The organism is Polyangium jinanense (assembly GCF_028435265.1).
GTDB lineage: Bacteria > Myxococcota_A > Polyangia > Polyangiales > Polyangiaceae > Polyangium > Polyangium jinanense.
Genome location: NZ_JAGTJK010000001.1, coordinates 55499 through 170841, shown reverse-complemented (window position 1 = coordinate 170841; position 115343 = coordinate 55499). Strand labels below are relative to the sequence as shown.

The window sequence follows — 115343 nt, the reverse complement described above, 5'->3', positions numbered from 1 at the left end:
GGTTCGCGGTCGCCGCAGAGCTGCGTGGGTTGATCACGCCCGCCTCGGGGATCGGTGATCATGAACTCCCCGGCCGAGCATCCGTGTGGGCTGCATCGGCACTCCCATGTTATGCGTTCGAGCACATCGACGCTTGCGGGGCAGCGACCTTCAGCCATCTGAGTATCGATGTGGAATCTCCGCTTGCGCTCACCCAGGCGGATGGCTTCTCGGTCGGGTTCGGCGCGCGCATCAACGGAAGGGTGCGCCTGTCAGAGCGCCTTGGCTTGCTTGGTTTCTTCGACCTCAACGTACAGTCGCGGACGTTCGTCCTGAAGCTCGACGCTTCGCGGACCGTGGCTGACTGGCGCTCGCCGCTCTTGCGCTTGGCGGTCGGCGCAGCGGTGGTCATTCATCTGAGTGAATAGGTAATGTCATGAAGAATTTCAAACGTTACATCGGTCTCATTTTCGTCTTCCTGCCGATTGCGCTCCTCTCCGTGGCCTCATGCGGGGAGGGCGTGTTTACCTATATCGAACTCGACGGGGGCGCCGGCGGTGCCTCCCCCGACGCGGGGACGGACGGCGACGAGGAGGAGGGCGGCCCAACCAGCAGCGGGGGGCCCATCGATTGCGATTTCACGTGTCGCGACGACTGCGTCCCCCTCCACCCGGGCGACATGTCTTTCCCCGTCCTCGTGTGGATCGGGCCCAACGACGGCGCCGCGCCCCCCTGCCCCGACAACGCGCCCGTCGAGCAATTCGTGTGGCACGCCGATCTCGTGATCCCCCCGAAGAAATGCGGCCCCTGCACGTGTACCCCCTCGACGGGCACGTGCGCGCTTCCCTCCAGCATCACGGCGCACGCCGCGCCATGCACGCTCGCCGACGGGGCGACCGCGACGCCGGCCGACCCGCCCGCCGGGTGGGACGGCGCCTGCGCCGCAGGAGACGCCCTCCCCGCGGACCTCTCTTGCGGGCCCGAAGGGCCGTGCGTCCAGTCGATCACGGTGGGTCCGCTCGGCATCGCGGCGGAGTCCTGCGAGGCGCTCGACGGGTCCGGCGCGGTGACGGCCCCTGCGCCCGCGCCCTCGTGGGGCCTGGTCGCGCGGGTCTGCGAGGGCAGCGCGTTCGGCGCATGCGCGTCCGACGAGCATTGCGTCCCCACGGCGCCGACCGGGTTTCGCCAGTGCGTCCATCGGGAGGGGCTCCACGACTGCGCGGCCGAGGGGTACACCGAACAATTTACCTTTTATGAAGGCTTCAGCGACGAACGCGATTGCACGGCGTGCTCGTGCGGGGCTCCGCAGGGAAGTTATTGTCATTCCGATATCGCATTTTATTCCGACGCCGCTTGTACCCTGACGCCCCTCATCGCGAGCGCCTGGTCGAAGGGCCCCACGTGCCATGACGTCGTGCCTGCCGGGCGCGCGATCGGGTCGAAGACGGCGCTCTCGCCCGTGTATCAGCCGGGGAGCTGCCAGGCTGCGGGAGGGGAGGTCGTCGGGGAGGTCGCGAAGATCGGACCGCGGACGGTTTGTTGTTACGTGGCTTGATGAGCCGGCGCGGAGCGCGGGCCGGGTCGGGTCATTGCCTGCGATCGGGCGGGAGGTACCACTGGGGCTTATCTTTGAGCGCCGGGCACCTGCGCTCCGTCTCCGCGACAAAGCAATCGCTGTAAGCCTTCCACCCGGCAAGATTCCATGTAGACAGATCAGGCGAAGGTTTGCAGCGGTCGCTTACCTCGAGCGTGATGCTCCAATGGAGCGCGCCCTCTTCATCCTCGCACGGCTTGCACCAGATGGGATCCAGCTCCGTACACGCCACGTGATTCGGGCACCGGGCCATCACGCAGCCGGCCTGGCAGGCTTCCTCTTGTCCCTCGGGCGGCTTCTCGCAGATCTCGCCCCCCGCCTCGCACAGCTCGAACACCGCCGCGAGGTCCTTGTCGCAGGCGTCGGCGCCAAGGGGGTCAGACACAGCCCGGCGCACCTTGAGACCCACGCCCACGGCGACGGCGATCGGCAAGGCGATGGCAACGGCGAAGAGCTTCTTCCGGCGGGTCACGAATCCTTCCTCCGTGCTTGTCGCGGCCAGTCTACACGATCAGCGCCGATGACGCGAGTCCTTCGATCGCGGGCCGGGGTCGCACGCGGCCATTCTCGGGGCACCGATCGAAATTTGTGCCTCCCGGACCCGGTCTTGTACGCTGCCTCCGGCGCGGAGGCTGGGCATGAGAATGCTCGTCGTTGGCTTGTTTTTCGTGTGGTTCGTCGTGCTCGCGCCAGCCTGTTGGGAGCCCGCGTGCAAGAACCCGAAAAAAGGAGCCCCGAACGCCGAGGCGGGCGCCAGGGAGGGGGTTCTCGTCCAGTGCAACGTGGTCCTCACTTGCGCTTTGCAAGGCGCGGGTAACCGTCGACAACCCTTGGTGGGAGCGGAGGACGCGCAGATCATCGACCGCAGAAGCGCCTGGGAGAACGAAGACGCATGCATCCAAAGGGCAAAAGAGCGCGGAATCGGCGTGAAATGCAGCGTCCTCGAGGTTGACCCCAAAGTCATCTGCCTCGACCCCCCTGGGTCGAACGGCTGCGGCTCGAATCCCGGGGACGGCACCGTCATCATCGTCGGGAGCGCGGCCAGCGGCGATTTCAAGAGCGACCCGCAGGGCATGGGCGGAACGAACGACTACGGCGGCGGGGATGACGCGGGCGGCCAGGGCGGGATCTGAACGGCCACGAACGAAACGTCAATCTCTGCGGTCGGGCGGCAAGTGCCACTTCGTACCGATGAGCGCCGGGCACCTCCGCTCCACTTCTCTCGTATGGCAAACGTCGTACTCCTTCCACATGGCAAGATTCCACGTGGCCGGATCAGGTGTCGGAAAGCAGAGTTCGTTCGCCTCGATGACGAGGCGATGAAAGAGCGCCCCCTCTTCATCCTCGCACGGCTTGCACCAGATGGGGTCGAGCTCCGTGCACGCCACCTGATTCGGGCACTTCGCCATCACGCACCCGGCCTGGCAGGCTCCCTCTTGTCCCTCGGGCGGCTTCTCGCAGATCTCCCCGCCTGGCTCGCATAACTCGAACACCGCCGCGAGGTCCTTGTCGCAAGCATCCGCCCCCAGCGTGTCCGACGAGGCACGGCGGACCTTCAGGCCCACGCCCACGGCGACGGCGATCGGCAAGGCGATGGCTGCGGCAAAGAGCTTCTTCCGGCGGGTCATCGGCGGCTCTCTCGTGCTCGTCCCGGCCACTCTACACGATCTGCCCCGCGGACGCGAGCCCACCTTCGTGGCATGGACGGCCCCTTCGCATCCGCTAGCGTCGGCCATCCCCTTTCGAAGGAAGTCCGGAATGGCAGACAGGTCCATCGATCAGGACGAGGTCACAATTTACGGTCCTTATGCCTCGAACAAGATCCGCAAGAAACTCCTCGGTCTGATCCCCGAATACGATCCTGCATTGAACTACGCCGCCGACCAGATCGACGCCCAGACCGCCGCCGTGAAATCGGCCGTGGAGGCCGCGCGCGGCACGGACGCCTCGCGCAGGCAGGGCGTCCGGAGCAAGGCGCCGCTCCTCAAGCAGGCTCGCGCCCTCCTCGGCAAATTCAGCACCCACCTCGGCGCGCACGACAACGGCGTCATCGACCGGAAGGTGTTTTTCACGAAAGACGGCACCGCCGGAAGCGTCGGAAAGGCCGCCGCCGACGTCGTCCTCGCGGTCACCCACATCACGACGAAGCTCGCCGCGCCCGGCTGCCCCGTGCGCGAGGCAGCGCATTGGCACGGTCGATTCGATGCCATGACGAAGTCGCTCGCGCCCGTCGTCGCATTCGCCGACGACGCCCGTATCGACAGGCAATCCCTGACGCCGGAGGTCGAGGCGACGAGGCAGGTCTGGCTCAATGGCTACGTCGCCGCGAAGGCGCTCTGCGAGAGCCTCCTGCGCCACCTCGGCCGCGTCGACCAGCTCCGCCTTTACTTCTACGACCTCCAGGTCCCCGCCGGCACGAAGGTCACCGAGCCCCCGGCCGAGGAGCCGGAAGCGCGTGAGGCCGAGGATACGGACGAGGACACGGGCGACGAGTAACCCGAGCGTCGACAGAGGGGCCGGTCACCACCCCTCCCAAGGCCCCGAGCGTTGCTTGGGCACGTGGGAGGGGCGTCTCCCGACCGATCTGGCGATGCCTGGGGGGCTCGGCCGGCGAGGGACCAGGGCCTCGGGCCAGAGCAGGCCGGCAGGTCGTGTGCCGACCAGGGCCTCGAGCGAGGCTCGGGGGATCGGGCGGGCGGGTGCTCAGTCCCGCGAGCGAGGTCAGGCGCCCGTCACTGCGCGAATTTGCTGGGATTCGGCGAGGTGGATCGAAGCCCGTCGATGTGCTCGTTCAGCGACGGGTGGATGTTATGCCACATGGGATCCAGGACGAAGTCGATGCCCTCGCGACGGGCCAGCTTGGCAGCCGGGACGAAGTCACTATCGCCTGCAACAAGGACGATCTGATCGACGAGCTTTTTGTAGGCCAGCGACGCGATATCGAGGCCGATCTTCATATCGACGCCCTTCTGACGCGCGTCATACGTGAAATCGTCATCCGTGAGCTCCTCGAATCGTATATTCCCTTTGATGAGCTCAGACAGTTTGTCCGACTTGATCCTCCACGACGCCGCGCCGTCGGACAGGTGCCCGAGTCTGAGCGCCACCTTCCGCTGGGTCTTGATCTCCTCGTGTAGAGCGAGGCGAAAGAGAGCCGTCGTCGTCTTCGAGAAATCGATGCCGCGTCGCGAAATCGGAAGGTGCGCCTTCTTCAAAATCGGAGGACAGTCGTAGAAGAAGATCCGGTAGAGGTCGTACGTGGGGCGCCCCTGGCGGTCGTTCAGGTGAAAACACGCCATCTCGTGCATCGTCCGGGCGACAACCTTGGGGTCGGTGGCGTCACGATCCCTGTAGACGTGAGAGAAGCGCTTCAGGAAGAAGCCACCATCGACGAGAATGGCTGTCGGCATGATCGACCCCCAAAAAGAAAAGCCCCCGGGTTCGGCGTCCTCGTTATCGAAGGGAGAACGCGTACCACCGGGGGCGAGATGTTCAGATCCTAGGCCGGTCCGATGAAGGTGTCAACCACCGGTACGGGAGCCTACCCACACCGGCCACCCCGCCCTCAATGCACCCCACCCACGAGCCACGCATACCCGGGGACGAGCACTTCCTCGGGGCTCGCGCCGCCCTGGGTCGCGGGCGCCGTGCCGCGCGCGTCGCACGAGAGGCGGAAGCCGTGGTCGCCGAAGACGAAGAGCAGCGTGCGCGGCGGTGAGCTCTCGACGAAGCGCGAGATCACCTGCGCCGTCTCGTCTGCAATGCTGCCGAGCCGCTCGTCGAAGCCAGGGCCGACGCCACGGAGGCGCGCCTCGACGAGGTCGAGCTTGAAGACTTCCTTGGTGCCGTACCGTTCGCGGCGAATCGTGGAGAGGGCGCGGCCGCGGACGATGTCGGGCTCGGGGCCCGGCTCGGGCAAGGGTTCGCGCAGGCCCTCGGGGCCGCGGCCGAGGAGCGCGACCTGGGCCGGCGTGGTCGTCGGGAGCGCGCTCCAGAGCAAGGTGCGGTCGACGCAGACGGCACGGCCCTGCAACGTGGGCTTGAGGCGCGCCATCACGCGCTCGCCGAGGTCGAAGCGGAGGGCGTCGACGAGGAGCAGGCGCACGGCGCGGGCGTTGTTGAGGCGCGCGATCCGCGCAGCCACGTCGGGCGCGTCGAGGACCATGAGCGGGCGTTTTCCGGTCGCGCGGATGGCCGCAAAGCCCTCGGTGTAGCTGTGCTCGAAGGCGGTGCGGAAGCCGTCGACGACGCGCTGGACGGAGGCGTCGGCGTGGCCACGCGAGAGCGCGCCGATGAGGGGCATGTAGCGGGTCGCGAAGAGCCGATCGATGACGCCCGCAGGCTTGGGACCACGCGCGTTGTCGAGGTCCATCGCGAAGGCGCGCCACTCGGCCGCCGAGAGGACACGCTCGACCGGCGAGGGGTTGACCGGCGGCGAGGGCGGCGCGAGGTCCGCAGGCAAGGGCGGCGGCGGCGGGAGCGTGTCGGCCGCGGGGGCGTTTTTCGCGGCGGGCGCGGCGGCGGCCTCGGGCTCGCGGTCGCGCACGGGCTCGCGGTCACGATCGCGCACGGCATCGAGCGCGGGCGAGGAGGGCGTGCGGGGACGCGGCGCCGGGGCAGCGGGCTCCGCGGGCGGCGTGGCCTCCATCGGCGGCGGCGGGGTCGACTTGAACGCGCGCGGCGCGCCGTCGGCCGCGGGCGTCGGGGTCGCCGTCGGCCGCGGACCCGACTTCAGCCCACGCAGGCGGCCGATCGGCGCGCGTTCGGGCGCGGCATCGGCCTCGGGCGGACCGGATTCGTGGGTGGTGATGGGACGCACGTCGCTCGGCTCTGCCTCGGGCGGCGGCGCGGGCGGCGTGAGGGGCGGACGGGCGACGACGCGCGAGTGCTCGGGGAGGGCGCGGCGCGTGGGCGCGGCGTCGGCGACGAGCTCGTCGAGGCGGACGGGCGCGAGGATCCGCAAGGCCCGGTCGCCCTCGTCGAGGACGAGCGCCACGGGGCCGGCCTGGGCCGCTTCGTTGAAGACCGCGAGCACGGCGCTGTCGGAGGGCCCGAGCGCGGGCGCGTCGCCCGAGGTGTCGGCGAGCGTGGCGAGCGGGGGCAAGGCGAGCGCGAGGCCGAAGGAGCCGAGGCCGCGGGCCCGGACGACCTGATCCCGCAAGGACGCGGCGCCGTCGACGTCGGCGCTGACGGACGGCGGGGGCGCGCCGCGCATGGCGAGGGCGCTCTCGACGGCCTCCTCGACGGCCTGGCGGAGCCGACCGGGCGCGGGGGGCCGCAGGATGCTGGCCACCACGTAGCCGCGGCTGCGCAGCTCCGAGAGGAGCTCGGTCTTGCGGGAAGCGGCGACGAAGAACGCGCCGAACGACGGTCGTACGGGCGGAGAGGGGGAGCCCGACGGCGCGGGGGCCTGCACCAAGCGCATGAGAGGTCCCTTGCCAGAGAGGACGAGAAACGGACGAATTTTCGGCGAGCCGAAGACCCGGCAGGCTAGTCCGGGAAAAGGAGACCTTATCCATGCACGAGCCTCGACGCTTCCCGATCGCCCGTTTTTTCAGCTTCCTCGCCCTGACCTTCGCCGCCGGCTGCTCGGACCCGGCCGAGACGCCGCCGCCGGCGGGGGATCCCTTCGGTCCGATCGGCGATCGTGCCGATCTGCCCGTCACCGAGCGCATCAAGATCGACAACCTCGCCGCGCCCGTGGACGTCGTGCGTGACAAGGACGGGCGGCCGCACATCTTCGCGTCGAGCTTCGAGGACGCGGTGCGCGTGCAGGGCTACCTCGTCGCGCAGGACCGGCACCTGCAGATCGAGTTTTACCGCCGCGTGTCCGAGGGCCGGCTCGCCGAGATCCTCGCCGACGCGGACGCGAGCGTGATCGACAACGACATCGTCTTCCGCAGCCTGGGGCTGCACCGCGTGGCGAAGAAGCAATACGAGGTGCTCGGTCCTGAAGAGAAGGCGCTCGTCGACGCGTTCGCCGACGGCGTGTCCCAGCACTTCCGCGCGCTCCGCAACCGCGAGGCCGGGCTGCCCGCGGCGGCCTTCCTCGTCCCGGTCGATGCGTTCACCGATTTCACGGGCGTCGATGCCCTCGCGATCGCGCGTCTCCAGTCGTACCTGCTCTCGCACTCGGCCGACGGCGAGCTCGCGGACACGATCTCGATCCAGACGATCGGTGCGGCGTTCCCGAAGGACGCGGCCGATCCGCTCGTCGCCCTGCGCAGCGGGATCCTTCGCGAGCTCTATCGCTTCGCGCCTTACGAGCCGGCGACGACGACCACGGGGTATCCGATGGGCCAGGGCGGCGCGAAAGCCCCCGCGCCCTCCCCACTCCTGCCCGACCTCGGCGCGCGGACATCGCGCTACCGCGAGGCCCTGCGCAAGGTGAAGGATCTGTTTGCCCCCGAAGGATTCGGCTCGAACAACTGGGCCGTCACGGCAGGCAGGAGCGACACGGGACACGCGCTGCTCGCGAGTGATCCGCACCTGACGCTCGCCGCGCCCGCGATCTTCTGGCCCGTGGCGATGGAGGTGACGCCGAAGGATCCGTCGGCGCGGGTGAAGGTCTCGGGCCTCGCGTTCCCCGGCATTCCCGGGATCATCCTCGGGCACAACGAGAACATCGCCTGGGGCGCGACGGTCGCCGGCTACGACGTGACCGATCTCTACGCCGAGCAGATCACGCCCGACGGCAAGTCGGTCGTGTTCGAAGGGAAAAACGTCGCGATCGAGACGGTCGACGAGGTGATCCAGATCCAGGCCGGCACGCCGTACACCTACAAAGTCCCGGTCGTGCCGCACCACGGGGCGATCCTGCCGGAGATCCTGCCCGATCACACCGTGGCCCCGCTCGACCCCGCGAAGGGCGCCGTGAGCGTGCGCTGGACCGGCGACGAAGCGACGAACGAGCTCGCGGCGATCCTCGCCCTTTTGAGGTCCAAGAATGTCGACGAGGCCAAGCTCGCGCTCGACGGTTTTCAGGTGGGCGCGCAGAACTGGATGATCGCGGATACACAAGGCAACGTGCTCTGGACCTCGCACGCAAAACTGCCGACGCGAAAGCCGGCGGCCGTCGCGTGGAACCCCGCGACGTTCTCGGGCACGCTGCCATGCCTCGTGCTGCCCGGCGATGGCTCGGCCGAGTGGACGGGCGCGCTGCCGGATCACCTCGTTCCCTGGGAGAAAAACCCCGCCGCTGGCTTCCTCGCGACGGCGAACAACGATCCGATCGGAGACTCGCTCGACAACGATCCCTCGAACGGCACGCTGCCCGACGGGACGCCGATGTACCTCGCGTGCTCATGGGACATCGGCTTCCGCGAAGGTCGCATCAAGGAGCGGCTCGCGGCGCTCGACAAGGCGACGCCCGAGGATCTCGCGAAGATCCAGGGCGACGCGAAATCGGCGCTCGGCTCGCGGCTTGTGCCCGCGATGATCGAGGCGATCGATCGAGCCGAGGCAGAACGAAAGGCGCCCGGGACGCACCCCGATCTCTCGGCCGTGGTGGCCGATCCGGGCTACGACGCGGCGGCGATCCAGAACGTGCACGCGCTGCTCACGGCGTGGGGCACCGAGGCCGGCTACGAGGCGGCGAGCGGCATCGATCCGGACACGAACAAGCCGCTCCCGGCGGAGGGCGATACGGCGATCGAGGTGCGCGCGTCGCAGGCGACGCTCGTGTTCAACACGTGGCTCCTCCGGCTCGTCGAGCGCGTGCTGGGGGACGAGCTCGAGCACGCGGGCAGGCCCTTCGTCCCGCGTGATCAGAAGGCGAAGGCGATCCTCGCAATCACGCGCGACACACCCGCGTCGCTCCCGACGTACGACCCGACGACGAAGGAGAGCGCGCTCTGGGACGACATGGCGACGCCGGAGATCGAGACGAAGCACGAGCGGATCGTGCGCGCGCTCGTCGACGCGCTCGGGACGCTCGCAGCAGATGTCGGGACGGACATCGGCGCCTACCGCTGGGGCGCACGGCACCGCGTTCGTTTCGAGGCGATCCTCCCAATCCTCGGGCAGCTCTCGATCCCGCCGCTCGGCGATCCCGTTTTTCCGGACGGGTTTCCGCGGCACGGGGACAGCTTCTCGGTCGACTCGTCCGACTTCTCCCTCACCGCCCGGCTCGACGTGACGCCTCGCTACGACTACGATTTCGGCCCGACGCAGCGTCTCGTCGTGGACCTCGCTCCGGAAGGTCCGCGGTCGTGGAACGCGCTGCCGGGAGGCGTCGTGTGGGACTCGCAGAGCCCGCACTTCCGCGACCAAGCCGAGCTCTGGCGGAAGAACCAGACGCGGCAGGTCCCCTTTTTGCTTACCGACGTCGTCGCAGCCGCCGCGTCGCGCATCGTCGTGACGGGGAGGTAGGCCAAAGAGCGAACACGTCAAACACGCCAATCCAAGGAGGGCGGGTTGGTCCTGCGCCGCATCCTCACGACCGCTGCTTCCGGGTTCGACAAGACCGTCGGCACGGCGATGCTCGTGCGTGGCGACAAGATCCGCGCCTTCGATCCCTCGGGCCTCGGTCCCGAGGCCCGGATCGAGCTCCTCGACACGATCCGCGGGATCTACGACAAACCCGAGCACTTCGCGGCGCCGAGCTCGTTCTTTGGGGAACCAACGATCCCCAACGTCGAGCTCGCCCGGGTGCGCCTCCTCGGAGGCCTGGATCCCGGCATGGTGCTCGACGCGACGTGGCCGAGCGAGTTCGAGCCGCTCGAAGAGAGCGTGCGCACGGACTACCTCGGCCACACGCTGAACCGCACCGCGATGGCGCGGCTGTTTCTGCACGCTACCCCTCGTCCGGTCGCGATCCTGGTGCACGGCTACCGGTGCGGGGCGTTCACGCTCGAAGAGCGGCTGTGGCCCGTGCCCTGGATCTTCGAGCTCGGCCTCGACGTGGCGATGGCGGTGCTGCCGTTCCACGCATGCCGCGCCCCGAAAGGAACGGCGCTGTTTCCTTCGCCGGACATGCGCTTCACGATCGAGGGGTTTCGCCAGGCCATCATGGACCTCCGCGCGCTCGCGGCGCTCCTCTGCGATCGGGGCGCGCCGTCCGTCGGTGCGATGGGCATGAGCCTCGGCGGCTACACGGCAGGGCTCTGGGCCACGATCGATCCGACCCTCGCGTTCGTGGTGCCGATCGTGCCGTGCGCCTCGATCGCCGATGTGGCGCGCGCGGTGGGGCTGCTCGTCGGCACGCCGGACGAGCAGGCGGCGCAGCACCAGGCGATCGAAGCGACACTACGCGTGGTGAGCCCTCTCGGGCGGCCTTCGGCGCTCCCGCCCGAGCGATTTCTCGTCGTCGGGGCGGCGGGGGATCAGATCACGCCGCTCGATCACGCACGGCGCATGGCCGAGCATTTCCGCGCGCAGCTCGAGACGTTCCACGGCGGACACCTTTTGCAGTTCGGCCGGGCGGATGCGTTCCGCGCGGTGCGGCGCATGCTTGCGCGGATCGGGATCATCGAGACGCGCCACGCCGCGGCGTGACGCGTCCCCCTCAGCCGAGGATCACAGCACGCACGTGTCGACGCCGGCGCCCGTGCAATCGGCGTCCGCCGCGCACTCGCACACGCCCGACGCGGTGTTGCACTTGCCGTAGCCGTTGCAGTCCGCGTCGGCCATACACCCGCCCGTCATCATGGGCTCGGCGCTGCAGTACTTCGCGCCGTTGTCGTCCTCGCCGATGCACTTCGTGTTCATCGGGCAATCGGCGTCCGCCGCGCAGCCCTCAGCGCAGGTCTTGTAGTCGTTGATGGTGAAGCACTTGAAGTCCGGCGCCGCGCCGCCGAACGTACAATCGGCGTCGCCCGTGCATTGCGGAGGGCCGCACACGCCGTCGTCGCAGGTCCAGTTGTTCGGGTAGTTGCCGGGGCAGTTCGGCACGCCCATGGGACAGCAATCCGCAGGCATCGCGCACGACTTGCCGCAGTAACCGCCCATGGCCGCACCGCCACCCGTGCCGCCCATGCCGCCGCCCATGCCGCCGCCCGTGCCGCCCATGCCGCCCATGCCGGCGCTGCCAGCGGATCCGCCGTTGCCGCCCGCGCCATTGCTGGGCTCGTCGCTACACGCGGCAAGACCCATGAAGCCAGCAGAAACCAGGAGAAGAATCGAAAGCATTCGCATGAGAAGTCTCCTTCGAATCCGTGGTCATTCCACGGACGTCAACCATCGACGTAAGTCCCTGACACGAGGGGTCGTCGATAGCAAAATTCTCATGCGTAATGTGATTATGGTTCAGTCCGCGACATATCAAGATTCGGTCCGCGACGTATTTGCGACCGTCCCTTGCAGAATCGCCTTCACCAGATCGGGCTTGACGACTTTTCCGAGCGCATTGCGCGGGAGCGATGTGGTAACAATCACCTCGCGCGGAACCTTGTACGGCGCGATTCGCTCTTTCGCCCAGCCGCGCAGGACCTCCGGCGCGCATTCCGCAGCGCGACCGGGCGCGGCGACGACGACCGCGACGACACGCTCGCCCCACGCCTCGTCGGGCAACCCCACGACCGCGACCTCGGCGACGGCCGCGTTTTCCCGCAACGCCTCCTCGATCTCGAGCGCCGAGAGCTTGTACCCGCCGCTCTTCAGGATGTCGACGCTGGTTCGTCCGAGCAAACGCAGGTAGCCGTCCTCGGCGCGCTCGGCGACGTCGCCGGTGCGAAACCAGCGGCCCTCGGCAAAAGCATCCTGCGTGGCCTGCTCGCGGCCGAGGTATCCCTTGAACACGCTGGGCCCGCGAATCCAGAGCTCGCCGGGGCCACGTTCGAGCTCGTTTCCCGCCTCGTCGACGATACGCGCCTCGACCGAGCGCGGGGGCAAACCCACGGAGCCAGGCCGCCGGCCCAATGGATCGAGAGGGTTCGTCGCGCCAACCCCGATCTCGGTCATGCCGAATCGCTCGAGGGGGATCACGCCCGTGACGGCGCGCCATCGCTCGGCGAGGGTGGCGGGGAGCGCGGCCGATCCACTCGTGGCGAGGCGCAGGCCCCGGGCGCCGCTCGCCCACCGCGCTCGCGTCTGCTCGTCCGCTTGGTCGAACGCCTCGAAGAGCTTCTGGTACATCGTCGGCACGGCCATCCAGACCGTGGGCGGATTCGGCCCGCAAAACGCCTCCCACACGCGCCGCGCGTCGAAGCGCGGGAGCAAACGCGCCGAAGCACCCGCGAGCAGCGTGGTGAGGAGCGAGATGCCGAGGCCGTGCAGGTGATGCAAAGGCAACGCGTGGAGCAGCCGATCGCCCTCGCCGAACGCCCACGCCTCGCGCAGGATCGCCGCCTGCACGTCGACGTTCGCGTGCGTGATCATCGCGCCCTTGGGCTTGCCCGTGGTGCCGCTCGTGTAGAGCAGGAGGGCGACGTCGTCGGCTTCGAGCGGGGCCGCATCGCCCTCGGGCCGCGGGCCGTCGGCGAGCGTCTCCGCGAAGAGGACGCGGCGACCTTCGCAGAGCAACGCGCCCCGCTCGCGCTGATCCTCGGACACGATCACCGCCGCCGCGCGCGCATCCTCGCCGAACCAGGCGAGCTCGGCGGGCGGATAGAGCGGCGAGAGCGGCAGGGCCACGCCGCCCGCGAGGATCGTGCCGAGGAAGGCTTCGAGCCAGAGCGCGCCGGGCGAGACGAGGATGGCCACGGCGCGTCCTTCGAGCGAAGGCGCGCCCTCGGTGAGCGCGAGGCGGACGCGCTGGGCGCGGTCCCAGAGCTCGGCGAAGGTGCGGCTCCGCGCGTCGTCCTCCACGGCGAGCCCATCAGAGTGCTGGAAGCTTGCGAGGCGCGTGACGAAGGGGGAAGGCATAGTGAAATCCGGCTCGTTTCGAGGCCCGAACGGGTGAGGGCGCGCGGAAGCTACCACGCCCCGACGCCCCGAGGACGCCGCTTCCTTTCTCCCGCGCCTTGGGCTTCGGTACACTCCGCGCCATGCACTCCCGCGTCCCTGTCCTCGCCTCGCTCGCGCTGCTCGTCGCGACGACGCTGACCGCCTGCGGCGACGACAAATCCAAGACGGGCGCCGCCCCGACCGCGACCGCCTCCGCTGCGGCCGCGCCCACGGAGCCCGCGCCGCCCCCGAAGCCGAAGACGATGCCCGCGCTGATCGTCGACTCGCTCGGCCCGTACATCGGCCAGATCCGCGTCGACATGAAGCAGGAGAACTGGCCGGAGAAGCTCACGGCGGCGGTGAAGGATCTGCCGATCAACGGGCAGCAGGTCACCGTGATCGCCGAGAAGAAGGCGCGCACGCCGGACGTCGCCGCGGTCGTGGCCGAGCTCGGCCGCGCGGGCGCGCCGACGATCCTGCTCAAGACCGACGGCCGTGACGACGTGCCGAAGGAGCTCTTGGTCACGCCGCCCGACAAGGTGTCGAACCCGCCCGGCTGCTCGGTGACGGTGATGGTGATGAAGGACCTCTCGACCGCGGTGTGGCCGTTCAAGGGCGGGCTCGGCAAGAAGCACCGCAAAGGGTTCGCGGGGCCCGATCTCTCGAACACGGGCGACGCGATCAAGAAGGACCTCGCGCTCTGCGACTCGTCGTTCGCGTTCTTCTCGGCCGACGACACGGTGACCTGGGAGATGGCCTATAACCTCGCGGGCACGCTCAAGGTCGTCGACGAGAAGAGCGACAAGAAGAAGATCGAGACGCTCGTGCTCCTCGGCGAAGCGCCCGTCGCCGGCAGGCCCGTCACGCTGAAGAAGTGAGGCGTTCGGGCCTCGTGAGGTGCTCGCGCGCGATCGCGAGGATCCCGAGCGCGAACACGTGCCCCCAGAGAACTCCCGTCAGAAGCCGCGCAGGATGGTAGAGCGGGCGTAAGCCGAGGTCCTGCGTGACGACGTCGACGAGCATGATCACGCTCGCGACGAACCCGTAGCCGAGGCACGCGCGCACGCTCCAGCGCGGCCGCGGAAACATCCCAGCCGTCACGAACCCCGCGAAGATGCCGGCGCAACGGCTGCAGAGCGGCATCAGCACGCCGGCGAGGACGAGCGTGCGCTCGGGTTTGAGGTGACAAACCGGCGCGAAGAGCAGGTAGAGAAGCTCGCCCGTCTCGCGGCTCGTCACGCGGCGCGCGAAAGGCGCGAGGAACGGCGCTGCGCCGACGAAACAGAGCAGCACGCGAAGGATACGCTCGAGCGCTAGCCCCGCGCGGGCGGCTTCTTGCCGAGGCGCGCCATCACTTCCTGCAGGTCGGTCCATACCTCGCGCTTCGCCGACGGCTGCCTGAGGAGGTAGGCCGGATGGAACGTCGGCATGACGGGGATCCCGCGGTACATCTTCCACTTGCCGCGCAGCTTCGTGATGCCCTCGGTCGTGCCGAGCAGGCCCTGGATCGCCGTCGCGCCGAGCGCGACGATGTACTTCGGCCGCACGAGCTCGATCTGCGTGGCGAGGTAGCCCTTGCAGGCATCCATCTCTTCAGGCTGCGGCTTGCGGTTCTCCGGCGGCCGGCACTTGACGATGTTGCAGATGTAGACCTCGTCGCGGCGGTAGCCCATCGCGGCGATCATCTTGTCGAGGAGCTGGCCCGCAGGACCGACGAACGGCTCGCCCTGGAGGTCCTCTTCCGCGCCCGGTCCTTCGCCGACGAAGCAAAGCTCCGAGAGCGGATTGCCGCGGGCGAACACGGTCTGCGTGCGCCGCTCGGCGAGGCCGCAGCGCGTGCAGGAGGCGACCTCGGAGGCGAGGACGCGGAGCTGCTCGATGCGCGCTTCCGGCGTGCGCGCCTCGGGGCGCGCGACGGCGGGGCGCTGCGGGCGCTCGGCCGGTGGCGGAAACGGCGTGAACTGCGGCGCGGGCGCGCGCTCGGGCGGCGGCGTGAACTGCGCAGGCTGCGCGAAGGAGGCGTCGGCAGGAGCGGGACGCCGATCCGCGACGGGCGCGGGCGCGCGAGGGTTTGGCGGCGGCGGCGCGGCGTGAGGTTCCGCTGCGGGATACGAAGGCTCGACCTCACGCGGCGGCGCGAGCGGCAAGCCCCACGCGCCCGTGCTGTCGTACCACTCGACGAGCGCGCGCACCGAGGTCGCGATCTCGAAGAGCTCGTCGCGCGGGTCGGCGTGGGGCTCGTCCATCGAAGGCCTTCGTCAGTGACTCCCACCTTCTTGCTGCAAGAACCGCTCGGCGTCGAGTGCGGCCATGCAGCCCGTGCCCGCCGCCGTGACCGCCTGCCTGTACGTCCAGTCCTGCACGTCGCCCGCGGCGAACACGCCGGGCACGCTCGTGCGCGTGGAGCCGGGCACGGTCTTCAAGTAGCCGTTCGGGTGCGTCTCGAGCTGCCCGATGAAGAGCTCGGTCATGGGCGTGTGACCGATCGCCACGAAAAACGCCGCGACCGGGACGGACGATTTTTCCCCGGTCTTGAGGTTTTTCACGACGATCCCCGTGACCTCGTCCTTGGTGACGTCGAGCACGTCGTCGACCACGTGGCTGTAGAGGATCTTGATCTTCGGGTTCGACACGACGCGGTCGACCATCGCCTTGCTCGCGCGGAAGTCGTCGCGGCGGTGCACGAGCGTGACCGAGTTGCAGAGGCCCGCGAGGTAACTCGCCTCCTCCATCGCGGTGTCGCCGCCGCCGACGACGGCGACGTCGCGGCCGCGGTAGAGCGCGCCGTCGCACACGGCGCAGGCGCTCACGCCCTTGTTCTTGAGAAGCTCCTCGTTCGGCAAGCCGAGGTAGTTCGCGCGCGCGCCCGTCGCGATGATCACGGTGTGGGCGAGGTAGAGCGTCTCCTCGACCCAGACCCTGAACGGCCGCGCGGAGAGGTCGACCTTCGTCACGTCCGCCGTCACGATCTCGGTGCCCTGGTGCTCCGCCTGATCACGGAAGCGCTGCATGAGCTCCTGGCCCGTGACCTTCTGCGGGAAGCCCGGATAGTTCTCGACGTCGGTCGTGAACATGAGCTGACCGCCGGGGATGAGCCCGCCCGCGTTGAAGCCCTCGATGCAGAGCGGCTTGAGGTTCGCGCGCGCGGCGTAGATGGACGCAGTCAGGCCCGCAGGGCCCGAGCCGATGATGATGACGTTGCGGACGGGTGTGTCGGTCATGCTGGCCCGGGTCATAGCGAAGGCGCGCGGCCGCGTCGATACGCGCGCACCACCCGGACGAACGGAGGCGGGAAAGGTCGCGAAATCTGCGCCGCGGCCTACTTCTTCTTCTTCTTTTTCGTGTCCTTCGGCGGCGGCGGGGGCTCGGGGGCGATGCCGCGGTTGTACTCGCGGGCGACGTCGTGGAGGTACGACTCGGTCGTGAGCTTCGGGAAGTCGGAGGGCGAGATCTTGTCGTTCGCCATCGCGGTGGCCTTGTCCGCCTCGCGACGCATGCCGCCGAGCGCAGCGGAGTAGATCCAGGTGCCGATCGCGCCGACGATGACGCCGCCGATGATGATGGCCGTCGAGCCCCCCGTCGGGATGAGGGGATCATCCTTCGTGACCGCCGCGGCGATGGCCCAGCCGCCCGCGATGCCGTACCCCACGCCCGCCACGATCATGCCGGTGGAGCGCTTGCCGGAGTATTCCTTGATGCCCTTCTCGTAGACGGACATCGAGTTCGCGTGGTTCTCGCGGATCTCGACGATGCGCTCCTCGAACGCATCCTCGAACGCCCTGTCGCGCGCGATGTGCAGCGCGCTGAGCACGTCGATCGGCTGCCGGCCCTGGTAGACGCCCCACTGGTAGCCGCGGTGCGCGACCTGCTGGTTGCCGTAAATGCGGCTCGATCCGACGAGGCGACCCTGCGCGTCGCGGATCTGCTCCTCGCCGAGCTCGACGCGCTCCGTCGTGGTGTACGTGAAACTCTCGCCCTCGACGCTCAGGGGCTCGCCGGTCTTTTTGTGCTCAAACTTGTAGTCGTATTCGTCCGGGGCCGTCGGCGGGGGCTTGGGAATGGCGCAGCCGACAACCGCCAAACCCAGACCAACCACCATCAACGAAGCACGCGCGTTCATCCAATCCTCCCGGACTTCTTCGTCCCCAACAAACGATAACCGTGGCATCGAAGCGTGCCGGCGTATCCGGTGTCAACGCCCTCGACGTCAATCTTCACGTGACGCTGGGGAACCGTCGTGCATCGTCGTCCAGCCGCGCTGGAACGAGCTCTTCAGAACCTGTAGGTCGCCCCGAGCGCCACTTCGTTCAGGCTCGACTCGAGCCGTCCGCCATTGACGTTGTGGACGCTTCGATAATTCGTGGTCGCGTCACCGGAGAGGCCCAAAACCTCCCCCTTGCCGCCGTTGTCGAGCGGTTCGAAGAACGTGTGCTGGTAGGCGAGCGAGACGTCGACCGGCCCGATGCGCACGGTGCCGCCGCCGCCCACGCCGACTTTGCTGCCGAGGTGGAAATCGGGATTCAGGTACGCCGCGTCCTGGCCGTTGGTTTCGAAAAATCCGCCGGCCCGCACGGCGAGGAAGCCGGGGATGAGCGTGAAGTCACCGCCGAAGCGCACGCCGAAGACGTTCTTCCACTTGTGCGGGATGTCGGCGTTCTGGGGGACTTCGCCCGGCGTGCCGTTCACGCGGATGCCCCGATCGAAGCGGACCTCGAGGACGTCGACGACGCTGTTGTGCGCGTAGGTGAAGTCGACCTCGATGTCGAAGAGGTCGTCGGCGAGCGGGTCGCGCACCTTTGGGCCGACCTTGGGCACGAGCGAGCCCGCGCGCAGCGGATGGTGGTAGCGGAGGCCGAGGCGCGCTTCGAGCGGGATGCGGAACTTGAGCGTCCCCGCGTCCTCGTCCTCGGTGATGTTGCAGTTCGCGGGGCCCGCCGGACACGGGTTTTCGTTTTTCTGACCGCCCAAACGCCAGTAGAGCGATTCGAGCTTCACGCCCGTGCGCGTGGAGATCGCGTCCTGCCACTTGAACCACGCGCCGAGGTCGAGGCGCTTGTGCGGCGAGGCGAGGACGCCGACGACGACGCCCGGCACGAAGCCGTCGAAGGCCGAGAGCGTGGACTTGACTTCCTGGTTGCCGGCGAAGTCGTCCGTGGGGACCTGCGAGGTGGCCTCGGTGAAGTTGATGAAGTCGATCGAGGCGATGCCCCAGATGAAGCCCGCGCCGACGCTGAGCCAGTCCTTGATGGCGTAGCTCACGCTGAGCGTCGGGTTGATGATGAGCGAGTCGCTCTCGATGAGGAGATGGCGCTGCGGCGCGGGCTGCGTGGTCGAGATGCCGAGCTGGTTCGTGTACGGGATCGACTCGGGCCAGACCATCTTGCCGACGCCGTGCGGGCCCATGACGGAGAGGCCAATCGCGAGCTGCCGCGTGATGCGGAAGTTCGCGGCGATCTGCGGGTTCGGGAAGGGCGTGGTCTCGGCGCAGACAGGATCGGAGGGGCCACCCGCCGCGCCGGGACCAGGAATGCCGCCGCCCGGCGAGACGGGCTGGCCGTTCACGTCGCGCCGCGAGAAGCAGCGATCCATGAACATGAGGTGCGCGCCGACGTGCACGCCCGACTTCTGGAACGCGAGGCCCGCCGGGTTGTAGTACGCGGCCAGCGGGTCGTCGGCGCGCGCGACGTTGGTGTTGCCGCGGCCGACCTGCACGACGCCGTTGTCGGGAGAGTCGATCCCGGAGGAGGCGCGCGCAACGCCCGCGCCCCCGAGCAAGACCGACCCCACGAACGCCCCCACGACGAGATTCCTCGCGCCCATCGCTCTGCCGCTCCTGCCGATTCCGATGCTCTGGTTTACTTGTTGACCGGCGAGGCCTTCAGCGCGGCCTTGCCTTCCTTCGCGTACACCGTGAACTTCACGCGCGTCACGCCGTGCCGCTGCACGAGCGCGTCCTTGTTGCGTTGCAGCGTCGACTTGAACTTCTCGAACGTCATGCCCGCCGTCGGCTCGCCGCACTGCTGCTTCATGGCGACGAACTCTTCGTAGACCTTCTGCCACTCGGTGAGCTCGTCGACCTCGCCCGCGTCCGCGGTAGCCGCAGGCTCGGCCGCCGCAGGCTCGGCCGCGGCCGCGTTCGGCAGCGGCGGCGGCGCAGGCGCGGACACGGCCTCGGGCGCGCCCTCGGGCACGGACTCGACCGGGTCCTGCGTGGTCGAGCCGGGGCGCGGCTTCGGCTTCGGCAGGGCCTTCGGGAGCGGCTTCGCGGGGGCGCTGTTCGGGACCGTGATCGCCTGCGACGAGGTCTCGCCGGGGCCGGGCACGGCGAAGGCGCTCATCGTGGGCGCGGCCGGGATCGGGCCGAGCACCGCATTGAGATCGGCCGCGCGACGCGGCGCACCGCCCTTGGCCGCGATCTTGTCGATGCCGTCGTTGATGTCGGAGGCGATCTTCTTGTACCCGCCGCGGAACTTGCTCGGCGCGAGCACGTCGACCTCGCCCTTCGCGAGGCGGATGGCCTCCTTGCCGAACGTGGCGAGCGGCTGCGTGTGCTCGAGGACCGAGAAGAAGATGCCGAGGCCCGCGAGCACGATGACGCCGAGGACGACGAAGAGCCACGAGACGTTTTTCTTGTCCGTGTCGTCAGCCTTGCCGAGGAAGTCGAGCGGCCCCGAGACGGAGACGGCGAGGCGCCCGACGGCGAACCCCGCGCCGAGATCCCAGGCCTCGCCGGCCATGCGCGCGTAGACGACGCCGAGGTGCGAGGCGATCACGCGCGGCTCGCTGCGGCCCTTCTCCTGGTAGTCCTTGTTCTCGTCGAGCTGCTTCAGATCCTGGGTGATCTGATCCATGTTCGACTTGTCGAAACCCTCGGGGGCCCAGGACGCCACGCGCGCGCCGTCGGCGTAGAACGCGACCGCGGCGCCCGTGCGCTTCGAGACGCCCTGCGCGAACCTGTCGTCGACGATCTTGATGCCGACGACGGCGCCGACGGGCTCGCCGTTGACCTCCGCCTCGACGGGGCGCGTGACGACGCGGTAGATGCGGCCCTTCGAGACCCACGCGTCGTCACGGATCCATCCGTGCAGCGCGTCGGCGACGACGGGGTAGCCGCCGAGATCCGCGTCCTCGATGGGCAGGTCGTTCACGACGCCGACCGCGGCAATGATGCGGCCGTTCGCGTCGACGGCGCGAAGCGCGTCGAACGTGAGGTCTGCCGGCACCTCGGTGGCGAGCTTCTTCAGCGCCTTCTGGCCCTCCGAGATGACCTCGCGCGAGAGCTTCGGCTCGCCCGACGCCTTGGAGAGCTGCGTGCGCAGCTCGGGCGAGAGCGCGATCGGAATGAGCGCGCTCGACCGGTTGCGCGCGTCGTCTTTGAGATACCAACCGACGGCGCTCGAGTCGGCGGCGAGCGAGTCGCTCATCGCGCGCAGGCCGGCGCGGTTGTACATCTGCGCGGCGAGCATGAGGATGAACGCCGCGAAGCCGGCGATGATGGCGAGGGCGAGATACCAGAAACGGGACAGGATCATCTTCTCGTCTCCGCCTTCACTTGCTCGGGGTCTCGCCGACCACGAGCGGCGCCTTGAGGGGCTGCTCGGTCGGGAAGGGCGTGATCGTCACATCGAGTTCCTGGCCCACGGGCTCGCCGTTGAAGTAAGCGCGTAGCTTGTGCGGACCGGGCTCGAGCTCGATCGCGAAGTCGCCTTTGCGATCGGGGTAGGTCGAGGCGATCGCGCGGGGCTCGACGACGACCCAGGCGCGGACGCTGGGCGCGAGCTGATCGCGGAGCTCGTATTTGCCGGCCGCGGGCGGCGTCCAGGAGCGGCTCTTGCCGCCGGCGGTCTCGACGGCGCCGAGGCCCTTGTTCCCGGTGTCGTAGATCTTGTGCGGGAACGGGTCTTTGTTCTCGAAGTTGATCTGCTGGCCCTCGGGCACGACGATCGTGACGGGGCTCATGCGACCGCCGCCGATGCTGACGGTGACGGGCACCTTCGCGGGCGTGCCCTTGTCGCCGAGCGCGACGATCGCGACTTCTTTCGGCAGATGCCCCGTGAGGGTACGCACGTCGGGGCGCACCGTCGGAGACGGCTCGCGGAACGTGTAGCGACGAGCGTTCGGGTCCTTCGCCTCGTTCCACACGGGGTTCAGGAGCTTGTCGGCCCCGCTCAGCTTGCCCTTGGCAGTGACGGCGGCAAACGCAACGCCTGGGACGGTCAAGAGCACGAGCGCGACGGCTCCTCGGCGGAGCAGGCCGCGCAGGCGGCCGGATTGGCTCGCCTTCGCCTTGGAAACGAGCGTGTCGAACGTGTCCATCGGAAGGGGGAAGCTACCGGAATGGCAGGGCAAACGGAAAAGAAAAGCCGCCAGGAAGGACGGCACGCGGAGCCGGTCGCGCGAGCGTCAGAAGCGTCAGAGGGGTGGCGGCGCGAGGCGCGTGTGAGGGCGGCCCGGCGACGGGTTTTGCTTGACAGGGGCGGAGGAGTGAGCGGTCAGGTGGGGCTCGTGCGGAGCTCGTCGAACCAGGCGCGGGCGGAGGCGTGGTCCTCGAAGTAGCGGACGGGGGCCTTGGCGACGTCGAGCTTGAGGAGGCGGGCGGCGCGAACGAGCGTCTCGGAGATCGCGCGCATGCGGTAGCTCGCGACGACGATGGCGCCGGCGCGCATGAAGCTCGTGTCGAACTGGCGGTTGAACTCGATGGCGGCGCTGATGCTCATGTGGCCCAGCGACTTCGAGAGGTCCGAGACCGTGAAGAGGCCGCCGGCCCGCCGCGCGGCGTCCACCGCGAAGCCCGCGATGCGTCCGGCGTCCGCGGTCGTCATCTCGCGGGCAGGGCAGAAGACGAGCACATCGGGAGGCTCGAACCGCGCGAGCTCGGGGACGATGTCGAAGGGGGCGTCAAGGGATGTGTGCCCGGGTACCCACAAGGTAGGAGTATCGGCCATGACACAGATTGTATCACGAGCGCCGGGACGCAGGCGTCACCTTGCGAGCCCCTCATGAACGCAGGTTCGGCTTCCGTGAGTACCCATCCATTGCCTAAGGAAGCCTCCTCGCCGTTCGAGACATGAATGGAGGCGGCGCGAGGCGTCTATGGGGGCGGTCCAACAACGGGTTTTACTTGACAGGGGTGGAGGAGTGATCGGTCAGGCGGGGCCCGTTCGGAGCTCGCCGAACCACGCGCGGGCGGAGGCGTGGTCGTCGAAGTAGCGGACGGGGGACTTTGCGACTTCGAGCTTGAGGAGACGGGCGGCGCGGATGAGCGTCTCGGAGAGCACGCGCATGCGGTAATCCGCGGCGACGACGGCGGCGGCGCGGATGAGACGCGGGTTGAACTGTCGGTTGAACTCGACGGCGGCGGCGATGCTGATGCGCGGGAGGTGCACCGAAGCGTCCGTCATCGAGAAGAGCGCGCCCGTCTGGGGCACCGCTTCCCGGACGAAGGCCATGATCCGCGCGGTCTCCTCGACGTTGATCTCGCGGGCAAGGCGAAAGGAGATGATGTCGGGCGGCTCGAACCGAGCGATGTCGGGGATGATGTCGAAGGGGGTGTCGAGCGTGGTGAGTCCGGGTACCCATAAGCTCGGAGTATCGGCCATGACACTGGATGTATCACAGGCGAAGGGGGCCGCCGCGGACGCTCGGGCCCCGTCTTGGTGTAGCGCTCGAGCATTCGATCCTTTCACGCCCTTGCATGAATCGAACGAATGGGGCTGGAATGCACTCTTCCCGAAACGTCAGTTGTCATCGCAAGAGAAGCGCGCCAGGAACTTCTCGGGCAGGGAGCTATAGCGCTTCTTGGTCTTCGACCTCTCCCGCTCGATGCATTCGCGGCACTTGTCCTTGCAGCCCAGCCGCTTCCAGAGGATCGCGGCGTAGCAGAGCTCGAATGTATCGGCAAAGGGCATGACGTGTCGGTCTTCCTTCCTGCGGGGCTGCGAGAGGAACTCCGCGACCGCGCGTTCGTCCCGGAACCGATCGAAGAACGGCAAGGCCGCGGTCTCCACGAGCTTCCGCAGTTCCTGCCCTACCTCGTCGTCCTTCTCGGGCCCATCGCTGGACGTGAGCTCCCACCACGAGTCGCCCGTCGGTGTCAGCATTCCGGGTCTCACGTTCAGGAGCCCGTACGCTGCGTCAACCGCCTTGGGTTCGACGCAGTTCCCGAAGGTACCTCTGACCCCTGGCACGTGAATCCCACAATTCGTTGTGAAGCTGTACTTGTCGGCCGTGTTGAGGTGGTCACTCTCGTGATTGAAGAGGTGCTGGACGCTCCCCAGATCTCGCACGTACACGATCCCTCGTTTCTTGAAGCCCGCCGCGTGGAGCGCGGGCGTGACCCACGTCTTGAAGATGTGGCTCATTCTGTTCTGTAGGGCTCGCTTATGGGTCATAATAGATCACACGTCCCCTCTGGCCTGTAGCGTCTTCGTACTTCTTGATCTGGCGTTTGCCCGCTGCTTTGCCAGTCGGCGTGTTCGGCTTCAGCTCGATCGGATTCCCTTTGGGCGTGAGCGCGTCGGGCCTCAGCTCCGTCCCATCCTCCAACTTGATACGCGGGTTGGGCCTCCAATCCTTTCCCTCTTTCTGCTTCGCCTCGACCTTCTTCTTGAACTCCTCATGCACCTGCCGTCCCCGCGCCGCCGCCGGCGTCTCGCCTCCCCGCTTCGGTTTGGCCTGCGGTGGAGGGTCCGCCGCGCTCCCGCTGCCCGCCTGCCCCGCCGCCGCGCTGTTCGACTTGGCGCCGTTCGACTTCGCGGGGACCGGCTTCGTCGTCGTCTTGACCGTCGTCGTCTTCGGCGCCGGCTGCGGCGAGCCACTCCCCGTTGACAACGACTGCCCGTTGTTCGTCTCGGCGGGCTTCTTTTTGGACTTCGGAACGAAGTTCGGATGCCGGGCATGGCAAAGCCCCTCGAGGCACTCCCTGGCTCGGTCTTTCGCGAGCGCGGAGGTGTCCGCACGGCTGAGTCCCCAGTCCTCATACGCCTGGGCCGCGCTCTCCGGCAACTCCCTCGGCTCGGGCTCGTGGACGGGGCAAGGCTCGGCCGCGGGCGGCCGTTTGTCCGCGACGGCCTGCTTCGCGCAGCGCCACTTGACGAGCACCCTCGTGCAAACACGTGCGCCCGTCCCGCTCCGTCTCCGCGTCTGGCCCGGCTCCCGATACGCCGCGCACCGCTGCTCCTCCGGCGGCCTCGCGATCGGTCGCGGCAGCGGCTTCGGCCGCTCGGCCTTCTTGCCCTCGTCCTTCTTCTCCTCAGCCTCTTTGGCCTTCTCCGTCGCCGCGGCGACGCGAGGCTTCGGCGGGGTCCTCGCCGGGCATTCGAGCGTGTTGTACGGAATCGGTAAAAGCCTCGCGCTCGCGGCAGGCGCGTCCTGGTCGAAAACATAGATGGGGCTGCCATTGCCTCTCGCGCGGTCCACCTCCCGGACCCCGAAGAAGGGCGTGCCGTCGGCGGTGAGCCCCCAAATTCGCTTGTCTTTCGGTACGTTCGGTGGACGTACACAGACGTGGACGACGTTCGGCGCCTCGAAGATCCGCGCCATCGTGGGATCGCGCGAGGGGGCGCACCCGAACGAGTGCAAAACGAAACACAGGACGGCGACCGCCGTGACGAGGGAATGCCAAAGGCGAGCCCCAAGAGTCGATCGTCGCATGAACCGCTCCCATCTCTCGGAATGGTCCGGCCCTCACCCCCACAGCGGGGCGGCCATCCGGGCGATGGAGCGACGGTGCGGGGACGTCCAGGCGGCGTCAACGACAGGAAAGCAGCGACCCGCCGCGCCCCCGCCACTCTCCTCTTTCCCTTTTCGTACCTTCCGTCGGTCGTCAGGGATGGCGATTGCGGGGGAGGTGGGCGACCGTCTCAGCTCGTCGGATCAGGCGCACGTCGGCGACATGGTAGCGTTGACATCGGTCATTGCCCTCGATGCGCGTCCTTCCAGAGCTTTTGCAGGAAAAGACGCATTTCCCGGAAGGCGGGACATCGTTTGGCGCAGACATCGAGCTGCAGAACCTCGGCGATCCGCGCGCCGTCGTTCGGCGTGTACCTGGGCCGGCCGGGCACGGCTCGGGATGCTTCGATGAGCCGCTCCTTGGGGTCACGAACCAAGTGGGGGAGTTCTTGCGGGAGTTCTCGATCGCCACAGATGAGCTGCAATGCTTTCTCACAAGAGAAAAACCAGGCCTCGATCTCCTCGACAGGGATACACACGTGATACTCGACGCTGGAGGGGACCTGGTAGGCGCTCAGCTTCTTGCGTAGCTCGCGTTCGTCATGCCGGTCTCTGTCGTGCATCAGGATGACGATCCGGCAGCCCCGCGCGGACAACTCGCGAAGCCATCGCTCTGCCTTCTGCCGTAAACCGGCACACCCACTCCCGGCACGATGAATGATGTTGTAATAACGTGAATCGACCTGGGCCTCTGCGAGGATGCGCCGCACGAGTGTGCCCATCACTTTGCAATCATTCTCGCTCTCCGCCAGGATGCCGATGGTCTGCTCAGCCATCGATTGCACCCGAGTAGAGGTAGTCTCCGAGCGTCCCCTCGTCTTCGAGATAACGCTCGACCTGTGCCTGCTCCTCGGCGTCGAGCCCACGAACGTAGGTCGTTCCGCTTCTCCGTTCGACCAGCCGGAGCGCGTCGGGCTTCGCCCAGCTCACCACCTGCGGTGACTGGGTCGAGATGACGATCTGCTTGTCCGCGGAGTACGCCTCGATCTCTTCGAGAAGCCGCCCTAAAAGGCCCGGGTGAACGGCTATTTCTGGTTCCTCCAGGAGTAACAGCGTCCGATCCGGCTGGATGAGCGCCATGAGGATCTGGAGCACACGCTGCGTTCCGTCCGACAGGAGGCCCACGTCAACGTTGTCCACCGAGACGCTTGCCAAGTTTCGGGGTGCCCGTACGTCCGCTGCGTGCTCGGGATTGTCGAAAAGCCTGACCTTGATATCGTTCAAGAGCCCCAGTCGCCGACCCACCTCGCCGAGCTCGTCCAGGCGCCCCCGCTCCGACTCGTACCAAGTCGCAAGCGTATCCACGAGCTGGCGAACTCCGGGTGATATATGCTCGTAACGCCGTTGAAGCCTAGTTCTACCAAACGGCCATGGGTGCGGCACGATAGCGACTTCACGATCTCTGTTTGCACGCGGCACGCCGGCACGTACGGACCACACGCGAAACAACAGTTCGAAGAGCGGCTCGACCATCGCGTTGAAGGAGAACGAGCTCTTGCTCGCAATCCACCAGTTGAGGAGTCCGCGACCGCGCGGGAGGACGTCCGTGGTTCCGTCATTCCTGACGAGACGACCATCTTGAAGTGTCCAGAGCACTTTCTCGCCCAAGGAAGGCTCGACGAAGGAGCACGTTTCCTCGATCTCGGCGTAGCGGTCTGCTTTCTCGGCGTCGAGAGGATTCTCGACGCCCCCCTCGTCATCCATGGTTTTCCAGCGACATTCGTAACGGACGGCGGAGTTCGGCACTCTCTTGTGGTTAATCTCCACGGCGAAGCGACCTGGATCAGGCACCGCATCCTGCACGACTCCAGATGCCCCCCACGATCCCGCCAGAAATTTGTCGAAAATGGCTGACTTACCAGCTCCATTTTTGCCGACCAGGACGGTCGTCCGTGGGTCGAGCTCGAGGCGGACATCGCCGCCCAGCGCGATCGACGCGCCCAGCTCCACCGCGCCGAAGCGCCAAAGGTATTCTCGCGGTGCCTTCCTGTTCGCGCTCATGTCGGTCGACCTGTCGAACCTTACCATGAGACAGACAGCTGAGGAACGCGGCGGGGGAGCCGGCGAGCACTGTACCCTAGAAGGGTGAAGAGTCTCCCGGGGGGCGTCCCGGGGATTCGTCACCGTGTACCGACTTGCAGCAGAACACCGCGGGCTCGATCGCCTTGATCTCCCCGGTCACCGCGCCGCCCGAGGCGATGCACGTCCCGGGCTCGTTCTGGACCCAGGAAGCCGCGACCCCCTGTCCGTTGTAAGCCATGCCCGGATCCGCGCAGGAGCCCAGCTCGTCCACCGGCGCCGCGATCATCGGCGCATCCCCGCAATCCGCCTGCTCGTGCAGGCTCACGACCGACAAGCACACTGCATCCCCCGCCGGCGCGCATTCACACGGCGTGCATTCACGCCCCTCGTCGACATCCGCGTAAAACACGAATGACTCCGGAAAACCCGCGGGGCAAGCTGCCCCCTCCGGGGTCGCGCCTTCGAGCCGCACGCACGAGCGGAACCCGGACGGCAGTTCCTCCTCGCGAATGCCGCAGGGCTCGCCAGGCGGACACATCGCGTCGTCTGCATGGCGACACGCCCGCGCCGTCGTCTCCCACATCGACGACGAGCCGAAATGCGGCGGTGGGGGCAGCGGATCCTCCGCGACGGCGCATCCGGTGACCCCGGTCGGCTCGAAGGAATAGGATCCGACGTTCGAGATGGGGATCGAGGACGTTTGACAAGCGCCGTCCCATGCAGGCGGAGGATCCGCCGCGCCGAGGACCGGACCCGTGCACGCGTCGCCTCCCAGCGCGACGACGGGCCCGAAGGTGCAGACCGGCTCGGTGCACCGGCACTCCGGGCACGCGTACGGCGCCAGGATGCCCGCGCCGCCGTTGAAGTCCGCCTTGGGCATGCTCTTCGGGCACGCAGGCAACGCGCGCTCTTTGCCAAACCAGAGCGCCACCGGGACCGCCTTGACACCCAGGACCACGTCGGCGCACGCCGCCCCGCAGGCCATGGGCTTCTTTTCGTCGTTCTCGTGGCAAGGATCGGGGTTACCGTCCTTGTCCTTGTGGTCCAGGTCCGGGTTCTCGCACGTATAGATGACCACGGGCTCCCTTGGGCCATCACAACCGGACCCTGCGAGCGTCAAAACACAACAAAATAGCGCCTGATACGAGTGCTTCATCATCGATTCTCACTTCAACTGCGGCGTCGCCGCGTACCGCGTCCGAAAGTCAAAGGTCAGCTCCATGGACAGAGTCGCGAAGAGCGGAAACGACCGCCACTCCGCGTCGCTGCGCTTGTTCACGATGATCCGCGTCGGCCAACCATAGGCGTCCAAGGTGAGGATGGGTCGGAGCGAGAGACGGTCGGCCAGCGTGATCAGCAAATCGACACCCGCGTAAAACGACCCGCCCGTTCTCCACCCATGTTCCCACGTCGCGCCGGGCGTTCGAGGGAAGTACGCGCCTCCAGGCATCCGCCACCCACCGCAAAATCCGAATGGCTCGATGCGCCGGATACAGGCGCCGACGGAACCGTTGGCGTAGGCGCCCTCGACCTCCGCACCGTAGAGTGTCGCAGGCGTAACGGTCCGGAGGTAGGTAAAGGTCAAGGTGATACCGCCACCCCACCCATCGTCCCCGAAGCTGCGCAACATGAATGTCGCGGTCCCCCCGACACTGAGCACGTTGGGCAGGTACCCGCCGAGTTGAAGGGCTGGTCCGGCTCCAATGGACAATGCAGAATCGAGACGCGACCGGCGCTCTCCAGAAGAGACAGAACCCCCAGGTGCAGCCCGCGCCAAACCGGGAGCCATGAGGAGCGATGCGCTCACGAGCGCGCCAATCCGCAACATGATCGCCGGCTACACCAGGTTTGCCCGCGGGTCAAGGTGGGTTACCCGCTCGTCCGGTGAGAATACACTCGTCTCGAAATGGCAGAATACCGCCATCGAAGGCCTCGTATCGGTTCCTCTTCGTTTCACGAGGGCGACAGCTCGCAGCTAGCAGGAGGGCAGGTTGTGAGTTTTCGACAGAAGACACCCGACGACAAGCGCCTCTCCACCTTGCTTTCGCCCCGTCCCCCTCATCCCCTCCTTCCCCGCAACGCCGCCGCCGTCTCCGCCACGCCGCCCCCAAGCCCTCGGCAACGTTTCCGCAACATCCGCCACGCCGCAGCCAGGCTCGCAGCAACGTTTCCGCACCCTCCGCCACGCCGCAAACGTGTATCCCCCCACGTTTCCTCTCCCTCCGCCACGCCGTGGACACGCCCCAAGCAACACCTCCACCCCCTTCGCCACCCCACCGCGCCGCCTCAAGTCACGTTCCCGCGCCCTCCCCTTCCCCCGCCTCCCCTCCAAGCCACCCGTATCCGTCCTTGACAACCTCGCTCACATCACTTCTGATGCCCGCCTTACCAACCAACCAGGAGACAAGCCTTGTCGGTACTCCCCAACGCCAAGACGCCCACCACCCGCTGCGAGCTCAAGAGCCTCTACACGCGGACCATGCTCGCGAAATTCTCCGACGTCGCCGCCCTGGCCGGCCTCGCCGTCAAGCTCGAGGACGCCACGAACGCGCTCCTCGCCCGCGAGCAGGCCTACGGCCAGAAGATCAAAGAGCTCATCGTCATCCGGGTCGAGGTGAAATTCGCCGACAGGCTCGCCGACCAGATCGTTCGCCTCGCTCTCAAGCGCGCCGAAATCGAGGATGGTCGCCCGGGCGGTCGTATCGTGTCGACCCTGTTCCCCGGCGGCTCCACGCCGATCATCAAGCCCGTCGGCGGCACGCAGATCAAGGAAATGCGCGCCCTCGAAGGTCGATATACCGAAATCGCCGCCATCTACCCCGCCGGCTCGGCCGAGCTCGACAAGATCACCTCCCTCCGGCACCGCTACGAACAGGCGCTCGAAGCGCGCAGGCTCGGCATGGAGGCCGCGGCGCAAGCGCGGGCCGCGCGGAACCTCGCAAAGGAAGAGTTTCTCGACGTGTTCGCCGAGGTCGCCAATCGCATCAAGGCCGCCTTCCCGCGCGACAAGCAGACGCAAGATCTCTTCTTCCTCAAGGACAAGACCGACGACGGGCTCGATGTCGGCGACGACGAGGAATCCGAGGACGGGGCCGCAGGCCCGGCCGGTGGCGAGGGGTAAAGCAGAACCCCCGAGCCCGGCATCCCCCGACGTTCGAGACAAAAAAGAAGAGCCCGGCTCTCGCCGGGCTCGAAGAAGAGTTCCTTACCGCCGTAATCGTGGGTTGATGGCTTGAACCCCTAGCTTGCGGCTAGGTGGGTGCCCGATGTGCCGCTTTAGGCTTCCCGATGACTTCTCGGGCCTAGCTCACCACGACAGCGTAGTGGGCCCCTGGTTCAGGCTTACTCGGGATTCAATTGCCAATCACCTCACGGAGAACAGCAGAGGGAACGAGCCCACCCTACCACTTCCAGGACCAACACTCCAGTCCGAACACGGGCCGGAACGGAAGCTGCACGGTGGGAGGAATCACGCAAACGCGGGCAGAAGTGCCGGATCCCACGGACACACAAGCGGTCGGCTCCATGCTTTCCGTTCCGCTCGAAGCCAGGACTCCGGTATCTCGATCCCATGCGAACCACTTTGATCCGTCGCCTCGTTTCGCTCCTTTGTCTATTGCCGCTCGGAGGGTCGCTCGGTTGCAACCGCGCCGATCCGCCGATGGCACAACCCCTCGGGACGTCCGCCGCGGCGCTCACCGCCCCGCGCTTGGACGTCCTGCCGCCGATGAACGTGGCGCGCAATCGGCACACGGCCACGCTGCTCCCGAACGGGAAGGTCCTCGCGGCCGGCGGCGGGAGCGAGACCGCCGAGGTGTACGATCCCGCCACGAATGCATGGACGCTCGTCGCGTCCATGAGCACGACGCGCACGCACCATAGCGCGACGCTTTTGCCCAGCGGAAACGTCCTCGTGGCCGGCGGAAACACGAGCGCCGTCGAGCTCTACGATCCGGTCGCCGATACGTGGACCAGCGTCGCGCCCATGCTCGAGCCCCGCGCAGGGCATTCCGCGACGCTCTTGCCCAATGGAAACGTCCTCGTGGCTGGCGGAGAGTACGACTGGGTTACGCTCTCCACCGCCGAGCTCTACGATCCTGCCACGGACACGTGGACCAGCGCCGCCCCCATGGAGTTCATCCGCAGCTACCATCCCGCGACGTTGCTCCCGAATGGCAAGGTCCTCGTGGTGGCCGGCGCCGAAGATGGGGTCTCCACCAGCACGACGGAGCTCTACGATCCAGCCACGGATACGTGGACCTTCGCGGGCGTCATCGAGAACCGCGAGGGCCATACCGCGACGCTGCTCGACAACGGCAAGGTGCTCGTCACCGGCGGCTACACCGATTACGGCGGCGAGGGTTTTACCGCGGAGAACCGCGGCACGGCGCTCTACGATCCGGCGAGCAATGCCTGGACGGAGACGACGCCGATGAACGTGACCCACTACACGCACACGGCCACGCGCCTCGCCGATGGTCGGGTGCTGGTCACGGGCGGCGCGGTCACGGAGCTTTATGATCCGGCCACCGGAACCTGGTCGCTCGGCAGGTTCCTCAATACGAACCGCGGCGGGCACAGCGCCACGGAGCTCGCCGACGGGCGGGTGCTCGTCACCGGCGGCGGCACGGCGAGCGTCGAGTCGCTCCGCCTCGCGACGAATGGCGCCGCCTGCCTCTTCGACGGCGAATGCGCGAGCGGCTTCTGCGTCGACGGCGTCTGCTGCAATGCCGCGTGCGACGCGGGCGCGTGTGACGCCTGCTCCGTGAGCAAGGGCGCGTCCGCGGACGGGACGTGCACCCCGCTGAGCGGGGCAACCTGCGGCAGCGCCGACGGTTGCACGGCGAATGGAGTATGCCAGGCGGGCGCCTGCGTCGGGGATGCGCCGGTCGGCTGCCAATCCGGATGGACGCCGGCCGGGAGCATGTCCATGGCGCATCAGGAGGGCACGTGGGCCGAGCTCGCCGATGGTCGCGTGCTCATCGCCGGAGGAATCAACAACGACTGGGACAATAACCCCACGGTGCAGATTTACGATCCGGCGACGAATGCATGGAGCGACGCCGCGCAGCTCCTGCATTTGCGCCGGCATGCGAAATCGGTCCGGGTCTCGACCGGCGAGATCCTGGTGGTGGGCGGCGATGCCCCGTCCTCGGCGGAGCTTTACGATCCGGCGAGCAATACGTGGGCGATGACCGGCGCCATGGCGGCGCACCACGATAGCGGCCTCGTGCTGGCTCGGCTGCCCGACGAGCGAATCCTCCTGGTGGGCGGCGGGACGGCGGCCGCGGAGCTCTACGACCCGGCGACGAAAACGTGGAGCGTGACGGGCTCGCTCGGCGTGGCGCGCTCGGGGCATTCGGCGGTCGTCCTTTCGGGAGGAAAGGTGCTGGTGACCGGCGGCAATGGGAACCCGGCGACGGCGGAGATCTATGATCCGGCGACGGGGATGTTTTCCCCGGCGGGGACGCTCATGTTCGCGCATGCGAAACACCAGGCGACGGGGCTCGACGACGGCCGGGTGCTCGTGGTGAGCGGAGACGGCGCCGAGCGGTTCGATCCGGCGACGAATGCATGGACGTCGACGCAGGCATTGCTCATGCCGCCCGCCGATTTCACGACGACGCTGCTCGCCGATGGCCGGGTGCTGGTCGCAGGCGCGCGGAACGTGCCGCACGCGCAGGTGTACGATCCGGCGACGAACGATTGGACGGTGACGGGTCCGCTCGACGTCGCGCGTCGGCGTCACACGGCGATGCGGCTCGGAAATGGAATGGTGCTGCTCGTGGGCGGCAGAGAATGGACCGGCGGCAACGATTGCCCTCTCGACACCGCCGCCGTGTACAACCCGGAGACGAATGACTGGAGGCCGGCGCCGAGCATGAGCACATCGCGCACCTATGCCGGCGCCGTGAGGCTCGAAGGCAATCGTGTGCTGGTCTTCGGAGGAATGCAGGAGGGCTGCTCCTCCGGAGACGGCGACCCGGCCGCCCACGCGAGCGCGGAGATTTTCGAGGGCGGCGTGACGCCGGATGGCGGCGGTGGCGCGGGTGGTATGGGCGGCGCGGGTGGTATGGGCGGCGCGGGCGGCGAGGGCGGTATCGGTGGCTCCGGTGGCTCCGGCGGTATCGGCGGCTCAGGCGGTGATGCCGGAATGGGTGGCTCGGGCGGTATGGGCGGCTCGGGCGGTGATGCCGGAATGGGTGGCTCGGGCGGTATGGGCGGCGCGGGCGGCTCCGGCGGTATTGGCGGCTCGGGCGGCGCTGGCGGCTCGGGCGGTATTGGCGGCTCGGGCGGCGCTGGCGGTATCGGCGGCGCTGGCGGCTCCGCGGGAACGGGCGGCTCGGAGCCCGGGGACAGCGGTTGCACCACCACGGGCGGCCCCTCGAAACACCCCGGGCGTGCACTCGCGGCCCTCGCGGCCCTCGGCGCCCTCGTCGCGCGACGCCGCAAGCGCTGAGACGCAGCCTCTACGCGTTGATCGCCTCGACCAACGCGTCGTGCAGGTGCCCATTCGAAACGGCGATGTGCCCCTCGTGATAGTTCGGCACCCCGCCCTCCAGCGACGTGATCCTTCCCCGCGCCGCCAGCACCATCGCGCAGCCCGCCGCGACGTCCCAGATGTTGAGCTTCCGCTCCCAGTAACCGTCGTACGTCCCGTCCGCGACCATGCACAGGTCGATCGCCGCGCTGCCGCAACGGCGCACGCCCTGCACCACGTGCTTCACGCTCATGAACGAGTGAAAGTTGTTCGCAGGCGCGACGTTGCGGATCGGCGGAAAGCCCGTCGCGACGAGCGCGTCCTCGAGCCGCATCGTCGGGCTCACGCCACATCGCTGACCGTTGCGCCGCGCCTCGCCATGCCGGCCCGGCCGGCCCGAGACGCTCACGGGCTCGCCCACCCACCCACTCCAGCGAAGGCCGAGCGCAGGCGCCACGACCGCGCCCGCGATCGGCTCGTCGCCGTCGAAGAGGCCGACGGAGATGCTCCAGAACGGGTGTCCGTGCACGAAGTTCGTCGTGCCGTCGAGCGGGTCGACGTACCAGACGAGGCCGCTGCGCAGGGCCATCGGCGCGAAGCCGTCGCCGCGCTCCTCGCCCACGACGGGGATGCCGGGGGCGAGCGAGCCGAGGCGCATCGCGATCATGTCCTCGCTCGCGCGGTCGTACTCGGTGACGAGGTCGGAAGGACCCTTCGACTCGACGGGCGGGCGCGAACGGAAGCCGGCGCTCACGAGCGCGCCCGCCTCCTCGGCCACGAGCTGCGCGATGGCGGCAAACTGCGCGCGCTCGCCCGTCGTCGTGCTCTTCATGGCGCGAGCGCTCCCCGTAGCTTGTCGTAAATGCCGCCGAACGCGCCGTTCGAGAGCAGCGCGATGGTGTCGCCCGCCCGCGCATCCCGCGCGAGGAGCGTGACGATCTCGTCGACGGACGCAGGCGTGAGAGCGCGCTTGCCCCGCGCTTCGAGCGCCGTCGCGAGCGCGCGAAGATCGAGCCGCTCGGCCTCGGGGATCTCGGGACGGCCGAGCGGAGCGAGGACGATGACGTCAGCCGCGTCGAACGAGCTCGCATACTGCTCCTGGTGGAGAGCACGGCAGGCTGTCGCGCTGCGCGGCTCGAACACGGCGTAAAGCGCGCCCCTCGTGTGGCGGGCGCGGAGCGCGCGCAGGGTCTCGTCGACGGCGGTCGGGTGGTGCGCGAAGTCGTCGTAGACGCGGACGCCGCGCACTTCGTAGAGGAGATCCTGCCGGCGGCGAACGCCCTGGAAGGTCGCGAGCGCCGAGAGGACCGTGGAGAGCGGTACGCCGAAGCCCTGGGCAACGGCGGCGGCGGCGGCGAGCGCGTTGCGGATGTTGTGGCGGCCGGGGATCGTGAGCGCGGCGCGGCCCGCGTAAACACCACCGGCGTAGAGGTCGAACGACTGGCCGTTCTCGTCGACCTCGGCAGGCGCGGCGAGCCAGTGCGGCGGCTGTCCATGGGTGTCGTCGCCTTCGAGGGCGAACCACGCGACCTCGGCGCGGGCCGAGGCGCGGACGACGTCGACGACGCGCGGATCGGCCGCGGCCGCGACGATGAGGCCGCTCTCGGGGACACGCTCGACGAAGCCGCGGAAGGCCGCGAGGTAGGAAGCTTCGTCCGGGTAGATGTCGATGTGGTCGTGCTCGATCGACGTGAGGATCGCGACCTCGGGCCGGTAGTGCCAGAACTTGGGGGTCTTCTCGAAGAAGGCCGTGTCGTACTCGTCGCCCTCGACGACGAACGGCGTCTTCCTGCGCGACATGCCTTCGCCCGTGACGAGTGGCAAACGGCCGCCGCGGGCCACGTCGCCGGGGACGCGGAAGCTCGCGTCGAAGTTCTTGGGCAAGCCGCCGATGAGGAAGCCCGGGTCGCGTCCGGCTTCGTGAAGGAGCCACGCGCAGAGGGCGCTCGTCGTGGTCTTGCCGTGAGTGCCGCCGACGACGAGCGGGGAGCGATGCGCGAGCAGGAGCTCGGCGAGCGCATGGGGCATGCTCTTCGTCGGAACGCCACTGTCGAGGGCGGCGCGCGCCTCGGGGTTCGTTGGACGGCAAACGTTTCCGATGACGACGAGATCGGGGCGGGGTTCGAGGTGCTTCGGGTCGAAGCCCTCCATGAGCCGGATGCCCCAGCGTTCGAGGGCGGGGCCCATGGGAGGATAGAAGGCGACGTCGGAGCCGGAGACGTCGTGCCCGCTGGCCTTGAACAGCCCGGCGAGCGCGCCCATCCCCGTCCCTGCGACGCCCACGAGGTGCACGTGCATGGCGGCGAGTTTGCTATAGGAGGGCGCCACGCTCAAAGCGCCGCGACGAACACCACGTTTGATTCCCGGTCAGGCTTCCGATAAAGCCGGATCCATGAAGAAGGTTTCGAGCGCGCTCGTCGGCTTGTTCTTCGCGGGATCCCTGCTCATCGCGGCGTGTAGCCAGCCCAAGCAGGCAGAGGTGCCGGACGTCGACAAGGACACGGGCGGCCAGGACATGGCCGGCGAGGAGACGGCGGCGAAACCCGAAGAGGGCGAGGGCGCGAAGCCCGCGGGCGAAGCCGACCTGAAGCAGAAGTGCTGCGCCTCCTGCAAAGAAGCGTTGGCGACGGATCGCTCGGGCACGGCGCCGGACCAGATCCCGTGCGCGGACTTCACCGCGGCGCTGAGCCCGTGGTGCCTCGAATATTTCCGCGCGAATCCGACGAAGGCCTCGGAGTGCCAGTGAGTCGCTAGGACATCGATCGGTTTGCAACCGCTCGATGTCCTAGCTCTTTTGTCCCGAGGGGGACGCCTCGCGTCCCCCTCTCGTCCGGGCAAAGCCCGGACGATTCACCCCCCGAGGGAAGATCGCTTCGCGATCTTCCAAGCATCGAACCGGTCGATGCTCTAGCCGGATCCAAGGTTCGCGCCGGGCTCGTGTAGACTGCGGGCATGGCGCGACCTTCTCGTCCTCCCGGCTTCGACATGACGTATCGCCCGGACAGCACCGTGTCGTTCGGGCCGCCGCTGAAGGAACGCCTTCCCTGGCTCGCCTACCTCGCGTTCGCGCTGATCATCTCGGGCGCGATCGTCTACGGGCAGCACGCCCCGACGAATAGCTGGCTCTTCAAGTACGTCGTCGAGGACGATCGCCATCGCATCATGCCCGCGAGCGTGTGCGCGATCATCCTGTTCTGCAGCGCCATCGCCGGGGTTTTGCGTGACCAAATGCGCGGCGTGGTGGTGAACCCGGAGGGCATCGTGCTGCGCGAGCTGCTCTCGTTCGGGGTGCCGCGGGTGCGGCGCTGGAGCTGGTCGCAGATCGACAAGGTGCGCATCCCGAAGACCGACCAGAAGGGGCAGGAGCTACCGGTTCTGCGCGGCAGCATCGGGCTCGATCTCTGGGACGGGACGAGCGCGCTTCTGCCGCCCGTGAGCAACATGCTGGAGCTCGCGATGATGCTCGAGCGCGTGGCCCTCGCCCGCGCCATCCCGCTCGAAGGCACGACGGGCATGCTCGACGATCTGCAAGCCGCCGGGGTCGACAGCAAACGCGCGCCCGCGGCCTGACGTTACTGCCCGTTCTTCCCCTCGAACTTCCCCTCGAAATAAGACGTCATCGCCGCCCGCAAGGGTGCGTCCGCGAGGATGTCGAGCGCCGTGAGCGCCATCGCCTGCGCCGCCGCCATCATCGCATCCGCGCCTCGATCGCTGTCCGCGTATCGCGCGAACGGGTGCTCGTGGCACATCGTCTCGCCCTCGTCGCAGATCGCGAGCAGCGGGTGAATCGATGGGATCACGTGCGAGACGTCGCCCATGTCCGTCGAGCCCATGCTGCGTACGGGGTCGACCAAGCGCGCAGGCCTGCCGAGCGCGGCGAGGTGCTCGCCGAAGCGGCGCGCGAGCGGGATGTTCGGGCGCAGGTCCTTGTAGCCGCCCCGCACCTCGATCTCGACCTCCACACCACACGCGATCGCCGCGCCGCGCGCACATCGCTCGACGAGCGCGCGCACCATCGAGAGCTCGGCGAACGACGACGCGCGCACCGCGAAGTCCACCACGGCGCGCTCCGGGATGATGTTGACCGCCTGGCCGCCCTCGACGACGACGCCGTGCACGCGCGTGCCGTCCCGCAGTTGCACGCGTTGCGCGTCGACGAGGTGCATCGTTCCGAGCGCCGCCGCGAGCGCGCTCTTGCCTTCCCACGGAGCCATCGCCGCGTGCGAAGGCACCCCCTTGAAGCGAAGCGAGAGCCAGTAGCTCGCGAGGGACGTCGGCGCGAGCAGGTCGCAATCGTACGGGTGAAACATGAGCGCGGCCGTGACGCCCTCGAACACGCCGGCCTGGAGCAGGCGGATCTTGCCGCCGCCGCCCTCTTCCGCAGGCGTACCGATGATCTCGATCGTGCCCGCGAAGGACGGCCGCGCCCGCGCAATCGCGAGGAACGCGCCGAGCGCGCCACCGGCGATCAGGTTGTGGCCACACGCATGGCCCATCTCGGGGAGCGCGTCGTACTCGGCGAGGATCGCGACACGCGGGCCCGCGCCGTCGCCGAGGCGCGCGCGGAAGGCCGTGGCGAGGCCTCCCGTGCCACGTTCGACGGCGACACCCTCGGCCTCGATGGCGTCGCAGATCCAGCCCGCGGCGCGCGTCTCTTCGAACCGTAGCTCTGGGTGCGCGAAGATCCGCGACGCGACGTCGCGGACGATCGGCGCGACGGCACGAGCGGCCGCGAGGATGGCTTCCCTGTGAGGTCGATCGACGGACGTCGTCTGCATGGGTCGATCGTGCAGCATACAGCCCTCTCGCGCGGGGCGCCCGTGACGCGACGTCGCGCCGGGATACGTTAAGCTCGCCTCCATGCCCCGCGCCTCGATGCTGTCCGAGGTCCTCCGCCGCCACGTCGATCCAGCCCTCGAAGCGGTGATGCGCAAGCTGAGTCGCCACGACGTGCGTGGGCCGCTTCGCGGCGCGCTCGCGCTGCACCGCAACAAAGCCATGCGCCGCACGATCGAGCGATTCGCGCCCGCGATCGCCCCGCTCGAAAGCGCCGTGCTCCAAGGCGACGGCGCGGCGATCGAGCGCTTCGATACGCTCGTCGCCGAGGCCGTGACGACGATGCGCGCAGAGCGGCCGATGGATCTCGACGGAGACGGAGGCTCGCGGCTCACGGAGCTGCTCCATGCGGTGGACGCGCGTCTCTATCGCGATCGACCGGAGCTCATGGATGATCCGAGCTTCCCGGAGGACGAGCGGACCCACGCGCTCGACGTGCTCGATCGGTTCAACCACTGCACCGGGATCTACGCGACGGTGATGGCCGCGATCGATCCGCTCGTGGAGGCGGCGAGCGCGGAGGGAAAGCGGCCGATCGTGCACGACGTGGCGGCGGGGCACGGCGGGCTCTCGCTGTACCTCGCCGAGCGGTTCGGGGATCGGGTCGCGATCGAGGCGAGTGATCTGCGGGAGGAGTACCTCGCGCTCGGGCGCGCGCAGGCGGCCGCGCGGGGGCTCTCGGTGCGGTTTTCGGTCGAGGATGCGCTCGCGCTCGGTGGGCTCGAGGAGCGGGGTGTGGATGTGATCACTTGCACCCAGGCGATCCACCATTTCCCGCCGGGAATGATCGCGCGGATGATGAGCGAGGCGGCGCGGCGCGCGCGTGTGGGCGCGTGTTTCATCGACGGGGAGCGGAGCTTCACCACGCTCGGGCTCGTGGCGCTCGTCGGAGCCCTGTACGGTCGGACGTACACGTTCTACTACGACGCCGTGACCTCGATCCGACGCATGTTCTACGAGGAGGAGCTCGCGCTCGTCGCGGCGCTCGCGCCGGGGATGCCCAAGGTGCGCGTGGAGACGGGCATCGCCCCGCCGTCGCACGTCTACGTGCGGATCACGCGGGAGCCATGATGCGAACGAGCCACGTTTTCCTCCTCGGCGCGCTCGCCCTCGCGGCGTGCAACACGTCCTCGCCGCCCGAGCCCACGCCCGAGGCGCGATCCTCGTCGGCTCCGCCGCGCCCGCCGCCGTTCGATCCAAAGAAGGTGACGCTCGACGACAAGGCGATGGGCACACACGTCGTGATCACGACGTACACCACGCGCGAGCTCGACGAGGCGGCGATCCGGTCGAAGCTCGACAAGGCGCTCGCCGAGATCCGCAGGCTCGAGCGGCTCATGACGACGTGGCGCGACGACAGCGAGCTCTCGCGCATCAACCAGGCCGCGGGCAAGCAGGCCGTCGCCGTCGGGCCCGAGACGTTCGACGTGATCAAGAAGAGCATCTCCGTCGCCGAGCGATCGGAGGGCGTCTTCGACATCTCGTTCGAGGCGATGCGTGATCTCTGGCGCTTCGACGAGAACAAGGTCGAGGAGGTGCCCTCGAAGGCCGACATCGACAAGGCCCGCGCGCTCATCGATTACCGCAAGATCAAGCTCGACCACGACGCACACCGCGTGATGCTGAGCAAGCCCGGCATGCGCGTGAGCCTCGGCGGCATCGCCAAAGGCTACGCCGTCGACGCCGCGGCGAAGGTGCTCGCCGCCGAAGGACTCGCGTCGTTCTACGTGCAGGCCGGCGGCGATCTGTACGTGCGCGGCAAGAAGCCCGACGGCTCGCCGTACCGCGTCGGCGTGCGCGATCCACGCGGGCAGGGACCGAACGACTACTTCGCGATGATCGACGTCACCGACCACGCCTTCTCGACGGCCGGCGACTACGAGCGCGCCTTCGTGAAGGACGGCAAGCGCTGGCACCACATCATCGATCCACGCACGGGCTACCCCGCGATGAAGAGCCGAAGCGTGACCGTGTGGGCCAAGGACGCCTTCACCGCCGACGGGATCGACGACGCGATCTTCATCCTCGGCCCGGACAAGGGTCTGTCGATCTGCGAGGAGCTCGACGACTGCGGCGCGGTCGTCGTGGACGAGCACAACAAGGTGTGGGTCTCGAAGCGGCTGGAGAGCAAGATCCAGATGCTTCGAGATCCAACGGATGGGGTGTAGCCGCTACACGCCGCGGAAGGCGGGCTTGCGCTTCTCGGCGAACGCACGCAGTGCTTCGAGCCGATCCTCGCTGCGCAACGTCTCGTCGTAGTAGACACGTTCGAGCTCGAGGCCGAGCTCGAGCGGTACCTCGTAGGACGTGTCGATCGCCCGGAGCGCGGCGCTCTGCGCGATCGGAGCGCCGTTCGCGATGGGCTCGATCCAGGCGATCGTGTCGTCGAGGACGTTCGTGCCCTCGGGCGAGACGCGGTTCACGAGCCCCCACGCGAGCGCCTCGGCCGCCCCGAGCTTCCGGCCGAGCAAGATCATCTCCTTGGCGCGCGCGTCCCCCACGACACGCGGCAGCCTCTGCGTGCCGCCCGCGCCGGGGATGATGCCGAGCGTGGTCTCGGGGAGCGCGAGCTCGGCGTGCGGCGCCGCGACGCGCAGGTCGCAGATCAGCGCGAGCTCGAGCCCGCCGCCGAAGGCGACGCCGTTGATCGCCGCGATCACCGGCTTCTCGCTTCGATCGAGCACCCCGAGCTCGCTGCGGTAGAGGCCGACCTGCTTGCGCACGTCGTCGGGGCTCATGCCCTGACGCTCCTTCAGATCGGCACCCGCGCAGAAGGCCTTGTCGCCCGCGCCGGTGAGCACGATGGCGCGGACCGACGGATCGCTCACGAGCTCCCTGCCGAGGCGGCCGAGGGCGTAGAGGGTGTCGCGCGAGAGCGCGTTGCGACGATCGGCGCGGTCGATCACGAGGACGCCGACGGCGCCGCGACGCTCGACTTTCACGGGGGAGGATTGATCGGACATGCGCCCGTGCGTAGCGAAGGCGGAGGCGCGCGCAAAGAGGCTCGTCGTTGTGCGATGCTCATGCCTTGCGACATGAAACGGCAAACGGGTACGAGGCGGCTTGAAATGCGAAACGGCGCGTGGATCGGGCTGCTCGGCCTGGTGATGGCGTGTGCGGCAGCGTGCTCGCCCGACGTAGGGCCCGGCGTGACGAGCGGGACGGGCGGATCGGGCGGCGCTGGCGGATCGGGCGGATCCGGTGGCGTGGGCGGCGCGGGGGGTACGGGCGGCGAAGGCGGCGGACCGATCCCTGTGCCTGCGTTCAAGCACGTGTGGAGCAAGAGCTTCGGCGAGACGGACATGCAGTCGATCGAGAGCGTCGCGATCGATCCGGCGACGGGCGACGTCGTGGCCGTCGGATCGTTCCGCGGCGTCGTCGACTTCGGCGGCGGACCGCTCGTGAGCGCAGGGGAAAAGGATATCTTCGTCGCGCGCTTCGGCCCGCTCGGCGAACCCCAATGGAGCAAGCGCTTCGGCGACGCCGCGATCCAGGAGGCCACCGCGGTCGCCATCGATCCCGCCGGATCGATCTACGTCGGCGGCGCGATCCGAGGCACCACGGACTTCGGCGACGGACAGGTCCTGACGAGCGCGGGTAGCGACGACGCGTTCGTCGCGAAGCTCGACGCGCAGGGCAACCTCGCCTGGGCCAAACGCTTCGGTGACGCGAACGCCCAGCGCATCAAGCGGATCGTGATCACGCCGTCCGGGCGCATCGTCCTTGGCGGCACCTCCTCCGGCACGATCAATTTCGGTGGATCGGACCTCGTCTCCGCGGGGTCGAGCGACATCTACGTGGCCGAGCTCGACGCCGAGGGCACGCACCTCTTCTCGCGGCGCTTCGGCGGCACGGGCTTCGACGAGCTCGGCGGGCTCGCCGTCGACCCCACGGGATCGCTGTTCATCACGGGCACGTTCGACACCACGATGGACTTCGGCCCCGTCGCCGGCGACATGCTCACGAGCATCGGCGGCCACGATGTCTTCCTCGCCAAGCTCTCCGCGAACGGCACCGGCCTCTGGGCGCGTCGCGCGGGCGACACCGGGTCACAACGCGGGCTCGCGATCGCGGCGTTGCCGAACGGCGATGTGATCGTCGCGGGTGAAGCCGCGGGCACGTTGTACCTCGACGGCCCCGTGCTCTACGCGAAGGGCGACCGCGGCCTCTTCCTCGCGCGCTACTCGTCGACCGGCAAGATCGTCTGGGGCCAGATGTTCGGCGGCAAGGGCTCCGGCACCTTCGGCGTCTCGCTCCGCGTGGATCCGACCTCGGAGAGCATCTTCGCCGCGGGTCTCTTCGACGACAGCATCGACTTCGGCGGCGGGCCTCTCTCCGCGGTGGAGAACGTCGACGTGTTCCTCGCGCGCTTCACGCTGGACGGCGCGCACCTCGGCTCGCGCAGTTTCGGCGGTCCGGGCCCCGACGGCGCGCTCACCCTCGACCTCGGCCCGCAGGGAGATGTCGTGATCGGCGGCGCGTACGCGGGCTCGATCGACTTCGGCGGCGGCGCGTTCACGACCACGAGCACGGTCGATGCGAGCGGGTTTCTGGCACGCCTCTCCCCCTGAAAACGGGCCCCACGCAGCTGATCCGAGGCGCGTCGATCCATGGCATGCTCGGATCGATGATAGGCAGGATCCATAGGGGTTTGGCTTGGTCTTTGCGGCACCTCGGCGCCTTGATCGGCGCGGCCTCGATCATCGCCGTCGGAGCGGCCGCGTGTACACCGGAAGCGCGCGACTTCGGCGACACGACGAGCTCGAGCGGAACGGGCGGCGGCATGGGCTGCGCGGAGAACGAAGAGCGGGCCTGCTACACCGGACCTCCCGGCACCGAGGACATCGGCGCCTGCAAGAAGGGCGTCCAGATTTGCCTGCCGAACGGCACGGGCTTCGGCGAGTGCTCCGGTGAGATCCTGCCGCAAGCCGAGAACTGCCTCACGCCCGAGGACGAGGCGTGCAACGGCGAGGATCCGGCCGAATGCCCGCCGCTCGATCTCGCGTGGAGCAAGGGTTTTTCCACGGCCGAAGAGATCTTCATCCGCGCCATCGCGGTCGACCCGAAGACGCACGACATCGTCATCACGGGCGAGCTTCGTGGCACGCTCGATCTCGGCGGCGGACCGCTCGCGACCACGGGCGGCGCCGACATCCTGCTCGCGAAGTTCAGCGCCGATGGCACGCACCAGTGGAGCAAGCGCTTCGGCGACGCCTCGTCGCAGACGAGCGCCGGCGTGGCGATCGACGCCACGGGCATGATCTACCTCGCGGGCTCGGTCTCCGGCGCGATCGATCTCGGCAATGGGACGCTCACGAGCGAGGGCAGCAGCGACGCGCTCGTCGCGAAGTTCAAGCCGAGCGGCGAGGTCGAGTGGGCCAAGCTCTTCGGCGACACGAGCTCGCAAAGCGCGACGGCTCTCGCGCTCACGCCGGCCGGGCAGGTCGTCGTCGGCGGTGAGTTCCAGGGCACGATCAACCTCGGCGGCTCCGCGCTCACGGCCCCGGTGGACACGGACCTGTTCGTCGCGCGGCTCGATGGCTCGGGCTTTCACTCGATGTCGCGCCGTTACGGAGGCGCGGGCTTCGAGGAGATCGTGAACCTCGCGGTCGACACGATGGGCAACATCATCCTCGCCGGCCACTTCAGCGGATCGGTCGATTTCGGCGTCGCGGGCATGTTCACGAGCGCCGGCAACGACGACGTGTTCACGCTCAAGCTCCAGCCGAACGGCAACCCCATCTGGGGGAAGCACTGGGGCGACGCCGCCGATCAAGAGGCCCTCGGCATCGCGGTCACGCCGAACGACGAGCTCGTCCTCTCGGGGCGCATGGGGGGCGTCATCAGCTTCGACGACGGCTCGAAGCTCGAAGCCGCGCCCATGGCGACGAACGCGTACCTCGTGAAGCTCGCGTCGGACGGCGCGCTCGCGTGGAGCAAGATCGTGGGCGGACCGAACTCCATCTCCGACTGGGGCATGTGGCTCGGCGTGGCGAACGGCCGCATCGTGACCGCGGGTTGGTTCAGCGATACGGTCGACTTCGGCGGCGGACCGCTGACCTCGAACACGCAGGTGAGCCCCTTCGTCGCGCAGCTCGAGTTCGACGGAACCCACCGGCGCTCGCGCACCTACACGACCGACATGGCGGCCGGCGTGCTCGCGCTCGGGGTCATGCCGACCGGCGATCCGATCCTCGCGGGCCTGAGCTACGGGTCGATCGATTTCGGCGGAGGCCCGCTCTCGCCGGACAACGCCCAGCAAGGGCTCCTGTTCCTCGCGCGTCTCTTGCCCTGAAGGAAATCCTTTCATGTTCGAAGCAATGAAACGCTTTTCGTTCACCCTCGCCGGCGTCACCTCGCTCGGCGTGATGGCGCTCGTGGCGTGCTCGCCGGAGGAGCGCGCGTTCGACACCTCGACCTCGGGCACGGGCGGCGCGGCCGGCGCGGGCGGCAGCGGCGGCGGCATCGTGTGCACGCCCGACGAGCAACGCTCCTGTTACAGCGGCCCGCCCGGCACCGAGGACGTCGGCACGTGCAAGCCGGGCATCCAGGTTTGCCTGCCGAACGGCACGGGCTTCGGCGAGTGCGGCGGCGAAGTGCTGCCGCAGCCCGAGGACTGCCTGACGACCGAGGATGAAGCGTGCAACGGCGCCGATGCGCTCGAATGCCCGCCGCTCGGAAACGGCTGGCTGAAGACGTACGGTGAGACGCTCTCCGTGCAGCTGATCTCGGACGTCGCGATCGCCCCCGACGGCAACATCGTCATCGCGGGCGGGTTCGGCGGGACGATCGATCTCGGCGGCGGCCCTCTCGCGAGCACGGGCAGCCTCGACATCCTCCTCGCGAAGCTCACGCCGAAGGGCGAGGTCGTCTGGGCCAAACGCTTCGGCGACTCCGCCCTGCAACAAGCGAACGCCATCGCCATCGACAAGAGCGGCGCGATCTACGTCGGCGGGCGCGTGCTCGGCGCGGTGGACTTCGGCGGCGGCGTGCTGACGAGCAAGGGCTCGGACGACGCGTTCGTCGCGAAGTTCGACGCGAACGGCGACCATGTGTGGAGCAAGCTCTTCGGTGACACAGCCTCGCAAGAGGTGACGTCGATCGCGGTGACCAACGCGAACCAGGTGGTCGTGGCGGGCAACTTCGCCAGCACCATCAACTTCGGGGGAACCGAGTTCACGTCCGTCGGCGTCGACGACATGTTCCTCGCGAAGTTCGACGAGACCGGCTTCCACGCGGGATCACGACGCATGGGTGGACAGGGAGCCGACGATCTCCGCGCGATCGCCGTCACCGACACGGATCACATCGTGGTCACCGGCAACTTCGCCAGTGGTCTCGAGTTGATCGCCGGCACCCCGTTCACGAGCAAGGGTGGTTTCGACGTCTTCGCCGCGCAGTTCAATCCGAGCCTCACCGCGATCTGGGCCCGTGGATGGGGCGACCCGATGGCACAGCAAGCATTCGACGTGGCGATCGCGTCGAACGGCGACGTCTTCCTCACGGGCACGTTCGAGGGCGCCCTCGACGTCTTCGGACAGCAACTGCAAACAGCCGCGGATGGGGCGCGCGCGCTCTACGTGGCGCGCATCGCGAGCACCGGAGACAACGTCGTCTGGGCGAAGGCGATCGGCGACGCGACGTCGTTCGTGGAGCAGGCAAACATCACCGTGGGCACGGCCGATCAGCTCGCGCTCGCCGGCACGTTCCAGGGCGGCATGGACTTCGGCGGCGGGCCCCTCATGGCCATGGATGCCGGCGACGTGTTTTTCGCGAAGCTCGGTGGCGCCGACGGCGCGCACGTCTCGTCGCGTGTCCTCTTGAGTGGTGGAAGCAAGGACAACGACGCGCCGAACTCGGTGCTTGCGTTCGCGCTCTTGCCGACGGGCGATCTGATCGTCGGTGGTCAGCACCACGCCCCGTTCTTGATCGAAAAGGCGCTTGTCGGTGCGTTCGACGGCAAGTCCGGCGACGCGTTCCTCGGTCGCTTCTTGCCCTGAGCGACGCGGCTACCGGCCTCCGCGCGCCTTCTTCCCCATCTTCGACAGAAACGGCCTCACGAGCGCCTTCGGCAGCGCGTCCACCGTCATCGCCATCGCCCGCGGCACGACGCCCGGGATGACGCGCGCTTGCCCGCGCTTGAGCCCCAGGACCGCCTCCTCCGCGCACGTCACCGCGTCCACGTACACCGCTTTCGGCAGCTCCGGCCGCACGTCGCTCCCCGCGACCTCCTGGAACTCCGTCGGCACCGGACCCGGACAAACCACCGTCACCGACACGCCCGTCCCCGAAAGCTCCGCGCGCAGGCCCTCGCTCAGGTGGTTCACGTACGCCTTGCTCGCCGCGTACGTGCTCATCGCGGGCGACGGCAGGATCCCCGCGATCGATCCGACGTTCAGGATCGCGCCGGACCCACGCGCCACCATCGGCGGCACGAGCCGCGCGAGCAGCATCGTCGTGCTCACGACGTTGAGCTCGAGCATCCGCTCGATCTTCTCCCAGTCGCGCTTCTCGAGCAGGCCGTAGTCGCCGAAGCCCGCGTTGTTCACGAGCACGTCGATCACCTCGCCCGCCTGCGCGAGGTCGTCGAGCATTGCGCCGAGCGCCTTCCTGTCGAGCAGATCGACCGCGCGCACGAGCACACGCAGGCCCGGCCGCGCGGCCGTGAGCTCACGCGCGAGCTCGTCGAGCCGCTCACGCCTGCGCGCGACCAGCACCAAGGCCGCGACCTCACGTCCGAGCACACGCGCGAGCTCGCGGCCGATCCCCGCGGACGCGCCGGTGACGAGCGCCGTCTTACCGCGAAGCTCGTTCATCCTTCTTCCTCTTCTTGCCCTTGTCGCCCGACTCCTTCTCGGCCTCGGGTTTCTCCGTGTCGCGCACGTGGAGGATGCCGTTCGGCTTGCTCGTGGCCTCCTTCGGCGCGAGCAGCGCTTCGAGCTTGCCGAGGCGCGCCTTCAGATCGGCGTGCTCGCTCCGCAGCGTCTCCAGGTCCTCACGCAGCCGCTCGGCCTCGCGTTTGCCCGCGCCGCCGAGGTCCCGCAACGCCTCGCGGATCCGCCGCCGCACGCGACCGTCGAGCTCGCGATCGATCTGGCGCGAGAGCGGCCCGCGCGACTTCGCGTCGCCGATGTCGACGAGCGCGCGCACCACGTCCACCTTGAGGTACGGATCCGACTGATCGAGCAGATCCTCCAGCGCCTCGCGCACCTTTCGATCCGTCGAGAGCTTCGGCAGCGCCATGATCGCCGCGCGCCGGCCGCGCGTGGGGATCCCGTATCGGGTCCGCGTGAGCACGTGCGCCTGCGCGCGCTCGTCACGCAGGGCCGCGAGCCCATCGAGCGCGCCCGCGCGGACGATGTCCGACCACGAGGGGCGATCGAGCACCTCGATCAGCGTATCGAACGCGACGCCCTGCCGGGTCGCGCCGAGCGCGCGCGCGGCCTCCGCCTCCACGAGGTAACTCGCGTCCCGGAGCGCGAGGCTCTTCAGCGCCTCCGCGGCCTGCGCCTTGCGGAACTTGCCGAGCGCCGCCGCGACCGCGCGCCGCACCTTCGCGTGCCCCGTCCGCGCGTGGGCGACGAGGTGCGTGAGCGCGTCGTCGCTGCGCACCTCGCCGAGCGCCGAGGCCGCCTCCGCCCGCACGCCCCAGAACTCGTCCTCCTTCGCGAGCGACGCGCCGAGCGCGCGTGTCGTCGCCGGATCGTCGAGCTTGCCCATCAGGCTCGCGGCGAGCAGCCGGCCGCGCGCCGTCTTTGCCCCCGCGAGTTGCGCGCGCAGCATGTCGGCCGGGCACTCGACCCGCACGTCGCCCACGATCCGGAGCTCCGGATCCACCACGACGAACGCCGGCCGCTTCGGCACACGAATCGTGAACGTCGCGGTCGCCGACTCCACGCGCCGCACCTCGCGCCGCACCTCGCCGTCGATGGAGATGTCGAGCTCGAGGTCGATCGCGAAGACGTGCGTCCCGGCGTCGTCCTTGTCCTTCTCCTTGCTCTCTTTCGCGGCCTGGGCTTGCTTGACCGATACGGTCAGGGCCTCGCCGTCGTGATCGAGCTTCACCTCGAGCTCCGGGTGCCCTGCGCGGAACACCCACTGCTCGAAGAAGCGCTCCAGGCTCTTGCCGCTCGCCTCTTCGAGCGCGCGCATGAGGTCACGCGTCTCCACGATCCCGCGCGCGTGCCGCTCCAGGTACGTCTTGATGCCGCGCCAGAACGCCTCGTCGCCGAGCTCGAGCCGCAGCATGTGCAAGACGCACGCGCCCTTCTCGTAGAGGTGACGATCGAAGATGTCGATCGGCGCCTCGTAGTCCTGGCACACGATCGGCCGCCGATAACGCCCACCGGCCTCGCCGAGATACGCCGCCACGTCGCCGCGCACGCCGTGCTCGTACTCTTCGCGGCCGAGGTAGCCCTCGCGATCGACGTGCTCCATGTACGTGGCAAACCCCTCGTTCAGCCACGCGTGGGACCAGTCGCGGCACGTCACGAGGTCGCCGAACCAGTGGTGCGCGAGCTCGTGCGCGATGAGGTCGTCGGCCGTCACGTCGATCGCGGCGCGCTCGTCGAGCAGGATGTGCTCGTACATCGTCGTCGCGGTCGTGTTCTCCATCCCGCCGAAAATGAAGTCGCTCACCACGATCTGCGAGTACGTCTTCCACGGGTACGCGACGCCCGTGAGCTTGCCGAAGCGGCGCACCATGTCCGGCGTCCGCCGGAACGTGCGCTTGCCCTCGTCGGTTTTTCCTTTGGGCACGAAGTAATGCAGACGAACGCCGTCGGCCTCGTCGTCGATCCGCTCGAACTCGCCCGCGACGAGCGTGAACAAGTAGCTCGGGTGCGGGTCGTCCATCCGGTAGCGGTAGACGCCGCGTTGCTCCTCGTCCTCGTCGCTCTCGCGCGTGCCGTTCGACAGCGCGAACCAGCCCTCGGGCACCGTCACGCGCAGCGAGGTCGACTGCTTGTTGTGCGGCTTGTCGATGCACGGGAAGAAGTGCCGCGCGTCCTCGTCCTGGCACTGCGACCAGACCTGCGCGGGCCGATCACGCACGTGCTCGTCCGGCGCGAGGAAGTAGAGCCCGCGCCGCGGCGTCGCCGAATACCGCACCCGCACCGTCACGCGCGAGGCCGCTTCGGGGACCGACACGCGAAGCGTCTGCCCGTCGTACACGTGTTCCACCGCGGCGAACTTGCCCTCGTCGCCCACGCGCAGCTCGACCGCTTGGAGGTCGAAGCCGACGGCGTCGAGCGCGAGTTCTTTCGCGCGCGCGTCGATGCGTGAGACATCGAGCGTCGCCTCGCCCGCGACGGATTTCTTCGGCACGTCGAGGCGAAGGTCGAGCGCGATGTGCGTGACCTGAAACGGCCGAGCCCGTTCGTACACGCGCTGCACGCCGGCGAGCGCGAACGGGCGCCCGGAAGCAGCGGAAGCGGACGAGTGGGCGTAGGACGAAAGCGTTGATCCGCACGCGCAGCGGTCGTGGAGGCGGTGCTCGAGGCTCATCGGGCGGCGAGTCTTACCCAACAAACTCGCCGAGCAAAGCCCCTCCCCGCGGGAAAACCGCGCTAGCCTCGCCCCGCGCCCATGAACCGCCGCGGACGCACGCCTCTGCTCGCCGGGGGGACGGGCCCGAAAAGCCCGGCCGGGGCCGCGTCACGCCCGCGATCCGGGCCCCAAGGCCCCGCGCAGCACACGCTCTTCGCCGCGCAAAAGGCCGCTCCCTCGAAGGACGGCACCGTGACCCTCGAAGGCGAGGTCGTGCGTGTCACGTACGAAAACGACCAGACGGGCTTCCGGGTCGTGAAGGTCGCGATCGACGGCCACGAGGCCCCTCTCCCCTGGGTCGGCCGCTTCCAGTCCGTCGCCCCCGGCACGCGCGTCCGGGCCACCGGCCGCTACGAACGTGATGGTCGCCACGGCGACCAGCTCCGCGTCGAAACGCTGCTCGAGATTGCTCCCTCGACTTTGCAGGGCCTCGAAAAGTACCTCGGCTCGGGCATGGTCCAAGGGGTCGGGCCTGTGTTCGCCAAGCGGATCGTCGAGACGTTCGGCGAGGACGCGCTGCGTGTGCTCGACGAGGAGCCCGAGCGCCTCGGCGAGGTGCCGGGGCTCGGCGCACGACGCGCCGAGGCCGTGGCCAAGGCCTGGGCGTCGCAGCGCGTCATCCGCGACATCATGATCTTCCTCCAACAGCACGGCGCCTCGGTCGCGCTGGCGACGCGCATCTACAAGCGGTTCGGCGCCTCCGCGATCGAGATCGTCAAGCGCGCACCCTACCGACTCGCGCTCGACGTGTGGGGCGTCGGGTTCAAGACGGCCGACCAGATCGCGCGTGCCATCGGAGTTTCCCTGGACGCACCCGAGCGCGCGCAGGCCGGCGTGATGCAGATGCTGAGCGACCTCGCGGGCAAGGGGCACGTGTATGCCGAGCGAAATGCGCTCGTCTCGGCCACCACGCTCATGCTCGAACGCGAGGAGGAAGGCGTCGATCGCGCCATCGACGTGCTCGCGCTCTCGGGCCGCGTGCGTGTCGAAACGCTCCCCTCAGGCGAGGTCGCCGTCTACGAATCCTCGCTCTACGAAGCCGAATCACGCCTCGCCGCGCGCCTCCTCGCGCTCCTCCGCGCGCCCGGCCGTCCTCTCTCGGGCCGCCGCGGCGAATCGCCGGAGGCCGTGGCCCAAGCCGCGATCGAGAGCTTCGAGGCCCGCACGCGTGTCGCCCTCGCGCCCGCGCAGCGCGACGCGATCGAGCAAGCCGCCCGCAACAAGATCCTCGTCATCACGGGTGGTCCCGGCGTCGGAAAAACCACGATCGTCCGGGCGATCCTCTCGCTCTTCGACCTCGCGGGCCACACGGTGCGCCTCGCCGCGCCCACGGGTCGCGCGGCCAAACGCATGAGCGAGGCCACGGAGCGCGAGGCCGTGACGCTCCACCGCATGCTCGAGTTCGACCCGAAAGAGCGTGGCTTCCTCCGCAAGAAAGGCCGCGAGCTCGAGGCCGACGTGCTCATCGTGGACGAGGCCTCGATGATCGACCTGACGCTCTGCGACGCGCTCACGCAAGCCGTCTCCGACGGAGCCCGGCTCGTGCTCGTCGGCGACGTCGATCAGCTTCCGTCCGTCGGCCCTGGCGCGGTCCTGCGCGACGTCATCGCCTCGGGCGCGATCCCCACGGTGCGCCTCTCGCAGATCTTCCGCCAGGCCGAGGGCAGCCTCATCGTGCAGAACGCGCACCGCATCCACGATGGCGAAAAACCCGAAGGCGCGACCGACAAGCGCGGCGAATTCTTTGTCTTCCAACGAAATAGCCCGGAGGAGGCCGCCGCCACGATCCACGAGCTCGTCACCGAGCGCATTCCGCGTGGCTTCGGCCTGCATCCCGTGCGCGACGTGCAGGTCCTCTCGCCGATGAACAAGGGCCCCGTCGGCACGATCACGCTGAACGAGACGCTGCAGCGGACGCTCAACCCGGACGGTCCTTCGGTCACGCGAGGCGGCAAGCTCTTCCGCCTCGGCGACAAGGTCATGCAGCTCAAGAACGACTACGACCGCGAGGTCTACAACGGCGACGTCGGCATCGTCCGCGCGATCGACGCCGAGGCCGGAACGCTCACGGTCACGTTCGACGGCCGGGACGTCGCCTACGAAGAGAGCGACCTCGACGAGCTCGTGCTCGCCTACGCGACGAGCATCCACAAGAGCCAGGGCAGCGAGTATCCGGCCGTGGTGATCACGCTGCTCTCGCAGCATTTCGTGATGCTCTCGCGGAACCTGCTCTACACGGCCGTCACGCGCGGAAAGCGGCTCGTCGTGCTCGTCACGGACGGGCGAGCGCTCAGCCTCGCGCTCTCCGAGACGCGGCGCGAGGAGCGGCAGACGGGCCTTTCGTATCGACTCCGCCGCGGCTGACTTGTCGGTATCGAGGTGAGCGAAACGCCTCGGATCCTTGGCGGCCGTTGCTCTGATGGGGGCATCCTGCTAGCCTGCCCGCCCCTCGTAACAACGGCATTTTCCTTCCCGTTCGATGCGCGCCACAGCGCCGTCGAGCGGCGACCGCGGGCGCAAGGCGCGCTCCGCGTTTCCCGGGTGGAGCGACCATGGCGCAGAACGGACAGCAGGGTGGAGTGGCGGCGGGACTTCAGATCACGGGCGGCGCGGCCATCATGGCGCCCGTCAGCGCATTCCCCAACGGAGTGCCTGGCAACGCTCTCATCGTGATTCCCCTGTCGAAGGTCGACGACGAGACCAAGGCCATGCTCGACAAGGGCCCGTCGCTCGTGACGCCCGAGCAGATGTGGAAGCTGCTCGGCTTCAACGGCCCCGCGGTGCAGGTGCAGGACGACCAGGGTCGCCCGATCGCGATCGGCCTCGAAGACCTGCTCTCCGGCCTGGAGAAGCACTGGCAGGAGCAGCCCGACGACCTCAACCGCGCGCGCATCTACGCGCAGGAGCTCCTCAAGTACAACCGCCTGCAGCGCGCCGAGCAGGTGCTCTCGAAGGTCGTGGCGAAGGGCGGCACGGGCGACGACTGGCTCGCGCTCGGCATCGCGCAGCTCCAGCAGGAGAAGTTCGACAAGGCCGAGGGCACGCTGAAGGGCGCCCAGAACCTCCTCAAGGACAACCCCTACCCCTCGCTGCACCTCGCGAAGGTCTACCAGCAGAAGAAGGAAGTCGAGAAGGAGCGCGAGTTCGTCGACAAGGCGATCGGCATCAGCATCGGCTGCATCGACGCGTGGGCCTACCTCTACCAGTTCCTCAAGCAGCACGAGGGCGAGGACAAGGCGATCGCCGAGATCGAGAAGATGGCCGCCGACAAGAAGAGCGCCGCGCCGTACATCGCGCTCCAGGGCTTCTTCGCGAACGACGATGCGACGCGTGATCGCGCCGTCACCTACGCCAAGAAGGGCGTCGAGATCGCGCCCGACGATCCGCTCGCGCTCCTCTGTCTCTCGGCGCTCTACGGCCAGAAGGGCGACCTCGAGGCCGTCATCCGGCTCCTCCAGCCGCACGAGGCGAAGATGAGCCGCGACGTGCGCATCGCGAACAACTACTTCGAGGCCCTCTTCCAGTCGCGCCAGATCGAGAAGGTCACGAAGCTGCTCAACGCCCTCGCGGGTTCGCCCAACAAGGAAGTCAAGCAGTTCGCCATCGAGCGCTCGCGCCTCGTCGCGCAGTTCCTGCAGCAGCAGCAGCAGCAGCTCGCCGCCGCCTCCCAGCCGCGCAAGTAACAGCGTCGCGCTCCCCGCGTTCGGGGGCTCCGCAACACGCGTCGAGCCCCCGGACAAACCCCCCGAACATCTCGCATCCACAGCCGCGAACGGAGCACGATCCGTCCGCTCGGCATTTTCGTGCCGCACGTCTTTCACATTTGGAAGCAGGCAGAAACCCGGGTAATCTCCGGATCGTGCGCACGTGGCGACCGCGTCCCCCCGTCGTGCTCGTGGTCGATGACGACCCCGACATCTTGAGGCTCCTGGGGATGTGCCTGGAAGCCGAGGGGTGTGAGGTGCGCGAGACGATGTCCCCGGCGGCGGCCCTCGAGCGGCTCGACCGCGTCGACGTCGTCGTCGTCGACCAGCGCATGCCCGAGATGAGCGGCACGGACTTCATCGAGGCCGCGCGCGCACGCGGCTACGACTGTCGCTTCCTCGTGATCTCGGGCAAACGCGGCGCGCGCGCCGAGGCCGCGCAGGCCGGCGCCGAAGGGTTTCTCGCCAAGCCCATCGGCATGCGCGACCTCATCGGCGAGGTCGAACGGCTCTTCTACCGCGGCTTCGCGCCCCCCTCGCACAGGGGCGTGCCGAGCGCGCCTATCTCCGGCGTGCCCTCGTCGAAGAGCTCGTCATAACGTCCCCCAGGCCCGCTCGATCGCCTCGGCGACGCCCGCCTCTTCCGCGCTCCACGCGGAGAGCTCTTCGGTCGCGCTCTCCTTGACGAGCTGCGGCGCGCTGCCCATCGCGAACGATCGCCCCGCGACCTCGAACATCGGCACGTCGTTGAGCCAGTCGCCCACCGCGACGACCTCGTCCACCGTGCAGCCGTGATAGTCCGCGAGCCACGCGATCGCCGTGCCCTTCGTGGGCCCGGCCGCGCGCACCACCATCGCGTGTGTGTCGGCCCCGCGCGTCACCGCGAACCGGATGACGAACGCCGCGCCGCCGAGCTCGCCTTCGAGCTCCTCCGCGGCCGCGTGCACGCTCTCCTTCGAGCCGATCGCCACCACCGCGAGCAGCCCTCGCTCGTGCTCCCAGTACGGATGTGACGTGACGCGCTCGACGACCGTCACCCGCGGCGACCACGTGCGCACGTAGTTGCTCCACGGCGCGCCCGCCGCGTCGTGCACGATGCTGTCGTGCGCGAACACGAAGCTCGCCGTGCCATGCCGCTCGAGCACGCGCCGGAGCTGCACGGCGTGATTGCCTGCGAGCGAGGCGTGGTAGTGCTCGCGATCGTCACGCGCGTCGACGATGTGGCTCCCGTCGACGCAGGCGATCGGCCCCTGGATGCGCGCCGCCACGGCGGCCTCGCGCGAGCCCGAGTAGAGCCGGCCCGTGCAGATCGTCACGGCCACGCCGCCGCTCTGCAAGCGCTCGATCGCCCAGCGATCGCGCTCATTCAAGGAGCCGTCGTGACGGAGCAGGGTGCCGTCGAGGTCGAGGGCCAGGAGCTTGTACGTCATCGCCGCGGTTTGTCCTCGCCGCTCAGCACGCGTGATCGTTGGATCCCAAATGGACGACGGGCGATCGACGGGGTTTTTCCCGTCGTATCGCCCGGCTCGTCTCGATCACGAACGACGCAGATTCAGGCCGGATAGACCGAGACCTGCTTCTTCGTGTTCGACTTCCACTCGTACTTCACGACGCCCTCCACGAGGGCGAAGAGCGTGAAGTCCTTGCCCGTGCCGACGTTCTTGCCGGCGTGGATCGACGAACCCACCTGCCGCACGAGGATGCTGCCCGCCGGGACCGCGGTCCCCGCGTACACCTTCACGCCGCGCTTTTGCGCGCTCGAATCGCGACCGTTCCGAGACGAGCCGCCGCCTTTTTTATGAGCCATGCCGGTTTCTCCTAGGCGCTGATGCCGGTGATCTTGAGCTCGGTGTACGGCTGCCGGTGCCCGGTCTTGCGGCGGTAGTTCTTCCGACGCCGGAACTTGAAGATCACGACCTTCTTGCCGCGATCCTGCGCCTTGATCTGCGCCTCGACCTTTGCACCCGCAACGAGCGGCTGGCCGATCTTGGTGGCCTCGCCGCCGACGAGCAGGACTTCGTTGAACGTAACCGTGTCGCCGGCGTTGCCGCTCAGCTTCTCGACGCGCAGCACCTGGCCTTCGCTGACCCTGTACTGCTTGCCGCCCGTCTTGATGACCGCGTACATGTTCGTGCCCTCGAGCCCTACGACAGTTGCTTCACCGACGCACTCCGCCGGGAAACAAGGGAGCGGAAGTATACGGACGCGCGTCCGTTCCGCAAGCTGATCAAATGCGCCTCCGTCCCTTTGGATCCAGAGCCTCCGCAAGAGGTCGGTCCGGGCAGGCTGGAAACAGGGGCGGACAGGGGATCAAGGCGGACGAACGGGGCCGTTTCGCCCGCCAGGCGAGAGGTATCCGAGACTGTGGGCGCGCCGGGGGACGGTCTACCAGCTGCCGTGCGAGCCGTGCGAGCCGTGCGAGCCGTGCGACCCGTGGCTGCCGTGCGAGCCGTGCGAGCCGTGCGACCCGTGGCTGCCGTGCGAGCCATGCGAGCCGTGCGAGCCGTGCGACCCGTGCGAGCAATGCTGCGCCGGGATCACGCCACCCGCGTCGTCGCCGATCACGCCGGCGCGATCCGCCTCTTCGCTCGCCTTCGCGCCGACCTCGCTCTCCGTCTTGGAAAGCATGCCACCCGGCTTGCGGGAGAAGCTCGGCAGCCCACCTGTTCCGTTGTTCGCCATCGTGGCCTCCCTGATCCCAAGTCCCGTTGCGCCCCGCGTCGATTCGTTTGCCCTCAAGATGCCGACGACGCGTGGATGAAGTGCGTTCGCGCCCGGACCGTGGTCCAGCGCCGGAGGATCTCGACCGTCTTTGGGTCGTTCTCGCGCAGTTTGTCGAAGAGAAAATCCTGGATGCCCTTGTGGACGGCGCACAAGGTGCTCTCACGCATCCTACCGAAGATCGTGCCCTGCGTCCGGTAGCTGTGCTCGGGCTGCACCCCACAGTACGGCGTGTACGTGCAGTTCACGCAGTCGGGCTGCGCCTCGCGGATCGACGCAAGCACGAGCGCGCGCACCGTCTCGTGTTTCATGAGCGAGCGATACGTCGAGGTGAACACGTCGCCGATCTGGAACGCGGGATCGCCGGTCTCGTACATCATCCGGCCTTCGTCGCTCGAGAAGATCTTCCCGTCGTAGTTGTAGGCGAGGGCGCCGATCCCCGAGCCACTCGGCGAGCGGATGTCGAGGAAGTTCGGGTCGTCGTCGCCGAGGATCTTCGTGAGGAAGATCGAGCCGTACCGCTCGAGGACCTGCTCGCCGCGCCGGTTGAGGTCGAGGATGTGCTCGACCGCGGTGCGGTAGAAGTTGTGGTACGCGGCGCGGTCGTACTCGACGATCTGCGCGGTCTTGCCCGCGAAGCCGAAGGGATCGACGGGGCGGAGGAAGATCGCGCGACACCCGAGGCCGACGTACGTGTCGACGATCTCCTTCGGGTACTTGAGCGCCTCGCGCGTCGTCGTGAGCAGCGCTTCGACGTGGTAGAGCGTCGGGTCGAGGCCGATGTCGATGTAGGCCTTGTTGATGCGCTCGATCCACTTCACGGCCTCGCGATGCGCGTTGCCGCCGGCGAGGATGCGCTGCTTCGTGTGCAGGTGCTCCGGGCCGTCGATGCTCGTGCAGATCTGAACCTTGCGATCGACGAGGAAGGCGAGCTTCTCCTCGTCCATCATGGCCAGGTTCGAGACCATCGTGAACTCGAGCCCCTTGCCGTAGGCGCGGTTCCTCGCAAGGGCGTACTCGATGACGTGCTTCATCACCGGGAAGTTCGCGAGCGGCTCGCCGCCCTGGAACTCCAGCGTCACCGAGGGCGAGGTTGACTGGAGCATCAGGTCCACGACCTTCTCGCCGATCTCCGGCGTCATGTCGGTATGGACCGCGTCCATGTTCGCGCGGCTCGCGTGGCAGTAGACGCACGTCTCGTTGCAGCGGAGCGTGACGACCGCGATGTGCAGGTTCGGCCCCCAGTTGAGGAACCGCTTCTTGTACGCGATGCGCTCGGCTGCCTTCGCCTGATCGAGGCCGTCGCGAAGGAAGTTTCTCGACGCGAGTTTGTCGTGGAGCGGCGAAGCGGGATCGAGCTCGCCGCGCGCGAGCGAGCGGAACTCGTCGTTCGTGACGAAGAGCCAGTCGCCGAGAAAGTTGGTGAGCAAAATATCTCCGCCCACCTCGCGGAACCGGAACGGCACGAGGCCCGAGGGAGACTTCGCCGCGGGGCCGAGCTCGGTGAAGAGCGTCGAGAGGCTCGTCACGCCGCACCTCCCGATCGCGCCTTCTCGATCGTCAAACCGAGCGCGTAGTTCGCGAGCTCCGCGGAGAGCACGCGCTCGTCGATGCCTTCGCTCGTGGCCTCGGGCTTCGCCGTCACCTTCACGACGTACGCGCCGCCATCGCGCGAGAGCTCGGCCGTCGCGTACGGAGCGTACGTCTTCACGGCCTCGTCGATCGCGAAGCCGTCGTAGAGCTCCTCGTGAAACCTGAGCTCGATCACGACGCCTTCTCGCCCCCCGACACGTTCTCGGCCGCGCCTTCGGCCTCGGCCTTCGTGCCCTCGGCCTTGCCCTTCTTCTTGTACTTCTCCTCCCAGCTCATCGCGATGCCGAGCGGATCTTCGAAGGCCGTCTCCTCGCCGATGTCCATCGCGAGCAACTCATCGAGCCCGGGCGGACCCGCCGCGCCGCCGAACGCGCGCGCCGTGATCGACTCGACGAGCTTCTTGTTCTCCTCGACGATCCGGAGGCGCCACGCCTGGCCGAGCAGCTCGTTCTGGAACTCACCCGCGAACGTCTGCGTGTCAGCGCCCGGCTTCTTCGCCTTGAGCGTCACCTGGATGCGCCGATCTCCCGCACGATCGAGGTGCACCCAGCAGCGATCGATGAAGACGTACGCCGCTCCGTAGATCGCATCCTTGGGGTACAGGCCCTCGTCGAACTCGATCCGAACCGAGCCCTCACCCAAGTGAAACGACATGTCGCTCATTCGCCCTTCGCTCCCGATGACGTACCGTAAGGTGCGTCCCGCCGCTCCTCACGGGTTCGTGGCGGTCACGGTATACTGATCGCACGTCGGCGGCGTACCGTTCTTGCGATACACGCGAACCTTGACAGACACGACCTTCGGGTTGTTGTCCGACCAGGGGCCCGTGGGACTGCCGTTCATGTTGTACTGATAATTCAGCTCCCAAACGGTGGCCCCCGCTCCCGTGCCGCCGTCGTTGCAGGTCGCGACGGTGTTGCAGTCGTGGAGCACGTCCATCCCGTACTGACCACCCGCGTCGTTCACGAGCTGGACCTTCGGCGTGTACGGCTGGCCGAGCGCCGCGGGCGCGACGAAGTTGAACGTGAGCCAGTCGCTGCCCACCGAGGTCTCGACCTTGCCGATCATGTTCACCGTGCCGCCCTTCGGCACGCTGACCGCGCCCGAGCTGACGCACTGGTTCGCGTACTGATCGGTCGCGCACTCGCAGCCGTTGCCCGGCGCGCCGTCGATGTTCGCGTAGCCGACGTTGCACTGCACGATCTGGCACTGGCCGCCGGTGCACGACCAGCTCGAGACGAACTGCGCGTTCGGGTTTTGCGAGGTGCACGCCGGGTTCGGCTGCATCTCGTCGACGGTGCCGTTGCAGTTGTTGTCCTTGCTGTCGCAGATCTCGGTCTGCGATCCGGGCGAGACCTGCGGGTTGCACGAGGAGCTTCCGCCCACGCAGACCGTGGTGCCCGTCGCGCACACGCCGGGGAACGCCGTGCTGCAGGGCAAACCGTTCACGAGAGCCGGATCGTCGATCGTGCCGTTGCAGTCGTCGTCCTTGCCGTTGCACGTCTCCTGGACCGTGCCGGGCAGAGGCGCGTTGCAGAGGAGCTGCGGCGCGCCGGCGGGGCACTCGAAGGTGCCGAACTGGCAGACGCCGAGCTGACCGGGCTTCGTGCACGCCATGCCGACCTGCGGGATGGCGTCGTCGACCATGCCGTCGCAGTCGTCGTCGAGGTTGTTGCACGCCTCGGAGAGCTGGCCGGGGACGACGTTCGGCATGCACTTCACGCCGTTCGCGCCATCGCACTTGGTCAAACCCGTGCTGCACAGGCCCATGAAGCCCGTCGTGCACTGCATGCCGCCGCCGGGGTTGCCCTCGTCGGTGTTGCCGTCGCAGTTGTTGTCGAGGCCGTCGCAAGCCTCGGGCTGCACGGGCGCGGGCGAGCACTTCACCGCGCCGTTGATGCAGTTCAGCGTGCCCTTCTTGCACTCGCCGAGGCCCGGCGCGACGCACGCGCCGCCGCCGCCCGGGTTGTCCTCGTCGATCGTGCCGTCGCAACTGTCGTCGAGGCCGTTGCACAGCTCGGGCTGCGGCGTGGTGTCACCCAGGCACGGGCCCCACTGGCCGTTCGCGTCGCAGGCTTGCGTGCCGGGCTTGCAGAGGCCGACGTTCTCCGAGCCCATCGGGCCCGTGTAGCAGCCCTTCGTCTCGCCCGTGATGCACGTACACCCTTCGTCGACCTCGCCGTCGCAGTCGTCGTCGAAGCCGTTGCAAGCCTCGGCCGGAGCCGGGACGACCTCCCCTTCGCACAGGCCCCACTTCCCGGTCGCGTCGCAGGTCCTCTCGCCTTCCTTGCACGCGCCGACGCCCTTCGTGCCGTCGGGGCCCGTGTAACAGGCCTCCTTCACGCCGGTCACGCAATCGCAGCCCTCGTCGACCACGTTGTCGCAGTTGTTGTCGACGCCGTCGCAGACCTCGGTCTGCGGCACGCACATCTGGCCGCCACCCGCGCCGCCGGCTCCACCCGCGCCGCCCCCGCCGCCGGCTCCACCCATGCCACCGGTACCACCCGTGCCGCCGATGCCACCAACGCCGCCCGTGCCGCCCGTGCCGCCGCCCGCGCCACCTTCGCCGCCTTCGCCGCCCCTGCCGCCAGAGCTCGAGCCGGTGCTGTTGCCACCCGTGGACGTGACGCTCCCGCCCTCGGCGCAGGACGAACCCGCCGCCGCGCCGATCACGGTCAGAAGCGCCGCGATGGCGATCCGTCGCACCTGCTTGCCCCGCTGCTCGTCACTGGCTTTGACGTTGCTCGCCATTGTCACTCACCGCTCCCAAGCAATGCTCCGGTTGACGCTCGGTGGTTTCGCTCGGACGAGCCGAGACGTTTCCACGAAGTTCTTGTCGGAGGCCGCGATCTCGACGCCGGTCGTCCGCGACGAACCCAGCCCCCCCGCCTCCGCGATCTCCACCTCGCCGAGGCCCGCGAAGAGCTCGCGCACCTCCGCGTGGCTCGCCTTCTCGCCCGCGAGCCAGCCCATTCCGAGCCGCGCCGCCTCCGCGAGCGCGCGCGTGAGCTGCGGCCGCACGAGATCTTCCGGCGCGACGATCCGATCCGCCGCGCGCGCCGCGCGGCCAAATCGTGAAGCCCTCGCGAGGTGCGCCGCGCGCGCCCCGAGCGCACGCGAAAGCTGCACGATCTCCGCGAGGTGACGATAGTTCGACCGCGTGATCACCGTGGTCGTCCCGACCTCGATGCCCTCGGCCCGCGCATGCCGTACGCCGAGCGCGGTCTGCTTGAAGCTGCCCGGCGTCTGCGTGTGGTAGTCGTGCATCGGCTCGGTCGAGCCGTGCAGCGAGACGTCGAGCGAGAGCTTGCTCGACGCCTCGCGAAGCGCGCGCGTATAGGCGCGGTACGCGAGCCGCCGGCCGTTCGTCTGCACCACGATGCGGCGCGCGCCGCGCTCGTCGAGTGCGCGGACAACCGCCGGTAGATCCTCGGCGAGCGTCGGCTCGCCGCCCTGCACGAACACGACGTCGCCCGGCTCGACGCGTAGGCCCCTCGCGAGATCGAGCCCTTCGGCCTCTCGCTCGCGCGGCGAGGCAGACCTCTCCCCTTGCGCGCAGAAGACGCACGCATTGTTGCAAGTCAAACCAAGGGAGAGGACCGCCGCCATGCCGTCAGCCCGGTCCCTCCGCCGGAACCAGGAGCGCGTCGCCGTGCTTGTGGATGCGCTCGGCGTGCGTGAGCAGATCGGACAGGCGCACCTCGCGCTCGTTCTTCGCGACGATCTGCGCGAGCGTCATGGCCGCGAGCCCCTGCTCCTCCTGCGTGGGCGCCCAGCCATTGCCGCCGTTCACCACGAAGATCGCGTGCCGTTCCGTCTCTGCGGGCGGCCGCTGCGCGAGCGCGGTGCGGTCGCGCGCGAGCAATTCCAGGTCGAACGTGTGCCCATCGTCCGTCCGAACCTTGATGCTCACACACCCGTTCACGACGGGATCGATCTGGACGATCGTCCATCGCGCGAGGCGCGCGCCCGCGGCGAGCGGGGCGAGCAGCTTGGCGACGTTCTCACGCGTCGGCGCATCGAGCGGTTTTTCGCTGTGCGCCGCGTCTTTTGCAGCGGGCGTGGTCTCCGGGCGCGCGGAGGCGATCACCGGTGCGGCAAGCACACCGCCCCCCACCACTCCCACGAACAACCGCCGCGATACGTTCCTGCCAGGCATGCCGGAGCCTCCTACACTCGCAGGATCTACGGTCGTCACGGCGGCGTCAATGTTTGCGCGGAGTCCCGATCCGCCGTCCTCGCAGCGAGCAAGGACGGGAACCGGCAACGCGACGCGTCAGCCGACGCGCCGCGCTCAGGCCTTCGTGAACGTGAACGAGCCGTCGGCCGCGCGGACGTGCACGATCTGTCCGGGGCCGTAGCCGCCCGCGAGGATCGCTTCGGCGAGCGGGTTTTGCAGCTCTTTCAGGATGGCGCGCTTGAGCGGCCGCGCGCCGAGCGAGGGCTCGTAGCCGATGTCGACGAGCAGGTCCTTCGCGGCGTCGTCGAGCTGCACCTTGATCTCGCGATCCGCGAGCAGCCGCTCGAGGCGCCGGAGCTGGATGTCCACGACCCCGCGCAGGTCCTGCTTGCTGAGGGCCTTGAACACGACGATGTCGTCGATCCGGTTCAAGAACTCCGGCCGGAAGAAGGCCTTGAGCTCCTCGAAGAGCACGTCGCGGATCGCGTCGCGCCCATCCTCGGTGCCGAAAAGCTTCACGTCCGTCTCCAGGATCCGCTTCGAACCGATGTTCGAGGTCATGATCACGACCGTGTTGGAAAAGTCCGCGGTCCTGCCGCGACCGTCGGTGAGGCGGCCGTCGTCGAGGATCTGGAGGAGCAGGTTGAACACGTCCGCGTGCGCCTTCTCGACCTCGTCGAAAAGCAGGACGCTGTAGGGCCTGCGGCGCGCGGCCTCGGTCAAGAAGCCACCTTGCTCGCTGTCAGCGTAGCCGGGCGGCGCGCCGATGAGGCGCTGCGCCATGTGCCGCTCCATGAACTCGCTCATGTCGAGCCGCGTGAGCGCCTGCTCGTCGTCGAACAAGAACTCGGCGAGGGCCTTGGCGAGCTCGGTCTTGCCGACGCCGCTCGGGCCGAGGAAGAGGAACGAGCCGATGGGCTTGCCCGGATCACGCAGGCCCACGCGGCCGCGGCGCACGGCGCGGGCGATCGCGCGCACGGCCTCGTCCTGGCCGACCACGCGGCGCGCGAGGCGCTCTTCCATCTTGAGGAGCTTCTCCGACTCGCCTTCGAGCATCTTCGCGACCGGGATGCCCGTCCACTCGGCGAGCGTGCCGGCCACGTCGTTCTCCGTGACCATGTTCGAGCCGGCCTCGGCGCCCTCGCGCTTCGCGGCCTGCTCGGCCGTCTCCAGACGGCGGCGGATCTCGGGCAAGGTCACGTGCTCGAGCTCGCCGATCCGCGCGTAGTTCTTCTCGCGTTGCGCCGTCGCGAACGCCTCGTTCGCCGCCGCGAGCTCCTTGCGGATCGACTGCACCGCCGCGACGACACCGCGGCGCGCCGCGATGGCCGTGCGCAGCTCCTTCGCGCGCGGCTCGACCTCGGCGAGCTCCTTCTCCAGTCGTTGCCGCGCTTGCACGCTCAGCCGATCGTCGTCGTCCGCGAGCGCCGCGATCTGCGCCTTGAGCGCATCCACGCGGCGGCTCAACGCGTCGACCTCCGCGGGCACGCCATCGACCTCGACGCGCTTGCGCGCGCTCGTCTCGTCGAGGAGATCGACCGCGGTATCCGGCAACGCGCGATCGGAGAGGTACCGCTTGGCGAGGCTCACGGCCGAGAGGATCGCGCTCTCGCCGATGCGCACGCGGTGGTGCGCCTCGTACTTCGTGGCGACGCCACGCAGGATCTCGGTCGCCTGATCGATCGACGGCGGATCCATGTTCACCACGGCGAAGCGCCGCAGGATCGAAGCATCCCGCTCGTTCAGCTTGCGAATGCCCTCGGGCGTGGTCGTCGCGAGGATGCGGATCTCGCTCCGCGCGAGCAACGGCTTCAAGAGGTCACCGACGCCCGAGCCCTGCACGCCCTGGCCGAAGAGCGCGTCGATGTCCTCGACGACGAGGATGGTCTCGGCGTCCTGAACGCTGCGGAGCTTGTCGACGAGGGCCTTGAGGCGCTGCTCGATCTCGCCGCGGAGCTTCGCGCCCGCGACGAGCGCGCCCGTGTCGAGCTCGTAGAGGCGCGCGCCGGCGAGGTTACTCGGCACGTCACCGCGCGCGATGCGATCGGCGAGCCCGCGGATCAGCGCGGACTTGCCGACGCCCGGCTCGCCTACGACGAGCGGATGGTTCTTGAACCGGCGCTCGAGGATCTGCAGGAGCCGCCGCGCCTCGCCGTCGCGGCCGATCACCGGATCGAACAGGTCCTTGCGCGCGTCGGCCACGAGGTCGCGCGTGTAGCCGTTCCCTTCGGCGCTGCCGGCCGCGCTCGTCACGATCGCCGCGGCCGAATCCCGCTGTGCCGGCGCCTTCGCTTCCCCCTCCGCGAGCGCGCCGAGGTGCGGACGGAACGCGCCCGGACCGATGCTGAACGACGAGAGGATCTCCCCCGCCGGCCCACGAATCTCCTGCGCGAGCGCGTGCAGGAGGTGCTCGATGCCGACGTTCGGAGACTTGTCCCGCGTCGCCTCACGCTCGGCTCGCCCAAGCAGATCGAGCAGCCGGGCGTCCACGTACGCGACGCCGCCCGTCGACTTCGGCTGACGCCTGAGGGCCGCCTCCGCGAGGTTCATCGTCTCGTTCGGGTCGGCGCCGGCGCGCCGGAAGACCTCGAGGACGCCGCGATCCCGCTCGAGCAAGCGCACGAGCAGGTGCAAAGGCGAGACCTCGGCATGCTTCCGGTCGTCGGCGAGCGCTTGCGCGCCCGCGACGATCTGCCGGGCGTCGTTCGTGAAGCGTTCGAGGTGGATTGTGCCCTCGGTGTCGGCCATGGCTCCTTTTTCTCACTAGGTGAGCAGCGCACGCAAGGGACGGCGCGTCGTGCTTCTAGGTCGGGTCACGGAAGGACGCCATCGGCCGCGATACTCCGCAGCATGCGCTCGGCGCATCGCCAAGCAACATCGGGAGCCCCTCGCTCCTCCTTGGGCGCCGCGCCAAGCGCACCCGGGAGCCCGAGGGCTCTTCCTTGGCGCCGCGCCAAGCGTACCCCGGAGCGCTCGGACGCTTCCTTGGCGCTGCGCCAAGCACCGTTCGACCTGTTCCGACCTTTCCTTGGCGCTTCGCCATCCCGGCTACCGGCCCTCCCGACCTCTGCTTGGCGCGTCGCCAATCACCACCCCGGCGCGAGAGGGCCGTCCGTGGCGCTTCGCCGAGCGCCCGCTCGGCTCTGCTCCCCTGTGCTTGGCGCTCCGCCTCGCGCCACCTCACCTCGTCCGACCCTCCCTTGGCGCTTCGCCGAGCTCTCGCGCACATCCCCGCCCTTGCGCCTTTCGCTCCGAGGACCGAAATGTCCAGCATCATGCCCGCCGACGTCGCCATCTACACGACCCCCTGGTGCCCCTACTGCCACCGCGCGAAAGCCTTGCTTTCCGGGAAGAAAGTGCGCTTCGAGGAGATCGACGTCGACACGCGGCCCGACCTCCGCCGCTGGCTCTCGGAGACCACGCGCCAGCGAACCGTGCCGCAGGTGTTCATCAACAACCGCCCCGTGGGCGGATTCACGGACATCGCGGCCCTCGATCAAGACGGCGAGCTCGACGCGCTGCTCGGCGAGGCCCCCCCGCCGGACCTGCCGCCGCTGCCGCGTTGATCGACGATGGGGCTCCGCTCGGACGAGCCGAGCTCTGCCCCATACCCCCGCGTCGTTTCTTCGAGATCGTGCACGCCACCGGGGAGCGGTGATAAGCTCGGTTCGATCGGCCGAAGGTTTTCTCTCGTTCGCTCGTCCATGGGGGGACGAGGTCGACCCGGCCTCGATGATCCCGCATGCCCGCTGCCGACGCTCCGCTGCCCGACGCCCCGACGAGCGACGGCTCGCTCGTCGGCCGTGACGTGGGCAAATACAAGGTCTCCCGCCTCATCGCCCGAGGCGGCATGGGCGCGGTGTACGAGGCGCTGAACACGAGCATCGGCAAGCGCGTCGCGATGAAGTTCGTCGACCCCGAGCTCGCCCGAAACGCTGACGCCGTGGCCCGCTTCCAGCGCGAGGCCGCGGCCGCGAGCGCGGTCGAGAGCGCGCACATCGTCACGATCTTCGACTCGGGCGTCACCGACGACGGGCAGCCCTTCATCGTGATGGAGTTGCTTCGCGGCGAGGACCTCGGCCACCGGATCAAGCGCCTCGGGCGGCTCGATCTCGACGTCACGCTCGACGTGATCGCGCAGCTCCTCCGCGGGCTCTGCCGCGCCCACGAGGCCGGCATCGTTCATCGTGATCTCAAGCCCGACAACGTCTTCCTCGCCGAACGCGACGACCAGACCGACTTCGTCAAGATCCTCGACTTCGGCATCTCCAAGGTGCGACGCACGGGCGGCGTCCCCGAGAAGACGATCACGCGCCAAGGCACGGTGCTCGGCACGCCGTTTTACATGTCGCCCGAGCAATCGCAGGCGCTGCCCGACATCGACGAGCGCACCGATCTCTGGTCGGTGGGCGCGATCCTCTACGAGTGCCTCACGGGCAGGCCCCCGCACGAAGGTCAGTCGTACGAGCAGGTCATCGTGAACATCTGCACGAAGGCCGTGCCCGACGTGCGCACGTGGAACCCTGAGGTGCCCGAAGCCGTGGCGCGTTTCCTCGTGAAGGCACTCAAGCGCAACCGGGACAAACGTTTTCCGAATGCGCGCGAGATGCTCGACGCGCTCGGCGCCGCCTCGGGTGGCCTGCTCCCGGCGCGCGCGCTCCGCGTCGGCGATACGGGCTCGCGTTCGTCGCCGGATCTTGCGCGAAACACGCCGCGCGCGGCCCAGACGAACGAGTCGGCGACGCGGCCCGCCGAGGAGGTCGGCACGGGTGGACCGTCACGTGTGGGCTGGTCGACGAACAGCGGCGCGAGCGGCGGCAAGGAGCGATCACGCGCGCTCTGGCTCGGTCTGGGCGCGTTCGCCGCTGCGCTGGCGATCGGCGTGGGTGTCATGTACAGCCGCAGCACGCCGACGTCCGCCACGCCTGCGTCACCCGTTCCCCCGACAACCCCAGCGAGCGAAGCGCGCGTCGAGCCGGCGCCCGAGCCCGTGCAGACAAACGAAACGAACCCCGCAGAAGCGCCCGCGCCGGAGGCGGCCGAGACGAAGCTGCCCGCGCCTGAGCCTTCCGAGGCGCCTCGAACGATGTCGACCTCGACGAGGAAGACCACGAAGACCGCGAACGCAAAGCCGGAGATCACGCCGCCGCAAGCGAGCGCCAAGCCGACGGCGACGATGAAGATCCAAGGCGTCGCCCCGCAGCTCAAGCTGAAGGTGGAATGAGCTCGCTCCTCGGTCGATTCAGGCCCCGCGCGGCCCTCGCCCTCACGCTCGCGTTCGCCACGGTCGCGAACGGCGCCCTCGCGGCCGGCGATCCCAAAGCCGAGAGCGCGCCCCTTCCCGACTCGTACAAGCAGCACATGGCGAACGGCGTGAAGCTCTACGGCGACGGCAACTTCGCCGCCGCCATCGTGGAGTTCCAGGCCGCCTACGCCGAGCGCCCGCGCGCGAGCCCCCTCGTCAACATCGCGCTCGCCCACAAGAGCCTCTTCCAGTACCCGCAGGCCATCGCCGCCCTCGAGCTCGCGCTCCGCAAGCACGCGGACACGATGGAGCCCGAGGACAAGGCCGCCGCCGAGAGCGCGATCGCCGAGATGCGCGCGCTCATCGGATACGTGAAGGTCGAGGTCTCGCCCTCGCACGCCGTGCTGCTCGTCGACGACGAGCCGCAGCCCCCCGGCACCGCGGACAAACCCCTGCCGCTCGGACCGGGCCGGCACCGGATCGGCGCGCGCGCCGAAGGCTACGAGGACGCCGAGGAGATCGTCACGGTCACGAGCAAGGACCAGGACAAGGTCGTCAAGCTCGCGCTCGTGCCGAACAAGGGCTGGGTCGTCGTGAAGACGGACGACCCCGAGATGGCCATCGCGATCGATCAGGTGCCGCTCGCGCTCGGCCAGTGGGCCGGGCTCGTCGAGCCGGGGACGCACCTCGTGCAGATGTACAAGCAAGGCGGCCCCGAGTACGCGTTCCAGGTGCTCGTCGTGGCCGGCAAAGCGCAGGAGGTTCGTCCCGACGTCGGCGGCGTACCCATCGCCGTGCCGCGCTCGCTCCCGGCCCCGCCGCCTCCTCCGCCCAAGATCGCAAAACCGCCGGATCCGCCCCTCCGCGGCGCGTATGCGAACGCGACGGGCGGCGTCTTCCTGATGCTCGGCGAGGAGGGCGCGGGCGGCATGGTCGGCGCGCGGCTCGGCTATCGGATCTCCACGCCGATCGGGCTCGAGTTTTTGTTCGACTACGCGAACAATCCCATCGCCACGAAGAGCGGCGACAGCACGGTCCGGCTGAACTCCGTGCGGTTCGGCGGGGGCGTGCGGCTCATGAGCCCCGGCAGGAAGGCGCGGTTCGTCGCCACGATCGGCGGCGGCCTCGCGTACAACTGGCTCGGCAGCGGCGAAAGCCCCGGGGGCGTCGCCTTCATCAACCTCGACACGGGCGTCGAGCTCGACTGGAGCGGCGTCCTGGTCGGTCTCGCCGCGCAGCAGACGCTCCTGCTCGGCGGGACCGACACCGCCGACGTCGAGCTCGCCGACCCCCGCGTGACCCTGGGCCTCGGAGCGCGCGTCGGTCTCGGCGGCTGGTGACGATGTTCTTCCGGAGCGGTATCCTCCGCGTCCGCCTTGGGAGGGCCCATGTCGAAGGAAGCCATCGAAAGCCTGCTGAAGGAGACGCGTAGGTTCGATCCGCCGGCCGAGTTTGCCGCGCGCGCGCGCATCAAATCGCGCGAGGCCTACGACGCGCTCTACCGCGAGAGCCTCGACGATCCGGACACGTTCTGGCGTCGCGAGGCGAAGGACCTCGTGTTCCGCACGCCGTGGACGCAGACGGTCGAGTGGAACCTCCCGCACGCGAAGTGGTTCGAGGGCGCGACGCTCAACGTCTCGGAGAGCTGCCTCGATCGGCACATGTCGACGCCGACGCGGAACAAGGCGGCGATCATCTGGGAAGGCGAGTACGGCGAGACGCGCACGCTGACGTACGCGCAGCTCTACCGCGACACCGTGCTCTTCGCCGACGCGCTCGCGAAGCTCGGCGTGGAGAAGGGCGACCGCGTGGCGATCTACATGGGCATGGTGCCCGAGGTCGTGGTGGCGATGCTCGCGTGTGCGCGGCTCGGCGCGGTGCACACCGTGATCTTCGGCGGCTTCGCGGCGGACGCGATCCGCGACCGCGTGCACGACAGCCAGGCGAAGGTCGTCATCACGCAGGACGGCGGCTACCGGCGCGGCAACGTGCTCGAGCTGAAGTCGACCGTCGACAAGGCGCTCGCGCAGCCGCAATCGGCGAGCGTGCAGAAGACCGTCGTGCTGCGTCACCTCGGCAGCGAGAAGTGTCCCGTGCAGATGACCGAGGGACGCGACGTGTGGTGGCACGAGATCGTCGATCCGAACGGCCACGCGCGTCGCGAGGCCACGATCGTCGACGCCGAGCACCCGCTGTTCATCCTCTACACCTCGGGCTCCACGGGCAAACCCAAGGGCGTGCTGCACACGACCGCGGGTTATCTCGTCGGCGCGCACGTCACCACGAAGTACGTCTTCGACCTGCGTGACGACGACGTCTACTGGTGCACGGCCGACGTCGGTTGGGTGACCGGGCACAGCTACATCGTCTACGGCCCGCTCTCGAACGGCGCGACGTGCCTGCTCTACGAAGGCGCGCCGAACTTCCCCGACTGGGGCCGCTTCTGGCGCCTCATCGAGCGGCACGGCGTGACCATCCTCTACACCGCGCCGACCGCGATCCGCGCCTTCATGCGCCAGGGCGACGACTGGCCGAAGAAGAGTGATCTTTCGAGCCTGCGCCTGCTCGGCTCCGTCGGCGAGCCGATCAATCCCGAGGCGTGGATCTGGTACCACAAGAACATCGGCGGCGAGCGTTGCCCCATCGTCGACACGTGGTGGCAAACGGAGACGGGCTCGATCCTCATGACGACCTTGCCCGGCGCCGCGTCGGCGAAGCCCGGATCGACGGGTTTGCCCATGTTCGGCGTGGTGCCGGACGTCGTGACCAAGGACGGCACGAGCGTCGGGGCGAACGAGGGCGGCATGCTCGTCCTCCGGCGCCCGTGGCCCTCGATCTTGCGCACCGTGTGGGGCGACGACGAGCGCTTCCGCAAGCAGTACTTCAGCGATGTCGAGGGCTGTTACTTCACGGGCGATGGCGCGCGCCGCGACGCGGACGGCTACTACTGGGTCGTCGGCCGCATCGACGATGTCCTGAACGTTGCGGGTCATCGCATCGGCACCGCGGAGATCGAGAGCACGCTCGTCTCGCACCCAGCCGTCGCCGAGGCGGCCGCGGTCGGTCGGCCGGACGACCTCAAGGGCCAAGCGCTCGTGGTCTTCGTGTCGCTTCGCCCCGGATTTACGGCGAGTCCCGAGCTCGCGACGAAGCTCGCGAACCACGTCGGCCAAGAGATCGGCAAGTTCGCCCGACCCGATCAGGTCCGCTTCGCCGACGCGCTGCCGAAGACGAGAAGCGGCAAGATCATGCGGCGCCTCTTGAAGGATGTGGCCACGGGGCGCGAGACCACCGGCGACACCTCGACCCTCGAAGACCTCAGCGTGCTCGCCAAGCTCCGCTCCAACGAGGAGTAAGACGCCCCCCTCGAACCGCGTCGTTCGACGCTCGGGGCTCTCGCTCCGCGAGCGGAGCTACGCCCCGAACCCCTGCGGTTCTCTTTCCGATCCAGCACGACCCGCGGTACCCTTTGGGGCATGCGGTCCGCGCTGACGCGTACGTTCTCCGCGATCACGGCTCTCGCCATGCTCGCCGCTGCGTGCCCGGCCCTCGCGCAGGGCAAAGGCGCCGGCAAGAAGCCCCCGGCCGAGCCCGCAGCGCCCGAGGATCCGAAGCTCGTCGAAGCGAAGAAGCACATGGAGGCGGGCGCGGCCTTCTACAACGATCCCTCCGGGCACAAGTGCGAGGAGGCGTATCGCGAGTTCAAGAAGGCCTACGAGCTCTCGGGCTCGATGAACGCGGTCAAGGGCATGGGCCTCTGCGCGATGGAGCTCGAGCGCGACGGCGAGGCGATCTCTCTGCTCGACAAATTCCTCGAAGCGAAGGGCGATCAGCTCGACCCCGCGGACAAGCAGCAGATGGAGACGGACCTCAAGGCGCTGCGGTCCGTGGTCGCGTGGGTGACGCTGAAGTCCGATCGTCCGGGCGTGACGATCACGGACGTGCGCACGCCGGCGCGCGGCTTTCCGATCACGAACCGCTACACGATCGGCCTCACGGACACGCGCATCGGCATCCACCCCGGCTCGCACGAGTTCAAGGCCAGCGTCGACGGCGCGCCCGATCAGATCTGGAAGGTCGACATCCCGAACGGCGGCAAGTTCGAGCGCGAGTTCGAGTTCGACAAGGGCAAACCCGTGACGGCCGAGGGTTTTACCGAGAAGGACTTCCAGAGCGGCGGCGAGGACAAACCCGCCGAGCAGCCCTCGCGTCCCGTGCCGATGACGGTGTTCATCGTGGGCGGCGCGGCGATCGCCGCGGGCATCGCGGGCGCGGTGGTCGGAGGCGTGCTCGCGACGGGCGCGAAAGCCGACTTCGACGCGTCGAACGGGAAGGCGAACACCGCATCGGAGCTCGTGGTCCTCGAGGACATGCGTTCGAAGGTCGTCACGCTGAACACGGTCGCGGACGTGTGCTTCGGCTTGGCCGCGGCGGGCGCGGTGGCGGCGACGGTCCTCTTCGTCATGCGGCCCGAGAAGAAGCCGACCGAGCCGCCGAAGGAGTCGTTTGCCTTCGCTCCATGGGCCACACCGCAGGGCGGCGGCATGATGGCCGTCGGGACGTTCTAGTCCGAAGGGACGAGGCGCACGTTTGGAGATCGAAGCCGGCACCATCATCGCGAATCGCTACCGCGTGATCCGCCCGCTCGGGCGCGGCGGGATGGGCGAGGTGTTCGCCGCGGAGAACACGCGCACCGGGCGCCAGGTGGCGATCAAGGTGCTGCACGCCGACGTGAAGGCGAAGCACTCGGCCGTCGAGCGCTTCCGGCGCGAGGCGCGCGCGGCGGGCTCGATCAACAGCGACTACGTCACGCAGGTCCTCGACGTCGAGGAGGACGCGAACTTCGGCATCGTGCTCGTCTTCGAGCTGCTCGAAGGCGAGAGCCTCATCGATCGGCTGAAGCGCACCGGGCCGATCCACTTCGACGAGCTCTACTTCATCCTCGAACAGGTCTGGATGGGCCTCGCGGACGCGCACCGCGTGAAGATCATCCACCGCGACCTCAAGCCCTCGAACGTCTTCCTCGAACGCCGTCCGGATGGCTCCACGCGGGTAAAGATCCTCGACTTCGGCATCTCGAAGCTGCCGAAGGAGTTGGAGGGCGAGACGCTCACCGAGATGGGCCAGAGCCTCGGAACGTTCTCGTTCATGCCGCCCGAGCAGATCGGCAAGGCAAAGATGGTCGACGAGCGCGCGGACATCTACGCGTGCACGACGATGATCTACCAGTCGCTCACGGGACAGCTCCCCTACCTCGCGAAGAACGTGCTCGTGATGGTGGAGATGAAGGCGAAGGCGCCGCCGCGCAGGATCGGCGACGCGATGGATGGCCCCATCGATCCACGGCTCGAAGCGTTCGTCGCACGCGGGCTCGCGCGTGATCCGGACCAGCGGTTCCAGACAGCGACGGAGGCGCTCGCCGCGTGGCGCGAACTGAGCCCGCGTTCGTCGGGCGTGCCGTACGCGCAGCCGAACACGCTCGGGACCGCACACACGATGCCCGCGCCGCAGACGGGGGTGTCGATGTCGCGCACGCCTTCGCATGCGTCGGCGTCCTTGAGCGGCGGGCCGCGCGGGACGATTCCCTACGACGTGACGCGCCAGGAGTCGCACATCCGTCGCCCCGAGCCTCCGCCGATCGAGGCGGAGAACACGACCGACGACGCGGCCGCGACGCTGGCAATGCCGATCGCGCGGCTCATGCCGAACCAGACCGGAGGGGCCCCGCAGTGGCCGCCGCTGCCGCAGCCGTCGGGATCGAGCGCGGCGCGGCCAAGCCCCTCGGGATATGGTTCGACCTCCAACAGTTACCCGGGTCTGTCGAGCTCGGGCACGTACGGCGCGGTGCAACCGCCCGTGCCCGCGTCGCCGAGCTACGGCGCGCCGATGCCGAACGCGACGTACCCGGAGGCCTCGCGATCCTATGGGCAGCAACCGATGAGCATGCCGGCGCAGCAGGCCCCGTGGCCGCAGCAAACCGGCATGCAGCCCCTCGCGACCGACCTCGCGCCGCAGCATGCGCCGCGCCGTGTGTGGCCCTTCCTGCTCGGCGGCGTTCTGTTCGCGCTGATCGGCTTCGCCATCGTCGCGGCGATCATGCTCTCGACGGGCAAGTGATCGCCGCGCGCGTCGCGCGCACAAAACGCATCACGCGCCGTGGGTGCGGCGCGTGAACGCGGGTCGGTGTTCGCCTTGGATCAGAGCGTCCAGCGGACGAGGACGCACGTGACGTTGTCGGGTCCGCCGTTCTCGTTGGCGCGCTCGATGAGCTTCGCGGTCGCGGTCTTGATGTCGCCGTGGCGCGAGAGGATGTCGGCGATCTCGGGGTCGCTCACGGGGCCGGAGAGGCCGTCGGAGCAGAGCAGGTAGGTGTCGTTGACGGCGGGCACCTCGAAGCGCGTGTCGACCTTGACGGTCTCCTTCATCCCGAGCGCGCGCACGATGACGTTCTTGTGCGGGAAGTTCGCGATCTCCTCGGGCGTGAGGCGCTTCATCTTGATGTAGTCGTTGAGCAACGAGTGGTCCTCGGTGAGGCACTCGAGCTTGCCGTCGCGATGCCGGTAGACGCGGCTGTCACCGACGTGCGCGATGTACACGCCGTCGTTCGCCGTGAAGATGCCGACGAACGTCGTCCCCATGCCGCGCTTCTTCGACTCGCGCTGCGCGGTTTCGTAGATGCGCAGGTTCGCGAGCTTGATGCCCGTGATGAGGCGGTTCTCCTCGTAGCCCTTCGTGCGGTCCATCTTGTAGGGCCACGTGCGCTCGGGATCCTCTTGCGTCTGCGCGAAGAATTCTTGCATCGCGTCGACGGCCATCTTCGAGGCGACCTCGCCCGATGCATGACCACCCATGCCGTCGGCCACGATGAAGAGGCCGTACTCCGCCATGATCGCGAAGTTGTCTTCGTTGTGATTACGCTTGCGGCCGACGTTCGTCTCGCCGGCAACCTCGATGCGGAGCTGTTGAGCCACGGTTCACCGAATGTGGGGGACGGAGCGGCTCGCCTTTTCTCGGTACCGATGGGTAGCCGAGAGCCGCGCTCGTCATGGTCGGGATCGTTCGGCGGGGTGTCAACGAGATCCCGCGAGTGGGTCGTCGCGAGTTCGTTTCCACGGGATCAGATGGGATCGATCTTACCTCCTGCGGTCGAGCACGTCCGCTCTGGGACGGGCTTGCGTGGGGGGAGGCGCATCGCCGAGCGTCGGCAACTCGGCCGGATGCGCAGGCGGCGCCTTGGGTGCGGCGCGCGGATCGGGCGCCTGACGAAGCGCGACCGTCACCTGACGATACTTGCCCTGGCCAAACACCGTGAGCGGCACCTTCTCGCCGACCGCGTGCGTCCGGATGACCTCCGCGAGCTGCTCGGGGCTCGTCACGGGCACGCCGTCGACGGCGACGATCATGTCGCTGACGGAGGGATCGCCGCCCTTGAGCTTGGCCTCGGCCGCGGGGCTGTCCGGGTGGATGCTCTGCACACGGACGCCCTTGGCGAACGTTCCGACCTCGGACGAACCCTGGATGCCGAGCCAAGCCGCGGGCGGGACCGCGGTCGGCGGGACCGTGCGCAGGAAGGAGCGGATCGCGTTGATCGGGATGCCGAACGCGACGGGGGTGCAGGGGCGACCCTCGTTCGGGGAGCAGCCGCGGCCGAGCAGGGCGACGACGCGCCCGTCCTCGTCGACGATCGGCGCGCCGAGGTCGAGCGGCGAGATGCGCGAGCCGAGCTCGAAGGCGTTCGCGAGCGTGGCGTCGTCGGCGCCGAGGAGGTTTTTCCGGCCGCGGATCACCATCTGCGAGACCGAAGGTTTGCCCTTGGCGCCCATCGCGAAGCTGCGGATGGTCGCGTCGGTGCGGAGCGGATCACGCGTGGAGGCGACGAGCCCTTCGGTCCAGCGGCCCGACTGCGGGACGAGGAGCGCGAGGTCCCAGGTGCGGTCGTGGTGGCCGAGCTTGACGCGAACGACGGAGCCGTCGGCGAAGCGCGCTTCGAGGTCGTTACCCGAGCCGAGCGGCGAGAGCGCGGCGAGGATGCGGCCATCCCCCGCGAGCGCAGCGCCGAGCGAAAGGGGCTGACCGGCGCGTTCGATCGCGACGACACCGCGGAGCGCCTTCTCCTCGACGGAGGGTTCTTTCTTCGCGTTGGGATCCGCGGGCGCGTTGGGATCCGCGGCGGGCGCGGGAGGGATCGCGGCGGGCGGAGCGGCTTGCAGCGCGGGCAGTTGCGGCGGCGGCGCGATGCGACGGGGCGGCGCGTTCGGCTGAGGCCGTGCGACCGGCGGGGCGGCGACATCGGCCGGCGCGACCGCGGGCGCCGCTTGGGCGAAGACCGCGGTCGGGGCCATGAGCGCGAGGACGGCGAGGCTGCCCGCGATCGACCAGCGTTGAAGATTCTTCACGCCGGAGGTGTGACCGAACGCGGGGGACTTTTCGGGCGAGGCGGGGAAATTCGTCATGGGAGGCGCTCCTCGAAGCTCGTCGGCGAGATCGGCGCTCGCGCGATGATGTAGCGTGGACGGGGGCGCTGCAAAGGTCGCGCCGTGGGCGGCCGGGTCGCCGGCAGGGGCCGGCGATCTCGATCGATCCTACCACGGCGAGGGGCGGAGCGCCTCGGGTCCACGCAAGTCGTTGGACGGGGATTTGGGGGGATCGCTTCGGTCGCGGTCACAAAAGAGGAGCTCCGAGCAACATGGCAGGCGAAGAGGCAACCATGGCCCCGGGTCTGGCACGTGCAGAGATGAAGGAAGGCCGATCGCACGCCGAGGAGGCGCGCGACATCGAGGAGCTCCTCGCGGCGGGCAACCATCGCGAGGCGCTCGCGCGGTGCGCCCGGGTTTATGCAGCGCCGATCGGTCGGCTTTGCATGGCCTTCACGGGCTCGCAGGCGGACAGCGAGGAGCTCGTGCAAGAGACCTTGCTGGCCGCGTACGACGCGTTCCCGACGTACCGAGCGGAAGGAAGCGTGAGAGCGTTCCTGTTCGGGATCGCGCGTCGCATTTGCGGTCGGTTCTCCGAGACGCAGGCGCGGCAGAAGGCGCGGCTCCGGCTGGTGCACGACACGTCGTCGGGACGGGCGGACGCGGGCGAGCTCGCGCTGGAGAAGGAGAGAGCGTCACGCGCGCGCGAGGCGCTCTCGAAGCTCAAGCCGAGCGAGCGGGAGGCCCTGGTGCTTCGGTACGACGCGGGGCTCAGCTTCCGAGAGGTGGCCCAGGCGTGCGGGATCGACGAGGCGGCGGCGCGGAAACGCGTGAGCCGCGCGCTCGGGAAGATGCGGGCGGAGATCGGCGAGGAGTGAAGCGATGAGCACGAGCGAGACGAACGTGGGTGGGCTCTGCCGCGAGGTCGAGGAGCGAATCGCCGAGGTGCTGGATGGTTCGGCGCCGAAGGAGTTGTTCGAGCACATCGCCGACTGCGACGCGTGCCGGGACCTCCGGTACGACGCGGAGCGCGCAGCGGAGTTCGTGGGGCACGCGGGCGGAGACTTTCGCGTGGACGCGGGTTTTGCGGAGAAGGTGCTCGCGCGGCTCGACGTGGAGAACCTGAAGCCGCCGGCCGGCGTGGCGCCGAAGAGCGTCGAGGCCGCGGTGTCGGCGCCGCGCACGGCGAAGAGCGTGGTTGCCGAGGATCGGGTCTCCGAGCCGAGGGTGACGGACATCGCGACGGCGAAGACGGAGGTCGCGACCGAGCCCCCGCCGGCGCGGACGAACACGTTGGTGTCCAAAGTTTCGGAGAACGGACTCGGTTCGACGCAGCCTTCGGAGGCGGTGAGCGACGAGGTCAAGGCGGCGCAGCCCGCGCAGGCGATCACCGAGCGTGAAACGTCGCGCTCGCGCGAGCCCGAGGCGAAAAGCGGGACGATGGGAGCCGCGCGCACGGCGCCGCCGCGGACGACGAAGGGGAGCGAGGGGGGCAAGGTCGTCTCGCTCTTTCGCCGCCCGAAGTTCGTCGCAGGGCTTCTCGGCGCGATGGCCGCGGCGGCCGCCGCCGGGTTCTACCTGAAAGGCCAAAAACAAGGGCCGGAGGAGCTGACGTTCGAAGCCGCGTGGTCGGGGAAGATCGACTCGATCTCGCGCGCGTCCGCCGACAAGGAAGGCGGGCTCGAAGCGTGTGATGCGAGCGGCGCGTGCAAGCCGGTCAAGCCGGGATGGGCGTGGAAGAGCGACACGACGCTGCGCACGGACGCGCGCACGCGGGCGTACGTGTCGCTCGCGGATGGCTCGCAGCTCGCGATCGATCGAGGCTCGTCGGTCTCGCTCGAGGGCGGCAAGGTGCGTCAGGCGAAGCTCGCCTTTGGGACGATCGTCGCGGACGTGGCGAGCCTGAAGCACGGGCCGTCGGCGAAGATCAGCGTCGATGACGGCGAGGTCGAGGTGGTCGGCACGAAGCTCGTCATGACGGCCAGCAAGGGCCGCGCGAGCGTCGAGGTTGCGCGGGGCGTGGTCCTCGTGCGTTCGGCGGCGTCGGGCAAGCCGGTCGCCGTGCGCGCGGGCGAGGAGGCAACGATCGAGAAGGGCCGCGAGCCGCTCGTGGCAAGCTCGTCGAGCGTCGCGGACTCGCTCGAATGGAGCGATCGATCGCCGGAGGAGCTCGACGCGCCGGTGCTGCGCGGTCTCGGGGAGCTCCGGGCGCGTAAGCCGGGACAAACCAAGGAGAAGGACCACGCGGTGCGGCTCGCGAAGCACTCGGTGAAGGTGCGCATCGTGGACGTCGTGGCGCGGACCGAGGTCGACGAGACGTTCACGAACGACACGGACGAGGAGCTCGAAGGCATCTTCCGGTTCCCGCTGCCACCGGGCGCGCAGATCGAAAAACTCGCGCTGGAGGTGGACGGCAAGATGATGGAGGGCGCGTTCGTCGACCGCGACAAGGGCGCGGCGATCTGGCGCGGCGTCATCCAGAACGCGGCGCCGAAGACGCCGAAGCCGCGGGAGGAGATCATCTGGGTGCCCGGGCCGTGGCGCGATCCGGCGCTGCTCGAGTGGCAGCGAGGCGGTCGTTTTGAGCTCAAAATTTTTCCGATCCCGAAGCGTGGCTCGCGTCGCGTGGTGCTGACGTACACGCAGACCGTGGACCAGGCGGCTGGCGTCCGGCGCTTCACCTATCCGCTCGCGCACGATCCGAGCGGGACGACGAAGATCGACGCGTTCGACCTCGACCTGCAGGTGCTCGGTCACGACAAGGAGTTCGGCGTGCAGACGCGCGGCTACGAGCTCTCGCCCTCGGGCGGCGACGCGTCGGCCGAGCGACGCACGATGAACGCGACGGGGTTCATTCCGGCCGGTGATCTGACGGTCGAGTACGCGCTCCCCGATCGGGATCGCGAGGCGACGGCGTGGGCGTACCGGATGGAGCCCGCGAGCGCACCGCTGCCGGAGGAGCCGAAGGACGGGCCGGCGGCGACGAAGGCGAAGACGACGGAGGAGAAGGACGCGGCCGCGGCGGCGCGCGCCATCGCGTTCGATGCGTCGCCGTACGTGGCGATCGCGCTCCGGCCGAAGCTGCCGCGATGGCAGGTGGCGAAGGAGCACGTGCACGCGATCGTCGTGGACACGAGCCGGTCGATGGTGGGAGAGCGTTTCGCGCGGGCGACGCGGCTCGCCTCGACGATCGTGCGCGAGATGGATCGGCGCGACTCGTTCGTGCTGCTCGCATGCGACACAGTGTGCCGGCCGATGACGCAGGACGGCCGCAGCGGTTTGCCGAGCCCGCCGGGCGCAGCGTCAGCAGGCGAGGTGGAGCGCTTCCTCGGGAGCGTCGAGCCGGACGGCGGCAGCGACATGGCCGCGGCCGTGAGCGCGGCGCGGAGCGCGGCAGGTGCGCTCGGCGGCAAGGAGCTCAGGATCGTCTACCTCGGCGACGGCACGCCGACCGTGGGCCCGACGCGTCCGTCGCACATCGAGGCCGCGGTGCGTAGCTCGCTGCCGGGCAGCGATGGTTCGGTCGTGGCCGTGGCCATGGGCGCCGACGCGGATCTGACCTCGCTCGCGGCGCTCGCGCGCGGCGGCGGCGGCGTGGTGGTGCCGTACGTGCCCGGGCAGAAGGTCTCGTCCGCGGCGCTCGACGTGCTCTCGGCGGCGTACGGCGTGACGCTGCGGGATCCGGAGATCGAGCTGCCGTCGGGACTCACGCAGGTCACGCCCGGGCGGCTCGATCCGATCCGCGCCGGCGGCGAGACGTTCGTCGTGGCGCGCATGTCGAGCGGCGACGCGATCGAAGGGGCGATCCGGCTGCGCGGCCGCGTCGCGAGCGAGCGGTTCGAGCAGACGTACCCGATCAAGATCCTCGCGACGTCGAGCGCGGGCAACGCGTTCGTGCCGCGGCTCTACGCCGCCGCGAAGATCGCGGAGCTCGAGAACACGGGCGGCGCGGCGAGCAAGCTCGCGGCGATCGAGCTGTCGAAGCGCTTTGCAGTCGCGAGCCGCTTCACCTCGCTGCTCGTGCTGGAGAGCGAGGCGATGATGAACGCGTTCGGCCTCGAACGAACGCGCGTCGCGCCGACGTTCACGGGCGAGGAGCTCGCGCAAAGCTCGAACGCGGACGCCGAGGGCGAGGAGAAGACCGCCGACCCGGCGAAGGAAGAGGCCGAGGGCTCTGGCGAGCTCGACACGCGGGGCGCTGAAACGTCGAAGAAGGGCGGGGCGAGCGCACCTGCTGCCGAGGCCCCGTTCGATGCGTTCAACGACGACGCCGCAGCGGCGCCCCCGCCGCCTGCCGCGCCCGCGGCGACCGCAACGGCGGCGCCGGCGCCGAAGCCCGCGTCGAGGGCCCTCGGCGGCGAAGGCTGGGGCGGGAGCGGCCGGGGAGACGACGGCTTCGGCTCGGGCCGGGGGCGATTGGGCCGGACGCAGCGCCTCGTCCCGATGCGTCGAATCTTTGAGCGCAAAGGATCGTTCGAGGCGCTGAACACGCTCGCCTCGCAGAACGCCTCGAAGCTCCTCGCTGCCGAGAGCGCGCTCGCGAGCACGCCCGACAGCCGCGACAAGACCGTGGATCTCTTCGCGCTCTACGCGACGGCCGGGCGCCTCGGCGAGGCGCAAGAGCTCACGGCGAAGTGGAGCGGGCGCGACGCGCTCGATCCGGACGCGCTGACGGCGCGCGCGGATCTCGCGGCGCGGCAGGGCGATCGGGAGCGCGCGATCCGGATCCTCGGCGGCCTCGCGGACGTTCGTCCGGGCGATCGCGCCACGCAGACGCGGCTCGCGAAGATGCACGAGGCCTCGGGCAACCACGCCCTCGCCTGCGAGCACCGCATCGCGCTCGCGGACATGGCACCCGGCGAGGCGAAGCTCGTCGCGGATGCGGTGCGCTGCGCGAACACGCTCGGCATGACGGAGCTCGCGAGCCTGCTCAAGCTCGACGCGAGCGAGTCGGTGCGCGCCTCGATCGACAAACTCCTCGCGCTGCCCGGCCCCCCGCCCTCGTCCGTGCTCACCGGCGACATCCAGGTCTCGGCCGAGTGGACGGGTGGCGTGGACCTCGACATCGGGCTCATCGACGCGCAAGGCCGCCGCACCTCGTGGCTCGGCTCGCCTGGCAAGGCGCTCCTCAGCGCGCGGGACGTGACGAGCACACGGACCGAGGCGCTCGGGCTCGTGAACACGCCTTCGGGCAGCTACGTGGTCGAGATCGCCCGCGCGTCGGGCGCGGATCAGAACATCCCGGTGCGCGGCGAGCTGACGCTCAAGCTCGCGGGCGAGACGCGGAAGGTGCCGTTCGTGCTCACGGGTCCGCGCGCGGAGGTCGGGACGATGCGGGTGTTCTTCACCTCTCGCCTGGTCCCGGTCACGGACGTGCCCTTCAATCCCTGGGGTCCGTGAAAGGGCCGGCCCCCTGGAGCGCGCATCGGCCGGGGGGCTTCCCATGGACTTCGGGCCGGAAGTGGGGCATTCCCTCCCCACCATGAGCGCAGCGCACGACGCCCACGGAGATCACGCCGCGGGCCACCACGCCTCCCACGATCACGACCACTTCGACAACGATCCGGTGCAGGAGCTGCCGGCCGACGAGCCGCGCACGCCCACGTGGATCCCGATCGTGGGGCTCTTGCTCTTCTTCTTCGCGGGCACCGCGTGGCTGCTCGCGGGCAGCGGTGACGAGGCCCAGCCGAAGACCGACAGCGCGCCCGCCCAGGTCGCGCCGCAAGCCGCGCCGCAGCCGCAAGCGCTGCAGCCGCAAGCGCAGCCCGCGCGCTTGCCGCCTGCGGCCCCGCAGGCGCGTCCGACCCCGGCGCCGCTCGGCTCCGGTGGCCTGCGTCAGCTCACGCCGGATCAGGCGAAGCAGATCCAGCAGCAGATCGAGGCGCTCCGCGCGCGGCAGCAGCAGCCGGGCGGCGCGCCGCAGCCGCAGCCCGCGCCGCCGGTGCCGCGATGAGCGAGGTGATCCAGGCTTCGGACGTGCGTCGCGTCGTGGTCCTCGGCGCGGGCACGATGGGCCAGGGCATCGCGCAGGTGACGGCGCAGGCCGGGTACGTGACGCATCTCTACGACGTGGATGCGGCGCGGATCGGGCGCGCGATCGAGTCGATCAAGCAGGCGACGGATCGGCTCGTGCAGAAGGGCAAGATGCTGAACGAGGCGCGCAGCGAGCTCATCGGCGCGCTCGTGCCCACGTCGGATCTCGCGCAGGCGTGTCGTGACGTGGACCTCGTGATCGAGTCCGCGCCCGAGCAGATGGACCTCAAGGTCGGGCTTCTTCGCGAGGTGAAGGCGCTCGCGCCGGAGCGCGCGATCCTCGGCACGAACACGTCGAGCCTGTCGATCACGGAGATCGGCACGCGCACGGCCGCCGCGGCGCGCACGATCGGCCTGCACTTCTTCAACCCGCCGCCCGTGATGGAGCTGCTCGAGGTGGTGCGGGGGCTCGGCACGGACGAGGCCGTCGTCGCGGCGAGCCTCGCGATCGCCAAGCGCATCGGCAAGACGCCGATCGTCGTGAACGACATGCCCGGGTTCGCGACGAGCCGGCTCGGCGTGGTGATCGGCGCGGAGGCGATGCGCATGCTGGAGAGCGGCGTGGCCTCGGCGGAGGACATCGATCGGGCGATGGAGCTCGGCTACCGGCACCCGATGGGCCCGCTCAAGCTGACGGATCTCGTGGGCCTCGACGTGCGGCTCATGATCCTCGAGCACCTGCACCGCGAGATCGGCGAGCAGTTCCGGCCGCCCGCGATCCTGCGGCAGATGGTGCGCGCAGGCAGGCTCGGCAAGAAGTCCGGCGAAGGGTTTTACCGCTGGACCGAGTCGGGCCCCGTGCCGATCGCGCACAAGCGCTGACCCGACGCGGACCAAAACACGAAGGCCCGCTGGCTTCACGCCGGCGGGCCTTTCGTTTTGAGCTCCAACGAGTCGTTACTTGTTGAGCTTGTCCTTCTTGGCGTTCTCTTCCGCCTCTTTTTCACGCTCGGCCTGGCGCTTCTGGATGCGCTCCTTCACGGCGGCGTAGTCCTTCTCGTCCTTCACGCGGCGGTCGATGACCTTCTGCCGCTCTTCGGGCGTGCCCGCGTATCCCTTCGCGTCGGCCTGGTCCTTGAGGAACTGGGCGTACTTCGCCCACGCCTCCTTGCCCACGTCGAGCTTGCGTTGACGCTCGCGCAGGTCGGCCAGAACGAAGAGCACCTTCGACTTGAGATCCGCAGGGCCGTCCTTGTTCAGCGCGGCGCTCCACACGGCCTCGGCCTCCTCGGGTTTGCCCGAGGCGAGCTGCGCCTCGCCGAGCCGGTAGAAGGCGAGCATCTTCGTCGAGTCGACCTTGATCGCGTCCTGGAACGCCGTCACCGCGCTCGGGAAATCACGCGCGACGAACGCGTCCTCGCCCTTCTTGATCGCCTCCATGTAGGGGCTGATCCCCATCTTGTTCTGGGGATCCTTGAGCGGGCCTGCCGGCGCCGTCGGGGCCGTCGGAGCCGCCGCGCCCGCGGCGGGCTTGGCAGCAGGCTTGGCCGCGTCGGGTTTCGCAGGCGCCGCACCCTGGCCGAGCGCCGTTCCGGCGAGCGCGAGCGAAGAGATCACGAGGGAGGCAACGAGCAGACGGCTTGCCATGGCCCGAGCAGCCTACCTCAGCCCCGGACGGCATGGAACTTCTGCCGAAAAGAAACCCTACCGGCCGTCCACCGACGCGTCGCTCGGTCCCGCATCCCCAAAACCCCCGGAATCCCCCGGCGAACCCGCGTCGAACGCCGTCTCCTTGGCCTGCGCAGGCGCCGCCGACGCGCCGAGCGGGGCGAGCCGGCCCTCGGCGTCAGGCGGCCAGGCGAAGCGCTGCACGTCGCCCGTGGCGCGGTCGACGAGCGCGACGAACGCAGCGCGGGGGCTATCGGCCATGCGCACCTTGAGGCGCGTGGAGACGTTCGTGAAGTCCGGTCCGCGCAAGGGGCCGCGACGTCGATCCTTCGAGTCGCGATCGAGCATCGGCACGTCGAAGCGGATCCGATCGAGCAGCTCCTTGCCGACCCAGAACTCGACCGCGAACCGGCCCATCATGCGCACCGTGGGCGTCGGCGTGTTCACGAGGACCGAGGAAACACGCGGGAGCGAGGCCTTGCCGCCCTGGACCTGGATGTCGAAGACCCACTGCTTCTTCGACGCATTGCCCGGCGGATCCGGGGGAAAACCACCCCGAGGAGGCTCGGGCGCGGCGGGCGCCTTCGCGCGGGAGGGCTCGGCGAGCGAAAGCGCAGCGGCAGCGCCGAGGGCAGCGCCGAGGCCGAGCGCGAGGAAGAGGCGGCGGTTCTTCACGTGTCCTTGGACCTGACATCGTCGCCGAAGATTTCAATCGTCCCGCGGTCGCCGTCGACACGGACACGATCGCCGGTGCGAATCGCGACGGTGGCGCCCGGGACGTTGACGACGGCCGGAACGCCGTACTCACGCGCGACGATCGCCGCATGCGAGAGCGGGCCGCCGAGCTCGGTGACGACCGCAGCAGCGACGAGGAAAAGCGGCGAGAGGCCAACGTCCGTGGTGCGCGTGACGAGGATCTCGCCGGCGCAGACGGCGTCGAGGCCGCTCGTGCCGGGCGCGAGGACACGCGCGCGGCCCTCGACGACGCCGCTCGACGCCGGCAGGCCGACGAGGCGGCGGCCAAACGCGGGCGGGAGCTGGACGGGCGGCGGGCGGCCGATGAAGGTGGGCGGAGGATCGGGGCGCTGGGCATCGCGCAGGTGCTCGGCGCGGCGGAGGCGCGCGACGTGGCCGATCTCGGCGCGGCCGCTGCGGAGCGCGAGGATGAGCTCGTCGTAGGTGCAGAAAAAGACGGCGCCCGTGGGCAAGGTGGGGTCGATGCGGCGGAGGCGTCGATCGACGTCGAGCGCGATGGTGCGGAGCATGCCGAGGACACGCGTGACCCACATGCGCATGCGCTCGCGGAGACGCGTGAAGCGCTGCGTGCGCGTGACGAGGGCGCGGACGGCGTAGAGCACGGCCGGGCCGATGCGCGTTTCGAGCTGGGCCATCTCGCGATCGGCGAGGGCGCGAGCACGAGCGAGGGCGCGATCGGGGTCGCTGTCGGGCGCGCGGAGGGCAGCGACGAGCATGGCGAGGACCGCGGTGGGATCCTCGCGCCAGCGCGGCGTGGAGAGCTCGGCCTCGCGGACGGCACGGTCGCCGAAGGTGTCGAGGAACGATTCGAGCTCGCGGCGCGTGGGACCGTCGGGAAGATCGTTCAGGGCGCGAACTTTTCCGGCGAGGAGGCATTCGCGGGCCTCGGGTTCTTCGCGCGCGCGCACGGCGATGCGGGCGAGGGCAACGCCGGGGCCCGCGCTTTCGAGCTCGCGAACACCGCCGACGAGGGCATGCGCGAGAGACGTGCCGGTCGAGAGGGACCGGGGCATGAGCGGATCCATCGCGAGCGCGGCGTCTTCGTCGTCACGCGCGGACGAGCGGCGCGCGGCGACACGATCGAGCAGGCGCGCGAGCGCAAGGTGGCTCGCGAGCGAGGCCGAGGCGCACGAGAGCATCAACGTGCCCGTGCGATCGAGCAGCGCGCTCGCGGTGCGCAGCGTGGTGGCGAGCGCGTCGTCGGGCAGGAGGCCGAGGTCCATCTCGGCGAGGGAGCGACGCGCGCGTTCGGCTTCGACCTCGTAACTCGCGACGTCACGTTCGAGCCGCGCCTGGCTCGCGAGCACGCGCGGGGCCACGACGGGCAGGCGCGCGAGGAAGCCGCGCTTCGAGACGTCCTCGGTTTGTCGTTCGAGGAGCGCGATTGCGGCCTCGCCCGCGCCGCCGGAGGCTTGCAGAAGCGCACGCGGCGAGAGCAGCGGAACCTGCGCGGCGATTTGCATGAACGCGGTGAGGTTCAGGTAGAAGCGCCCGTGCACGTTGGTGACGAGGTGCGCGCCGCGCGGAACACGACAGCCGAGCGCGGCGAACGCTTCACGGAAACCCTTCTCGCTGAAGCTCCGCGCGATCGACCACGTGAGCGGCGTCGCCGCGCCGGGCAAAGCCTCGCCGACGTTCGCGCGTGACCAGACCGTCTGCGCATCGCCGCCCTCGGGAAAACCTCCGCCGCCGATCGGACGCACCTGCAGGAGGAGCACTTGATCCTTGCCCTCGGGCGTCCGCTCGACGGCGAACTCCACGTCGAAGGGCCCGGTGCCGCCTTGTTCGAGCCGGCTCGCGAGCTCGCCGAGCTGCCCGATCGCCTCGTGCGAGAGCGCGGGTAGCCTCGTGCGATCCTCGGGGATCGCGACCTCCTCCATGCCACGCGGGCCGACGACGAGCGCGCGTCGCTTCTCGGCGACGACCGTCGCGACCACGCCGCCCGCCTTCGCGAAGCGCACCGAGTCCGTCGGCATCGCGCCCTCCACGACGGGCGCGCCGAGCCCCAGCGTGACGTTGACGAGCCGCTCGTTCTCGCCCCAGTGCTCGCCCGCGAGCCCCGGCGGCGGCGCGGTGAACAAGACGCCCGCGGCCTCGGCGCGCGCCATCACCTGCACGAGCACGGCCATGGCCACGTCACGCACGCCGTGGTGCGCGAGGTAGTCGATCGCGCGCGGCAAAAACGCGCTCGCCCACACTTGCTTGATCGCCGCGGCGAGCCCCTCGGGCCCACGCACGCCGAGGAGCGTGGTCGCGAGCCCGGCAAAACTCGTCTCCTCGCCATCCTCGCACGTCGCGCTCGAACGCACGGCGAGACCCCACGGCGCGCTCTCGCCGACGTCCGCCCAGAGCGCTTCGATCGCAGCTTGCAGCGGCGCGGCGAGCGGGGCCGCCTGGATGCGATCGCGGGCGCGCGCGGCGCGATCGATGCCCGTGCGGCTGCCGGCGAGCTTGATCAGCGTGGGCAGGTCGTGGCCGCGCGGGAGCGTGGTCTCGGCGAGTGCGTCGAAGTGATCGGCGGGAAGGACCCAGCCGCGCGGAACGGGCAGGCCTTCACGGACGAGGCGCCCGAGGCTCGTGGCCTTGCCGCCGAAGCGCCGGGCGTCGCCGCGCCTGCGGCCAAAGGCGAGCGCGAGCGGACGGAGGGTGTTCTCGTAGCCGCTCGGCGTGTCCGTGCCGCCGGGCGTTCTCGCTGCTCGCGCCGAAGGGTCGACCACGCCGACGCCTTACCATGCTTTGTGCGCGGCGGCGCTCAGGGGGCGGGCAAGCCGCGCAAGACGCGCTCGTGCCAGAGCAGCATCTCGGCCCCACCGGGCCCTCGGTTCCAGGCGTAATCGTGCGGCCCCGGCGTCACGACGAGCTGATGCGGGACCTTTTCCTCTGCGAGCGCCGCGGAGAGCGCCCGCACGGCTGGCAGGAACGGATCGTCGTCGCTCGACACGATCCTCAGCGCGAACGGCTGCCGGTCCATGGCCGCACGCGCGAGCTTGGCGAAGACCGGGGCCTCCTCGGGCTTCAACGCCGGCTGGAGCGCACCGACCGCGCCGAAGATCTCCGGGTGCGCGAACCCGACGAAGAGCGCAAGCCGTCCGCCCATGCTGACGCCGTCGATGCCCGTCGCCGCGCGATCCGAGGACGCCTTCGCCTCGGCGCGCACGCGCGGCAGGAGCACGTCGGTCACGAATCGGCCGAAGGGCGCGGCGCCTTTCTCGGATCGATCCGCGACGACGGGCGTGTACGGGCACGCGACGACGAGCCCCTCGTACGGGTGTTTTGCGAGCGAGTCGTTCATCTGCGCGAGCCGGTCGGGTCGGACAAACCCTTCGAGATCCACACCTGTCAGCGGCGGCGCGAGAAGCCTTCGATCGATCCGATCGAGGCCGTAATCATCCCGCCACGCAAACGCGCCGACCTCGAGCCCACGCCCCGATTCGCCACGACCATGCAGCGCGACGAGCACAGGCAGAGGCCGCGTGGACGGCGCGGCGAGGACGAGGGCGCGCTCCTCTTCCGGCGTGAAAGAGAGGTCTTTCCAGCGAAGTCCGTCCACCGGCGACGGCGGCGTCTGCTTGCTGCGACAGGCGCCGATCGAGAACGCGGCGAGGCCGAGGAGGGCGCGGCGGCGGGTGAAGGCCATCAGCCAAGCTCTCTAGCGGAGCTCTTCGCGTCCGTCATGGGCGAGCGAACGAGCCGTGCGAACGACCCGTTTTCACATTTCCGATCGCCTGCCACCAAAGCCGCAATCCGACAGGCTCCTCCGTGCTGCGCGGTAGCGTTTGGCGCTCGTCACGCTATGGATCCAAAGTAGTACGGCGCCGAAACATCAGCGACGGCCGGGCCGGAAATCCAGCGGTATTCGCCCGCCGGATGTGCCCTGGTCGAGCCCGACGGCCTTCTGTTCATGGTGGGGAGACCAGGAACCGTGCAACTCGTGCATCCGAGCGCGAACGGCAGCGCATTGGCTGAAGACGAGGCGAGGACGGCCACGCAGGAGGGCTTTCGCGAGCTCCTGGAGGCCGCGCCCGACGCCATGGTGATGGTGGATGCCGCAGGCTCGATCATGCTCGTCAACACCCAGCTCGTACGCATGTTCGGCTACGAGCGCGGCGAGCTCGTCGGTCAGTCGATCGACATCCTCGTGCCCGAGCGCCTGCGGTCCGAGCACGTCAAGCACCGCACGCAGTACGCCGAAGAGCCGCGCCCGAGACCGATGGGCGCGGGCGTCGAGCTGCACGGGCGCCGCAAGGATGGCACCGAGTTCCCCGTCGAGATCAGCCTCTCGCCGATCCGCACGCGCGACGGAATCCTCGTCACCGCGGCGATCCGCGACGTCACCGAGCGCAACCGCGTGCAGGCGAAGTTCCGGAGCTTCCTCGAAGCCGCGCCCGACGCGATCGTCATCGTCAACGCCGCGGGCAAGATCTTCCTCTGCAACTCGCAAACCGAGCGTGTCTTCGGCTTCCCGCGCGCCGAACTCCTCGGCCAGCCCATCGAGGCCCTCGTCCCCGATCGCATCCACGACCGGCACATCCAGCACCGCGCGAGCTTCTTCTCCGACCCGCGCGTACGCCCCATGGGCTCCGGCCTCGAGCTCTACGGCCGTCGCAAGGACGGCACCGAGTTCCCCGTCGAAATTAGTTTGAGCCCCATCGAAACGGAAGAGGGCCTGCTCGTCGCGGCCGCGATCCGCGACATCACCGAGCGCAAGATGGTCGAGAAGAAGCTCCGCGCCTCGCTTCAGGAGAAGGAGGTCTTGCTCAAGGAGATCCACCATCGGGTCAAGAACAACCTCCAGATCGTCTCCAGCATGCTGAACCTGCAGATGGGGCAGATCACGGACCCGCACGCGCTGCAGCTCTTCAAGGAGAGCCAGACGCGCGTCCGATCGATCGCGCTTTTTCACGAGAAGCTCTACCAGTCGAAGGACCTCGCGCGTGTCGAGATCGCCGAGTACCTGCGGAGCCTCGCGGCGGGATTGCTCTACACGTACGGCGTGAGCCCCGATCACGTCGCGCTCGCCCTCGACGCCGAGGGCGTACCGCTCGGCGTCGACGCGGCGATCACGTGCGGGCTCGTGGTGAACGAGCTCGTTTCGAACGCGATCAAGCACGCGTTCCCGGACGGTCGAAATGGAACGGTGCGGGTCGGGCTCAAACGGCGCGGGGACGAGGTGGTCCTCGAGGTCGAGGACGACGGAATCGGCTTTCCGCCCGACGTCGACTTCCGCGACGCCGGCACGCTGGGCCTCAAGCTCGTGTGCATCCTGGCGGAGCAGATCCACGGGACGATCGAGCTCCAGCGAGACTCCGGCACGAAGTTCGTGGTGCGTTTCCCCCTGAGCCCGACGCAATCATGAGCGACGCGAAGCGGAAGATCTTCATCGTCGAGGATCAGCGGATCGTCGCCGCGGACCTCGAAAACACGCTGCGATCCCTGGGATACGAAGTCTCGGGCACGGCTGCGTCCGGCGAGCGCGCGATCGAAACAGTGCTCGCGCGGAGACCCGATCTCGTCCTGATGGACATCCGCCTCGAAGGGTCGATGGACGGGGTAGAGGCCGCGGAACGGATCCGCGCGGAGCTCGACATCCCGATCGTGTACCTCACGGCGTACGCCGACGAGGAGACGATCGTCCGCGCGAAGACGACGAGTCCCTTCGGGTACCTGGTCAAACCGTTCAACGAGCGCGAGCTGCGCGGCGCGATCGAGATCGCGCTCTACAAGCACGAGACGGATCGGCTGCTCCACGCGCGGATGGTGATGCTGGCCGAAGAGGAAGCGCGGCGGCGCGCCTCCGAGGAGGCCGAGAAGCGCTTCCGGCTGCTCGTCGAGTCCGTGAAGGACTACGCGATCTTCATGCTCGACCCCGACGGGCGCGTCGCGAGCTGGAACGCCGGCGCGACGCGGATCATGGGCCACGAGCAGAGCGCGATCCTCGGCACGCACGTGTCGACGTTCTACACGGAGGGCGACGTCGAGCAGGGCAGCCCGGAGGAGGCGCTCGCCGGGGCCAAGCGCAACGGCCACTTCCTCGGCGAGGGCGTTCTCGTGCGCAAGGACGGCTCGCAGTTCCGCGCGGAGCTCCGGCTCTCGCCCGTGCACGACGAGAACGGCGAGCTGCGGGGCTTCGCCACCGTGATGCGAGACCTCACCGAGCAGAAGCGCGCCGAGGAGATCCAGGCGTTCCTCGACGAGACAACGCTCCTGCTCACGAGCTCGCTCGAAACCGAAGGCACGCTGCAGAAGGCGACCGAGCGCGCGATCCCGCTGCTCGGCGATCTCTGCTTGGTGGACCTCGCGAACGAGCAGGGAGCCCTCGTCGTCTGCGCCGCCGCGAACCAGATCGGGAACGAAGAGCTCACGAAGGAGCTCTCGCGCGCGATCGGGCGGCGCGAGGGCGCCGATTACACGTTCCGCTGCGGCGGCAAGGTCCTCCACGAGGTGATCGAGAACCTCCCCTGCATGGCGCGCGTGCTCGGGACGAGCCCCGAGCTTTTGCGCTCGCTCGGGCCGATCTCGTACATCTGCGTCCCGATCGAGCTGCGCGGACGCAGGCTCGGCGTGGTCGAGCTCGTGCGTCGCGCGGCGCGAGGCCGGTACACGCCGGCGGACCTCGCCGTGGCCCAGGAGCTCGGGCGCAGGTTCGGCATCGCGCTCGACAACGCCCGCCTCTACCGCGAGGCGCAGGAGGCGATCCGCGCGCGCGACGAGTTCTTCATGATCGCCTCGCACGAGCTTCGAACCCCGCTCACGCCGCTGCAGCTCCAGCTCGAAGGGCTCGAACGCACACTGAAGCGCGCGGGGCTCCTGAACGATCAACTCACCGGACGCGTCGAGCGCTGCTCGCGGCAGATCTTCCGGCTCACGCGGCTCGTGGAGAGCCTGCTCGACGTCACACGCATCACGGCCGGTCAGCTCGCGATCGAGCCTGAAACCGTGGACCTCTGCGCGCTCGCCCGCGACGTGACCGAGCGCTTCGCTTCGGAGTCGAACGAGACGGGCACCAAGATCGAGCTGCGTTCGTGTTCGTCGCTCGTCGGCCGCTGGGATCCGTTGCGGATCGATCAGGTTCTCTCGAACCTGCTGGAGAACGCGGTGAAGTACGGGGGCGGCCGGCCCATCGAGGTCGTGATCACGGACGACGGTGACGCGGCGCGGATCTCCGTCACGGATCACGGGATGGGGATCGCGCCCGAGGCGTGCGCGCGGATCTTCGAGCGGTTCGAGCGCGCGGTGTCGCTCAAGCACTACGGAGGGCTCGGGCTCGGCCTCTTCATCGCGAAGCAGATCGTGGAGGCGCACGGCGGGAAGATCGCGGCGAAGAGCCAGCCGGGCGAGGGCTCGACGTTCACGGTGACGCTGCCGCGCTGGGGCGTCGCGCTCGCGTCCGAGGTCGCGTGATGCGCTAGAGCCCGAGCCAGGGGCCGGGATCGAGCGGCGTCGCGCCGTGGCGGATCTCGAAGTACACGGTGTCGCCCTGCCCTGCCGTCGGCGCCGTGCCGACGCGCGCGCCCGCGGCCACGGGATCACCCGCGCGGAGCTCGGTGCCGCCGAGGCTCGCGTACACGCTGTAGTAACGATCGCCGTGATCGACGATCACCGTGAGCGCGTAACTGTCGTACCGATCCGCGAACACCACGCGACCCGCGGCGACGCTGCGAACGGCCGCGCCAGGCTGCGTGAAGAGCTCGACGCCGCTCACGCCGTGCTTCGACGAGCGCCGCACCTCGGCGCGCCCTGCGACCGGGAAGAGCAGGCGACCCTTCTGCGCCTCGAACCCGAGGCGCGCGTCCGCGTCGCGAGGCCCGCTGTCGGCGCCGTAAATCGCCACGTAATCCGGGCGTGACGACGATTCGAAGGCGCGTGCGAACGCCGCCCTGCGCTCGTCTTCGGCTTCGAGCGCGCGCTTGGCCCGCATCATGGCCTCGCGCTGCAGCTCGAGCGGCGCGCGCTCGGCGCGGAGCCGCAGGATGCGACCTTCGAGCTCGGTGCGACGTTCGAGTAGCGCCTTCTCATCGGCGATGTCGCGCTCGAGGGCGCGACGAACCCGCTCGACCCGCGCCGCGTGATCGACGAGCGCGTCGAACCCTTCCCCCACGGGCAAGAGACCCGCGTGCACGTGGCGATAGTAGGCCCGACCGCGCGCCAGCATGCGCTTGCGCAAGGTCTCGATGTGCGGATCGATCCCCGCGAGCTCGACCTCGACGGCGCGTTGCTCGTCGTCGATCCGCTTCAAGAGTCGCTCGAAATCCGCGACGGACGAGAGCGCGCTCGGCGCCTGCACGGGCAGCGACTCCACGGGCGTGCCGCCTCGCGCCGCGCCCGAGACGAGCGCGAGGAGCAACACCGGCAGGATCGACGTGCGGCGCCTCATGTCAGATCGCAGCCATCCGGCGCAGGCTCACGAGCGCCGTCGTCGCCCCGAGCGCGCCGCCGAGGAGCACGAGCCCGAGCGAGACGGTCCAGGGCAAGAACGAGGGCGAGAGCCCGAGCAGATTCGCGAGCTCGTGATCGAAGCGCCCGCGCACCAGGAAAAACAACCCGCCGAGCAGCGCGATCGCCGCCGCCGCGCCCGCCGCGCCTTGCATCGCGCCCTCGATCACGAAGGGACGCCGCACGAACTCGTTCGTCGCGCCGACGAGCTTCAAGACCTCGACCTCGGTGCGCCTTCGGCTCAGCAAGAGCCGCATGGTCGAGCTGATCACGCTGAAGACCGCGCACATCACGACCACCGCGAGCGCCGCGCTCGCCGACACACCGCCGCCGAGCAGCGACGAGAGGCGCTCGGTCCAGCGCTGATACGTCTCGACCGTCTCCACCGCCGGCAGCGCCCGCAGCTTGAGCGCGATCGACTGGAGATCGGTCTCGCCGATGTCGTCCGTGAAGCCGAGCTCGAGCGAGGCCGGAAACGCGGCCGGCGGCAGCGACGCGAGCGCCGCGTCGGACTCGTCGACCACGATCTCGCGCCGCGCCTCCACGCTCGTCACGTGCCGCACGCGCTTCACGCCGGGTGTACGTTCGAGCGCGCGGACGAGCTCGTTCACCTCGGGATCGGCCACGCCGTCGCGCAGGTACACCGTCGCGCGCCCGGCCCGCGACCAGCGATCACGCACCGCCGAGAGGTTCGTCACCACGAGCAGCGACGCCGCAAGGCACACGAACGCGACGGCGAGGGAGAAGATCGACTGCACGTGCACGCGCATGTCCCCTCGCCCGGGTCTCCAGGCCTTCATGGGCACTCGCACGCCGTACCGTTCGCTCGCCATCCGAAACTCCTCCCCCTACGCCACGAGATTCATCGGGGCGTCCGCGCCGGCGACGTCGAGCCCGTTCGGCGCGTCCGTCGCCTTGCCGGCGTCGAGCACCACGACGCGCCGCGGACGCACGTCGAGCAGCGTCCGATCGTGCGTCGCGAAGAGCACCGTGGTCCCGGTCTCGTGGATGTCCTCGAACAGGCCGAGGATATCGATCGCGAGCTGCGGATCGAGGTTGCCCGTCGGCTCGTCCGCGAGGATGAGCGCCGGCTCGCCCACGATCGCCCGCGCGATCGCGACCCTCTGCTGCTCGCCGCCCGAGAGCCGCTTGGCCTCCTCGTCGCCGCGCCCCGCGAGCCCCACGCGTTCGAGCGTCTCGCCCACGCGGCTGCGCACGAGCCGCGGCGGCAGGCCCACGACTTCGAGGGCCACGGCGACGTTGTCGAACACGGTCCAGCTCGGCACGAGCTTGAAGTCCTGGAACACGTACCCGATGTTCCGGCGCAAGGCCGGGATCGACTCCTCGCGCAGGCGCCCCACGTCGCGGCCGAGGAACAGGATCCGCCCCTCGTCGACGCGGTCGGTGCGATGCACGAGGCGCAGGAGCGTGCTCTTGCCCGAGCCCGAGGGCCCCGTGATGAAGACGAACTCTCCCCGCTCGATCGTGAGCGACATCCCCCGCAGCACGGGCTGGTCGGCCCGGTAGGCCTTGTGCACGTCCTCGAACACCAGGATCGGTCGCCTCGCTGCAGCCGGGTCGAACCGATGCCCGGGTCTGAGGGCCGGGTGAAACGAAGGGCGCAGGGATGACGCCATGGCCGCGATTGCTACCAGGGCCCTACGGAGCGGGAAAATTTTTGGGGTAAGGGAGAGAGGCCATGCCGCTCCGCATCGCGTTTTTTGGCCTGCCGCTCGCCGCGCTCCTGCTCGCGAAGGACGGGCACTCGATCGAGCTCTGCGCCGTCTGCCGCAAGGACGCGCTCGGCGTGCGTCGCGCGCGGCGCGTGTTCGGCGAGCGCGTCCTCGTCCGACCCAAGGTGACCGATCCCGCGCTCCTTGATCGGGTGAGGCGCCTCGCGCCCGATCTCGTCGTGAGCTGGTTCTGGACCACGCGCCTGCCGATGCGCGTCGTCGAGGCCGCGCGGCTCGGCGGCATCGGCGTGCACCCCTCGCTCCTGCCGCGCCATCGTGGCCCGGATCCGACGACGTGGGCGATCTTGAGCGGCGACGCGATGACCGGCGTGTCCGTGCATCGCATCGCCGAGGAGTACGACACGGGCGCGATCCTCGAACAGGAAGAGCTCGCGATCGATCCGCGCTGGACCGGCTGGGATCTCGCGCGCGCCCTCGATCGCCCCTCGCTCCGCGCCCTGCGCCGCACCTGCATGCGCTTCTCCCGCGGCGAGACGATCGCCGAGATCCCGCAAGACGAAGACCTCGTCACGTACGCGCCGGCCCTCGGCGAGGACGAGCACGCGATCCGCTGGACCTGGCCCACCGATCGCGTCCTTCGGCACATCCGCGCCCTCGCGCCTGCGCCCGGGGCCTTCACCGAGATCGCGGGCACGCTCGTCACCGTGCTCGAGGCCCGCAAAGCGCCGCGTTTTCCCGAAGCGCTGGAGCCTGGAGAGGGGTACGCCGAGGGGGGCCATGCCGTGATTCGCACGGGGGACGGCGCGGTGATCCTGGTCCGCGGTGAGATCGACGGCGCGCCTGCCCCGGCGGAAGCCCTCGCCCGCCTCTTTCTTGCGCCGGAGCCTTTGCTAGGCTGACGCCGCGCTCCGCGACAGGCGCGCTTTCTTGGAGGAGGACCGTGGAACCCGCTCAGCTCGCAAAGACCGCGCGCGCATCCCTCGCCGAAGCGCTCGGTGCCCTGCAGAGTGCCGACGACGCGCCGGACGAGCTCCTCGAAGCCGCCGAGCCCATCGCGAAGACGATGGGCATCCTGCACAAGATCGAGCGCAGTAACGGAGCTGTACTCGACGGCCGCGACGTCGCCCTCAAGAACGTGCGCAAGGTCCTCGCGGACGTGCAGGCGCTCGACGTCGATCACCCCGCGGTCGATACGGTGCTCGAAGCGGTCGCCGCGTCGCTCGCGAAGGTGAACGCGCTCGCGAAGTACAAGGGCACGGGCGCGCCCGCGCCTCAACCCGTCGCGGAACCGAAGCCCGCGCCCGCTCCCGCGCCCGAGCCGGTCGCTGAAGCGAAGGCTGCACCCGTTCCCGCACCCGAACCGTTCGCTCAAGCGAAGGCTGCACCCCTTCCCGCGCCCGAACCGTTCGCTCAAGCGAAGGCTGCACCCCTTCCCGCACCCGAACCGTTCGCTCAAGCGAAGGCTGCACCCGTTCCCGCGCCCGAACCGTTGGCGCAAGCGAAGCCTGCACCCCTTCCCGCGCTTCAACCGGTTGTGTCGGAGGCGAGACTTGCACCCGTTCCCGCGCCCGAACCGTTGGCGCAAGCGAAGCCTGCACCCGCTCCCGCGCCCGAGCCCGTCGAGATCATCAAGCCCGCGCCGGTCCTCCAGATCGCCCCCGAGCCTGCGCCCGCGCCGATCTTCGCGCCGCAGCCCGTCGTCGAGGTGAAGGCCACGCCCGCGCCGCAGCCCGTCGCGCCTGCGCCGCAGCCCGCGCCCGCGCCCACGCCGGCCCCCGCGCCCGCGAAGGCCAAGGAGCCCGCGCCCACGCCCGCGCCTGCCAAGGCCGAGCCGCGCAGGGATCCGCAGCCCACGCCCGCGCCCGCGAAGGCCACGCCTGCGCCCGCGCCCGCGCGAAGCAAAGAGCACGCGCCTCCGCCCGGCACACGCGCCGTCGACGTCGAGCTCGGCACGCACAGCTCCTCGAACTTCTACAAGGGCCTCTCCGGCAACGACGTCATCGAGCACGGCGGCATCTTCGTCTCGACCTACCGCATCCCGAAGCTCGGCGCCGAGGTGCAGCTCCGCGTTCTTCTCCCCGGCGACTACGAGTTCTACGCGAAGGGCGTCGTGCAATGGACGCGCGAAGCGAGCGGCTCCTCCGAGCCCGGCTTCGGCGCGCGACTCACCCAGATCGGCAACGAGGGCAGGCAGCTCGTCTACCGCTACGCGCGGAACCGCGAGCCGATGTTCTACGACGACCTGTGAAGCCTTTTTCGAAACGCCGCGCGGCCCTCGTAGGCGCCGCGCTCTTGCTGGCCCTCGCCGTGCCCCGCACCGCCGAGGCCGTCGGAGACCCGGATCTCGATTGGCAAACGATCGAGACGGCGCACTTCCGCGTCCACTACCCGACCACGCTCACGCCGCTCGCCGAGCGCGTGGCGCGCGTCTCGGAAGCCATCCACGCGCGCCTCACCGTCGCGCTAGGAAACCGCCCGCGCAGCATCACCGAGATCGTGCTGACGGACGACGTCGACTCGGCGAACGGCTCGGCCACGGCGCTGCCCTTCAACACGGTCCGCCTCTACGCGACCGCGCCCGAGGACCTCTCGCCGCTCGGCGACTACGACGACTGGCTGCTCGACCTCATCACGCACGAGCACACGCACATCCTGCACCTCGACAACATCTCGGGGCTGCCCGCGATCGCCAACGCGATCCTCGGCAAGTCGTACGCACCGAACCAGGTGCAGCCGCGATGGATCATCGAGGGCCTCGCCACGGTGTACGAATCGCGCGAGTCGAGCGCGGGCCGCCTGCGCTCCGCGCTCTTCGACATGTTCCTGCGCGCCGACGTGCTCGACGACAACATCGCGCGGCTCGATCAGATGTCGTCGACCTCGATGCGCTGGCCGCAGGGGAACATCTGGTACCTCTACGGCTCGCGTTTCCTCGGCTGGGTCACCGACGTCTACGGCGGCCACACGATGACGGCCGTCGCCGCGGACTACGGCCAGAACGTCATCCCCTGGGGCATCAACCGCTCGATCCGCCGCGCCACCGGCCGGACGTACGAGGAGCTCTTCGAGGGCTTCAAGGATCACCTCCGCCTCAAGTACGCCGCGCAGGTACGCGCCGTCGAAGCGCGGGGCCTGCGCGAAGGCGTGCGCCTCACCCGCCACGGCCGCAACGTCCTCTACCCGAGGTTCGTCCCGCGAAACGCTCGCGCCACGGACGCCGACGAGCTCGTCTACTACCGCGACGACTACAACGCCCGCGAGGGCATCTACCGCGGGCGCTTCAACGCCCGCCATGACGCGTTCGAGGAGGACACGAAGCTCGTCGCCCGCACCCGCGGCGCCTCGGCCTCGGCGTTCTCGCCGGCCGGCGATCACTTCCACCAGAGCAACGGCCCCTTCAAGATCGTCTACCGCCGCGACGACCTCTACCGCGTCGAGAACGGCAAGACGGCGCCACGTGGCGACGAAGCCGCGCGCCATCGCCTCACCACCGGCCTACGCGCCGGCGCGCCCGACATCAGTCCTGACGGCCGTCGCATCACGTTCACCGTCAACACGAAGGGCACGACGTTCCTCGAGATCGCCGACCTCGACCCCGAGGGCCACATCCAGAACCGGCGCGACCTCGTCCCGAGCGCGCGCTTCGAGCAGGCCTACACGCCGCGCTTCTCGCCCGACGGCCGCTCCATCGCCTACAGCGCGTGGACCACGGGCGGCTACCGCGACGTCCGCATCGTCGACGTCGCCACCGGCTCGTTCCAGAACATCACGCGCGACCGCGCCCTCGACGCGAACCCCACCTGGTCGAGCGACGGAAAGACCCTCTACTTCTCCTCGGATCGCAGCGGCATCCCGAACATCTACGCCTACGACGTCGGAAGCCGCGCGCTCAAGCAAGTCACGAACGTCCGCACAGGCGCGCTCCAGCCCGCGGTAAGCCCCGACGACAAGACACTCGTCTACGTCGGCTACACCTCGAAGGGCTACGACCTCTACGCGATGCCGCTCGACCCGGCGCGTTTCCTCGACGCGCCACAGGCGCCCACGGATCGCCCCGATCCTCCACCCGAGCCCGAGCGCGTCCTCATGCAGAAGACCCCGTACCGGGCGCTCTCCACGCTCGCGCCGCGCAACTACGGCGTCTCCTTCGGCCCCGGCAACTACAGCCAGAACGCGCTCACGCTGAACACGTTCGGCGCCGACGTCGCGGGCTTTCACGAGTTCCAGGCGGAGCTCATCGCCGACTTCGCCGCGCCCGCGCCGCGCGTGAACCTCGACTACGCCTACCGCCGTCTCCCCGTCGATCTCAATCTCCGCTTCTTCTACGCCGTCTCCCCGCGCTACCAGGGCTACCGCATCAACGGCCGCGACGTCCCCTACGACGAGCGCGGCATCGGCCTCTCGTCGAGCATCGTCTACCGCATGCCGGGCGAGTTCACCGATCAGAGCTTGAGCCTCGCCTACTCGGTCACCGGCTTCCGCGCCGAGCTCCCCGGACAAACCCAGCCCGATCCTTACGCCACGCGCACGCGCCTGCCCATCAGCGGCACGATCGGCACCGTCCGCGCGTCCTACTCCTTCTCCAACGTCGAAGGCTCGCTCGACGCGGCCGGCGCGATCCGCGGCTACTCGATGCGCTTCGCCGTCGAATACGCGGGCCCGCCGACCGGCAGCGACTTCACCCTCCAGACGGCCGAGACCTCCATGGCCGGCTACATCCCCATGCCCTGGCGCGGCCTGCACACGCTCGCCTTGCGCGTCGCGGGCGGCATCGCCGCGGGCACCTACCCGCGCGACGGCTTCTTCTTCGTCGGCGGCTACGACCTCGACAACGTCAGCATCGTCGACACGGTCACGACGGGCATCTACGACGGCTCCTTCGTCCTGCGCGGCTACGCGCCCGGCAGCGCGGCGGGCCGCGCGTACCTCCTCACGAACGCCGAGTACCGCTTCCCGATCATCAAGCCCGACTGGGGTTTGTCCACGCTCCCCTTCTTCGTCCGCCGCCTCGACGGCAACCTCTTCGTCGACTACGGCGGCGCGTTCGACAAGCTCACGCGGGACGACGTCTCGTTCCTCTCGAACGGCGCGCTCATCGACGCGCCCAAGCTCCACACGTCGATCGGCGCCGAGCTCTGGCTTGGCCTCTCGCTCGGCTACTACCTCAACACGCAGCTTCGCGTGGGTTATGCCTACGGCTTCAGCGCGAAGGCGATCCCCGGCGGCCAGGCGTACTTCCTCGCCTCGAGCGCGTTCTGACGAGAAAGGCCAAGAACTTGCCCCGATCTTCGTGCAAGGCGTCTCTTCGGCACGTGCGCCGATCTCTCGCCCTCCTCCTCGCGCTCGCTTTTGCGGGCTGCGTCATGCCGCAGACGCCGACGGACAAGCTCATGGACGCCGCGTACGACCACAACACGGCGCTGCGCTTCGGCCGCATGGACATCGCGCGCGAACACGTCGCGCTCTCGGCGCGTGACGCGTGGGCGAAGCGTCACGCCTCCTGGGGCGACCGCGTGCGCGTCGTCGATCTCGAGCTTGCGGACGTGCGCATGAAAAACCGCGACGAAGCCGAGGTGCGCGTGCGTGTCGAGTGGCAACGCATCGACGAGGCCGAGCTCCGCACGACCGAGCTCGTCCAACGCTGGCGCAACGCGAGCGGCTGGCATGTCGACACGGAGGAGTGCGCCGCGGGCGACACGGCGCTCCTCGATCGTCCCGCGGACACGGCCACGCCCAAGGGCGAAACCGGCAGCGCTAGGGACGGTTTGTAAAGCTCATCCACCCCTCTCCCGAAAGGGAGAGGGGATGGGGGTGAGGGAGTCGTTCAGCTAGCAGCCGCCGGCGCCGCAGCCGCGGACTTCTTCGACTTCTTCGGCGCTGCGGTCTCCTGCGTGGTCTGCTCGACCTTCGGTGCCTTGGCGCGCGCCTTCTTCTTCACCTGTGCCTTGCGGCGCCTCATCTTGATCGAGTTGCGGCGATCACGGTAACCCATCGCGTGTGACTCCTCGGGGGATGCTTCGTCGGGCCCTCTCACAGCATGTGCTGCGTGAGCCTCGTCGTTCGGTTCGAAAAACGGGCGGCAAATCTGCCCAAGACTGGGCCCGCCCGCAAGGATTTGGGGAAGGGATCGAGGTGGGCTCGTCAGCTCCCGCCGACCGCTCCGTCGAGGGCGACCTCACGGCCGCGGACCTCGAGGCGATACCGGGAGTTCACGGTCTCGATGTAGAACACTTCCCGCCCCGCGAGCCGGAGGACCCGCTTGACCGGCGTCGTCACGTATTCGTGCATCCCGTCGGAAAACTCGATCACGACGACGGAGCCTTTCCGCGGAGCACGTACCAGTCGACCGACGACGGCGCGGGAGCCACGGCCGAGCTTGCGGAGCACAACTTGCACAGCAGTCATCCTAGCATGCACTCGCGAGACGGGCACAAGCTGCACAAGGGCGGGGCCTGATTTCCACGCGTCCGTCCAGCGCGCGCGATGAAAGATCCGGAATCGACGCAACGCATGCGCCTCGTTCGGAGGGTTTTCATCGAGCGACCGGGCTCCTACAAACCTCCGAAATTCCCCGGGATCCGAGCCCTTCTGATCTCGCCTGCGTAACGGGCCGGGGGCGGCGCGACTCGATGCCTGCCGTTTCCCCTTGCCTCTTTCCGCCGTCCGGGGTCTGTCTCCGCCCGTGCGCGGGGTACCTGCTCGTCCGACAGGGTCCGTCGAGGTCATCACGGGCTCGATGTTCAGTGGAAAAACCGAGGAGCTCATCCGGCGCATCAAGCGCGCGATCCTCGCTCGCCAGCGTGTCCAGGCGTTCAAGCCTCGCATCGACGATCGATACGACGCGCATCGCATCGTCAGCCACGAGGCCGTGAGCGTCGAGGCCGTGGCCGTCGGCACGAGCGCGAGCATCGAGGAGCGCGTGCTCGACGAGACCGACGTCGTCGCTATCGACGAGGCACAGTTCTTCGATCGAGGCATCATCGAGGTCTGCGACAAACTCGCCAATCGCGGCCTGCGCGTCATCGCGGCCGGCCTCGACCAGGACTACCTCGGCCGCCCCTTCCCGCCGATGCCCGAACTCATGGCCATCGCCGAGGAGGTCACGAAGGTGCACGCCGTCTGCGCCGTCTGCGGCGGCCCTGCGAGCCGCTCGCAGCGCCTCATCCCCAAGGCCACGACGGTGCTCGTCGGCGGCGCCGAGAGCTACGAGGCGCGCTGCCGCGGCTGCTTCGAGCCGCGCGACGTCCCCCGCACCGAATTCTGATCTTCTCCCCTCTCCCGCGAGGGAGAGGGGCTGGGGGTGAGGCTAATCCCGCCGCGCCACCGACCCCGAATCGAACGGGCTCCGCACGCCCGGCGCGTTCTTGTCCGCGAAGTACACGCGCAGCATGTCGGAGGCCACGTGCGTCGCTTTCACGCGCCACTTCGCGCCGTTCGCCACGAGCACCGACAGCGCGACCTCGGGTTTGTCGCTGGGCGCGAAGCCCACCCACCACGTGTAGAACGGGCCCTCGGGCGTCGGCTTCGTCAGCGTGCCCGTCTTCCCCGCGATGCGGATGTCCGGCAGATAGGACCGACCCGCGCGATCGTGGAACGACTTGTAACTCGTCCCCGAGTCCACCGTCTCTTCCATCATCGACGTGATTGCTCGAGCCGTCTGCTCGCTCATCACGCGCTTCAGCGGCATGCGGGCGGTCGGACCCTTGTAGATCTCGCCTTCCTCGTCCTTCACGCTCGTCACGATCGACAGGCGCACCATCTCGCCGCCGTTCGCGATCGTCGTCGCCAGGTTCACGCCCTGGAACGGCGAGAGCGTCGTGTTCCAGAAGCCTGCGGCCGTGCGGGCGAAGCCGAGGTCGTCCTCGGGCAGCGTGATCGTGCTTTGCGCGAGCTTCACGTCGAACGGGATGTCCTGCCCCCAGCCGAGCTTCTGCGCCGTCCCTTCGAGCTCGCCGCGATCGAGGTGTTTGGCCGCGAGCCGCGCGAACACCGTGTTCAAGCTGCGGCCCATCGCCTGCGCGAGCGTGGCGCACCACTTGTCGCGCTTCTTGTTCTCGACCATGTCTTTCGCGGTGATCGCGTGCTCGCCGCCCGAGTAACACTGCTTCGTGTTGGGCCCGAGCCCGGCGTGCTCCACGAGCGCCGTCGCCGTCACGATCTTGAACACGCTCGCCGAAGGCGCCGTCGCCTCCGCCGCGACGTCGTGCATCGCGCCTTGATCCACGTAGCTCGCCCACGCGAGCACCCGACCCGTCTTGATGTCGGTCATCACGACGGCGCCCTCGGGCACGTGCCCGCCGCGCAAAAGCGCCACGGCCGCACGCTGGTACTTCGGCACCACCGAAAGCTCGGCCTTGCGATTGCCGTGGGCCGGCGCGATCGCGACGTTTCCGCGATCGTCGATCCGGGTCAGGTCGATGTCGGTCAGTGGGGGTGGCGTCACCTCCCGCGTGACGACGGGCCCTCCGTTCGTTTCGATTTTGCTTTTCGCGAGGAGACCGGCGAGCTCCACGTCGTGCTTGCGCAACATGGGGAGCGTGACGGCCACGAGCCCCACGGCGGCACCGATGGCGATCCACTGACGCATTGGCTCCTCGGGCCTTAACGCGCGGCGTGTGGCTGGGCCAAAAATGTTGTGTGACGTCGCCGGCTCAGAAGTTCACGGCCGCGCGCGCGCCGAGCTCGTGCATCCACGTCGCGGATCGCGCGGGATTCTTCGCATCCTCGAGTAAATTTCCCGGCACGAGCGCGAGGTTCTCCCCCGTCCCGCTCCCCGGCGTGTGGTAGGCGAGCCAGTTCACCGTTACCCGGACGAACCGCGTGTGCCAGTACGTCGCGCCGAGCCCGACCTGGAAGACCGAGATCTTCGACGTCCGCCCCGGCGCGCCCGGCGTCGCCGTATCGTAGTCGCCTCCACGTGCGGCGCCGTCGTATGCCGCTTGCACGCCCGCCGCGATCGCCATCACCTCGAGCCCGCGCCGGTCGTCGTTTCGCTTTTGGGTCTCCGGTGCCGACAGATCGAGCCTGGGTGGCCGGGAAAAACCCGGTTCGCCGTTCACGTACGCATCCCCGACGGGCCACGCCGAGGCATGCACGTACCAGCCCACGCCCTCGACATTCCCGAGCCGCTCGGTGTGTTCGAACGCGAGACCATCGATCGCCTCGCGGGTCCCGTTGTCGACCCAGTACGCTTCGGCGCGGAGCTCGAACGGACCGATCGGCGCGCGCAGCTCGCCGCCGATGCGGTTTTGCGCGCCAGACGGCAAGACGCGCACGAGCCTGCCACGTGTATCGCGGTACCGCGGATCCCACAATGCGAACCCCTGCGCTGTCGTGATCGCGGGATAGTCGTACGCGACGAACGCCGGATCACGCGCGCCGCGCTGCATGCTCACGCCGATCTGCAAGCGTTGCAGGAGTTGTCCGGCCAGGCTGCTCGACCTCTCCGCGAACTCCTCCTTCGTCGCCGGCGTGCCCCGCGAGAACGGGCGCACAACGAAGCGGCCGATGAAATCGGGGTAACGGTCGACCTGCGGTCGATTCGGTCCGTCGCCGACGAAGACGCCGAGCTCGTAGCTCAGGGTTTGCGCTTCGTTGAGATCGCCCCAGATCGTCATGCCGATTTCCTTGCCGTTCGGCTGGACGAACGCTCGAATCGGCAGCACGCGCTCCATCCACGGGTGCTGATCGTTGCCCGTGCGGTTCTCCAGGGAAAACGGCGCCTGGTGTTGCCCGAGCATCACGTGAAACTGACGCAGGAGCGTGTAGTCGATGTACGCGTTCGCGAGCTGTGCCGTCGCTCCTACGGACTGCGGCGGCGCGAAGCGTGTCCACGCTTGGAGTGGCGCTTGTCCGGGCGGCAACGTCGCCGGCTGCGCCTCGCCCATCGGGTTCGTTATGGGCTGTCCGCCGAAATCCACGGAGGCCAGGGCAAACCATCGACGGAAGAGATCGGCCGCGAGCTCGATACGCGCGCGGCGAGCGAAAAAACGCGGCGCGAGCAACGTGCCGCCGTCCTTTGCTGGAAGCGCGCTCGCGCCGCCGCCGAGGAAGGAATGGAAATCGAGGTGCAGACGGCCCCGGACATACATACGGATGTCGTCCGATGGATCACGTAGAAAAATTCCGCCTTGAAAACCGGCCAGCGCCATCCGCGGCTCCGTGCGCGAAGGCACGTCGACCTCGATCGGAAACGGCTGCACGGGCGCGGGCGGCGGCGTGACCACGGGCGGCGTTTTGCCGGCGGGCGGCGGCGGCGGCGGGCCGGCAGGCGTGGGCGGCGGAATCACCACGTTCCGCAGCTCGAAGGGCCGCGGCACGGTCCCCATGGGCTTCGGCGCAGGCGGTTTCGCCTGGGTTTTTCCTTCCCCCGTGGCCGCGGGTTTGGGACCAGGCGGCTGCGGCGGCACTTGCGCGAGCGCCGCCGGGACAGAAAAAACACACGCGAGCGCGCCGGAGAGCACCGCCTTGGCTATGCTCCCGCGGAGGCCTCCTTCGAGGCGCTTCGTGTCCCCGCTTTTCGTATGCAGCATTCGCGAATGTTTCCGGCTTCGCGCCCGACGGGCGGGCACGACGCTCGCATGCGACGCGCAGAGGGTCAAGCCACGCGCGGCCAGGGCGACACGAGCAAGCGACAGAACGAACCATGACCAGCAGCACGCCCATTCGGATCACGGCAGACGTCGAGGTGCTCGACAACACGACGCTCGTCTCGCTCGCCGGTCCGGCGAGTGAACACCTGAAGTCCGTGGCGAGGACACTCGGCATCGACGCGAGCCTGCGGGGCAACATCATTCGCCTCGCCGGCGACGCCGACTCGGTCGCGCTCGCCGAGCGATTCCTCGCCGAGGCGGCCCAGCTCCTGCGCAGCGGCGCCGTGCTCGACGCGCAGGATTACGTGCGCGCCGTGCAAGCCCTCCGCGAGGACCCCGCGCTCACGCTGCGCGAGCTCTTCGAAGACGTCGTGCTCGTGACCGCGCGGCGCAGACCCGTCACCGCCAAGACGATCGCGCAAAAGCGATACATCCAGGCAATCCGTACGCACGACATGACGTTCGGCATCGGGCCGGCGGGCACGGGCAAGACGTACCTCGCCATGGCCATGGCCGTGCACGCGCTCCTCGAGCGTCGCGTGAAACGCATCATCCTCACGCGCCCGGCGGTCGAAGCGGGCGAGCGGCTCGGCTTTCTGCCGGGCGACCTCGCCGAGAAAGTGAATCCGTACCTCCGTCCGCTCTATGATGCTTTGCACGACATGATGGATGCCGACAAAGCCTCGGGGCTCGTCTCGCGCGGACAGATCGAGGTCGCGCCGCTCGCGTTCATGCGTGGCCGCACGCTGAACGATTCCTTCGTCATCCTCGACGAAGCGCAGAACGCGACGAGTGATCAGATGCGCATGTTCCTGACCCGCCTCGGCTACTCGTCGCGCGCGGTCGTCACGGGCGACGTCACGCAGGTCGATCTGCCGCACGGCGCGCGAAGCGGCCTCGCAGAAGCGCGCGAGCTACTCGCGGGGATCGATGGCATCGCGATTTGTCACTTCACCGAGGTCGATGTCGTCCGCCATCCGCTCGTACAACGCATCATCGTCGCGTACGAGAAGCGTGATCAGGAAGTGGCTGCGAGGCGCGCGGAAAAGGAGCGTGACCGCGATCGAGATCGCCGCGACGGACCCGCCGCGGCGCAATCGACCCCGACGAACCTCGAGCCCGCGGACGAGCCGCGCGAAAAAGGGACCGCCTCGTGAGCTTTTTCATCGACGGGGCAAGTGACGTCGCCCGAAGCTCGGCGCGATACGGCAGAGACGCGCTCACGACGATGAACATCATCGAGACGCGCCTCACGTCGGATGCGCGTCTCTCCGATCGCACCGTCGTTCGGCCGCATCCTATGCTCGTCACGGTGCGGAGCGACCGGCTCTTCGCGGTGCTCGCGCCGGGCTCGCTCTGGGACCGCGGCCGCGAAGTGCTCCGCCCCTTCGCGCACAAACTCGCTTCGGGCGAGGCCATGCTCGTCCTCATCGGCAGCCCTGCCATCGGCGACGTCACGGGCGCCTTGAACCGTGGCCTCGGCGCGCTCGTGAGCCCCGATCCGAGCTCCGACGAGCTCTACGTCGCCATCCACAACGTTTGCGAGCTGCTCGAGTCGAAGGCCCGCGCCGAGGCGCGCGGCAAATGGCTGAACCGCTATCGTTACGAGCTCGGCGAGCTCATCGAGATTGCCAAGGCCATCACCACCGAGCGCGAGCTCGACAAGCTGCTCTCGCTCATCCTGGAGAAGAGCCGCTTCATCACGGGCGCGGACGCCGGCAGCATCTACGTCGTCGAAGGCGACGACCCCGATCCGCTCCGCCGCACCCTGCGCTTCAAGCTCTCGCAAAACGACTCCGTGCCCTTCGACGCGCGCGAGTTCACCCTGCCCGTGAGCCCCCGATCGATGTCGGGTTACGTCGCGCTCCACAAACGACCCCTCAACATCGCCGACGTCTACGACCTGCCCGCGGTATCGCCGTACGGCTTCGATCGATCGTTCGACGCGAAGATCGGCTATCGCACGAAGTCGATGTTGTGCATGCCGCTGCTCTCGCGCAAAGGCGAGGTCATCGGCGTCATCCAGCTCATCAACAAGAAACGCGCCGCCGACCGAAAGCTCCTCTCGGACGAGGACGTCGAAGACCAGGTTGTTCCGTTCGACGCGCGCAGCGAAGAGCTCGTCGGCACGCTCGGATCACAGGCCGGCATCGCGCTGGAGAACGCGGTTCTTTATACCGAGATCCATCACATGCTCGAAGGGTTCGTCCGCGCCAGCGTCGAGGCCATCGAGCAGCGCGATCCCACGACGAGTGGTCACTCGCGCCGGGTCGCGCTCCTCACGGTGGGCCTCGCGCGCGCACTCGAGCGCGACACGGCCGGCCCCTATCGCGGCGTCACATGGACGAAGGACGATCTTCGCGAGCTCGAGTACGCGTCGCTGCTTCACGATTTCGGCAAGATCGGCGTACGCGAGCAGGTCCTCGTGAAGGCAAAGAAGCTCTATCCACACGAGCTCGCCATCATCCGTCATCGTATCGAGATCGCATCGCGCTCGTACGAGGTGGAGATCCTCGAACGCAAGCTCCGGCTCGTGCAACGCGGCGCGCGCGCCGACGAACTCGTCGCGCTCGATCAGGAGTTATCGTCGCGCAAGGCCGAGCTCGAAGCCGCGTATGCCGCGATCGTCGCGGCGAACGAGCCCTCGGTCCTCAAAGGCGGTGATTTCGCGCGCATCGAGGCCATCGCGCGCGAGACGTTCACCGACTTCTCGGGTGACGTCGTGCCGCTCCTTCGCTCCGAAGAAGTCGCGTGTTTGTCGGTGGCGCGTGGATCGCTCACGCCCGCGGAGATCGAAGAAATCCGCAACCACGTGGTCCACACCTACCAGTTCCTTTCGCAGATCCCCTGGGGCAAACAGTTCCGACGCGTCGCCGTCATCGCGGGCTCGCATCACGAACGCTTGAACGGCACGGGTTATCCGCATCGGCTGCGCGCCGAGGAAATCCCGCTGCAATCCAAGATGATGAGCGTCAGCGACATCTTCGACGCGCTCACCGCGAGCGACAGGCCCTACAAAAAAGCCGTACCCGTCGACCGCGCGCTCGACATCCTCGGCCTCGAAGTCAAAGACCAGCACGTCGACGCCGACCTCGTGCGCGTCTTCATCGAAGCGAGGGTGTGGACCGTGCTCGAACAGCCCGGCGCGCCGCACTCGGCCCTCGCGGCGTCTTCGCGATGACGCAATTGCGCGGTTAGTCCTTCTTCTTCAGCTCGATTTCGGCCTCGCGCACGATCGACGCGTCCCCGCTCGCCACACGGATGCGTCCGACGATCTTGTCGTCTTTGCGCTTGCCCTGGACGATGCCGAACATCGCTTCTTTGGAAAGCGCATCTTCCGGAAAAAACGTCGCGCGCACCTCGTCACCCTCGACTTTGCCGCTGAGCGCCGCGGCGCCGAGCGCGCCCGAGGTTTTTCCTTTCAGCTCGCCGTCCGGGCCGATGGTGAGCGTGAGCGTCCCCGAACCCACCGCCACCTTGCCGTCGTCCTTCGTGCGGACTTTGTCCTTCACTTTGGGCGGCATCTCGACCTCGCCCTTCTTTGCGTCGTACTTGCCTTCCCACGTCCCCACGAGCCCCGGCGGCTCGGCGGGCAGAGCCGCGGAAGCGCTCGGGCTCGGCGCGGCGCTCGGCGCGACCTCGGCGGTTTTTCCGGACGGAACGGTTGTCGCGGGGGCGATGGAGGGAGCGGGCGGCGCGCCTCCCTCGCTGCCGCTCTTTTCACAAGCGACGAGGGAAAGGCAGGCGATCAAGGAGAGGGCCGTGGAAACGCAGTGTCGCATCGGGGATTCGGCGCCCGCGAAGGGGCGCGGGCGCCGAGGTGCTTCGCGCGTCTCCTGCCGCGCGTCAATCTTCGCGGCGCGACGAGAGGATGCGCAAGAGCGCGAGGAAGATGTTCAGGAAGTTCATATAGAGCTGGATCGCGGCGCCCACCGCGTCGTCTTCTCCAGCCTGGAGCAGGCGCGACGTATCGTAGAGGACGTATGCGCCGAAGAGCAGGACGGACACGCTCGCGATGGCAAGGCCGAAAACCGCGCTGCCCAGAAAGATGTTCAGCAGGCCAGCGCCGATGACCACGAAGAGGCCCATCGTGAGCGCGCCGCCGAGGAACGAAAAATCTTTCTTCGTGGTGAGCGCGTACGCTGTGAGCCCGCCGAAACCACCGACGGAGAGCAAGAACGCGTCGCGAATGGGCGACGACGAGAGCGTCTTGCCGATCCCCGCGGCGAGCGTCGCGTAGAACAACGACGGCGCGATCACCACGCCGATCACGGTCGCCATACCAAAAAGCGCGACGACGTTGAGGCCCTTCACGTGACGCACCATCGAAGCGCCGAACACGGCGCCGAGCATCACGAGCATGCCGATGATGTAGTGCTGTCCGAAGAACGCCACGAGCGGCGGAACGGCCACGCGTGAACCGCCGACGCTGACGAACGCTTGCGACGCGGAAAGACCGCCGCGGAGGGCCACAAGCGCGCCGACGGCGGAAAACGCGATGCTCGCCGTGAAGAGGCCGTAGACGCGTTTCAGGAAAGCCACGCGGTTCTCGCCGCGGGTGAGGCTCTGCGCGCCCCACGTTTGCCCCCTGTAGTCCCACGAGTTCATGCTGTTCACTCCCTGGATGATGTGCGGGTGAAGGACCAGTCGAGGCGAAAGGTAGTCATCCACCACGACGTCGCAATGTTTCGCCCCGATGGTCGCTCCGCGAGGCCGATCACGCACGGGCCGTCCGCCGGCCATTTCCAGCGAGGGGATCGACGTCGTGGGTGGATCCGCGTACGTTGCGGACATGGATTTCTTGAAGTCGAACGGGACCAGGTTGGCATTTCTCTTCTTCGTCGGCACGGCCACCAGCGCGCTGTCGACCGTCGGCTGCGGCGACGATGGAAAGGGCGGTAGCGGCGGCACCGGCGGCACCGGTGGTGACGGGGGCGTGGGCGGCACCGGCGGAATGGGCGGCGCAGGCGGCGCAGGCGGCGCAGGTGGCGCGGGCGGCGCGGGCGGCGCGGGTGGCAGTGGCGGCGGCATGCAGGTATGCGCGCCCGGCACGGCCGAAGCCTTGCCCAAGCTCGTGCTGACCGAGCTCGTGACGGGCCTCGACCGGCCCACCTACGTGACGGGCGCGCCGGGCGATACGAACCGCCTCTTCTTGCTGGAGAAGCCGGGCCGCATCCGCATCGTGAACGGCGGCAATCTCGTGCCGGAGCCCTTCCTCGACATCAGCGCGATCGTCGAGGGGGCGGCCAATGAGCGCGGCTTGCTCGGCCTCGCGTTCCACCCGAACTACGCCGAAAATGGCCGATTCTTCGTCTACTACACGCAGAAGGCGAACCCGAACGGCGCGATCGCCATCGCCGAGTACGCTCGCGGCGCCTCGCCCGACACGGCGGTCCAGGGTTCGGGCAAGGTCATTCTCACCATCCCGCATCCGGGCTACAGCAACCACAACGGCGGCATGCTCGCGTTCGGGCCCGACGGTTACCTCTACGTGGGCACGGGCGACGGCGGCGGCGGCGGCGATCCGGACCAGAACGGGCAGGACATCAACGCCAAGCTCGGCAAGGTCCTCCGCATCGACGTCGATAAGTACCCGACGCCTCCGCCGGGAAACCTCCAGAACGGCGACAAGGACATCTGGGACTGGGGCCTGCGCAACCCCTGGCGCTTCAGCTTCGATCGATGCACCGGCGATCTCTACATCGCCGACGTCGGCCAGAACGTGGTCGAAGAAATCAACGTCGAGCCGCCCGGGGAAGGCAACAAAAACTATGGCTGGAACACCATGGAAGGAACGCTCTGCTACGACCCGGCAAGCGGCTGCGACATGGCGGGCCTCACCTTGCCGGTCACGGAGTATGTGCATGCAAGCGGCTTCAACGACTGCTCGGTGACGGGCGGATACGTCTACCGCGGGTCGAAGATCCCGGGGCTCGTCGGGACGTACCTCTACGCCGACTATTGCTCGAAGCGCTTCTACACGCTCGCGTGGTCGAAGGGCAACGTCATCGCCGAGGGGGAGATCACGGCCGATCTCGAAAGCACATCGCTGAGCGCGGGCATCACTTCGTTCGGCGAGGACACCGCGGGCGAGCTCTACGTCATCGTGGACAACAGCCAGGGCGGGACACCCGGCAAGCTGTACCGCATCGACCCGGAGTGACATCGACGCGCCCTCCCTCGGAGGGCGCTCCCGCGTCGAAACGCGCGCCTCTTCATCTCTCTACATCTCGTCTTCATCTCCTCTTCATCTCGATCGCCGCATCATCCGCGACTTCGGCGGAGGCGGGCTCCTCGAAAAGAGGACAACGCGCGCCCGCGCGCCGGGCTTGCTTCGTGAGGGCCGTCGCTGCACGGCCGGAAGGCTGCCGCGGCGCGCCTCCTCTCCTTATTATATGAGTGCGAGAACGAGCCGCGCCGGAGCGCCGAAGTCCCGGGCGCCTGCTCCTCGTCGGTTTCGTGGCGCATCGTCCCCGAGGCTTTGCGGCGCACAACGCGGTGTGATGGGGCCCTTCGGCGACGCTATCGCCGCGCGGGCCTCGGCGGGCGCGCGCGCGAGCCGGACACAAATCGTCGCGGACGCGTCGCGCGGCATGCCTCATCGAACCGGCAAGCGACTCGAGCTCGTCCCAGTGGCTATCCCGGTGTCACCGCCGGGCGTGGCCTGCGCAGAGAAGGAGCAGCAATGAAGCGACGTCGGGTCGGTCTTTAGGGAGAGACCCGCCCCCAATCCGGAAGGACATGGCAGCGTGCACGGCAAAGCCCGGGTCGCAAAGCCTGGATCGACTGGCAGCCCGCGCGCGCCAAACGAGAGCGCTGGCTGGACAATGCAAGCTTCTCGCGGCCTCGTGAGGGATTTCGAGCGGTCGGTCGGTCCGGTAAACGTCCGGCGCTACCGGGCGGCGGTGGAGGCAAAACCTGGGAGGCGCGCGCGAGCCGAACCAAAAAATGAACGAAAGGACCGTCCTGCCACTTTATTCGCTTGACCCGCCCGCCTCCAAAGGCATAGTCGTAACCATCCGCCGAGCGGGATTCGGCGAGGGAGAAGACATGGCAACCGACGCTTTCGAGCAGCAGATTGTGGAACTTGTGCGGAAGATGCCCGACTCGGCGATTCTCGCACTGGTCAAGGATAAACTCGGCTCGGCCGTGGCCTCCGCTCCGGCGGCGGCTCCGCTCGTGGCTGCGGCTGCGACCCGGGGTCGCGGTCGTCCGGCGCGCGTGCCGCAGGCGCTCGCGGCTGCTCCGGTGGTGGAAGCCCCGGCGCCCGCAAAGCGTGGTCGCGCGGCGGCGCCTGCTGCACCTGCGAAGCGCAAGCCCGGCCGTCCGAAGAAGACGGCGGCCCTTTCCGCGGAGCGGCAAGAGGTCCTCAATTCGGTGGAGCGCATCGTGAAGGCGTCGAACGGCGTGAGCGCGAGCGACGTGGCCCGCCAGGCCGGCATTCCGCAGACGCGCGCGGCGGCTGCGCTCAAGGAGCTCAAGCTCGCGAAGCGCATCTTCCAGGGTGGTGATCGTCGTTTCGCCCGCTATGCGGCCGACCTCAAGACGGCGGAGCAGGCGAGCCTGAACGCGCGCAAGACGGCGAGCGGCCCCTCGACGGCCGGCGCCCCCGCGAAGAAGGCGGCCCCCGCGGCGAAGGTCACGCGCAAGCGCGCGGCGGCCCCCGCGGCGCAGCCTGCGGCGAAGTGAGTCGCGGGCTGTTGGGGAACGTAGCGCGCGCTCGACGAAGACCATAGGTCCAGGGCGCGCAGCCGTTTATCAACAGCCTGCCAGCGAGTTACGACTCGCAAACCTGGCGGCCCGACGCGGAGGCGGTGAGTGAAAGACTCCCCGCCCTCGATTCGGGCCGCGCGGTCGTTTCGAAGGACGATCGATCGTCCGGACGAAGTCAAAACGACGTCGCCGACATGACGCGCCTCTCCGGCTCTGCTCGACCGGAGCGGCTGCCCACGATCGATCGTTATGGTCGACCCGCGGCAGCGCCCGAATGACGCGTGAGCGTCCCAGGTCGTCGCGACGTCCAAAACGTTTTTCGCGCTGGATCGCGCCGCCCGTTCGATTGGTCATCGGCGGCCAAACCCAGCGTGGCAGGCAGGCGTGTGTCGCGGCGATACGCGCGCGTGGTATGTCCGGGCGGACCGAGCATCCTTGCCACTGTCGCTCGCTCGGACGAACCCAGCTGACAAGCCAGTGCGATGCGCTCCCACGCCGCACTGCGCGAACACGCGCTCGTCGTTATGCGCGTCGCCAAAACGGTGCAGGCGTCACGCTTTCGACGTTTTTTTGCAGACCTATTACGGTCTTACCTTTCAATTTTGAACGATGTGCCCCTGCGCGCGTTTCAACTTCTCACGCTCGCACGAGGAGCGAGCGGGGATGGCGCGGTGAGGCAATCGTCCGACGACGGCTTTACGGCGGGTTCCAGGTCGCGCCGTCGTCGTCGGATACGAGCACGTAGAAGCCGCGCCTCGAAGTACCCGTGACATCGGCGGACACGATGAGCAGCGTGCGCTTGCCAAACGAAACGAGCGCACCAAAGTCGACGCGCCCGCGCGCGCCGGTCCCTTCGCCGATGATGCGCGCGCGCTCGTAAAACTTACCGCCGTCCGTCGACTGCGCGTAGTAGAGCCCCCAGCGCTCCCCGGCTTGCGCGCTCATCACGGCCGCCGCGCCCGTGGACGTCGGCACCGCGACGATGTCGCGCTCGTGTTTCTCGATCCAGGGCTTGAATACGGGACGCGATGGCGTCGTGCACTTGCCGTCTAGCTCACACAGCAAGAGCGTTATGCTCTGCTTGTCGGCATCCGGCGCCTCGACGACGAACTTCGTGTCGGTGCAGCCGATTGGCGCGCCGGAAAGCGCCTCGGCCGGACGCGGGACCAGCGTGAGCTTGTCGGGCGTCACCACGAGGTAGAAGTTCTTGTTCGGATTCTGCTTCGTCGGCGGTTGCGTGATCGCCTGGTACGAGATCGAACCGACGTCACACGCCGAGGGCGCGGATAGCTCGGCGAGGAGCGTGGGCGTCGGCTTCAGGAGCTTCAAGTCGATGTACTCGGACTCCGCAGGCGCCGCGACGGTCTGCCCGGGCGCGGGCCACTTGCGCGACACGACCTCGCGCCCCTTCACCGAGAAGAGCCGCGGCGGCCGACCGACGGGCCCCGTGGCGAACGTCTCGAGCTTGGGCAGCGCGACCTCGGCCGGCGCATCGGTCCCGGGCGGCGTCACATACCGCGCTATGAATTTCTTCGGTGTGGGCTCGACGACGATCGACGCCGTCTCCTTGTCGAGCAGCGCGAGGCGCGGCTTCGGGATGGGCAGCTTCGGGTCGGGCTTTCGGGCGAGCGGCGGCTGATCGACCATCGTCGCCGTACCGAACGAGGGCGCGTCGAGGCCCGCGAAGAAAAACTGGAACGGCGGCGGCGGGGGCGCCTTCTTCCCGACGGTCGGGGGCGCCTCCGCGGTCGTCTCCTTCGGGCCGAGGGCGAGGGCGAACACGCCATCCGTGCCGAACGTGTAACTCGACCAGGTCTCGCGGTCCGTGCGGAAGGCCTTCCACGTCTTGCCCGCGTCCACGGTCATCAGCGCGATCGCCACGCTGCCGGGGACGCCGCCGGCCAGGATGGCCCGCTTGTCGTCGAGCACGTAGACGTGATCGAACTTCATCGACGGCGGCGCGAGGCTCGCGTCGAGGCCCTTGGCGGTGCCGAGGCCGGTGGAGAGCTGATCGAGCGAGGCTGCGCCGCGTGGAGGCGCGGGCGGCGTGATCGGGGCCTCTTCTTTTTTCTTCGAGCAGCTCGGAAGCAAAGAGAGCGCGGCTGCGAGCGCGTAGGCCGTCGGGGACCAGGGGCCCATCGTCGTTCGGAACATCTCACTCGACTCGATCGGGATCCATGCAGCAGCGGAAGCCCGTGGAGTAATCGTGGTAACGGAAGTCGTGCGCGGTGGTCTGGTAGGAGCAACCCTCGCCGTTCAACGACGTGTCCATGTAGAAGCCGCCGCGGAACGTGCCGTCGCGATCCTCGATCCACTCGTGCAGGTTGCCGACCATGTCGAAGACGCCGTACTCGTTCGTGCACTCGGCGCGCATGCCGGTCTCGAAGAGCGAGTCCGGGAGCTGGTTGATGAGCGGCTGGTTCATGCCGTCCGACCAGCGGCGATCGTCGGGGATGCCGAGGCGCAAGGCGACCTCGACGACGGGGTGCGCGCGGCGGATGTCGTCGTTGCAGACGCGGCTCTTGCGCTCGTCGCCGTAGGGGAAACGGGTGCGGTTCGGGCCGCGGCAGGCGCGCTCCCACTCGTCGGCGGCGCAGAGGCGCTTGCCCGAGGCCTGGCAGGCGCGCTGCGCTTGCTCCCCGCTG

At 68.8% G+C, this 115343-nt stretch carries 96 protein-coding genes (2 of these 96 running past the window's edge); 41 read left to right on the top strand and 55 right to left on the bottom strand.

The features are described 5' to 3' along the window. Both KEG38_RS00750 and KEG38_RS00745 read left to right on the top strand, forming a co-directional pair. Positions 1-407, top strand: the end of a protein-coding gene (locus KEG38_RS00750; RefSeq protein WP_272417018.1) for a hypothetical protein. Its footprint begins 658 nt before the window's first position; the window shows 407 of its 1065 coding nt (coding positions 659-1065); the start codon falls outside the window, past its left edge; it ends in the stop codon at positions 405-407. A gap of 8 nt (positions 408-415) precedes the next feature. Continuing rightward, positions 416-1534 (top strand): hypothetical protein, encoded by a 1119-nt coding sequence (locus tag KEG38_RS00745; RefSeq protein WP_272417017.1) that lies wholly within the window; start codon positions 416-418, stop codon positions 1532-1534. A gap of 31 nt (positions 1535-1565) precedes the next feature. Here KEG38_RS00745 and KEG38_RS00740 read toward each other — a convergent pair whose 3' ends face one another. After that, the gene (locus tag KEG38_RS00740; protein WP_272417016.1) at positions 1566-2045 is read right to left on the bottom strand and encodes a hypothetical protein; all 480 of its coding nucleotides are present in this window, start codon (positions 2043-2045) and stop codon (positions 1566-1568) included. A 166-nt stretch (positions 2046-2211) separates the two neighbouring features. Between KEG38_RS00740 and KEG38_RS00735 the strand changes: the two genes are divergently transcribed. After that, positions 2212-2706 carry a hypothetical protein gene (locus KEG38_RS00735; protein WP_272417015.1) on the top strand — a complete coding sequence of 165 codons (495 nt, stop codon included), beginning with the start codon at positions 2212-2214 and terminating at the stop codon, positions 2704-2706. An 18-nt stretch (positions 2707-2724) separates the two neighbouring features. Here the strand turns inward: KEG38_RS00735 and KEG38_RS00730 are convergent, their stop codons facing one another. After that, entirely contained in the window at positions 2725-3201 is a 477-nt protein-coding gene (locus KEG38_RS00730; protein WP_272417014.1) for a hypothetical protein, read from the bottom strand. Positions 3202-3331: 130 nt separating this feature from the next. On the opposite strand from KEG38_RS00730, the gene KEG38_RS00725 reads away from it, so the two are divergent. After that, on the top strand, positions 3332-4069 hold the full coding sequence (locus KEG38_RS00725) for a hypothetical protein (protein WP_272417013.1): 738 nt from the start codon (positions 3332-3334) through the stop codon (positions 4067-4069). Positions 4070-4305: 236 nt separating this feature from the next. Here KEG38_RS00725 and KEG38_RS00720 read toward each other — a convergent pair whose 3' ends face one another. Together KEG38_RS00720 and KEG38_RS00715 are read right to left on the bottom strand one after the other, a co-directional pair. Continuing rightward, positions 4306-4983: an NYN domain-containing protein gene (locus KEG38_RS00720; RefSeq protein ID WP_272417012.1), complete on the bottom strand. Its 678-nt coding sequence runs from the start codon at positions 4981-4983 to the stop codon at positions 4306-4308. 155 nt (positions 4984-5138) lie between these two features. Then, a complete protein-coding gene (locus tag KEG38_RS00715) occupies positions 5139-6998 on the bottom strand; it encodes a hypothetical protein (RefSeq protein ID WP_272417011.1) in 1860 nt (619 codons plus the stop codon). 92 nt (positions 6999-7090) lie between these two features. Between KEG38_RS00715 and KEG38_RS00710 the strand changes: the two genes are divergently transcribed. Both KEG38_RS00710 and KEG38_RS00705 read left to right on the top strand, forming a co-directional pair. Further along, positions 7091-9943, top strand: a complete 2853-nt coding sequence (locus tag KEG38_RS00710) for a penicillin acylase family protein (protein WP_272417010.1) — start codon at positions 7091-7093, stop codon at positions 9941-9943. Positions 9944-9988: 45 nt separating this feature from the next. After that, entirely contained in the window at positions 9989-11068 is a 1080-nt protein-coding gene (locus KEG38_RS00705) for an alpha/beta fold hydrolase (RefSeq protein WP_272417009.1), read from the top strand. A gap of 21 nt (positions 11069-11089) precedes the next feature. On the opposite strand, the gene KEG38_RS00700 is transcribed toward KEG38_RS00705, so the two are convergent. Next, entirely contained in the window at positions 11090-11707 is a 618-nt protein-coding gene (locus tag KEG38_RS00700; RefSeq protein WP_272417008.1) for a hypothetical protein, read from the bottom strand. Between the two features lie 126 nt (positions 11708-11833). Next, entirely contained in the window at positions 11834-13375 is a 1542-nt protein-coding gene (locus tag KEG38_RS00695) for an AMP-binding protein (protein ID WP_272417007.1), read from the bottom strand. Between the two features lie 122 nt (positions 13376-13497). Between KEG38_RS00695 and KEG38_RS00690 the strand changes: the two genes are divergently transcribed. Next, a complete protein-coding gene (locus tag KEG38_RS00690) occupies positions 13498-14274 on the top strand; it encodes a biopolymer transporter ExbD (protein ID WP_272417006.1) in 777 nt (258 codons plus the stop codon). Here KEG38_RS00690 and KEG38_RS00685 read toward each other — a convergent pair. From KEG38_RS00685 to KEG38_RS00615, 15 genes are all read right to left on the bottom strand, one after another. Continuing rightward, on the bottom strand, positions 14258-14689 hold the full coding sequence (locus KEG38_RS00685) for a DUF2085 domain-containing protein (protein ID WP_272417005.1): 432 nt from the start codon (positions 14687-14689) through the stop codon (positions 14258-14260). The two genes, KEG38_RS00690 and KEG38_RS00685, sit on opposite strands and share 17 nt — an antisense overlap. 20 nt (positions 14690-14709) lie before the next feature. Beyond that, on the bottom strand, positions 14710-15642 hold the full coding sequence (locus KEG38_RS00680; protein ID WP_272417004.1) for a uracil-DNA glycosylase: 933 nt from the start codon (positions 15640-15642) through the stop codon (positions 14710-14712). Between the two features lie 12 nt (positions 15643-15654). Then, complete coding sequence (gene trxB, locus KEG38_RS00675; RefSeq protein ID WP_272417003.1) at positions 15655-16617, bottom strand: thioredoxin-disulfide reductase; 963 nt, start codon at positions 16615-16617, stop codon at positions 15655-15657. Between the two features lie 98 nt (positions 16618-16715). Further along, positions 16716-17516, bottom strand: a complete 801-nt coding sequence (locus tag KEG38_RS00670; protein WP_272417002.1) for a hypothetical protein — start codon at positions 17514-17516, stop codon at positions 16716-16718. A 152-nt stretch (positions 17517-17668) separates the two neighbouring features. Then, positions 17669-19216, bottom strand: coding sequence for an OmpP1/FadL family transporter (locus tag KEG38_RS00665; protein ID WP_272417001.1), 1548 nt, complete (start codon positions 19214-19216; stop codon positions 17669-17671). A 35-nt stretch (positions 19217-19251) separates the two neighbouring features. Beyond that, positions 19252-20928: an MXAN_5187 family protein gene (locus tag KEG38_RS00660; RefSeq protein WP_272417000.1), complete on the bottom strand. Its 1677-nt coding sequence runs from the start codon at positions 20926-20928 to the stop codon at positions 19252-19254. A 16-nt stretch (positions 20929-20944) separates the two neighbouring features. Then, positions 20945-21712 carry a cupredoxin domain-containing protein gene (locus KEG38_RS00655; protein WP_272416999.1) on the bottom strand — a complete coding sequence of 256 codons (768 nt, stop codon included), beginning with the start codon at positions 21710-21712 and terminating at the stop codon, positions 20945-20947. A gap of 176 nt (positions 21713-21888) precedes the next feature. Then, positions 21889-22341, bottom strand: coding sequence for a hypothetical protein (locus KEG38_RS00650; RefSeq protein ID WP_272416998.1), 453 nt, complete (start codon positions 22339-22341; stop codon positions 21889-21891). Positions 22342-22542: 201 nt separating this feature from the next. Further along, on the bottom strand, positions 22543-22995 hold the full coding sequence (locus KEG38_RS00645) for a hypothetical protein (RefSeq protein WP_272416997.1): 453 nt from the start codon (positions 22993-22995) through the stop codon (positions 22543-22545). Between the two features lie 138 nt (positions 22996-23133). Further along, a complete protein-coding gene (locus tag KEG38_RS00640; protein ID WP_272416996.1) occupies positions 23134-23757 on the bottom strand; it encodes a DUF4304 domain-containing protein in 624 nt (207 codons plus the stop codon). 19 nt (positions 23758-23776) lie between these two features. After that, a complete protein-coding gene (locus KEG38_RS00635; RefSeq protein ID WP_272416995.1) occupies positions 23777-24937 on the bottom strand; it encodes a hypothetical protein in 1161 nt (386 codons plus the stop codon). Positions 24938-25308: 371 nt separating this feature from the next. After that, positions 25309-25902, bottom strand: coding sequence for a DUF4276 family protein (locus KEG38_RS00630; RefSeq protein WP_272416994.1), 594 nt, complete (start codon positions 25900-25902; stop codon positions 25309-25311). Continuing rightward, positions 25895-27127: an AAA family ATPase gene (locus KEG38_RS00625; protein ID WP_272416993.1), complete on the bottom strand. Its 1233-nt coding sequence runs from the start codon at positions 27125-27127 to the stop codon at positions 25895-25897. Before KEG38_RS00625 ends, KEG38_RS00630 begins: the two co-directional genes overlap by 8 nt. Positions 27128-27203: 76 nt before the next feature. Further along, positions 27204-28226, bottom strand: a complete 1023-nt coding sequence (locus tag KEG38_RS00620; protein WP_272416992.1) for a hypothetical protein — start codon at positions 28224-28226, stop codon at positions 27204-27206. Between the two features lie 87 nt (positions 28227-28313). Further along, positions 28314-28733, bottom strand: a complete 420-nt coding sequence (locus KEG38_RS00615; protein ID WP_272416991.1) for a hypothetical protein — start codon at positions 28731-28733, stop codon at positions 28314-28316. Between the two features lie 825 nt (positions 28734-29558). Between KEG38_RS00615 and KEG38_RS00610 the strand changes: the two genes are divergently transcribed. After that, positions 29559-30269 (top strand): hypothetical protein, encoded by a 711-nt coding sequence (locus KEG38_RS00610; protein ID WP_272416990.1) that lies wholly within the window; start codon positions 29559-29561, stop codon positions 30267-30269. A gap of 450 nt (positions 30270-30719) precedes the next feature. Further along, positions 30720-33608 carry a Kelch repeat-containing protein gene (locus KEG38_RS00605; RefSeq protein ID WP_272416989.1) on the top strand — a complete coding sequence of 963 codons (2889 nt, stop codon included), beginning with the start codon at positions 30720-30722 and terminating at the stop codon, positions 33606-33608. A gap of 10 nt (positions 33609-33618) precedes the next feature. On the opposite strand, the gene KEG38_RS00600 is transcribed toward KEG38_RS00605, so the two are convergent. Together KEG38_RS00600 and KEG38_RS00595 are read right to left on the bottom strand one after the other, a co-directional pair. Continuing rightward, positions 33619-34461, bottom strand: coding sequence for an inositol monophosphatase family protein (locus tag KEG38_RS00600; RefSeq protein ID WP_272416988.1), 843 nt, complete (start codon positions 34459-34461; stop codon positions 33619-33621). Beyond that, positions 34458-35927: a UDP-N-acetylmuramate--L-alanine ligase gene (locus KEG38_RS00595; protein ID WP_272416987.1), complete on the bottom strand. Its 1470-nt coding sequence runs from the start codon at positions 35925-35927 to the stop codon at positions 34458-34460. The genes KEG38_RS00600 and KEG38_RS00595 overlap by 4 nt, the downstream gene beginning before the upstream one ends. A 94-nt stretch (positions 35928-36021) precedes the next feature. On the opposite strand from KEG38_RS00595, the gene KEG38_RS00590 reads away from it, so the two are divergent. Both KEG38_RS00590 and KEG38_RS00585 read left to right on the top strand, forming a co-directional pair. Then, a complete protein-coding gene (locus tag KEG38_RS00590; protein WP_272416986.1) occupies positions 36022-36375 on the top strand; it encodes a hypothetical protein in 354 nt (117 codons plus the stop codon). A gap of 206 nt (positions 36376-36581) precedes the next feature. Further along, positions 36582-37199, top strand: a complete 618-nt coding sequence (locus KEG38_RS00585) for a hypothetical protein (protein WP_272416985.1) — start codon at positions 36582-36584, stop codon at positions 37197-37199. Positions 37200-37201: 2 nt separating this feature from the next. On the opposite strand, the gene KEG38_RS00580 is transcribed toward KEG38_RS00585, so the two are convergent. Further along, positions 37202-38407, bottom strand: coding sequence for a M20 family metallopeptidase (locus tag KEG38_RS00580; RefSeq protein ID WP_272416984.1), 1206 nt, complete (start codon positions 38405-38407; stop codon positions 37202-37204). Positions 38408-38489: 82 nt separating this feature from the next. Here KEG38_RS00580 and KEG38_RS00575 point away from each other — a divergent pair, with 82 nt between their 5' ends. Then, complete coding sequence (locus tag KEG38_RS00575; RefSeq protein WP_272416983.1) at positions 38490-39536, top strand: class I SAM-dependent methyltransferase; 1047 nt, start codon at positions 38490-38492, stop codon at positions 39534-39536. Beyond that, on the top strand, positions 39533-40633 hold the full coding sequence (locus KEG38_RS00570) for an FAD:protein FMN transferase (RefSeq protein WP_272416982.1): 1101 nt from the start codon (positions 39533-39535) through the stop codon (positions 40631-40633). The genes KEG38_RS00575 and KEG38_RS00570 overlap by 4 nt, the downstream gene beginning before the upstream one ends. Positions 40634-40636: 3 nt before the next feature. Here the strand turns inward: KEG38_RS00570 and KEG38_RS00565 are convergent, their stop codons facing one another. After that, the gene (locus KEG38_RS00565; RefSeq protein WP_272416981.1) at positions 40637-41428 is read right to left on the bottom strand and encodes an enoyl-CoA hydratase-related protein; all 792 of its coding nucleotides are present in this window, start codon (positions 41426-41428) and stop codon (positions 40637-40639) included. A 105-nt stretch (positions 41429-41533) separates the two neighbouring features. Between KEG38_RS00565 and KEG38_RS00560 the strand changes: the two genes are divergently transcribed. The 3 genes from KEG38_RS00560 (at position 41534) to KEG38_RS00550 (ending at position 46465) form a co-directional block, all read left to right on the top strand. Then, the gene (locus KEG38_RS00560; RefSeq protein ID WP_272416980.1) at positions 41534-43036 is read left to right on the top strand and encodes an NHL repeat-containing protein; all 1503 of its coding nucleotides are present in this window, start codon (positions 41534-41536) and stop codon (positions 43034-43036) included. A gap of 80 nt (positions 43037-43116) precedes the next feature. After that, on the top strand, positions 43117-44760 hold the full coding sequence (locus KEG38_RS00555; protein ID WP_272416979.1) for a hypothetical protein: 1644 nt from the start codon (positions 43117-43119) through the stop codon (positions 44758-44760). A gap of 25 nt (positions 44761-44785) precedes the next feature. Next, positions 44786-46465: an NHL repeat-containing protein gene (locus KEG38_RS00550; protein WP_272416978.1), complete on the top strand. Its 1680-nt coding sequence runs from the start codon at positions 44786-44788 to the stop codon at positions 46463-46465. A 9-nt stretch (positions 46466-46474) separates the two neighbouring features. On the opposite strand, the gene KEG38_RS00545 is transcribed toward KEG38_RS00550, so the two are convergent. Both KEG38_RS00545 and KEG38_RS00540 read right to left on the bottom strand, forming a co-directional pair. Beyond that, the gene (locus KEG38_RS00545; RefSeq protein ID WP_272416977.1) at positions 46475-47281 is read right to left on the bottom strand and encodes an SDR family NAD(P)-dependent oxidoreductase; all 807 of its coding nucleotides are present in this window, start codon (positions 47279-47281) and stop codon (positions 46475-46477) included. After that, entirely contained in the window at positions 47262-49970 is a 2709-nt protein-coding gene (locus tag KEG38_RS00540; protein ID WP_272416976.1) for a M1 family aminopeptidase, read from the bottom strand. Before KEG38_RS00540 ends, KEG38_RS00545 begins: the two co-directional genes overlap by 20 nt. A gap of 81 nt (positions 49971-50051) precedes the next feature. On the opposite strand from KEG38_RS00540, the gene recD2 reads away from it, so the two are divergent. The 3 genes from recD2 (at position 50052) to KEG38_RS00525 (ending at position 54315) form a co-directional block, all read left to right on the top strand. Further along, positions 50052-52376 carry an SF1B family DNA helicase RecD2 gene (gene recD2, locus KEG38_RS00535; protein ID WP_272416975.1) on the top strand — a complete coding sequence of 775 codons (2325 nt, stop codon included), beginning with the start codon at positions 50052-50054 and terminating at the stop codon, positions 52374-52376. A 188-nt stretch (positions 52377-52564) separates the two neighbouring features. Continuing rightward, on the top strand, positions 52565-53695 hold the full coding sequence (locus KEG38_RS00530; RefSeq protein ID WP_272416974.1) for a tetratricopeptide repeat protein: 1131 nt from the start codon (positions 52565-52567) through the stop codon (positions 53693-53695). A gap of 176 nt (positions 53696-53871) precedes the next feature. Then, on the top strand, positions 53872-54315 hold the full coding sequence (locus tag KEG38_RS00525) for a response regulator (protein ID WP_272416973.1): 444 nt from the start codon (positions 53872-53874) through the stop codon (positions 54313-54315). Here KEG38_RS00525 and KEG38_RS00520 read toward each other — a convergent pair. The 11 genes from KEG38_RS00520 to KEG38_RS00470 all read right to left on the bottom strand — a co-directional run bounded on the left by KEG38_RS00520 (position 54310) and on the right by KEG38_RS00470 (position 64958). Further along, positions 54310-55146 (bottom strand): HAD hydrolase family protein, encoded by an 837-nt coding sequence (locus KEG38_RS00520; protein WP_272416972.1) that lies wholly within the window; start codon positions 55144-55146, stop codon positions 54310-54312. The genes KEG38_RS00525 and KEG38_RS00520 overlap by 6 nt on opposite strands. A gap of 122 nt (positions 55147-55268) precedes the next feature. Beyond that, on the bottom strand, positions 55269-55523 hold the full coding sequence (gene rpmA, locus KEG38_RS00515) for a 50S ribosomal protein L27 (RefSeq protein WP_272416971.1): 255 nt from the start codon (positions 55521-55523) through the stop codon (positions 55269-55271). Between the two features lie 11 nt (positions 55524-55534). Continuing rightward, complete coding sequence (gene rplU, locus KEG38_RS00510; protein WP_272416970.1) at positions 55535-55843, bottom strand: 50S ribosomal protein L21; 309 nt, start codon at positions 55841-55843, stop codon at positions 55535-55537. Positions 55844-56101: 258 nt separating this feature from the next. Then, positions 56102-56398, bottom strand: a complete 297-nt coding sequence (gene hxsA4, locus KEG38_RS00505; RefSeq protein ID WP_136933506.1) for a His-Xaa-Ser repeat protein HxsA4 — start codon at positions 56396-56398, stop codon at positions 56102-56104. 53 nt (positions 56399-56451) lie between these two features. After that, complete coding sequence (gene hxsB / locus KEG38_RS00500) at positions 56452-57966, bottom strand: His-Xaa-Ser system radical SAM maturase HxsB (RefSeq protein ID WP_272416969.1); 1515 nt, start codon at positions 57964-57966, stop codon at positions 56452-56454. Continuing rightward, positions 57963-58205, bottom strand: a complete 243-nt coding sequence (locus KEG38_RS00495) for an HxsD-like protein (RefSeq protein ID WP_272416968.1) — start codon at positions 58203-58205, stop codon at positions 57963-57965. The genes hxsB and KEG38_RS00495 overlap by 4 nt, the downstream gene beginning before the upstream one ends. Then, entirely contained in the window at positions 58202-58684 is a 483-nt protein-coding gene (hxsD, locus tag KEG38_RS00490) for a His-Xaa-Ser system protein HxsD (RefSeq protein WP_272416967.1), read from the bottom strand. The genes KEG38_RS00495 and hxsD overlap by 4 nt, the downstream gene beginning before the upstream one ends. Positions 58685-58741: 57 nt before the next feature. After that, positions 58742-60781, bottom strand: a complete 2040-nt coding sequence (locus KEG38_RS00485; protein WP_272416966.1) for a MopE-related protein — start codon at positions 60779-60781, stop codon at positions 58742-58744. Between the two features lie 6 nt (positions 60782-60787). After that, positions 60788-61639 (bottom strand): radical SAM protein, encoded by an 852-nt coding sequence (locus KEG38_RS00480; RefSeq protein ID WP_272416965.1) that lies wholly within the window; start codon positions 61637-61639, stop codon positions 60788-60790. A 4-nt stretch (positions 61640-61643) separates the two neighbouring features. Then, positions 61644-62189, bottom strand: coding sequence for a hypothetical protein (locus tag KEG38_RS00475; protein WP_272416964.1), 546 nt, complete (start codon positions 62187-62189; stop codon positions 61644-61646). 135 nt (positions 62190-62324) lie between these two features. Next, positions 62325-64958: an ATP-dependent Clp protease ATP-binding subunit gene (locus KEG38_RS00470; RefSeq protein ID WP_272416963.1), complete on the bottom strand. Its 2634-nt coding sequence runs from the start codon at positions 64956-64958 to the stop codon at positions 62325-62327. A 515-nt stretch (positions 64959-65473) separates the two neighbouring features. On the opposite strand from KEG38_RS00470, the gene grxC reads away from it, so the two are divergent. The 6 genes from grxC (at position 65474) to KEG38_RS00440 (ending at position 73572) form a co-directional block, all read left to right on the top strand. Next, positions 65474-65776: a glutaredoxin 3 gene (gene grxC, locus KEG38_RS00465; RefSeq protein WP_272416962.1), complete on the top strand. Its 303-nt coding sequence runs from the start codon at positions 65474-65476 to the stop codon at positions 65774-65776. Between the two features lie 176 nt (positions 65777-65952). Beyond that, positions 65953-67434 carry a serine/threonine-protein kinase gene (locus KEG38_RS00460; protein WP_272416961.1) on the top strand — a complete coding sequence of 494 codons (1482 nt, stop codon included), beginning with the start codon at positions 65953-65955 and terminating at the stop codon, positions 67432-67434. After that, on the top strand, positions 67431-68795 hold the full coding sequence (locus tag KEG38_RS00455; RefSeq protein ID WP_272416960.1) for a hypothetical protein: 1365 nt from the start codon (positions 67431-67433) through the stop codon (positions 68793-68795). Before KEG38_RS00460 ends, KEG38_RS00455 begins: the two co-directional genes overlap by 4 nt. Positions 68796-68843: 48 nt before the next feature. Further along, on the top strand, positions 68844-70811 hold the full coding sequence (gene acs / locus KEG38_RS00450) for an acetate--CoA ligase (protein ID WP_272416959.1): 1968 nt from the start codon (positions 68844-68846) through the stop codon (positions 70809-70811). A 120-nt stretch (positions 70812-70931) separates the two neighbouring features. Continuing rightward, positions 70932-72023 (top strand): hypothetical protein, encoded by a 1092-nt coding sequence (locus tag KEG38_RS00445; RefSeq protein WP_272416958.1) that lies wholly within the window; start codon positions 70932-70934, stop codon positions 72021-72023. A 22-nt stretch (positions 72024-72045) separates the two neighbouring features. Further along, the gene (locus KEG38_RS00440; RefSeq protein WP_272416957.1) at positions 72046-73572 is read left to right on the top strand and encodes a serine/threonine protein kinase; all 1527 of its coding nucleotides are present in this window, start codon (positions 72046-72048) and stop codon (positions 73570-73572) included. 80 nt (positions 73573-73652) lie between these two features. Here KEG38_RS00440 and KEG38_RS00435 read toward each other — a convergent pair whose 3' ends face one another. Further along, positions 73653-74426: a Stp1/IreP family PP2C-type Ser/Thr phosphatase gene (locus KEG38_RS00435; RefSeq protein WP_136933489.1), complete on the bottom strand. Its 774-nt coding sequence runs from the start codon at positions 74424-74426 to the stop codon at positions 73653-73655. A 162-nt stretch (positions 74427-74588) separates the two neighbouring features. Continuing rightward, positions 74589-75908, bottom strand: coding sequence for a S1C family serine protease (locus KEG38_RS00430; RefSeq protein ID WP_272416956.1), 1320 nt, complete (start codon positions 75906-75908; stop codon positions 74589-74591). A gap of 254 nt (positions 75909-76162) precedes the next feature. On the opposite strand from KEG38_RS00430, the gene KEG38_RS00425 reads away from it, so the two are divergent. From KEG38_RS00425 to KEG38_RS00410, 4 genes are all read left to right on the top strand, one after another. Continuing rightward, on the top strand, positions 76163-76747 hold the full coding sequence (locus KEG38_RS00425) for an RNA polymerase sigma factor (protein WP_272416955.1): 585 nt from the start codon (positions 76163-76165) through the stop codon (positions 76745-76747). Positions 76748-76751: 4 nt separating this feature from the next. Continuing rightward, positions 76752-81269, top strand: a complete 4518-nt coding sequence (locus KEG38_RS00420) for a VIT domain-containing protein (protein WP_272416954.1) — start codon at positions 76752-76754, stop codon at positions 81267-81269. Between the two features lie 82 nt (positions 81270-81351). After that, positions 81352-81822 (top strand): hypothetical protein, encoded by a 471-nt coding sequence (locus KEG38_RS00415; RefSeq protein WP_272416953.1) that lies wholly within the window; start codon positions 81352-81354, stop codon positions 81820-81822. After that, the gene (locus KEG38_RS00410; protein ID WP_272416952.1) at positions 81819-82724 is read left to right on the top strand and encodes a 3-hydroxyacyl-CoA dehydrogenase family protein; all 906 of its coding nucleotides are present in this window, start codon (positions 81819-81821) and stop codon (positions 82722-82724) included. Before KEG38_RS00415 ends, KEG38_RS00410 begins: the two co-directional genes overlap by 4 nt. Before the next feature lie 75 nt (positions 82725-82799). Here the strand turns inward: KEG38_RS00410 and KEG38_RS00405 are convergent, their stop codons facing one another. The 4 genes from KEG38_RS00405 to KEG38_RS00390 are packed head-to-tail and all read right to left on the bottom strand — an operon-like array spanning position 82800 to position 87903. After that, complete coding sequence (locus tag KEG38_RS00405; RefSeq protein WP_272416951.1) at positions 82800-83489, bottom strand: tetratricopeptide repeat protein; 690 nt, start codon at positions 83487-83489, stop codon at positions 82800-82802. 57 nt (positions 83490-83546) lie between these two features. Further along, positions 83547-84185, bottom strand: coding sequence for a hypothetical protein (locus KEG38_RS00400; protein WP_272416950.1), 639 nt, complete (start codon positions 84183-84185; stop codon positions 83547-83549). Continuing rightward, entirely contained in the window at positions 84182-86983 is a 2802-nt protein-coding gene (locus KEG38_RS55345) for a PEP/pyruvate-binding domain-containing protein (RefSeq protein ID WP_272416949.1), read from the bottom strand. Before KEG38_RS55345 ends, KEG38_RS00400 begins: the two co-directional genes overlap by 4 nt. A 35-nt stretch (positions 86984-87018) precedes the next feature. Then, positions 87019-87903: an alpha/beta hydrolase gene (locus KEG38_RS00390; protein ID WP_272416948.1), complete on the bottom strand. Its 885-nt coding sequence runs from the start codon at positions 87901-87903 to the stop codon at positions 87019-87021. A gap of 285 nt (positions 87904-88188) precedes the next feature. On the opposite strand from KEG38_RS00390, the gene KEG38_RS00385 reads away from it, so the two are divergent. Together KEG38_RS00385 and KEG38_RS00380 are read left to right on the top strand one after the other, a co-directional pair. Then, positions 88189-89622, top strand: a complete 1434-nt coding sequence (locus KEG38_RS00385) for a sensor histidine kinase (protein WP_272416947.1) — start codon at positions 88189-88191, stop codon at positions 89620-89622. Continuing rightward, positions 89619-91667 (top strand): ATP-binding protein, encoded by a 2049-nt coding sequence (locus KEG38_RS00380; protein ID WP_272416946.1) that lies wholly within the window; start codon positions 89619-89621, stop codon positions 91665-91667. Before KEG38_RS00385 ends, KEG38_RS00380 begins: the two co-directional genes overlap by 4 nt. A 4-nt stretch (positions 91668-91671) precedes the next feature. Here the strand turns inward: KEG38_RS00380 and KEG38_RS00375 are convergent, their stop codons facing one another. From KEG38_RS00375 to ftsE, 3 genes are read right to left on the bottom strand one after another with little or no spacing between them, the layout of a single operon-like run. After that, positions 91672-92640 carry a murein hydrolase activator EnvC family protein gene (locus tag KEG38_RS00375; RefSeq protein WP_272416945.1) on the bottom strand — a complete coding sequence of 323 codons (969 nt, stop codon included), beginning with the start codon at positions 92638-92640 and terminating at the stop codon, positions 91672-91674. A 1-nt stretch (position 92641) separates the two neighbouring features. Continuing rightward, positions 92642-93532 carry a cell division protein FtsX gene (locus KEG38_RS00370; RefSeq protein ID WP_272416944.1) on the bottom strand — a complete coding sequence of 297 codons (891 nt, stop codon included), beginning with the start codon at positions 93530-93532 and terminating at the stop codon, positions 92642-92644. 15 nt (positions 93533-93547) lie between these two features. Then, positions 93548-94336, bottom strand: coding sequence for a cell division ATP-binding protein FtsE (ftsE, locus tag KEG38_RS00365; RefSeq protein ID WP_272416943.1), 789 nt, complete (start codon positions 94334-94336; stop codon positions 93548-93550). 62 nt (positions 94337-94398) lie between these two features. On the opposite strand from ftsE, the gene KEG38_RS00360 reads away from it, so the two are divergent. From KEG38_RS00360 to KEG38_RS00345, 4 genes are read left to right on the top strand one after another with little or no spacing between them, the layout of a single operon-like run. Then, complete coding sequence (locus KEG38_RS00360) at positions 94399-95292, top strand: methionyl-tRNA formyltransferase (protein WP_272416942.1); 894 nt, start codon at positions 94399-94401, stop codon at positions 95290-95292. A gap of 41 nt (positions 95293-95333) precedes the next feature. After that, positions 95334-96641: a hypothetical protein gene (locus KEG38_RS00355; RefSeq protein WP_272416941.1), complete on the top strand. Its 1308-nt coding sequence runs from the start codon at positions 95334-95336 to the stop codon at positions 96639-96641. Beyond that, a complete protein-coding gene (locus tag KEG38_RS00350; protein WP_272416940.1) occupies positions 96638-99652 on the top strand; it encodes a BamA/TamA family outer membrane protein in 3015 nt (1004 codons plus the stop codon). The genes KEG38_RS00355 and KEG38_RS00350 overlap by 4 nt, the downstream gene beginning before the upstream one ends. 53 nt (positions 99653-99705) lie before the next feature. After that, a complete protein-coding gene (locus KEG38_RS00345; protein WP_272416939.1) occupies positions 99706-100164 on the top strand; it encodes a hypothetical protein in 459 nt (152 codons plus the stop codon). A gap of 53 nt (positions 100165-100217) precedes the next feature. Here KEG38_RS00345 and KEG38_RS00340 read toward each other — a convergent pair whose 3' ends face one another. Continuing rightward, positions 100218-100385, bottom strand: a complete 168-nt coding sequence (locus tag KEG38_RS00340; protein ID WP_272416938.1) for a hypothetical protein — start codon at positions 100383-100385, stop codon at positions 100218-100220. A 149-nt stretch (positions 100386-100534) separates the two neighbouring features. Beyond that, positions 100535-100789 carry a hypothetical protein gene (locus KEG38_RS00335; RefSeq protein WP_136933470.1) on the bottom strand — a complete coding sequence of 85 codons (255 nt, stop codon included), beginning with the start codon at positions 100787-100789 and terminating at the stop codon, positions 100535-100537. A gap of 286 nt (positions 100790-101075) precedes the next feature. Between KEG38_RS00335 and KEG38_RS00330 the strand changes: the two genes are divergently transcribed. Next, the gene (locus tag KEG38_RS00330) at positions 101076-101657 is read left to right on the top strand and encodes a thymidine kinase (protein WP_308215611.1); all 582 of its coding nucleotides are present in this window, start codon (positions 101076-101078) and stop codon (positions 101655-101657) included. A gap of 42 nt (positions 101658-101699) precedes the next feature. Here the strand turns inward: KEG38_RS00330 and KEG38_RS00325 are convergent, their stop codons facing one another. After that, on the bottom strand, positions 101700-102980 hold the full coding sequence (locus tag KEG38_RS00325) for a penicillin-binding transpeptidase domain-containing protein (protein ID WP_272416937.1): 1281 nt from the start codon (positions 102978-102980) through the stop codon (positions 101700-101702). Positions 102981-103044: 64 nt separating this feature from the next. Next, a complete protein-coding gene (locus KEG38_RS00320) occupies positions 103045-104925 on the bottom strand; it encodes a porin (protein WP_272416936.1) in 1881 nt (626 codons plus the stop codon). A gap of 113 nt (positions 104926-105038) precedes the next feature. Here KEG38_RS00320 and KEG38_RS00315 point away from each other — a divergent pair, with 113 nt between their 5' ends. Further along, complete coding sequence (locus KEG38_RS00315) at positions 105039-106142, top strand: PhoH family protein (RefSeq protein ID WP_272416935.1); 1104 nt, start codon at positions 105039-105041, stop codon at positions 106140-106142. Further along, positions 106139-108166 carry an HD family phosphohydrolase gene (locus KEG38_RS00310; protein ID WP_272416934.1) on the top strand — a complete coding sequence of 676 codons (2028 nt, stop codon included), beginning with the start codon at positions 106139-106141 and terminating at the stop codon, positions 108164-108166. The genes KEG38_RS00315 and KEG38_RS00310 overlap by 4 nt, the downstream gene beginning before the upstream one ends. 13 nt (positions 108167-108179) lie before the next feature. Here KEG38_RS00310 and KEG38_RS00305 read toward each other — a convergent pair whose 3' ends face one another. Both KEG38_RS00305 and KEG38_RS00300 read right to left on the bottom strand, forming a co-directional pair. Beyond that, entirely contained in the window at positions 108180-108767 is a 588-nt protein-coding gene (locus tag KEG38_RS00305) for a hypothetical protein (RefSeq protein WP_272416933.1), read from the bottom strand. Positions 108768-108831: 64 nt separating this feature from the next. Then, positions 108832-109779 (bottom strand): Bax inhibitor-1/YccA family protein, encoded by a 948-nt coding sequence (locus KEG38_RS00300; RefSeq protein WP_272416932.1) that lies wholly within the window; start codon positions 109777-109779, stop codon positions 108832-108834. Here KEG38_RS00300 and KEG38_RS00295 point away from each other — a divergent pair. The 3 genes from KEG38_RS00295 (at position 109778) to KEG38_RS00285 (ending at position 112976) form a co-directional block, all read left to right on the top strand. Next, entirely contained in the window at positions 109778-111148 is a 1371-nt protein-coding gene (locus KEG38_RS00295; RefSeq protein WP_272416931.1) for a PQQ-dependent sugar dehydrogenase, read from the top strand. The two genes, KEG38_RS00300 and KEG38_RS00295, sit on opposite strands and share 2 nt — an antisense overlap. Before the next feature lie 887 nt (positions 111149-112035). Next, positions 112036-112674: a hypothetical protein gene (locus tag KEG38_RS00290; RefSeq protein WP_272416930.1), complete on the top strand. Its 639-nt coding sequence runs from the start codon at positions 112036-112038 to the stop codon at positions 112672-112674. Positions 112675-112799: 125 nt separating this feature from the next. Beyond that, on the top strand, positions 112800-112976 hold the full coding sequence (locus KEG38_RS00285) for a hypothetical protein (protein ID WP_272416929.1): 177 nt from the start codon (positions 112800-112802) through the stop codon (positions 112974-112976). Between the two features lie 418 nt (positions 112977-113394). Here KEG38_RS00285 and KEG38_RS00280 read toward each other — a convergent pair whose 3' ends face one another. Together KEG38_RS00280 and KEG38_RS00275 are read right to left on the bottom strand one after the other, a co-directional pair. After that, positions 113395-114852: a sialidase family protein gene (locus tag KEG38_RS00280; protein ID WP_272416928.1), complete on the bottom strand. Its 1458-nt coding sequence runs from the start codon at positions 114850-114852 to the stop codon at positions 113395-113397. Position 114853: 1 nt separating this feature from the next. Further along, positions 114854-115343 carry the 3' portion of a formylglycine-generating enzyme family protein gene (locus tag KEG38_RS00275; protein ID WP_272416927.1) on the bottom strand. Its footprint extends 440 nt past the window's final position, so 490 of the gene's 930 nt are visible here — the last part of the coding sequence; the start codon falls outside the window, past its right edge; it ends in the stop codon at positions 114854-114856.

Excerpts from the sequence above, each read along its gene's own strand:
- KEG38_RS00745 (WP_272417017.1), top strand. The coding sequence starts at position 416 with ATGAAGAATTTCAAACGTTACATCGGTCTCATTTTCGTCTTCCTGCCG.
- KEG38_RS00735 (WP_272417015.1), top strand. The coding sequence starts at position 2,212 with ATGAGAATGCTCGTCGTTGGCTTGTTTTTCGTGTGGTTCGTCGTGCTC.
- KEG38_RS00730 (WP_272417014.1), bottom strand. The coding sequence starts at position 3,201 with ATGACCCGCCGGAAGAAGCTCTTTGCCGCAGCCATCGCCTTGCCGATC.
- KEG38_RS00725 (WP_272417013.1), top strand. The coding sequence starts at position 3,332 with ATGGCAGACAGGTCCATCGATCAGGACGAGGTCACAATTTACGGTCCT.
- KEG38_RS00720 (WP_272417012.1), bottom strand. The coding sequence starts at position 4,983 with ATGCCGACAGCCATTCTCGTCGATGGTGGCTTCTTCCTGAAGCGCTTC.
- KEG38_RS00715 (WP_272417011.1), bottom strand. The coding sequence starts at position 6,998 with ATGCGCTTGGTGCAGGCCCCCGCGCCGTCGGGCTCCCCCTCTCCGCCC.
- KEG38_RS00710 (WP_272417010.1), top strand. The coding sequence starts at position 7,091 with ATGCACGAGCCTCGACGCTTCCCGATCGCCCGTTTTTTCAGCTTCCTC.
- KEG38_RS00700 (WP_272417008.1), bottom strand. The coding sequence starts at position 11,707 with ATGCGAATGCTTTCGATTCTTCTCCTGGTTTCTGCTGGCTTCATGGGT.
- KEG38_RS00695 (WP_272417007.1), bottom strand. The coding sequence starts at position 13,375 with ATGCCTTCCCCCTTCGTCACGCGCCTCGCAAGCTTCCAGCACTCTGAT.
- KEG38_RS00690 (WP_272417006.1), top strand. The coding sequence starts at position 13,498 with ATGCACTCCCGCGTCCCTGTCCTCGCCTCGCTCGCGCTGCTCGTCGCG.
- KEG38_RS00680 (WP_272417004.1), bottom strand. The coding sequence starts at position 15,642 with ATGGACGAGCCCCACGCCGACCCGCGCGACGAGCTCTTCGAGATCGCG.
- trxB (WP_272417003.1), bottom strand. The coding sequence starts at position 16,617 with ATGACCGACACACCCGTCCGCAACGTCATCATCATCGGCTCGGGCCCT.
- KEG38_RS00670 (WP_272417002.1), bottom strand. The coding sequence starts at position 17,516 with ATGAACGCGCGTGCTTCGTTGATGGTGGTTGGTCTGGGTTTGGCGGTT.
- KEG38_RS00665 (WP_272417001.1), bottom strand. The coding sequence starts at position 19,216 with ATGGGCGCGAGGAATCTCGTCGTGGGGGCGTTCGTGGGGTCGGTCTTG.
- KEG38_RS00660 (WP_272417000.1), bottom strand. The coding sequence starts at position 20,928 with ATGATCCTGTCCCGTTTCTGGTATCTCGCCCTCGCCATCATCGCCGGC.
- KEG38_RS00655 (WP_272416999.1), bottom strand. The coding sequence starts at position 21,712 with ATGGACACGTTCGACACGCTCGTTTCCAAGGCGAAGGCGAGCCAATCC.
- KEG38_RS00650 (WP_272416998.1), bottom strand. The coding sequence starts at position 22,341 with ATGGCCGATACTCCTACCTTGTGGGTACCCGGGCACACATCCCTTGAC.
- KEG38_RS00645 (WP_272416997.1), bottom strand. The coding sequence starts at position 22,995 with ATGGCCGATACTCCGAGCTTATGGGTACCCGGACTCACCACGCTCGAC.
- KEG38_RS00640 (WP_272416996.1), bottom strand. The coding sequence starts at position 23,757 with ATGAGCCACATCTTCAAGACGTGGGTCACGCCCGCGCTCCACGCGGCG.
- KEG38_RS00635 (WP_272416995.1), bottom strand. The coding sequence starts at position 24,937 with ATGGCGCGGATCTTCGAGGCGCCGAACGTCGTCCACGTCTGTGTACGT.
- KEG38_RS00630 (WP_272416994.1), bottom strand. The coding sequence starts at position 25,902 with ATGGCTGAGCAGACCATCGGCATCCTGGCGGAGAGCGAGAATGATTGC.
- KEG38_RS00625 (WP_272416993.1), bottom strand. The coding sequence starts at position 27,127 with ATGAGCGCGAACAGGAAGGCACCGCGAGAATACCTTTGGCGCTTCGGC.
- KEG38_RS00605 (WP_272416989.1), top strand. The coding sequence starts at position 30,720 with ATGCGAACCACTTTGATCCGTCGCCTCGTTTCGCTCCTTTGTCTATTG.
- KEG38_RS00600 (WP_272416988.1), bottom strand. The coding sequence starts at position 34,461 with ATGAAGAGCACGACGACGGGCGAGCGCGCGCAGTTTGCCGCCATCGCG.
- KEG38_RS00595 (WP_272416987.1), bottom strand. The coding sequence starts at position 35,927 with ATGCACGTGCACCTCGTGGGCGTCGCAGGGACGGGGATGGGCGCGCTC.
- KEG38_RS00590 (WP_272416986.1), top strand. The coding sequence starts at position 36,022 with ATGAAGAAGGTTTCGAGCGCGCTCGTCGGCTTGTTCTTCGCGGGATCC.
- KEG38_RS00585 (WP_272416985.1), top strand. The coding sequence starts at position 36,582 with ATGGCGCGACCTTCTCGTCCTCCCGGCTTCGACATGACGTATCGCCCG.
- KEG38_RS00580 (WP_272416984.1), bottom strand. The coding sequence starts at position 38,407 with ATGCAGACGACGTCCGTCGATCGACCTCACAGGGAAGCCATCCTCGCG.
- KEG38_RS00575 (WP_272416983.1), top strand. The coding sequence starts at position 38,490 with ATGCCCCGCGCCTCGATGCTGTCCGAGGTCCTCCGCCGCCACGTCGAT.
- KEG38_RS00570 (WP_272416982.1), top strand. The coding sequence starts at position 39,533 with ATGATGCGAACGAGCCACGTTTTCCTCCTCGGCGCGCTCGCCCTCGCG.
- KEG38_RS00565 (WP_272416981.1), bottom strand. The coding sequence starts at position 41,428 with ATGTCCGATCAATCCTCCCCCGTGAAAGTCGAGCGTCGCGGCGCCGTC.
- KEG38_RS00560 (WP_272416980.1), top strand. The coding sequence starts at position 41,534 with ATGCGAAACGGCGCGTGGATCGGGCTGCTCGGCCTGGTGATGGCGTGT.
- KEG38_RS00550 (WP_272416978.1), top strand. The coding sequence starts at position 44,786 with ATGAAACGCTTTTCGTTCACCCTCGCCGGCGTCACCTCGCTCGGCGTG.
- KEG38_RS00545 (WP_272416977.1), bottom strand. The coding sequence starts at position 47,281 with ATGAACGAGCTTCGCGGTAAGACGGCGCTCGTCACCGGCGCGTCCGCG.
- KEG38_RS00540 (WP_272416976.1), bottom strand. The coding sequence starts at position 49,970 with ATGAGCCTCGAGCACCGCCTCCACGACCGCTGCGCGTGCGGATCAACG.
- recD2 (WP_272416975.1), top strand. The coding sequence starts at position 50,052 with ATGAACCGCCGCGGACGCACGCCTCTGCTCGCCGGGGGGACGGGCCCG.
- KEG38_RS00530 (WP_272416974.1), top strand. The coding sequence starts at position 52,565 with ATGGCGCAGAACGGACAGCAGGGTGGAGTGGCGGCGGGACTTCAGATC.
- KEG38_RS00520 (WP_272416972.1), bottom strand. The coding sequence starts at position 55,146 with ATGACGTACAAGCTCCTGGCCCTCGACCTCGACGGCACCCTGCTCCGT.
- rpmA (WP_272416971.1), bottom strand. The coding sequence starts at position 55,523 with ATGGCTCATAAAAAAGGCGGCGGCTCGTCTCGGAACGGTCGCGATTCG.
- rplU (WP_272416970.1), bottom strand. The coding sequence starts at position 55,843 with ATGTACGCGGTCATCAAGACGGGCGGCAAGCAGTACAGGGTCAGCGAA.
- hxsA4 (WP_136933506.1), bottom strand. The coding sequence starts at position 56,398 with ATGGCGAACAACGGAACAGGTGGGCTGCCGAGCTTCTCCCGCAAGCCG.
- hxsD (WP_272416967.1), bottom strand. The coding sequence starts at position 58,684 with ATGTCGTTTCACTTGGGTGAGGGCTCGGTTCGGATCGAGTTCGACGAG.
- KEG38_RS00485 (WP_272416966.1), bottom strand. The coding sequence starts at position 60,781 with ATGGCGAGCAACGTCAAAGCCAGTGACGAGCAGCGGGGCAAGCAGGTG.
- KEG38_RS00480 (WP_272416965.1), bottom strand. The coding sequence starts at position 61,639 with ATGGCGGCGGTCCTCTCCCTTGGTTTGACTTGCAACAATGCGTGCGTC.
- KEG38_RS00475 (WP_272416964.1), bottom strand. The coding sequence starts at position 62,189 with ATGCCTGGCAGGAACGTATCGCGGCGGTTGTTCGTGGGAGTGGTGGGG.
- KEG38_RS00470 (WP_272416963.1), bottom strand. The coding sequence starts at position 64,958 with ATGGCCGACACCGAGGGCACAATCCACCTCGAACGCTTCACGAACGAC.
- grxC (WP_272416962.1), top strand. The coding sequence starts at position 65,474 with ATGTCCAGCATCATGCCCGCCGACGTCGCCATCTACACGACCCCCTGG.
- KEG38_RS00460 (WP_272416961.1), top strand. The coding sequence starts at position 65,953 with ATGCCCGCTGCCGACGCTCCGCTGCCCGACGCCCCGACGAGCGACGGC.
- KEG38_RS00455 (WP_272416960.1), top strand. The coding sequence starts at position 67,431 with ATGAGCTCGCTCCTCGGTCGATTCAGGCCCCGCGCGGCCCTCGCCCTC.
- acs (WP_272416959.1), top strand. The coding sequence starts at position 68,844 with ATGTCGAAGGAAGCCATCGAAAGCCTGCTGAAGGAGACGCGTAGGTTC.
- KEG38_RS00445 (WP_272416958.1), top strand. The coding sequence starts at position 70,932 with ATGCGGTCCGCGCTGACGCGTACGTTCTCCGCGATCACGGCTCTCGCC.
- KEG38_RS00430 (WP_272416956.1), bottom strand. The coding sequence starts at position 75,908 with ATGACGAATTTCCCCGCCTCGCCCGAAAAGTCCCCCGCGTTCGGTCAC.
- KEG38_RS00425 (WP_272416955.1), top strand. The coding sequence starts at position 76,163 with ATGGCCCCGGGTCTGGCACGTGCAGAGATGAAGGAAGGCCGATCGCAC.
- KEG38_RS00420 (WP_272416954.1), top strand. The coding sequence starts at position 76,752 with ATGAGCACGAGCGAGACGAACGTGGGTGGGCTCTGCCGCGAGGTCGAG.
- KEG38_RS00415 (WP_272416953.1), top strand. The coding sequence starts at position 81,352 with ATGAGCGCAGCGCACGACGCCCACGGAGATCACGCCGCGGGCCACCAC.
- KEG38_RS00410 (WP_272416952.1), top strand. The coding sequence starts at position 81,819 with ATGAGCGAGGTGATCCAGGCTTCGGACGTGCGTCGCGTCGTGGTCCTC.
- KEG38_RS00405 (WP_272416951.1), bottom strand. The coding sequence starts at position 83,489 with ATGGCAAGCCGTCTGCTCGTTGCCTCCCTCGTGATCTCTTCGCTCGCG.
- KEG38_RS00390 (WP_272416948.1), bottom strand. The coding sequence starts at position 87,903 with ATGGCCTTCACCCGCCGCCGCGCCCTCCTCGGCCTCGCCGCGTTCTCG.
- KEG38_RS00380 (WP_272416946.1), top strand. The coding sequence starts at position 89,619 with ATGAGCGACGCGAAGCGGAAGATCTTCATCGTCGAGGATCAGCGGATC.
- KEG38_RS00375 (WP_272416945.1), bottom strand. The coding sequence starts at position 92,640 with ATGAGGCGCCGCACGTCGATCCTGCCGGTGTTGCTCCTCGCGCTCGTC.
- KEG38_RS00370 (WP_272416944.1), bottom strand. The coding sequence starts at position 93,532 with ATGGCGAGCGAACGGTACGGCGTGCGAGTGCCCATGAAGGCCTGGAGA.
- ftsE (WP_272416943.1), bottom strand. The coding sequence starts at position 94,336 with ATGGCGTCATCCCTGCGCCCTTCGTTTCACCCGGCCCTCAGACCCGGG.
- KEG38_RS00360 (WP_272416942.1), top strand. The coding sequence starts at position 94,399 with ATGCCGCTCCGCATCGCGTTTTTTGGCCTGCCGCTCGCCGCGCTCCTG.
- KEG38_RS00340 (WP_272416938.1), bottom strand. The coding sequence starts at position 100,385 with ATGGGTTACCGTGATCGCCGCAACTCGATCAAGATGAGGCGCCGCAAG.
- KEG38_RS00325 (WP_272416937.1), bottom strand. The coding sequence starts at position 102,980 with ATGCGTCAGTGGATCGCCATCGGTGCCGCCGTGGGGCTCGTGGCCGTC.
- KEG38_RS00320 (WP_272416936.1), bottom strand. The coding sequence starts at position 104,925 with ATGCTGCATACGAAAAGCGGGGACACGAAGCGCCTCGAAGGAGGCCTC.
- KEG38_RS00315 (WP_272416935.1), top strand. The coding sequence starts at position 105,039 with ATGACCAGCAGCACGCCCATTCGGATCACGGCAGACGTCGAGGTGCTC.
- KEG38_RS00305 (WP_272416933.1), bottom strand. The coding sequence starts at position 108,767 with ATGCGACACTGCGTTTCCACGGCCCTCTCCTTGATCGCCTGCCTTTCC.
- KEG38_RS00295 (WP_272416931.1), top strand. The coding sequence starts at position 109,778 with ATGGATTTCTTGAAGTCGAACGGGACCAGGTTGGCATTTCTCTTCTTC.
- KEG38_RS00300 (WP_272416932.1), bottom strand. The coding sequence starts at position 109,779 with ATGTCCGCAACGTACGCGGATCCACCCACGACGTCGATCCCCTCGCTG.
- KEG38_RS00290 (WP_272416930.1), top strand. The coding sequence starts at position 112,036 with ATGGCAACCGACGCTTTCGAGCAGCAGATTGTGGAACTTGTGCGGAAG.
- KEG38_RS00280 (WP_272416928.1), bottom strand. The coding sequence starts at position 114,852 with ATGTTCCGAACGACGATGGGCCCCTGGTCCCCGACGGCCTACGCGCTC.